Origin of the sequence: Bacteroides sp. 11BF (assembly GCF_019633765.1) — a bacterium.
In the GTDB taxonomy this organism is placed as follows: domain Bacteria; phylum Bacteroidota; class Bacteroidia; order Bacteroidales; family Bacteroidaceae; genus Bacteroides; species Bacteroides hominis.
On sequence record NZ_JAFKPJ010000002.1, the window covers coordinates 288,358 to 371,254 of the forward strand.

Annotated in this window: 71 protein-coding genes, 2 tRNA genes and 3 pseudogenes (1 of these 76 cut by a window edge); 29 read left to right on the forward strand and 47 right to left on the reverse strand. The window is 40.9% G+C overall.

Annotation, left to right across the window (positions count from 1 at the left end; translation table 11 throughout):
• The 5 genes from JZY04_RS02990 to JZY04_RS03010 all read right to left on the reverse strand — a co-directional run.
• Positions 1 to 852, reverse strand: partial view of a relaxase/mobilization nuclease domain-containing protein gene (locus JZY04_RS02990; RefSeq protein WP_220577407.1) — the 5' portion only. Its footprint begins 90 nt before the window's first position; the window shows 852 of its 942 coding nt (coding positions 1-852); the start codon lies at positions 850 to 852; the stop codon falls past the left edge of the window.
• Positions 842 to 1,150, reverse strand: coding sequence for a MobC family plasmid mobilization relaxosome protein (locus tag JZY04_RS02995; RefSeq protein ID WP_220577408.1), 309 nt, complete (start codon positions 1,148 to 1,150; stop codon positions 842 to 844). The genes JZY04_RS02990 and JZY04_RS02995 overlap by 11 nt, the downstream gene beginning before the upstream one ends.
• 138 nt (positions 1,151 to 1,288) lie before the next feature.
• A complete protein-coding gene (locus tag JZY04_RS03000) occupies positions 1,289 to 2,368 on the reverse strand; it encodes a DUF6371 domain-containing protein (protein ID WP_220577409.1) in 1,080 nt (359 codons plus the stop codon).
• Between the two features lie 78 nt (positions 2,369 to 2,446).
• Complete coding sequence (locus tag JZY04_RS03005) at positions 2,447 to 3,823, reverse strand: DUF3987 domain-containing protein (RefSeq protein WP_220577410.1); 1,377 nt, start codon at positions 3,821 to 3,823, stop codon at positions 2,447 to 2,449.
• Between the two features lie 11 nt (positions 3,824 to 3,834).
• Positions 3,835 to 4,200, reverse strand: coding sequence for a helix-turn-helix domain-containing protein (locus JZY04_RS03010; RefSeq protein ID WP_195357330.1), 366 nt, complete (start codon positions 4,198 to 4,200; stop codon positions 3,835 to 3,837).
• Positions 4,201 to 4,503: 303 nt separating this feature from the next.
• Between JZY04_RS03010 and JZY04_RS03015 the strand changes: the two genes are divergently transcribed.
• Positions 4,504 to 5,421, forward strand: a complete 918-nt coding sequence (locus JZY04_RS03015; protein WP_220577411.1) for a hypothetical protein — start codon at positions 4,504 to 4,506, stop codon at positions 5,419 to 5,421.
• Here the strand turns inward: JZY04_RS03015 and JZY04_RS03020 are convergent, their stop codons facing one another.
• From JZY04_RS03020 to mnmE, 5 genes are all read right to left on the reverse strand, one after another.
• Positions 5,422 to 6,303, reverse strand: coding sequence for a mobilization protein (locus JZY04_RS03020; protein ID WP_220577412.1), 882 nt, complete (start codon positions 6,301 to 6,303; stop codon positions 5,422 to 5,424). It abuts the gene before it with no gap.
• A 181-nt stretch (positions 6,304 to 6,484) separates the two neighbouring features.
• A complete protein-coding gene (locus JZY04_RS03025; RefSeq protein ID WP_220577413.1) occupies positions 6,485 to 6,847 on the reverse strand; it encodes a lipofamily protein in 363 nt (120 codons plus the stop codon).
• A 9-nt stretch (positions 6,848 to 6,856) separates the two neighbouring features.
• The gene (locus tag JZY04_RS03030) at positions 6,857 to 7,963 is read right to left on the reverse strand and encodes a site-specific integrase (RefSeq protein ID WP_220577414.1); all 1,107 of its coding nucleotides are present in this window, start codon (positions 7,961 to 7,963) and stop codon (positions 6,857 to 6,859) included.
• Between the two features lie 84 nt (positions 7,964 to 8,047).
• Positions 8,048 to 8,959, reverse strand: a complete 912-nt coding sequence (locus JZY04_RS03035) for a helix-turn-helix domain-containing protein (protein ID WP_220577415.1) — start codon at positions 8,957 to 8,959, stop codon at positions 8,048 to 8,050.
• 266 nt (positions 8,960 to 9,225) lie between these two features.
• The gene (gene mnmE, locus JZY04_RS03040) at positions 9,226 to 10,623 is read right to left on the reverse strand and encodes a tRNA uridine-5-carboxymethylaminomethyl(34) synthesis GTPase MnmE (protein WP_044300725.1); all 1,398 of its coding nucleotides are present in this window, start codon (positions 10,621 to 10,623) and stop codon (positions 9,226 to 9,228) included.
• Positions 10,624 to 10,744: 121 nt separating this feature from the next.
• Between mnmE and JZY04_RS03045 the strand changes: the two genes are divergently transcribed.
• On the forward strand, positions 10,745 to 12,664 hold the full coding sequence (locus tag JZY04_RS03045) for an ATP-binding protein (protein WP_122143103.1): 1,920 nt from the start codon (positions 10,745 to 10,747) through the stop codon (positions 12,662 to 12,664).
• A 78-nt stretch (positions 12,665 to 12,742) separates the two neighbouring features.
• Positions 12,743 to 13,393: an NAD(P)-dependent oxidoreductase gene (locus JZY04_RS03050; protein ID WP_044300727.1), complete on the forward strand. Its 651-nt coding sequence runs from the start codon at positions 12,743 to 12,745 to the stop codon at positions 13,391 to 13,393.
• On the opposite strand, the gene JZY04_RS03055 is transcribed toward JZY04_RS03050, so the two are convergent.
• The 5 genes from JZY04_RS03055 to JZY04_RS03075 all read right to left on the reverse strand — a co-directional run bounded on the left by JZY04_RS03055 (position 13,377) and on the right by JZY04_RS03075 (position 17,844).
• Positions 13,377 to 13,904, reverse strand: coding sequence for a 3'-5' exonuclease (locus JZY04_RS03055; RefSeq protein WP_122143102.1), 528 nt, complete (start codon positions 13,902 to 13,904; stop codon positions 13,377 to 13,379). The genes JZY04_RS03050 and JZY04_RS03055 overlap by 17 nt on opposite strands.
• The gene (locus JZY04_RS03060) at positions 13,904 to 14,782 is read right to left on the reverse strand and encodes a nucleoside phosphorylase (RefSeq protein ID WP_005807914.1); all 879 of its coding nucleotides are present in this window, start codon (positions 14,780 to 14,782) and stop codon (positions 13,904 to 13,906) included. Before JZY04_RS03060 ends, JZY04_RS03055 begins: the two co-directional genes overlap by 1 nt.
• A 129-nt stretch (positions 14,783 to 14,911) precedes the next feature.
• On the reverse strand, positions 14,912 to 15,913 hold the full coding sequence (gene floA / locus JZY04_RS03065) for a flotillin-like protein FloA (RefSeq protein ID WP_005807912.1): 1,002 nt from the start codon (positions 15,911 to 15,913) through the stop codon (positions 14,912 to 14,914).
• A 25-nt stretch (positions 15,914 to 15,938) separates the two neighbouring features.
• Positions 15,939 to 16,409: an NfeD family protein gene (locus JZY04_RS03070; protein WP_005782627.1), complete on the reverse strand. Its 471-nt coding sequence runs from the start codon at positions 16,407 to 16,409 to the stop codon at positions 15,939 to 15,941.
• A gap of 7 nt (positions 16,410 to 16,416) precedes the next feature.
• Positions 16,417 to 17,844 (reverse strand): tetratricopeptide repeat protein, encoded by a 1,428-nt coding sequence (locus tag JZY04_RS03075; RefSeq protein WP_122143101.1) that lies wholly within the window; start codon positions 17,842 to 17,844, stop codon positions 16,417 to 16,419.
• A gap of 139 nt (positions 17,845 to 17,983) precedes the next feature.
• Here JZY04_RS03075 and JZY04_RS03080 point away from each other — a divergent pair, with 139 nt between their 5' ends.
• Positions 17,984 to 18,733 (forward strand): ATP-binding protein, encoded by a 750-nt coding sequence (locus JZY04_RS03080; RefSeq protein WP_122143100.1) that lies wholly within the window; start codon positions 17,984 to 17,986, stop codon positions 18,731 to 18,733.
• Positions 18,734 to 18,747: 14 nt separating this feature from the next.
• Positions 18,748 to 19,116, forward strand: a complete 369-nt coding sequence (locus JZY04_RS03085) for a DMT family protein (protein WP_005782624.1) — start codon at positions 18,748 to 18,750, stop codon at positions 19,114 to 19,116.
• Positions 19,117 to 19,190: 74 nt separating this feature from the next.
• On the opposite strand, the gene JZY04_RS03090 is transcribed toward JZY04_RS03085, so the two are convergent.
• The 6 genes from JZY04_RS03090 to JZY04_RS03115 all read right to left on the reverse strand — a co-directional run bounded on the left by JZY04_RS03090 (position 19,191) and on the right by JZY04_RS03115 (position 23,656).
• Positions 19,191 to 20,207, reverse strand: coding sequence for an FAD:protein FMN transferase (locus tag JZY04_RS03090; RefSeq protein WP_122143099.1), 1,017 nt, complete (start codon positions 20,205 to 20,207; stop codon positions 19,191 to 19,193).
• A 70-nt stretch (positions 20,208 to 20,277) separates the two neighbouring features.
• Positions 20,278 to 20,862 (reverse strand): manganese efflux pump MntP family protein, encoded by a 585-nt coding sequence (locus JZY04_RS03095; protein ID WP_005782622.1) that lies wholly within the window; start codon positions 20,860 to 20,862, stop codon positions 20,278 to 20,280.
• A gap of 4 nt (positions 20,863 to 20,866) precedes the next feature.
• On the reverse strand, positions 20,867 to 21,619 hold the full coding sequence (locus JZY04_RS03100) for a DUF6048 family protein (protein WP_005782620.1): 753 nt from the start codon (positions 21,617 to 21,619) through the stop codon (positions 20,867 to 20,869).
• The gene (locus JZY04_RS03105; RefSeq protein ID WP_005807901.1) at positions 21,576 to 22,103 is read right to left on the reverse strand and encodes a DUF6452 family protein; all 528 of its coding nucleotides are present in this window, start codon (positions 22,101 to 22,103) and stop codon (positions 21,576 to 21,578) included. The genes JZY04_RS03100 and JZY04_RS03105 overlap by 44 nt, the downstream gene beginning before the upstream one ends.
• 24 nt (positions 22,104 to 22,127) lie before the next feature.
• Positions 22,128 to 23,081, reverse strand: coding sequence for a glycosyltransferase family 2 protein (locus tag JZY04_RS03110; RefSeq protein ID WP_122143098.1), 954 nt, complete (start codon positions 23,079 to 23,081; stop codon positions 22,128 to 22,130).
• Positions 23,082 to 23,107: 26 nt separating this feature from the next.
• Positions 23,108 to 23,656, reverse strand: a complete 549-nt coding sequence (locus JZY04_RS03115; RefSeq protein ID WP_032530334.1) for a DUF4199 domain-containing protein — start codon at positions 23,654 to 23,656, stop codon at positions 23,108 to 23,110.
• 307 nt (positions 23,657 to 23,963) lie between these two features.
• Between JZY04_RS03115 and JZY04_RS03120 the strand changes: the two genes are divergently transcribed.
• A tRNA-Thr gene (locus JZY04_RS03120) sits at positions 23,964 to 24,037 on the forward strand.
• A gap of 731 nt (positions 24,038 to 24,768) precedes the next feature.
• Here JZY04_RS03120 and JZY04_RS03125 read toward each other — a convergent pair.
• From JZY04_RS03125 to JZY04_RS03135, 3 genes are all read right to left on the reverse strand, one after another.
• Positions 24,769 to 25,653, reverse strand: a complete 885-nt coding sequence (locus JZY04_RS03125; protein ID WP_122143097.1) for an SDR family NAD(P)-dependent oxidoreductase — start codon at positions 25,651 to 25,653, stop codon at positions 24,769 to 24,771.
• 699 nt (positions 25,654 to 26,352) lie between these two features.
• Positions 26,353 to 27,210 (reverse strand): GyrI-like domain-containing protein, encoded by an 858-nt coding sequence (locus tag JZY04_RS03130; protein WP_032536800.1) that lies wholly within the window; start codon positions 27,208 to 27,210, stop codon positions 26,353 to 26,355.
• Between the two features lie 733 nt (positions 27,211 to 27,943).
• On the reverse strand, positions 27,944 to 28,270 hold the full coding sequence (locus tag JZY04_RS03135) for a cupin domain-containing protein (protein ID WP_122143095.1): 327 nt from the start codon (positions 28,268 to 28,270) through the stop codon (positions 27,944 to 27,946).
• Between the two features lie 310 nt (positions 28,271 to 28,580).
• Here JZY04_RS03135 and JZY04_RS03140 point away from each other — a divergent pair, with 310 nt between their 5' ends.
• Positions 28,581 to 29,870: an MATE family efflux transporter gene (locus JZY04_RS03140; RefSeq protein ID WP_122143094.1), complete on the forward strand. Its 1,290-nt coding sequence runs from the start codon at positions 28,581 to 28,583 to the stop codon at positions 29,868 to 29,870.
• Here JZY04_RS03140 and JZY04_RS03145 read toward each other — a convergent pair.
• Entirely contained in the window at positions 29,862 to 30,398 is a 537-nt protein-coding gene (locus JZY04_RS03145) for a GNAT family N-acetyltransferase (protein WP_122143135.1), read from the reverse strand. The two genes, JZY04_RS03140 and JZY04_RS03145, sit on opposite strands and share 9 nt — an antisense overlap.
• Before the next feature lie 374 nt (positions 30,399 to 30,772).
• Between JZY04_RS03145 and JZY04_RS03150 the strand changes: the two genes are divergently transcribed.
• The 5 genes from JZY04_RS03150 (at position 30,773) to JZY04_RS03170 (ending at position 39,821) form a co-directional block, all read left to right on the forward strand.
• Entirely contained in the window at positions 30,773 to 31,972 is a 1,200-nt protein-coding gene (locus JZY04_RS03150) for a glycoside hydrolase family 76 protein (protein ID WP_122143093.1), read from the forward strand.
• 131 nt (positions 31,973 to 32,103) lie between these two features.
• Complete coding sequence (locus JZY04_RS03155; protein WP_122143092.1) at positions 32,104 to 35,259, forward strand: TonB-dependent receptor; 3,156 nt, start codon at positions 32,104 to 32,106, stop codon at positions 35,257 to 35,259.
• 20 nt (positions 35,260 to 35,279) lie between these two features.
• Positions 35,280 to 37,145: a RagB/SusD family nutrient uptake outer membrane protein gene (locus tag JZY04_RS03160; protein ID WP_122143091.1), complete on the forward strand. Its 1,866-nt coding sequence runs from the start codon at positions 35,280 to 35,282 to the stop codon at positions 37,143 to 37,145.
• 91 nt (positions 37,146 to 37,236) lie between these two features.
• The gene (locus tag JZY04_RS03165) at positions 37,237 to 38,223 is read left to right on the forward strand and encodes a hypothetical protein (RefSeq protein WP_122143090.1); all 987 of its coding nucleotides are present in this window, start codon (positions 37,237 to 37,239) and stop codon (positions 38,221 to 38,223) included.
• A 5-nt stretch (positions 38,224 to 38,228) separates the two neighbouring features.
• Complete coding sequence (locus JZY04_RS03170) at positions 38,229 to 39,821, forward strand: hypothetical protein (RefSeq protein ID WP_122143089.1); 1,593 nt, start codon at positions 38,229 to 38,231, stop codon at positions 39,819 to 39,821.
• Positions 39,822 to 39,934: 113 nt separating this feature from the next.
• Here the strand turns inward: JZY04_RS03170 and JZY04_RS03175 are convergent, their stop codons facing one another.
• Complete coding sequence (locus JZY04_RS03175) at positions 39,935 to 41,899, reverse strand: sialate O-acetylesterase (RefSeq protein WP_122143088.1); 1,965 nt, start codon at positions 41,897 to 41,899, stop codon at positions 39,935 to 39,937.
• A gap of 219 nt (positions 41,900 to 42,118) precedes the next feature.
• On the opposite strand from JZY04_RS03175, the gene JZY04_RS03180 reads away from it, so the two are divergent.
• Positions 42,119 to 44,068 (forward strand): glycoside hydrolase family 97 protein, encoded by a 1,950-nt coding sequence (locus tag JZY04_RS03180; RefSeq protein WP_122143087.1) that lies wholly within the window; start codon positions 42,119 to 42,121, stop codon positions 44,066 to 44,068.
• Between the two features lie 215 nt (positions 44,069 to 44,283).
• On the forward strand, positions 44,284 to 48,351 hold the full coding sequence (locus JZY04_RS03185) for a hybrid sensor histidine kinase/response regulator transcription factor (RefSeq protein ID WP_122143086.1): 4,068 nt from the start codon (positions 44,284 to 44,286) through the stop codon (positions 48,349 to 48,351).
• A gap of 33 nt (positions 48,352 to 48,384) precedes the next feature.
• Here the strand turns inward: JZY04_RS03185 and JZY04_RS03190 are convergent, their stop codons facing one another.
• Positions 48,385 to 49,224 (reverse strand): AraC family transcriptional regulator, encoded by an 840-nt coding sequence (locus JZY04_RS03190; RefSeq protein WP_005790194.1) that lies wholly within the window; start codon positions 49,222 to 49,224, stop codon positions 48,385 to 48,387.
• Between the two features lie 112 nt (positions 49,225 to 49,336).
• On the opposite strand from JZY04_RS03190, the gene JZY04_RS03195 reads away from it, so the two are divergent.
• The 3 genes from JZY04_RS03195 to JZY04_RS03205 are packed head-to-tail and all read left to right on the forward strand — an operon-like array spanning position 49,337 to position 51,106.
• Complete coding sequence (locus JZY04_RS03195) at positions 49,337 to 49,846, forward strand: nitroreductase family protein (protein WP_122143085.1); 510 nt, start codon at positions 49,337 to 49,339, stop codon at positions 49,844 to 49,846.
• A 20-nt stretch (positions 49,847 to 49,866) separates the two neighbouring features.
• Positions 49,867 to 50,490 carry a sugar O-acetyltransferase gene (locus tag JZY04_RS03200; RefSeq protein WP_122143084.1) on the forward strand — a complete coding sequence of 208 codons (624 nt, stop codon included), beginning with the start codon at positions 49,867 to 49,869 and terminating at the stop codon, positions 50,488 to 50,490.
• Positions 50,468 to 51,106, forward strand: coding sequence for an HAD family hydrolase (locus JZY04_RS03205; RefSeq protein WP_008657188.1), 639 nt, complete (start codon positions 50,468 to 50,470; stop codon positions 51,104 to 51,106). Before JZY04_RS03200 ends, JZY04_RS03205 begins: the two co-directional genes overlap by 23 nt.
• A gap of 261 nt (positions 51,107 to 51,367) precedes the next feature.
• Here the strand turns inward: JZY04_RS03205 and JZY04_RS03210 are convergent, their stop codons facing one another.
• Genes JZY04_RS03210 through JZY04_RS03220 form a run of 3 tightly spaced genes read right to left on the reverse strand, consistent with a single transcriptional unit; the run spans position 51,368 to position 54,400 of the window.
• Positions 51,368 to 52,399, reverse strand: coding sequence for a Kiwa anti-phage protein KwaB-like domain-containing protein (locus JZY04_RS03210; RefSeq protein WP_009292725.1), 1,032 nt, complete (start codon positions 52,397 to 52,399; stop codon positions 51,368 to 51,370).
• A 2-nt stretch (positions 52,400 to 52,401) separates the two neighbouring features.
• Positions 52,402 to 53,010, reverse strand: a complete 609-nt coding sequence (locus JZY04_RS03215; RefSeq protein ID WP_032568912.1) for a hypothetical protein — start codon at positions 53,008 to 53,010, stop codon at positions 52,402 to 52,404.
• Positions 53,000 to 54,400, reverse strand: a complete 1,401-nt coding sequence (locus JZY04_RS03220) for a helix-turn-helix domain-containing protein (RefSeq protein ID WP_032496997.1) — start codon at positions 54,398 to 54,400, stop codon at positions 53,000 to 53,002. The genes JZY04_RS03215 and JZY04_RS03220 overlap by 11 nt, the downstream gene beginning before the upstream one ends.
• Positions 54,401 to 54,594: 194 nt before the next feature.
• Here JZY04_RS03220 and JZY04_RS03225 point away from each other — a divergent pair, with 194 nt between their 5' ends.
• The 5 genes from JZY04_RS03225 (at position 54,595) to JZY04_RS03245 (ending at position 57,375) form a co-directional block, all read left to right on the forward strand.
• Complete coding sequence (locus tag JZY04_RS03225; protein ID WP_011203320.1) at positions 54,595 to 55,023, forward strand: DUF3788 domain-containing protein; 429 nt, start codon at positions 54,595 to 54,597, stop codon at positions 55,021 to 55,023.
• Between the two features lie 39 nt (positions 55,024 to 55,062).
• Positions 55,063 to 56,196, forward strand: coding sequence for a GyrI-like domain-containing protein (locus JZY04_RS03230; RefSeq protein WP_122128620.1), 1,134 nt, complete (start codon positions 55,063 to 55,065; stop codon positions 56,194 to 56,196).
• Between the two features lie 6 nt (positions 56,197 to 56,202).
• Positions 56,203 to 56,670 carry a GyrI-like domain-containing protein gene (locus JZY04_RS03235; protein ID WP_009292731.1) on the forward strand — a complete coding sequence of 156 codons (468 nt, stop codon included), beginning with the start codon at positions 56,203 to 56,205 and terminating at the stop codon, positions 56,668 to 56,670.
• Positions 56,671 to 56,738: 68 nt separating this feature from the next.
• A complete protein-coding gene (locus tag JZY04_RS03240) occupies positions 56,739 to 56,978 on the forward strand; it encodes a hypothetical protein (RefSeq protein WP_009292732.1) in 240 nt (79 codons plus the stop codon).
• Positions 56,956 to 57,375, forward strand: coding sequence for a hypothetical protein (locus JZY04_RS03245; protein WP_032496998.1), 420 nt, complete (start codon positions 56,956 to 56,958; stop codon positions 57,373 to 57,375). The genes JZY04_RS03240 and JZY04_RS03245 overlap by 23 nt, the downstream gene beginning before the upstream one ends.
• Here the strand turns inward: JZY04_RS03245 and JZY04_RS03250 are convergent.
• A pseudogene (locus tag JZY04_RS03250) lies at positions 57,307 to 57,820 on the reverse strand (Arm DNA-binding domain-containing protein); the annotation flags it as partial. The gene JZY04_RS03245 and the pseudogene JZY04_RS03250 overlap by 69 nt on opposite strands.
• 422 nt (positions 57,821 to 58,242) lie before the next feature.
• On the opposite strand from JZY04_RS03250, the gene JZY04_RS03255 reads away from it, so the two are divergent.
• The 4 genes from JZY04_RS03255 (at position 58,243) to JZY04_RS03270 (ending at position 63,043) form a co-directional block, all read left to right on the forward strand.
• The gene (locus JZY04_RS03255) at positions 58,243 to 58,533 is read left to right on the forward strand and encodes a hypothetical protein (RefSeq protein WP_032568911.1); all 291 of its coding nucleotides are present in this window, start codon (positions 58,243 to 58,245) and stop codon (positions 58,531 to 58,533) included.
• Positions 58,534 to 58,750: 217 nt separating this feature from the next.
• Positions 58,751 to 59,086, forward strand: coding sequence for a hypothetical protein (locus tag JZY04_RS03260; RefSeq protein ID WP_122143083.1), 336 nt, complete (start codon positions 58,751 to 58,753; stop codon positions 59,084 to 59,086).
• A gap of 28 nt (positions 59,087 to 59,114) precedes the next feature.
• On the forward strand, positions 59,115 to 60,368 hold the full coding sequence (locus JZY04_RS03265; protein ID WP_032568953.1) for an ATP-binding protein: 1,254 nt from the start codon (positions 59,115 to 59,117) through the stop codon (positions 60,366 to 60,368).
• Between the two features lie 23 nt (positions 60,369 to 60,391).
• Positions 60,392 to 63,043 carry an SIR2 family protein gene (locus JZY04_RS03270; RefSeq protein WP_122143082.1) on the forward strand — a complete coding sequence of 884 codons (2,652 nt, stop codon included), beginning with the start codon at positions 60,392 to 60,394 and terminating at the stop codon, positions 63,041 to 63,043.
• Between the two features lie 310 nt (positions 63,044 to 63,353).
• On the opposite strand, the gene JZY04_RS03275 is transcribed toward JZY04_RS03270, so the two are convergent.
• The 6 genes from JZY04_RS03275 to JZY04_RS03300 all read right to left on the reverse strand — a co-directional run bounded on the left by JZY04_RS03275 (position 63,354) and on the right by JZY04_RS03300 (position 73,141).
• Positions 63,354 to 63,812, reverse strand: coding sequence for a hypothetical protein (locus JZY04_RS03275; RefSeq protein ID WP_032568909.1), 459 nt, complete (start codon positions 63,810 to 63,812; stop codon positions 63,354 to 63,356).
• A 3-nt stretch (positions 63,813 to 63,815) separates the two neighbouring features.
• Complete coding sequence (locus JZY04_RS03280) at positions 63,816 to 67,109, reverse strand: DNA methyltransferase (protein WP_122143081.1); 3,294 nt, start codon at positions 67,107 to 67,109, stop codon at positions 63,816 to 63,818.
• A 6-nt stretch (positions 67,110 to 67,115) separates the two neighbouring features.
• Positions 67,116 to 70,511 (reverse strand): helicase-related protein, encoded by a 3,396-nt coding sequence (locus tag JZY04_RS03285; protein WP_100721022.1) that lies wholly within the window; start codon positions 70,509 to 70,511, stop codon positions 67,116 to 67,118.
• 250 nt (positions 70,512 to 70,761) lie between these two features.
• Complete coding sequence (locus JZY04_RS03290; RefSeq protein WP_032568906.1) at positions 70,762 to 71,970, reverse strand: site-specific integrase; 1,209 nt, start codon at positions 71,968 to 71,970, stop codon at positions 70,762 to 70,764.
• Between the two features lies 1 nt (position 71,971).
• Positions 71,972 to 72,394, reverse strand: coding sequence for a conjugal transfer protein MobA (gene mobA, locus JZY04_RS03295; protein WP_032568905.1), 423 nt, complete (start codon positions 72,392 to 72,394; stop codon positions 71,972 to 71,974).
• Between the two features lie 279 nt (positions 72,395 to 72,673).
• Positions 72,674 to 73,141: a DUF3408 domain-containing protein gene (locus JZY04_RS03300; protein ID WP_032568904.1), complete on the reverse strand. Its 468-nt coding sequence runs from the start codon at positions 73,139 to 73,141 to the stop codon at positions 72,674 to 72,676.
• Positions 73,142 to 73,448: 307 nt separating this feature from the next.
• Between JZY04_RS03300 and JZY04_RS03305 the strand changes: the two genes are divergently transcribed.
• From JZY04_RS03305 to JZY04_RS03315, 3 genes and pseudogenes are all read left to right on the forward strand, one after another.
• Positions 73,449 to 73,598, forward strand: a complete 150-nt coding sequence (locus JZY04_RS03305) for a hypothetical protein (protein ID WP_155268187.1) — start codon at positions 73,449 to 73,451, stop codon at positions 73,596 to 73,598.
• Between the two features lie 97 nt (positions 73,599 to 73,695).
• Positions 73,696 to 74,057: pseudogene (locus JZY04_RS03310) on the forward strand (helix-turn-helix domain-containing protein).
• A complete protein-coding gene (locus JZY04_RS03315; protein ID WP_032568903.1) occupies positions 74,054 to 74,359 on the forward strand; it encodes a helix-turn-helix domain-containing protein in 306 nt (101 codons plus the stop codon). The pseudogene JZY04_RS03310 and the gene JZY04_RS03315 overlap by 4 nt, the downstream one beginning before the upstream one ends.
• Positions 74,360 to 74,445: 86 nt before the next feature.
• Here JZY04_RS03315 and JZY04_RS21195 read toward each other — a convergent pair whose 3' ends face one another.
• The 10 genes and pseudogenes from JZY04_RS21195 to JZY04_RS03365 all read right to left on the reverse strand — a co-directional run.
• Positions 74,446 to 74,577: a hypothetical protein gene (locus tag JZY04_RS21195; RefSeq protein ID WP_255584421.1), complete on the reverse strand. Its 132-nt coding sequence runs from the start codon at positions 74,575 to 74,577 to the stop codon at positions 74,446 to 74,448.
• A 119-nt stretch (positions 74,578 to 74,696) separates the two neighbouring features.
• Complete coding sequence (locus JZY04_RS03325; protein WP_032568902.1) at positions 74,697 to 75,071, reverse strand: hypothetical protein; 375 nt, start codon at positions 75,069 to 75,071, stop codon at positions 74,697 to 74,699.
• Positions 75,072 to 75,073: 2 nt separating this feature from the next.
• Positions 75,074 to 76,307 (reverse strand): annotated as a pseudogene (locus tag JZY04_RS03330) (site-specific integrase).
• A 243-nt stretch (positions 76,308 to 76,550) separates the two neighbouring features.
• A tRNA-Phe gene (locus tag JZY04_RS03335) sits at positions 76,551 to 76,623 on the reverse strand.
• A gap of 118 nt (positions 76,624 to 76,741) precedes the next feature.
• A complete protein-coding gene (thiL, locus tag JZY04_RS03340; protein ID WP_009292735.1) occupies positions 76,742 to 77,776 on the reverse strand; it encodes a thiamine-phosphate kinase in 1,035 nt (344 codons plus the stop codon).
• Between the two features lie 27 nt (positions 77,777 to 77,803).
• Positions 77,804 to 78,613 (reverse strand): purine-nucleoside phosphorylase, encoded by an 810-nt coding sequence (locus JZY04_RS03345; RefSeq protein WP_005789915.1) that lies wholly within the window; start codon positions 78,611 to 78,613, stop codon positions 77,804 to 77,806.
• On the reverse strand, positions 78,552 to 79,682 hold the full coding sequence (lpxK, locus tag JZY04_RS03350) for a tetraacyldisaccharide 4'-kinase (protein WP_122143695.1): 1,131 nt from the start codon (positions 79,680 to 79,682) through the stop codon (positions 78,552 to 78,554). Before lpxK ends, JZY04_RS03345 begins: the two co-directional genes overlap by 62 nt.
• Positions 79,683 to 79,690: 8 nt before the next feature.
• A complete protein-coding gene (gene sppA, locus JZY04_RS03355) occupies positions 79,691 to 81,469 on the reverse strand; it encodes a signal peptide peptidase SppA (RefSeq protein WP_009292737.1) in 1,779 nt (592 codons plus the stop codon).
• Between the two features lie 238 nt (positions 81,470 to 81,707).
• The gene (locus tag JZY04_RS03360; RefSeq protein ID WP_005782541.1) at positions 81,708 to 82,220 is read right to left on the reverse strand and encodes a ferritin-like domain-containing protein; all 513 of its coding nucleotides are present in this window, start codon (positions 82,218 to 82,220) and stop codon (positions 81,708 to 81,710) included.
• 466 nt (positions 82,221 to 82,686) lie between these two features.
• Positions 82,687 to 82,897: hypothetical protein (locus JZY04_RS03365; RefSeq protein ID WP_370635087.1), on the reverse strand; the 211-nt coding region annotated here is incomplete at its 5' end.

An 82,897-nucleotide genomic window follows, 5' to 3' on the forward strand; every position in this document is an offset into this window, starting at 1 on the left:
TGAACTGCCATTCAACAGACCGAGACTGATACTTGAACCATTATCGAATTGTGAAACGCTTTGCTGCACTTCTTCATCTTTATTCGTGAATCCTTGCTTTGGGTATTTAAATGAGGACTCCCAAGCATTCTGCTCCAATCGGTTGTCGATATTCAAATAGCTGAACTCCCGGCTGACTTTTGAACCGGAGAAAGAAAAACCGTTATACTCAAACTTGATACCCTGTATTTCTCTTGTAGTCCGGCTGACCTTGAATTTCATATCAATGCCACGGTCGGCAAGGGCTTCTTTCAGTTCATCCCAATTTTGAGCTTTGGGCAGTTCCTCTTTCAACGCCTTGTATATCTCATGTTTTGCCCGGTCGTATGGGCGCAAGCGTTCCTCCTTGATATGGTCTTTGCCGTTGGCAAAATGTAATCGGTATTTTGCCGTCAGCATCTTACACGCCTTTTCATTTCTGCGGAAGTCGTTCTTGTCGCTAATCGTTTTACCGTCATTGTCCACCCGATTGAAAACGATGTGACAATGCGGATGTTCACGGTCAATATGCCGGGCGATGATGTTCTGCGTGTTTTCGATGCCCATCAGTTTCATGTAGTCGTGGGCGATTTGCAACATCAACGCATCATCAGACTTCAGGCGTTCGCCATCTTCAGGAGAGAAGTTGAGCGAGGTGTGTCCGACAATATTCTTTACCTTGTCATTGAGCAACGCTTGTAATTCAAATTGCTCCGCCATCTGTTCGGGTGAGCCATCCACTCCGACAGCTTCCAACAGTTTGGATTTCTTCTCTTTAAGGACATAGCGGACACAACCGCCGAACGATGTCCCTTTGGTTTGTTTACCTATCATCTTTCAGTTGTTTTATAAGTTGGTTAATATGCTGTGCCATCTTCTCGCATCTTTTGGCGACGGCAAAGAATCCGTAGGTGTTTGCCTGCTTCGCCAACTGGTTAAGATTGGTGCTTTCACCAATCAACTGACGGATGATGTGTATATGTTCTTTTGTGATTCGCTCACGCACCGTCCCGTTCTCGATGAGTGAACGGATGACTGCGCTTTGGGTCTGTTTGCTCCGTCTGCAAAGCGCACCAAGCCATGCGTATTGCTGATATGACAGACGGAGTGTTACTGTATATTTCTTTTTCATTTGAATCTGTTTTTAGTGAATAATGTGTGACCATCGGGAGCCGCCTCCTCAGACTTTTTGAGGAGCAAGTGGTCGGGAAATGTAATACACCGACATTAACTTGCTACAGTAAAAAAGTCTCGATTTATCTCCATTTGCTCAAAGTCTGAATCCCCGTTTCTTAGGCGGTGAAACCTTCGGTTGAGGGATGTCTCGTTGTATGCTGATGAGCTTCAAATCGAATGTCTCTATCAGTGTTTTCAAGTTCGGATTCCTCTTAATCATCTGCTGGAGTATGGCTTCATCGGGGCGTACCTTCAGCAGATAATCGGCAATGTCGTACCCTTCTTTTCGTTCGTTTTCGGTTGCTTTGGTTTCCAGATAATCGAACAGTTGTACATCAATTCCATTGCTTTTCATCAATCCAATTTTGCTCTGCCAATAGTCTGTCGCTCCCAAATCGGGGAATAATACAACGCTTCTTCCTGCGAGAACGGACAGGCTGTTGGCATTGAAACAACCGTTCTTTCCGCCTGATGCAATCCATAGGTATTGGGGTAGGTAGTAGGATGCAATGATTGCCGTTTTCTCGCTTTCGACCAATGCAACAGGACGGCTTTTGTCTTCTGGAAGCAGATGTTCACCGAAGAAGCATTGCTTCAAATTATAGCCATCCTTGTGCAGTATGGAGTGTACCCACGTGACGTGATTGTACGGTTCTTTTATCCGCTTACCTGTTGTCGGATTGTAAAGCATTATCTTACCTGTGCGGACTCTGTTCTGATAATCCATTTGCCAAAATACGGTTGCACCGTCCCAATGTTTGGACGTTCCGACTTTGTATTTCTTCATCAGTTTCAAGGTCTCTGGTTCTCCGAATTGAGCCGATAAGAATTGAAACAGTTTGTTGTCGGGATAGCGTTGCAATGACTGATTGACTATATCTAAATCAATGTAAGAAGTGGCTTTTGGCTCAACTTCTTTTATAGGCGCATAGCTCCGAAAGTTATCCTCAGACAACTTTTCTTTCTCAGACGGATTCCGTTCAAAGTAATCACGGGGCGTGAAGTGATAACCACATTTTTGCTCGTGGTCGCAACGACCTACGTAATCAGGGAACCGGATTTGTTTCTCTGTATCGATATACTTTGAAAAACATCTTTTGCGGTGGCAGTTCGGGCAAGTATGCCGGGTGCTGACACCTTTGTAGGGTTCTAATATGAATCTATGTGTACTCATTGTATGTTTCTTTTTATATGTGTCATTTTTGTCGTTATTGTCGTTTTCGCTTGGAAAGTGTCAAAACCGACAAAAATGTCACAGGTTAATCTTTGAATATTCTCCATGCTTCTCTTTGCGGAACAACGTCCCGATATTGTCATTGAGGAAGCGTTGAAATGTCCGCTCCTTCATTCCGTTTTGCTCGGCTACCTGTATAGCTTGGGCAGTAGTAAAGGAAGGAGGCAACAGATTGACTATCGCTTGTTGCTGGCTGTTGAGGGCATTTTCATTCAGAATATTCTGTACGCTCAATGCGGACTCTTTGAAATACTCCGTCAGTTTAATGGCTCTCTCCACGGCCAGCAGGTCGATACACGTCTTGTCACACTCTCCGCAAGTCCATCGTGCCAGTTGGATAATCAGGCAGAAGCGGATGATGTATATCTCCAGCTTGCAATAGATACTTACGATGGTATCATTTGTTTCCCGGTCGCACAGCTCTGAGAAATGGTGCTGCCACTCGTAAAGCCGTTTCTTGGCATCCTCTGAGAAGCAGAGAATTTGCGGGTCAATCTCTCCTTGTTCATTGAGGTTACACTCTGATTGTATAAGTTGGTCAATAATGGCATTCCATTCTTGTTCTATATCTTCCGGCAATTCTTTGTCATTCCATCGTGCCTTCTGTTGCAGATTGGGCATCACAAACAGGATGCGGTCGATAAACCCGTTGCTGGAGCGTTCACCTTTAGCCAACTCGTTCAGGATTTTCTTTTGGATAGTACCAATGACCGATATATACGGACGCTTGATGAAGATGGAACTCTTGGCATTCTTGCGGTCGGATATGGTGGTCTTGGCACTGAATACCGAAAGCCAGAACTGTTCTTCCGAACCGTTGTTGTATCGATTGAAGTTCTTGAACCAAGCGGATAATTCATCGGCCCACAAGCATAGCCCGCGTTTATTTTGCGCATGAATGAGGCTCAATCCTTCGGGCGTTACATCCGAAACCAAGAAGCGTTTGCGGATAGGCTCTTGCGGAAATTGCTCTCCACCGCTTTCCGCACGTTCCTTGCGGCTCATGCTCATCAGCTCATCGTACTTGGCAAGAGCCTTTTCAAATTCCTGATTCTGTCGGTAGTCATAATCAAGAAACGGTTTCATCGCAAAGCTGAGCGGATGGCTTTTGTTAGCTCCCGGTCTTCCAATCAATGCCATATACAGGATGGGGCTTTCCAGCCAGCCTTGTTTGATTTGGGCAAGATGCGTGTTACCTATGCCGACCGCTATTGCCGTAAGGATGGCTGCGGCGATGTAGTCAGTAGGGTAGTTATGGCATTCGTGTACCTCACGGATAATGCGTTGAATTTTTGCCGGGAATATGCTGATGGGGAATGCCGTACCAAACAATCTTGTGCTTAAATCAATCGCTTCATCAATGATGGATGCCGGATTAATAGAATATGTATCCATAGCCCAATTCGTTAAAATTGTACCGATGATTTGGGCTTATGGCGGACACCGCTCTGCATATTAGCAAGCATCTCCTCGTATGTCTGCTCGGCAGTCTTTCTCCGTCCGTTCTCAATCCAAGCGAGAAGTTCGTCCTCATAGAAATAGAGTTTCTTGCCCTTCTTGTAAGCCGGAAGTATCCCTTTGCGTACCAATGTATATATGGTAGGCTTGGCTTTTTTGATGATACGGCAAGCATCCTCAATTTCAACCAATACATGTTTGTCTGATGCCGGTGGTTGAAGTTCCGAAACCATTCTTTTCAACTCAATGACCTGTTCGGTCAGATAACCTACCGCTTCGGGCAGCTTATCAAATGTTACTGTTTCTTTTTGCATACGCCAATCGTTTTTAATTGTTCGACGGCAAAGGAAACAGGTGTTTCAATGGTGGAATCATTCACCAAAATATAACTGATGAATAACTTTTGATGGTAGTTATTGATGATAAGTCATTGATAATTAATTTGTATTATATGTTTGATTATGTTCTTTGTACTAGTTATTAGAAGTTATTGATGAAAAAGAGGTGATTTTTATGAAATATCAGATTTTATACAGATAAAATAACGGTAGTTGAATTTAAGGATGAATAACTTTTTGTAATTTTACCATCAGATTTTGTTCTTAAATGCAATAGAGATGAAAAATAATTTATATTGGAATGTATATAAATCACTTGAACGTGAATTATTAGCTTTAGCAGAGATTATTCATATAGATGATAAACAGCTTGATGTTTATTCAATGAAAATTGCTGATTTATTGATTCGTACAAGTGTAGAAATAGAATCCATATCTAAAGAATTATATTTTAGAGAAGGAGGTACTAAACCAGATGATAAAGATTTATATTTTGATACAGATTGCTTGGCTCTATTAGAGTCAAAATGGCGTTTAAGTAACAAAGTTGTTATGGTCTCAAGTCCAATATTGTATTTGGAACAAGATGAAAATCTATATTTAGTACCACTACATAAAGCATATAAACGAGGTACTAGTTCTTCAGATTGGCAAAAAGCTTATCAAGCAGTAAAACATAATAGAGGAAAGTCGTTACATAAAGGAACCTTAAAACATTTCATACGTTCATTGGGAGCATTATATCTTTTAAATATATATTATCAAGATCAAACTTTTGATTTAGGTTCAAATAGTAATGGAAACTTATTTGATGCGAGTATTGGGTCTTCCGTATTTTCAATACAATTACATCCTTTCCCTGGTATTGATGCATCTGGAACATACAAAAAGAATGGTGATTTTGATAAATGTATGTATTTACTCCAAGCTACAGACAAAACAAAAGAAATTGCACAAAAAACTATAATTGAATTAGATAATAAGCTGATGGAAAAAGTGTTATCGCAAGTGAATCAGGAGTTTGCAACGATGACTGAACCATTAACATCAATTGATTTAAAAGATAAGGTTGCAAGGTCTATAGAAAAATATAAAGCTCAGTTACTGGTTCCCGTTGCAAAGGAAAATGGAATGTTATTGACTAAAGCTTTTAATGATATTCGATATGAGGCTGTTTTAAATAAATGCCAGTATTAATTATGCAATTTTTCTATCTAGTTTGATACGACACTCTGATTCCGTGTGCGACATTTTTCGCTCAATGGTAGATATTTCTGAATCACGGAGGGTATGAGCAAATACTCTTTTGATAAAAGTGGCAGTCTGTAAGCGTGGCTTGCCGAAAGCCTTGCCGATATTCCATCCAAAGTGCATGATGTCGATGGTCTTTAATTGAGAATCAACTTTTATATGTTCGACTTTAGGCTGAGTGTCTGACATGTAATATTCTGTAACATATCCACATAAGCGATTAAGGTCTGTTTCATTAAGATAGAGAACTAGAGTTTGTTTTACATATGTAAGAACCTTATCTAATTTTTCTTGCGATGCTCGTTCTTTTTCAGCCATAGCGGTAGCATGGTATATCTCGTATTCTGATGGCTGGCTGGATTCTTCTATAGAAGTATTGCTGGATGTAGGGGGGATGACTACTTCTTTTGGAAGTTCCGCCACATTTTCACTGGATTTAGAAAGTGAGGGAATAGAAATTTCTTCTGTGGTGTCAGATGTAGTTTCAACTTTTTGTTCAGATTCAGAAACGATAAGTTCTGTATCTATGGCACATTCAATAACTTCATGATGTTCTATTGGAATTTCAGTTATCACCGTTTTGTTGCGATAACACTCAAATCTCATAAAGCATCTTTCTATTGTTGGAGAAAGAAGTTGCCTGAATACCATTTGCAGATTGAGATAGATTGCACCCATAATAATGGAGCATACCACCAAAATGAGGTAGCTGCTGAACTCGTCCCAACCATAGTGTAGTACGGTCTGGCGGGCTAAAACACCAATGATTGCTATTGTACCAAAAACAATCAGATGCAATGTAATATGTTCTGTCTTTTTCTGCTCCATAGTGATATGTATTAATCGTTTGTGCGCAAATATATGTTGTTTGTTGGAGATTCTGATACAAAGTCAAATAAGTGGTAGCATTTGTCCTCGATATGTAGCATTTTTCTATGCCACCTGTGCCACAATAGAAAAGGAAAGTCCGACATAGGCTAACCTACATCGGACTTCTATGTTGGGGGTATCAGCAATTATAAGTGTTAGCAGAGCTTATTGGAATAAATAGCGATATGTCCCTCTGCTTGAAGGTAGCTTTATTGATAAACCATTTTCTAAATGCAGCAGAATGTCCTGTATCTATTTGATAGGACAGAGCTATAACCATATCGAAATTATACACATCGGCATTGTTCCCATTCTCCAATTTGATATACTTGCAAACTTCGTGGTTCTTCAAAACATTGACTTTCAGGATTTTCTTAATTGCTGTATGGATAGTTCCAGCCGTTGTATAAAACAAGTCTGCAAGCTCCCAAGTGGTCATCCATACTTCGCCATCAGAAATATAGATGCCTTGTCCGTTGTTGGTTATGATTCCTCGTTTCATAGCTGCAATTTACTTGAGTGATATTTTATTGGCTGTTTCTCGCTTCTTGGAATTGACCAAATCGGCATATATTTGAGTCGTGGACACGTTCTTATGGGTTAGCATCTTTGAAACAGTGTAAATATCTGTACCCAAGGATATTTGTATGACCGCATACGAATGTCTGAACCCGTGAAAGGTTATCGGTTTCGTTATTCCTGCCTTTTTGAGCCAGCTTTTCAGTGGATAATTAATCATACTCCGTTTCAAGTCCTTGAATACTTTGCCTGTTCCGGGTGTGCCGCATAGTTCGTAGGCTTCGTAACTGATGGGAAGTGTCGCTTCCGTCTGGGTTTTCTGTGTTCTGATACGCAAGCAATAGCCTTGGTCGGGAGCGATAGTGAAGTCTTCCCATTGCAGGTTTAGAATATCACTGATGCGTAAGCCTGTTAGACAAGCGAATAAAGAAGCTGCTTTCAAAACTGGGATGTCGCAAGGAGTGGCTGCGAGTTGCTTCACTTCGTCCAATGTCAGGTATTCTTTCTTCACATCTTGTGGTTCAATCTTATCAAGGTAATCATTAATGTTCTCCCGAAACCACTTGTCCCGATAGGCAATTTTCAACAATCCTCTGAATGTAGAGTAGTAGCCGGATGCCGAATTGAGAGATATGGGGCGGTTGCTGTGTTTGAGTTGCTTGGCGTTCAACAGATACTCACGGAACTTCTTGCATAAATCCACATTCACATCGCCAAAGGTACATTGCCCTTTGACGAAGTTGTAGAAATGCTGATAAACGAATTGCCATTTCTGGTCTTTGTTCCGGCACATCTTTTTGAAGTAGGCGAGGAAATCGGCTTTTTGCTTGGTTTTATCCAAGAAACCGAACTCTTCGTTAATGAGTGATTGTACTCTGATACAACGAATAGCCTCTGCCTTGTTCAACATGTCGTTGTTGAACTCACGTTCCATCTCGTTCTTAGGATGGGCATAGATGTAGATACCGAGGTATTCCCTGCGGCTCATCTGCATCGTTTCGGGGTTACGGACTGCCGGATAATAATCCAGATACAAGGAGATGCGATCATTCCGAATCGCTCTTTGGCGAACTGTTACTTTTGTACACGTGTGTGACATACTGTTTAATATTTAGAGTTTTACATTTGTTTGGTGCAAAGGAATAAGGTGATTCAATGGTGGGTACATTCACCGAAAAATAACTTATTCAATCTTTGGGGCTGCGAGTAGCTTATCCAATTCCGGTTGGGAGATAAGCGTGTATTTGCCTTTTTTGACCTTGGGGATATTATGATACTTTGCATAGTGATAGAGTTGGTCTCGGGTGAGATTGAACTTCTCCATCGCTTCGGTTACCGTATAGTATTGCGGTTCTTCTGGTATGGCAATTCCCTTGGCTATATCTACGTGCTTCTTGGAATAGTACACCATGATGCCCTCTTTCTTCTTGGGGATGGCATTCTTGGAAACGAAACAATAGATGGCAGATAGGGTCATGCCGAACTTCTCCTGCATTTCTTGGGTACTATACCATTCAGTAATATCAGGATTCGGGGCTTTCTTGGTAAAGTAAGCATCTATATGTTTCTTGCTCCAGTAGGTCTTGCCACGATTGAAAGTTCGGGGGATGTTGTTCTTCTTGGCTACCACAAATATCCATGACTCGTTTACATGGTATTTCTCTTTCACTTCGGCAGTGGTGTAGAAGTCGGTGATGGGAATGGTGTCTTTAGGCTGTCGCTGTTCATAGGGACGAGCTTCTAACATTCGGTCAATATCTCCTTTACGGATAAAAGATAACCTGCTACTTATGCGGAATGCTTGCAGCTTTCCAGCATATACCATTTTATAGATGGCTTGTTTGCTCAGCCCTAATAAAGTTGCAGCCTCTTTGAATGACAGATATTCTTTGTCCTTAAAATCAGATATGGGTTGTTCTCTGATGACCGTTTGGACTTTGGTTTCTACTTCTTGTATTCTCTTTTGCCGAACAGCTTCCTTGTATGCAAGGTTGCTACATCGATGAGAACAGAAACGTGTTGTTAGTTTTTGGGCATAGAATGTTGTGCCACACCATTCACATACCTTCTTGATTTTCATTTTACTTGTTGCCATATTCGTTACTTTTAGAGGTTTATTTCTCTTGTTATTTCTCCATTTTGTTCAACTATCGTAAATCATAGTCAACCACAGTCAACTTTCTCCACGACCTTTCCGACCTAAAATCGGAGAGTAACAAGCGAGCAACAAATGCGGTACAAAAATGAGCTGAAAAAGCCCTATAAACGATAACCATCGCTTATAAGGCTAAAAAGAAAGGCGTTCAAAATGAACGCCTTAATAATCATTGATGTTATATGCTAATCGTTGGTAACCACCACTTACTTGCCGATGCAAAAATGTGCAAATATATTCTGTAGCACCATATCATTGGTCACTTCCCCTGCTATATCGGATAAATGGAAAATACATTCACGTATGTCTTGTGAAAGAAAATCCCCGGAAATATTTGCATCCAATCCTTCTTGTACCCGGTGAATTGCATCCAACGCACGTGTCAGTGCTTCGTAATGACGGACATTCGTTACAATAACATCATTCTGTGTGACTGTTGGTAAATGGGCAGCTGCTACAAGTTTTTGTTGGAGTTCATCCGTGTGCTGACGTTGTTTCGCAGAAATAAAAATAGATTCTATTTCCGAACCGACATGCTCGGAAAGTTGTGAGGTAAGTTCATTTTTCTGAGTTTCATTTATCAGTTCTACCTTATTAAAGACTAAAATCAATTGTTTGTGTTCACAACGAGGAAGAATCTTATCGGAGAGTAGTTTTAGCTGTGAGATTGCGTCTGCTGAATCAATTATCCATAGTACAATCTCTGCCTGATCGAGTTTTTGAAAAGTTCGTTCGATACCCAGACTTTCAATCATATCGTTAGTTTCCCGAATGCCGGCTGTATCGATAAAGCGAAAAGTGATACCACCTATATTTACAGTATCCTCAATGACATCGCGTGTTGTGCCGTGAATGTCACTGACAATTGCCTTATCTTCGTTCAACAGAACATTAAGTAAGGTAGATTTTCCTGCATTGGTTTCTCCGATAATAGCTACCGGAACACCATTCTTTATAGCATTTCCTACACTGAACGAGTCTACAAGGCGTGCGATCACCTTCTCAATTCCGTCAGCTAACTGGCGCAAGGCAGATCGGTCGGCAAATTCCACATCTTCTTCACTGAAATCCAATTCCAGCTCAATCATTGATGTGAAGTTCAATAGTTTCTCGCGCAATATTGCCAATTCCTTGCTAAATCCGCCACGCATTTGACTCAGAGCAAGACGATGGGTGGCGGCAGAAGATGAGGCTATTAGGTCGGCTACAGCTTCGGCCTGGCTTAAATCCATCTTACCATTGAGGAAAGCTCGTTGAGTGTATTCTCCTGGCTGTGCGGTACGGCATCCGTTTTTTATCAGCAATTGCATTACTTGCTGTAGAATATAGGATGAGCCGTGACAAGTGATTTCAGTACTGTCTTCCCCCGTATAGGAATGTGGGGCCCGGAAAAGGCTGACGAGAACCTCGTCTATCAGTTCTTCTCCGTTATAAATTCGGCCGAAAGTTAGCGTATAAGGCTTTTGTTCACTCAGCAGCTTTCCGGGTTTAGCCGGAGTAAAAATACGACTGGTGATGGTTATTGCTTCAGGACCGGAAACACGAATGCTTCCGATGGCTCCTCCTTGAGCGGTTGCTATGGCGCAAATTGTGTCTTGATTCATTATCTATTTCATTTTGAGTGGCAAAGATAGAGCTTTCTCTGTAAAAAACAGAGTAAACAGATAGAAGTTATGCTTTATTATTTTATCTTTGCTCGCATACAGCAAGACAAATTTTATGGCTATGGGACACGCAAAAGATTCATTTTCGGGGATGGAGAATATTGAAAAATTAAAAGAGGATTACCAGAAGATCACTTCTGTTTTGGCCGGACATCAGATTGCATTCTGGGAATACGATATTCCCACGGGCGAATGTAATTTTACAGATGAATATTTTAGTATCTTGGGTTTAAAGGAAGCAGGAATTGTTTTCAGAGAAATTAATGACTTTTATCGGTTTGCTCATCCGGATGATGTTACTTCTTATCAAACAGCTTTTAACCGCATGCTTGAGTCGGATACAAAGACTTCTCAAATAGTAGTGCGTTGCTTGGGAGAGCATGGAAAAACAATTTGGCTTGAAGATAATTTCATTGCGTATAAGAAGAATAAGGAGAATGGTTCTGATAAAATTATAGCATATACTGCCAATATTACTTCACGCTGTGAAAAAGAAGTGCAGATCAGACAGCTTGAAGAGCGAAACCGGAAAATTATTGAGGCACTCCCTGAGTTTATATTTATTTTTGATGATAATTTCTTTATCACGGATGTATTGATGGCACCCGGTACGGAACTTTTACATCCGGTAGAAGTCTTGAAAGGAGCAGATGGGAGATCTATTTATTCAGAGGAGGTCAGCGAATTGTTTATCAGTAGTATACGTGAATGTCTGAAAAGTGGAAAACTGAAAGAAATAGAATATCCTTTAGATGTAGAAACCGGCAGACATTATTTTCAGGCGCGTATTGCTCCGTTTGAGGGGAATAAGGTATTAGCTCTGATTCATGATATAGGTGACCGGATACGGCGCTCGCAAGAATTGCTTGATGCTAAACGGCGGGCAGAAGAGGCGGACCGGATGAAATCGCTGTTTCTTGCTAATATGAGCCATGAAATACGTACTCCTTTGAATGCGATTGTCGGTTTCTCGGAGATAATAGCTCTGACTGAGGATGAAAAGGAGAAAGAGGAGTATTTAGGGATTATCCAGCAGAATAGTAATCTATTGCTGCAACTGATCAATGATATTCTTGATTTGTCACGCATAGAGTCTGGTAAATCGGAAATGCACTGTCAGTTGACAGAAATAAGCGGGCTGGTAGATGAAGTGTATAAGGTACACCGTCTTAAAATGAAGAAAGGGGTCGAACTAAATGTGATTCGTCCATCAGATGAAATCTGGATTTCGACGGACAGAAATCGTGTAACACAGGTATTGTTTAATTTCTTATCGAATGCAATTAAAAATACGATTGAGGGGAGCATCACCTTTGGACTTGTAAAAGAGGAAGAATGGGTGAAATTTTATGTGGCAGATACCGGTTGTGGCATTTCTAAAGATAAGCTCCCTTTGATATTTACCCGTTTTGAGAAGTTGAATGATTTTGTACAAGGTACAGGATTGGGTTTACCTATCTGTAAAAGTATTGTGGAACGGTTAGGAGGTCGGATCGAAGTGGAATCCGAGCTTGAGAAGGGGAGTACTTTCACTCTTTATCTGCCCAATAAGCAAGAGCAAAAAGTTACGGTTGCGGAAAGAGGAAATGCAACCGTCACTGTGGGACTGAGCAACCGGCAGAAGAAGATACTGATAGCGGAAGATGTGGAGTCCGGTTATCTGCAGATTAATGCCTTTTTGAAGAAAGAATATACAATTCTTTGGGTGCCAAATGGAGAGGAAGCAGTAAAAAGTTTCATGCGTGAGAAGCCCGATCTGATTCTGATGGATATCCGAATGCCAGTGATGAATGGTATTCAGGCGACAGCTAAAATTCGTGCAATTTCGCAAGAGGTACCGATTATTGCGGTTACAGCATATGCATTCTGTCCGGAAGGGGAGCAGGCTATTGAAGCAGGGTGTAACGAAGTGATTGCGAAACCTTATCCTCTGGAAAAGCTGAGAGAAACTATCAAAGCTTATTTGCAGGAGGGAAGATAAGCCTGTTTTTCGATGCAACAATTTATGATATAGAGTGTTATGTAGAAAACAAATAATACTGTATAGATAAATTGGATTATGAAGAAAGTTGTGATAATCGGAGCCAGCGGCTTCGTGGGTTCGGCTATTCTAAATGAAGCTTTGAACCGTGGATTTCATGTGACGGCGGTAGTTCGTCATCCTGAAAAAATTAAGATTGAGAATGAGAATCTGGAAGTGAAGAAAGCCGATGTCTCTTCATTAGATGAAGTTTGTGAAGTTTGTCAAGGTGCCGATGCCGTGATTAGTGCTTTTAATCCGGGTTGGAATAACCCTAATATATATAAGGAAACCATTGAGGTCTATCTAACGATTATTGATGGTGTGAAAAAGGCCGGAGTCAACCGTTTTTTAATGGTGGGAGGGGCCGGTTCATTGTTTATTGCTCCGGGTATTCGTCTCGTTGATTCGGGAGAAGTTCCCGAAAAAATATTGCCCGGGGTGAGGGCTTTAAGTGATTTCTACCTTGATTTTTTGAAGAAGGAAAAAGAGATTGATTGGGTCTTCTTCTCACCGGCAGCAGATATGGCTCCGGGAGTACGTACCGGAAGATACCGTCTGGGTAAGGATGATATGATTGTAGATATTGTGGGTAACAGTCATATTTCCGTAGAAGATTATGCCGCTGCCATGGTTGATGAACTTGAAAAGCCGGAGCATCATCAGGAACGTTTCACCATAGGGTATTAAACGGACGGTATCTCTCAAGATAATTAAGATAAAGTATTGCACATCCCCGGGCGTCGGAAAGGGCTTCGTGGTGCTTAAGTTCAATTCCCTCCCGTTCGCAGCAAGCACTCAGATTGACTGGTTTATATCCCAAAGAACGGTAGATTCGGCAGGTACATTCCCAATGTTCCGGAAGTAATAGTTCGTCATAGTCCAGTCTGTACATCTGCATGGTGCGTTTTAGTACATTACGGTCGAATTGCTCATTATGTGCAACTATTACTTTTCCTTGCAACCGCTTTTTTATTTCAGGATAAATGGCATGAAACCCCGGAAGTGATTCCGTCATTTCCGGGGTTATTCCATGTACGAGGATATTTGCACGCCAGTATTCATTCTCCGGTGGTTGAATCAGGCTGTAATATTCATCCGTAATTTCTCCGTCGGTAACGGTGACAATACCTACGGCACAGGCACTTTTCATGTATCCTGTGGCTGTTTCGAAATCAATGGCGGCAAATGATAGATTCATCAGATTCGGTCAAGAACAGTTTTTATTAATGTATCGATGGTATTTTTATAGCCCGTATTCGCTTCTTTGATCAAACGGTTGGCTATAACCATACAGACTGTCATGGCTTTGTGTCCCATCAGCTTGCCGAGGCCGGCAAGAGCGGAACTCTCCATTTCAAAGTTAGTTATTTTATAACCCTTGTATTCAAACTTTTCGATTTTGTCATTTTGGTTGGGATCTGCCAAAGGAACACGAAGTTCACGTCCTTGCGGTCCGAAAAAGCCTCCCGCTGCAATGGTAACTCCACGTACCATATCATCTTGAGCAATACGGTCAATCAATTCAGCATTGGCATCAATCACATAAGGGGCAGGAGCGCATATATTGCCAGACCAACCCATGTGGTTCAGAAATGCCCGCTCAAAAGGAAGATCGCAAACGGCATTGCGTCCGGCATAAAAATTCAATAGACCATCAAAACCGATTGATTTTTCGGAACAGACAAAAGTTCCAACCGGTGTATTGGGTTGCAGTCCCCCACAAGTACCGATACGGACTAATTCCAATGACCGAAGGTGCTCTTTCTCTTCCCGTGTCTGAAAGTCGATATTTGCCAGAGCATCCAGTTCATTAATCACAATGTCGATGTTGTCGCAACCGATACCTGTAGATACGACCGTTATTCGCTTGCCTTTGTAAGTTCCGGTTATAGTCTTAAATTCGCGGCTTTCCACTTCGCATTCTTTGTTTTCGAAGTGAGAAGCTACGAGAGCCACCCGTCCGGGATCACCTACCAATATAACTTTGTCTGCCAACCATTCCGGCTTTACATGCAAATGAAATACCGAACCATCTTCATTAATGATTAATTCGGAGGAAGGAAAATACTTTTTCATGTTATTGAAAGGTTTTAGTTTTATAAATAAGTTCACCACAAATTACATAGATTAACCACTCTTTTTAAGAGATTATTCTTCTCCAATCAGTTGTGGTATGCTGTGTAGTTTGTGGTGAATGATTTCTCTTTAATCACCCAGTGGTTTGCTGGTAGATCCGCCAATTGGCTTAGCTATATTTTCACGCATTGAGGTGTCAGCCTGGATGTTTTTCATCTTATAATAATCCATAATACCAAGATTTCCATTGCGGAAAGCTTCAGCCATGGCTTTGGGGACTTCTGCTTCTGCTTGAATCACATTAGCTCGGGCTTCTTCTGCTTTGGCTTTCATTTCCTGTTCGGTAGCCACAGCCATTGCGCGACGCTCTTCTGCTTTGGCTTGCGCAATATTCTTATCGGCATTTGCCTGGTCTATCTGTAGAGCAGCACCAATATTCTTACCTATATCGATATCGGCGATATCAATAGAGAGGATCTCAAAGGCAGTACCTGCATCGAGTCCTTTGCGTAGTACCAGTTTTGAGATAGAATCAGGATTCTCAAGTACTGACTTATGGTTTTCAGAGGAACCGATTGATGAAACGATACCTTCGCCTACACGTGCCAGGATTGTATCTTCACCGGCACCACCCACCAATTGGCGGATATTGGCGCGTACCGTCACACGTGCTTTGGCTATCAACTGGATACCGTCTTTGGCAACAGCTGTTACGGGAGGTGTATCAATAACTTTTGGATTAACTGACATCTGTACAGCTTCGAAGACATCACGGCCTGCGAGGTCAATAGCAGTAGCCATCTGGAATGGAAGTTCAATATTGGCTTTTGATGCCGATACCAGCGCATGAACTACCCGTTCCACATGACCGCCTGCCAGATAGTGTGCTTCAAGTTCGTCACGGGTTATGTTACTCAATCCCGCTTTATGTGCTTCGATCATACCGGGTACGATGATGTAGGGCGGAACATTACGGATACGCATCAGGAAAAGTTGTACCAGTGAAATATTAACTCCCGATACTTTGGCTGACAACCACAGGAAGAAAGGTACATAATGAAAGAAGAGAACCAGGAAGATAATACCTCCTGCTATCAAGAAGATAGTCAGATACATGGGTTCGACATTCATAATTGTGCTTGATTTTAAATGAATATTAGGATTTTAGTTTTTCGACAAAGATTATTCCATCAGTGATCCGATTGACTATAATCGGAGTTTTTTCATTCAGTAAACCGTCCATTGATTTTACTTCTATGATATTCCCATTGATTTCAGCATTGCCAATCTGAGCCAGGCGGGTAACTGTGATACCCGTATCGCCCACTTTTACTTTTTCGGCAGCACTTCGGTCTATTTTGGATGTTATATCTTTCTTCAATGCGAGCTTATCCAGAGTTTTCGATCGCATAAACCAGACAAGCGAACCGATGCAGGCGACTCCTGAAATGATAAGTGTTGTGAATCCCGCCCCTGTCCCCAGATTGACAAAAGCGTAATAGTTGGCATAGATGATGCAAACCAAAGCCGAAATACCGGCAAGGCTGATACCCGGAATCACAAACAGTTCAACTAAAAAGAGTATTACTGCTGCAACAATCAATGCAATGATGATCAGTACATCCATAATTGGGTTATTTTAAATTTTGTTTTTCTGCGTTCCGGACTTCGATAGCCTGTTTATCCAGTTCTTTCGACATTTGGAATATCCTTTTCTCAAGATCACGGATAGCCGGAGCCATTTTCGTTTGTTCGTCTTTGTTAGACCGTGCAAATCCCTCACGTTGGTTAGTTAGTTTGTTAGTTTGCTGACGGTAGTCTTTCTCCATCTGTTCGTATTTCAAATACAGTTGTTTGGCTTTAGGAGATTTGAAATCCGTCAAATGATGGTAGGTAGAATGGTCGTCAATAACAAACTCAAAATCGAAGTTTTGTTGTATGTCAGGTTTGTGGTTAATAGCTGCTTCAAGGCGTTGGCGGGCATTATCCACTATTTTCTGATCTTTCCAGGTACTCTCCAAAGAATGGAGGTGAGCTAACCCGATTATTTCTTCCGGATTCATTGCTTCGTAATTATAAGTCCGTTTGGATTCATTGGGTACGAAAACGTATATACAAACCTTGTCCTCGGGTTGGTGACGGTCGGAAGCGAACCATCCCAGATTATTGTATTCATCGATGACATACATATAATCGTTGTAAGGAGAGTTGAAAGGCATTCCTACATTTTCCGGAACCAGATAGGTATCAGTATTAGTGTTATATCGGGTCACAAAAATATCGTATCCTCCCATAGAACCATCGCCGTCGGAAGCATAATAGATAGTCACTCCATCCGACAATACGTATGGGTAATTGGCGTTTCCCGAGGCATTAATACTTCCCGGAAGTGGTTTCCCTTGACTCCATTCATCCAACATTTTGGTCTTGGACAGGATATTCAGGTTTTCTTCTCCTTGTTCGCTGTAATAAATGCGATTTCCGATTTCTGTTTCATAAACCGTTCCCGGATGATAACCTTTGGTTTTGAAATAATCATTGTAAGTGAAAAGTTTACCTGCCTCTTCACTTATTTTATAAGCTTTCAAGAAGTCGACCTTGTCTACTACAAAGCTATCGATGACACATACGTCTTCTACTCCTTTCAGCATGCGAAGATTTCCTTTTGCCTTTTCCAGCAGTTGTTCCGCTTCTTCTGTGGGTTTCTTTCGTTTTGATAGGTCAGCTATGTATGTTTCATAGCAGTCTACCGCATCCTGAAACCGGTATAGATCATTGTAAGTTTGCGCAAGGTACAGCTGCCCGCTCGGAATTCGCTTTTTTACTGCAGTTTCCAGATACTTCAACGCTTCGGCTGCATCACCGGTTTTAAGACAACATACGCCATACCATAGATTATAATTACCGTTTGCCGGTTGCGATTTAACATATTTCTGGAAAACGGGTTTGGCTTCAGCATATTGTCCTTTACCGTACATACCCCTTGCTTGTTCCAAGGTTTGTGCCGATACGCTTGTCAGGAGAAAGCATAATAGAAAGAATAGAATATTTTTTTTCTTCATAAATGGTCTCGGGTTATTATTCGGAAGTTCAAAAATACAAATTAATTGGAAATAAACCTTTTTTCTCTTCTTCTATTATGTTAATTCTTCTTTAAATCATTCTTTTCTCTTACTTTTGCAGCCGATTTTTAAAAGAGTTATGGCACAGATTACGGAAGAAGAGAAAACCATTCGGCGTATCGAAAAACGGTTTAATAGAGGGATAGTTCAATATGGACTGATAGAAGAGGGAGATAAAGTGCTTGTCGGTCTTTCGGGAGGGAAAGATTCTTTGGCATTGGTGGAATTATTAGGTAAACGTTCACGTATTTTCAAACCTCGTTTTTCGGTGGTGGCAGTACATGTGGTTATGAAGAATATTCCCTATCAGAGTGATTTGGATTATCTTCGTGCACATGCTGAAAGTTATGGAGTTCCGTTGGTTGTTTATGAAACCTCATTTGATCCTTCTACTGATACCCGCAAATCTCCTTGCTTTCTTTGTTCGTGGAATCGGAGAAAAGCCTTGTTTACAGTTGCCAAAGAACAGGGGTGCAATAAGATTGCTCTCGGACATCACATGGACGATATTCTGGAAACACTATTGATGAATATTACATATCAAGGAGCATTCAGCACAATGCCTCCACGGTTAGTAATGAATAAGTTTGATATGACTATTATTCGTCCGATGTGTCTGGTGCACGAAGCAGATCTGCTGGAACTCACGCAGATACGTGGATACAGGAAGCAAGTAAAAAACTGTCCATATGAATCGCAGTCGAGCCGTAGTGATATGAAAGGAATACTCCGCCAATTGGAAAAGATGAATCCGGAAGCCCGATATAGCCTTTGGGGAAGCATGACGAATGTACAGGAAGAGTTACTGCCTAAAGAAGTCGAATTTTAATTTCAAATATAAGTATGAAAGGTGTTTATGCAATTTCGTTATTGATTGTTTCCAATATTTTTATGACTTTTGCCTGGTATGGGCATCTGAAACTGCAGGAGACAAAAATGATCAGTAATTGGCCTCTGTATGGCGTGGTTTTGTTTTCATGGGTCATTGCGCTGGCAGAATATTCTTGTCAGGTTCCGGCCAATAGATTGGGGTTTAGTGGGAACGGGGGGCCATTTTCATTAATGCAACTCAAAATAATACAAGAAGTGATCACTTTGATCATATTTACTGTCTTTTCTACTTTACTGTTTAAAGGAGAGTCATTACATTGGAATCATGTGGCTGCTTTTGTCTGTTTGATAGCGGCTGTATATTTCGTGTTTATGAAGTAGGCAGTTTGCGTCGGTATCTCCCGAAAGAATATCCCCGGAGAAAGGATATACATATTTCTCCGGGGATATTCTTTTTATTTATCAAGATATTGTTCCATGTTTTTTGTGAAATAGCTTTTCAACTCCCCTTTCTCATCACTGTAGATAAAATAAGCACCTATGTTGGGGTGTGATTTTGTAAATGCCTCCGCTTCATCCAATCCCATTACCATAAAGGCTGTAGCCAATGCGTCGGCGGTCATGCAATCCTCTGCAACTACGGTTGCCGAAAGAATGTTGTGTTGTACCGGATATCCGGTACGGGGATCGATGGTATGGGCATACTTTTTGCCATCTTTATAATAAAAGTTACGATAGTTTCCGGAAGTAGCAATGCCGACATCTGTCAACTTGAGCGTTGTTTGTATCTCTTGATTGAGGGATAACGAATCGTCTACCGGTTTGTTAATGCCGATTCTCCATGCTTCATCTTTGGGATTCAGTCCCTTTACGACCAGTTCTCCACCTATATCGATCATGTAGTTCTTAATACCTTTGCTATCCAGATACCGCGCTACCACATCTACTGAATAACCTTTGGCCACTGCACTGCAACTTAACATCACTCGGGGATCTTCTTTTATTACTTTGCCGTCTTCCAGTTTCGCTTTTTGGTAACCTGTGATTTGGAGCAGGCTGTCTATCATGGTTGAGTCAGGGAAGGCACCCTTCTTGAAACCGAATCCCCATGCGTTAGCCAACGGAGCTACTGTAATATCGAAAGCTCCTTGGGTTTCGGCTGAGATTTCCATGGATCTGTTGAAACAGGTTTGGAAGAAAGTATCCGTTACAATTTCTTCGTTACGGTTGACACGGGTAATAACAGACGTGTCATTGAAAGGGGAGAGGGAACCGTCGAACCTCTTTAATTCAGCGTCAATTTCTGTTTTCAGATTACCGTCATATTGATAAGTAATATTATATACAGTACCGAATACAAGGCCGTTGATACTGTTGTAAGGTACCTGTTTATTGCGTTGAGCTAATATCCAGATTGTTCCCAACAGAAGGATAGCCAGCCAAATAAAGCTTTTTCTTGTTTTCTTTTCCATAATGAATAAAAGTATGCAAGCGACAAACCTGTTTATGATTTTCCAGGGTCTTGTGGCTTGTGGTTGATAGCTAATTATTAAAGAATAAGTGTTCTATTAATATTTTGGTTCCGATAAGGATCAGTATAATCCCTCCCCATAATTCAGCACGGAGCTTTCGGGCAATACCACATCCAAAGCGGATGCCGAAGATGAGCCCTATAAGAGACATCAGAAAGGAGACAAATCCGATAATGCCCACCGGGTAAAGGATGGACGAGCAACTCTTAATACCCAGGAAAGCGAAAGACACTCCTATAGCCAATGCGTCAATGCTGGTTGCTATAGCCATTGTTATCACAACTTTCAAGCTTGCCGGATTAAATCTTTGGCAACAATCTTCTTCTTTAAAGGATTCTTTAATCATCCGTCCTCCCAGGAAAGCCAAGATGGCAAAGGCGATCCAATGATCAACCGATTCGATAAGATGACTGAATGTACTTGCTCCCAGCCACCCTAATAGAGGCATGATAGCTTGAAAAAGTCCAAAAAAGAATGCCATGACGAGCATGGGCCGCCATTGGATACGTTTTAAAATAATACCGCTTGCAATAGAGACAGCGAGACAGTCCATCGCTAAACCAATTGCAAGCAGCCAAATTTCTAATCCTGTCATGTCGTTAAAATGGTAGTTTATAAATCAGGGTATATGTGATACCTATGTTTGAAGAGTCATATTCACCGAACCCCGGTACATACCATGGATTTCCATGTTCGTTGACTGAAGCCGAGGTCTTGAACTTAAAGCGTAAGGTCCATCCCATATAGAATCTTTTATAGATTTGAACGTTTACTCCGGCTACTAACTCAAGCCATTGCATATTGGATTTTAGTCCATTGTAATGATAAGGTACACTTCCTCCCCAGATACCGTCTATTAATCCCGGATTGGCCATACTTCCACCATAAATAGGGTCGGAAAAGGGTGTACTTGAGATGTCGTATTTGAAACTGCTGAATCCATAACGCAGTCCCACATACAAATATTCTTTAACGACATTATAATCTACTCCGATACGGAAGTAAGGGGCTGCACTTTTGTAATGGATACCATTATCGCTCCAAGTATCTGTCTGTCCGAAACCTATTTCTGCTGTGGGGATAAATTTCCTTTTTAAGTTCACCCGTACATTTACTTCGGAACTTAGAAAATCCCCTCCAAGTAGTTTACTGCCTAACCCAAATAAGTCTACACCTACATACGTACCATTATAAAATGGAATCGTATCCACTTTTATCTCCTCTTTAGCTTTCTCTTTTGTGGAGGGACGTGCATTCGGTCTTTGTTGTTGTGCATGGAGCGGAAGACTGAATGCAAGGCACAGCAGACTAACGATTGTAGCGGTAGAATATTTTAAGATTTTCTGTTCCATTAATGTTAGCTGCATTTGATTTGATATATATGGAGTCTATGCTATGATATTTCTTTTTATTGGTATCTGTATAATCGATCGGATGAATACTGATAATGTTTTGTTTCATACTGTATCCACAATCCATCGATTGGAAGTAGGGAGTATTGGTTTGTCGGATAACCATTGTGTCTCTTAACAGGGGGGTATAATGAAACACAAGAATGGTAGAGTCACTTGTGTAGCGTAGAGGAAGGGCGATATCATGAACCTTTTTTTGATTATTGATGATAATTGAGTCAGTTCCGAACGCTGTTACAGTCAGAGAGTCAAGAGTGTCGTTCAGTACGGCTTTTGTTTCCGGATTGATGGTATACATATTGGCATAAACCATCGGACGTCCGGTCATGGAGCAGTCGCTCTCTTCCGAGCAAGCAGAAAAGATAGCACCGGTCAGTGGGTAAGCTATCATCAGGAAGAGTATCAGTTTTATTAATTTTTTCATCGTACAGGTTTCATTTATCATTCATTATATTATTTTTTCTATCAGGTAATTGTTACGTTCCGGAGCGTTTCGTGAGATCAGTTCACCAAGGAAACCAGCCAGGAATAGCTGTGTTCCGATAATCATGGCAGTCAGTGACAGATAAAAATAAGGGGAGTCTGTTACCAGGCGGTAAGGCATGCCGTGACTCATATTGTATAACTTGCTGGCTCCTACAATAACCACTGAGATGAATCCCAGTATGAACATCAGTGAACCTAACAATCCGAAAAAGTGCATCGGCTTAATGCCGAATTTGGAAAGGAACCAGAGAGAGATTAAGTCAAGATACCCGTTGAAGAAACGGTTCCACCCGCCAAATTTGGTCTTTCCGAATTTACGTGCTTGATGATGTACCACCTTTTCGCCGATCTTCTGAAATCCGGCATTTTTTGCCAGATAAGGGATATAGCGGTGCATTTCTCCATATACTTCGATGTTCTTCACTACGGCTTTACGATAAGCTTTCAGTCCACAATTAAAGTCGTGGAGGTTATGTATTCCTGAAACTTTGCGTGCGGTCGCATTAAATAATTTGGTAGGCAAAGTTTTCGATAGCGGATCGTATCTTTTTTGTTTATATCCTGAGACAAGGTCATACCCTTCTTCGGTAATCATGCGATATAGTTCCGGTATTTCGTCGGGACTATCTTGCAAATCAGCATCCATAGTGATTACTACATCGCCTTCGGCTCGTTCGAATCCGCAATATAGAGCAGGTGATTTCCCGTAATTTCGTCGGAATTTGATGCCTTTTACTGTGCTCGACTGTTTTTGGAGTGATTCGATAATTTCCCATGAACGGTCGGTACTACCATCATTTACAAAGATAACTTCGTACGAAAAGCCATTGGCTTTCATCACTTTCTCAATCCAGGCATAAAGTTCCGGGATGGATTCTTCTTCATTGAACAACGGTACTACAACAGATATATCCATTTTTTATATGAATTAGATATTATAAATTATAGAGGTTGTACCTCCGGTGATTTGGGCTTTCGCATTACAAATAAGGCAGTGGGGACGGCTAATATGCTGCCATAGAACACATTTTGCGACATCAGTTGCATGGTAATGTCTATCGGTGTCAATGTACTGATCATTTCCATCACTTCTTTGAGTTGTCCGATATAACCTTCTACGCCTGGTACATCTTTATTAGTCAATTCGTCAAACATTCCCATATAGGTGTTTACAATAAAACCATGGTCGATGAACCGGAAATAAATATAATGAGCTACTGCCGTAAGGAGTGCCGCAAACATATACATAAAGACAATAAATACCCATGCTTGCAGAAAACGGATGGAACCGCCACATACTTTGTCGCGATAGGTGCGTGCGTAATAATATCCCATAAACGGAACTCCTAAAGTCAGTCCGAAAAACAGGAATAAAAGAAATGGAATAGATAATCCCAGTGGGAATAGAATGAACTTAAGTATCCAGTATACTCCCATATAGGTGCCAAAATGCATGGCATATTTTTGTAAGTTACTTCTGCTCTCTGTCATTTTATAAATAAATAGCGCACAAAGGTACAAATAATATTGGTTGGTATGGAATTTATGCCTGTTAAAGTTAATAAAGCTATCCGGACAGAAAAAAAACATTTTTTTTTCGATTTTAAATCTCTGAAAAGTAGATGCTTACTGATGAGCCTTACAAAAAAATGCAAGCTCCCTATTGCAGGTTTAATAAAAATACCTACCTTTGCACCCGGGTAAGTCCTATACGGCCAGCTCCCTTCGAATCCTCCAGGGCTTGATCGCAGCAAAGGTAGTTGGTTGTAGCGGCGCGATATAGTAAGCTTACCCACTTGCCTCTTTAGCTCAGTTGGCCAGAGCACGTGATTTGTAATCTCGGGGTCGTTGGTTCGAATCCGACAAGAGGCTCAAAAAAAAGAAAAGCATCTCGGCACTGAAAAACCTCTGTTTTTTCAGATCAGCTTTCTTGAAGAGCAAAAGTGAGAGTCGCCAAGTTAGAAATACTAACTTGGCGACTTTTCTATTTTTTTTAAAGCGAGCTCTTGAAACGCTTGATAGCCTCGTCCGTATGGACAGGCAAACACTTATCTTGATTAATTATGTAAAAAAGCAGCTTTCCTTAAATTGATTTGAAGATCCTCTTGATATTTGCTGCAAAGATGACCATAGCGCCTTGCGGTTGCATACAAGAGATCCCGTACGACAATGCCCTGTCGTATCCGAATACCTGCTTTAGTTCCGCGTTTTTCAGTTCTGTTTTATACCTTATACGGGACTTGGCTTTAAGGTCTTCCATATCTTGAAAGATCAACTGCGAGCCCCCGTGTGAGTAGCATCAACTATGATGGCTTTCGATTTCATAATGCCTTTCTCGATTGCTATGGACACAGTCTTGCCGATTAGTTAGAAGGATCAGCAGATCTTTGGACAAATCAAGAACCTGATCCTTACGAGGGTGCTTTTTCAGTGCCCTGAAGATTTTCGGGGGCAGCTTTTTATTTGGAGTATCATTTAAATTAGGGACAAGGACCGATCTTTGTTTTGAAAATAAAGTGTATCATGAAGGAGGAAAGTGGAGACGGTTTTAGTACATTATACCATATTCCATTTTACTTCTGTATGTTTGGTTTGGAACTATATTATTCTGTGTAAATCATCTTTTTAGTCATCCCTCCGTCAATCGTGATATTTTCACCGTTGATAAAGTCATTTCCTTCTTCACAAAGGAATCTACACATGCGGGCTATATCTTCCGGTTTACCGACTCTTCTTGAAGGGTGTTGTGCATGATCCTCCGGACGGAGACAATCGTAGTCATGGGTTTGTATCCAGCCCGGCGCAATAGAATTGACTGTGATATGAAATTGAGCAAGTGACAAGGCTAACGCATGTGTTAGTGAATAGATTCCCCCTTTAGAGGCTGCATACCCCTCGCTGCCGGATTCACTCATTAAATATCTGGTAGAGCAGATGTTGATGATTCTTCCGTACGGATTGGGTGTTGTTTGCGATTGACGGTGGACAGCCATGAAGTGTGAAGTAATAAATACCGGGCGTAGATTAATGGATAGAATCCTGTCGAAATCTTCTACGCTTGTTTCAGTGATAGGAGAGAAGTCACTGATGCCTGCGTTATTGATTAAGACATCAATGTCATCCCATTCCTCAATGATGCGTTGCATGCAGTGTTCAAGCATATCCTTGTCACTTATGTCAACTTGATGGAAAATGGCTCCTGTTTCTTCTGCAGTACGCTTTCCTGCTATTTCGTCTTTGTCACAAAATGCCACCCGGTACCCACTTTTACAGAATATTTCTACAATAGCTTTACCAATTCCATTGGCTCCTCCCGTTATAAATACTCTTTTATGATTATGGGGCTCTGTTGTTGTTTGAGCCGCTTGTTCCGTTTTAGCAGAGTGAGTGATACTCGTTTTCTTTTTGCCATATTTGCGTGCTTTTTCCCAAGCCGCTTTTCTGGCTTCATATTGCTCGTATTGTCTTTCGATATAATTGTCTGCCATAATATTTAGGTATTCAAATTGGGTATAGGGTAATGATTCTTAGGTTATTTATTTGCACCGATGCTGCATATTGGACTAATTGATTACCAATAGTTTGAAACTTAAATGGTAGAAAAGTCCGTTTTGCCCTTCTTTTTCTTCGCTGAACGAATGCAAAGATAGTGCGTTTTTCTGTCATAAGAAAGCAAGTGAAAAATACTTTTGAGAAACATTGTGTGAAATCATGTTTCCGGACATTGATTTACAGGTGTTGTTGTGGATGAATTGCAAAGTATAACTGGTAGTGTTTATGGTGTGGGTTCAACCCATCTCATGAATCTTACGCAGTGCAGGAAAAGACAATCTGATATATATATGTATGATATTATCCTATATGCTGCAGATTCGCATCATCGAGAGAGACTTGTTTAAAAATGAGTTTTATCGTTTAGCTGATTGATATCGTCCTAAAACGAAAAATATATTAGAGAAAGCTTGCCAACGATATAATAAACTTGTTACCCAAGGCAGTATGCTATCGAAGCATTTATAAGATTCTTACATTATTGCTTTAAGGGGGATTGGGATAATCATGAGGTTGATAGTTAGGTTTTTAGGTTTATAGTGTCTTGCTTGTTCTGACTTTTCTTATGGCATTTCCAGATTGTGAACAGGTCGGCAAAGTAGCATCACGTTTTGCCAACCTGTATTCTTTGGAATTTATTCGACCGGAATGTAGATTTCGGTTAATAATTCTTCGGGAAGAGTACATGAAGGATCATTAAGGTATCTTTCGGCACTGGGTTCATCTCTCAGGGTACACTCCATTTCGGGTAAATATTTGCCGTAAATTGTATCATATACAGCTTGTAACTGATCGTATGGCCCCTGGTAGAGGAAGGTTGCATAACGTCCCGCAGGCAATTGTTTGAATCCGACATTTCCTTTTGGAGTTGCGCTTGTTGGTAACAACATACATACATCCGTCCGAAGTTTTCCGGCGGGAGTCACTTTAGGATCATCATGGTAGATGCAGAGAGGTGAAGGATCTCCCATCGGAAGCTTTTCTTCTTTCACAAACTGAATCAGACGTATCCAAGTGCCTGCATAGTCATTGAGTTTATAGTCGCCGAAGAGACGGATGTAAATTGCATTTCGTTGGGGAAGTTCCCTGATTTCCTTTTTCAATTCCAGATCCGGTTTGATAATGGCTGGTTTCATAATTACAAAGTTTTTATTATTACGATATTCTGTTGGTGAAATACCATACATCTGTTTGAATATTTTGGAGAAAGAGGATGGAGAAGCATATCCGATCCGGTAGGCAATATCAGCTATCGGAGCGGATGAGTAGCGTAATAGGCGGGCTGCGGCCTCAGTGCGTGTCCGGACGATAAAAGTACCGACGGGCTCGCCTAAAAAAGCTTTCATGATGCGGTGAAAATAAAAAGGAGAGAAATGGGAAATCCTGGCCAGTGATCTCAGGTCAATTTCTTCACCTAAGTGGAGATTGATATAATCTACCACTGCGTTCACACACTTCTGATACTCTTCTTGCGTTGTCTTTTTTCCTTCCATGATTCAATTGGTATTTCAATGCTGCAAAGATAGGGTGAAAAGAGAGAAAGGACTTGTCCGATGTTGCGGAATACAAATAAAAATGCGATTGGTCTTATTCGGGAACAGGGCTTGCCGGATTCATTTAGGGAGCGCGGCTGCCGGTTACTTTCTATTCGGGTATTCATAGGCTTGGAGCAGAATTGGTTTTAAGAGATATAAAAAGAATCGGGAATAAATCCGATAGGATACGTCAACGGGATGTTTTAAGTTTAAAAGTTTGATATAAAAGATTGGATATGTATACTCGGATTTACATCCTAAAAAAACAGGACAAATGGCCTTGGATTCACTTGCCCGGAAGTTAACCTCCAACCCTCGGACGTACCTTACTAAAGTTTCTTTTGTCTCTTGGATAAATTGTTGTCTCCACGTCGAACTCTTCATCTTAGCGGCTAAGATGTGCATCTTGGCAGGCAAGATATACATCTTGGCGGCTAAGATATGTATCTTGCCAGCCAAGATACAGTTTAATTGCTTCTTTTAACAAGTTTTCTTCCAATACTTCAGAATTCGGGGCAGAATGATATCCTATTTAATAATTTACGATTCAACCTCCTCCTGCCTTTTTTGAAGCTTTCGGATCTTTCTGAAAAATAAACAAATAAGCCCGTCTTGCAAAAAATGATTTGATATGGGAATATCCGAAGTATTCATAAGATGGATTGGTATACAGCTGCCTTGCCTCCAGATGTTACTCTTTGATCATTGTCAGCAACATCTTAAACCTTTCAATGGCTGTCAGTGCATGCGGCGCGTTGGCCGGAAATACGATACTTTCTCCGGCTTTCACCGTAAACTCCTGACCGTTTACTATCATATTCGCACTTCCTTCCAATATTTGTACCAAAGCATCGAACGGGGCACGATGCTCGCTAAGTCCCTCTCCTTTGTCGAACGAGAATAGAGTGATATTCCCGGCAGGACTCTTGATCAACTGTTTACTGATAATTCCTCCTTTGGAATATTCCACCAATGAAGGCAGATGGAGTACGGCTCCCTTTTTAAAAGACTGTTCCATATTCAATATTGTTTTTTGAGTAGATACGAAGATAGAACGTTTGAAGAAAAAGATTGTTTATCTGTTTCTTTTTTCTACCTTTGCCGCATATTCATTATTAAGTCATTGATCTTCCGAATGAAACTCTGCATATAGCTACGCTCAACGAATAGCTCCCGATTTATAAAGCTATTCAGCTATCGGACAGATGCTCCGGCGTCTTTCCCCGAGTTTTTTATATCCGTTTATTTACCCGTTACGTGCATATAGGTACAACCGGACTCGTATGTCTGTTTGATACCTGAATGTGCCGTTTTCATTCAATTGAGCAATGAATTATACTTATCAACAAATAGGACTTATCAATTATCCTGTGATGCTGAGCATCCTGATGGAACAGTTAATCAATATAACCGATGCTATTTTTTTAGGACATGTCGGTGAAGTGGAATTGGGAGCTTCCGCTCTTGCCAGCATCTATTATCTCGCTGTTTACATGTTGGGATTCGGCTTCAGTCTGGGTCTGCAAGTGATGATCGCCCGCCGTAACGGTGAGAGGCGTTATGCCAGAACAGGCAGAACCTTCTTTCAAGGGTTGTTTTTCTTAAGTGCGCTGGCTGTCCTTCTGAGCTTCTCTTCTTATTTCTTTTCACCATTTATCCTGAAGTATTTCATTCACTCGCCTGAGATCTATCGTGCCGTGACCGATTACCTGGATTGGAGATGTTTCGGCCTGCTGTTCTCTTTCCCGTTTCTGACCTTCCGTTCTTTTTATGTTGGCATCACCCGGACCAATGCTTTGTCGTGGGCGGCGATGACGGCTGTTTCAGTCAACATCCTCTGCAACTATCTGTTTATTTTTGTTTGGGGTAAGGGAATAGCAGGTGCGGCCTTAGCCTCTTCTCTGTCTGAGGCTGCTTCCCTCCTGATCGTTGCCGTTTATGCTTGGGTGAAAGTGGACAGGAGAGAGTTCGGACTTAAACCACTATATGACAAACGGTTGTTGGCCGAATTGCTGCGTCTCTCCCTATGGAGTATGTTACACGCTTTTATCAGTGTTGCTCCGTGGTTTCTGTTTTTTGTAGCAATTGAACGGTTGGGGGAGGCGCAACTTGCTGTTTCCAATATTATAAGGAGCGTTTCTACCGTCTTCTTTGTTATTGTCAATTCGTTTGCCGCTACTACGGGGGCACTGGTCAGTAACCTGATCGGAGCGGGGGAGAGGCGATTGTTGTTTCCGCTCTGCCGGAAAATTGTGAAGTTAGGTTATGCAATTGGTTTTCCTCTGATAGTATTGGCTGCGTGTTTTCATCGGCAGATTGCCGGGCTTTATACAGATAGTACCCGACTGATAGAAATGTCAGCCGTCCCTTTTATAGTGATGCTGTTTAATTATGTGTTTGCCTTGCCGGGATATGTGTATATCAATGCGGTGACGGGTACGGGAAAAACCCGTACCGCCTTTCTGTTTCAGTTGACAACGATTGCTGTCTATCTGGCCTATTTATATCTGCTGAGCCGATATGCCGGAGTCCCTTTGGCTGTCTATCTGATGGCGGAATATCTTTTCGTGATTTTGTTGGCTATCCAGTCTGTCCTTTATTTGCGGGCGTCATCGTAACATTTCCTTTTTCAGGTAGAAGCATAAATGATCGTATACATGGCCGTCATAAGTCGTTTCCGCTTCGTGAAGGATACCTTCGTATACAAATCCGTGCCGTTCCAGCAAATGTCGGGAGCGGGTATTATGCGGATAGCAGTTTGCCGAGATCAAATGCAGCCCCAGTACGTTAAATCCATAATCCAATACGGCGTGTGTTGCTTCCGAAGCTATTCCTTTTCCCCAATGGCACTCCTTCAGCCAGTATCCTAACATGCGTGTCTGGGGATTCTCCCGTTTGGGATCGGGAATAATGCCGATAGAACCCACCAGAGAATTATTCTCTTTCAGAATCATAGCAAAGACTCCTTCATTCCCCATAAATACCGTATGCAGGATTTTTTTGGAGTCTTCGATACTTTTGTGAGGTTCCCAACCGGCGTTATTTCCCAGATTCGGGTTCTGGCAGCATTCAAAGAGTTCCTGTAAGTCCGTTTCCCGGAAAGGGCGGAGAAGGAGGCGTTCGGTTTCTAAAGTGATGGTGTCCATAAGATTATAATTCATATTTGGAGTACAGTGAAATTGGATTCTTCTGCAAAGATGGTATTTTTATTTCTAACCTTGCACGGTTTGTGTTATTATCCTCTCTCTTCACCCCCTTTTTTGCTACTTCTTCATTCTTTTTTTTATGATTTTGGGACATAATTATCCAAATTCATGTCATTAGATATAGGCATACTTTTATGTCATGGATTTATAAAACATCTTTCAACACATCTCATACTTTTGCAGACAGATTTCAGTAGTTATTAAAGAAATTAATAGGTAAAAGAGGTTTTATAAACTAAGGAAAAGAGGATATCTTAAAAATATCCTCTTTAAAAGAAAGTAGCTATACACAATAATAATCTAACAGAGAAACAATGAATTCAAGAAAAACATTTTTTATTATCTTCATTTGTGCATTGACAATGACCGGATGCGATACACAAGAACAAACTACTATAGATGGTGGCTTAACTCTGAAACGGGCTACACAAACACTTGACTCTATATATGCAAATTATTCAGTATCAGGAATATGCTTGTTGCGAGAGAATTATCCTTCCAATGTGGGCAACTACACAGCCATGTATTTGGCTTCTGAAGAACAGAAGGAAATCCCCAACCAATATTCTTACTTGTGGCCTTATTCCGGAATGTTTTCTGCTGTAAATGCACTATTGTCAGTAACCGGAGATAAAAGCTATAAGACATTGCTCGATAACAAAGTGCTGCCTGGACTTGAAGAATATTTAGATACCAGTAGAAATCCTACGGGTTATGCTTCCTACATAAGTACAGCTCCTCAATCCGATCGTTTCTATGATGATAATATCTGGTTAGGTATTGATTTTACAGATGCTTATCTAAATACAAAAGAAGAAAAATACCTAAAGAAAGCACAGCTTATCTGGAAATTTGTGGAGAGTGGAGCTGATGACAAATTAGGTGGAGGTATCTATTGGTGTGAACAAAAAAAAATATCTAAAAATACATGTTCTAACGCACCTGCATCAGTCTTCGCATTAAAAATGTTCAAAGCTACCCAAGACAGTTCTTATCTGATAAAAGGGCGGAAACTATATGAATGGACAAAAAAAAGACTGCAAGATCCAACAGATTATTTATACTTTGACAACATCTTTTTGGACGGGAAAATTGATAAGTCTAAGTATGCCTACAATAGTGGACAAATGATGCAGGCTGCCACTTTATTATATCAATTTACCGGTTATAGAAGTTTTTTGAAGGATGCTCAAAATATAGCAGAAGCATGTTATAACTATTTTTTTATAAATTTTGTACCGGAAGAAGGGGAAGCTTTCAAACTCCTCAAAAAAGGAGATGTATGGTTCACCGCTATTATGTTGAGGGGATTTATTGAACTTTACCTAATTGACCATAATGAAAAGTATATCAACTCTTTCAATCGAAACATGGATTACGCTTGGGGACATGTACGTGATAAAAAGGGACTTTTCGATACTGATTTCAGCGGGAGAACTCATGATGACCGTAAGTGGCTGTTAACGCAAGCCGCTATGGTGGAGATGTATGCTCGGTTAGCGGTAACTAAATGAATATAAACACTTATAGAAAAAGAATTGGTATGATAAAAGAAAACTCTTCTTAACTCCATTCCTCCTGTTTACATAAACAAGGAACTGTCAGATGTTGAAAAATAAATGTCTTTTTAATCAAAGTTAGTATTATGAAAATAAAAAAACACATTCTAATACCTCTAATGGTATTGTTACTTCTTGGAAGTATGGACGCGATGGCCGCCATAGAGCAGGCTATACAAGTAAAAGGTAAGGTTATAGACAATATTGGCGAACCTGTAATTGGTGCTAATGTAGTTGTAAAAGGAACCACGACCGGAGTGATTACCAGCATAGACGGTAGTTTTGCCATCGACGCTGTAAAAGGTTCTACTATTGTGGTATCTTTTATCAGTTATTTATCTCAGGAAGTAAAAGTAACTGGTAATTTTCTAAATATTACATTAGAGAACAATACGGAATTGTTGGACGAAGTAGTGGTAGTGGGCTACGGAGTACAAAAGAAAGCCAACCTCACGGGTGCTATCGCCACAGTGGGGGCGAAGGAACTTGAGGACCGTCCTGTAACTAATGCTGCCGCGGCACTTCAGGGTAAAGTAGCCAATTTGAATATCTCCAATGGAGACGGTGGGCCGGGTAAGAAGGCATCGTTCAATATCCGAGGCTATGCCGGACTGGACGCAACCTACAGTCCATTGGTTATCATAGACGGTGTGACCGGTTATTTCGATGATTTGAATCCCAATGACATTGAGACGTTGACTGTCTTGAAAGATGCTGCTGCAAGTGCTATCTACGGAGCACAGGCTGCCTACGGTGTCATATTGGTTACCACTAAGTCAGGTAAGAAGAATGAAAAGACTGTCATCAACTATAACAATAATTTTTCGTTCAACAGTCCGACCGTACTGCCTAAAACAGCCGGTTCATTGGAGTTTTCCAGACTTTTTAGAGAAGCTGACATCAATGGAGGCGGTAGTGGCATTATTGACCTGGAGACGATGGAGCGTATTGAAAAATATTACTATGATCCGACCAGTATTCCCAACAACGTGCCGCAACGAGATAATCCGGACCGTTGGGCTGATTGGGGAGACGGACGTTCAAATGCCAACGAAGACTGGCAAAAAGCTATGTTCAAGAATAACCAGCTCAACCAACAACACAACATCTCAATTCGGGGTGGTAGCGACAAGACTACATACGTCATGTCTCTGGGATATCTGAAAGACGAAGGCAAACTGAGATATTACGATGATCATTATCAACGTTACAATGCGTTGGCCAAAATTACGACTGACGTGACGAAGTGGCTGACCGTGGGCTTGAATGTACGTTATTCACACGAAAAGAGTGTATCTCCCGCTTACGGCATGAATCCGGGTGGCAGTGTCAACGATATGATTGGTTGGACACAAGTAGTGTGGCCTACTATTCCTGTGCGTGATCCCAATGGACATTTCTCTCCGGCCGGACGTATGGTATTCATTGCCGATGCCAATCCTCAGACCTCATACACCGATAACTTCTGGGGCACTGCTAACGTAGTCATCAAGCCACTGAAAGGTTGGACTATCAATGCCGACTTTACCTACAACAAATGGATGAACAAACGTAGTTACTCCAAAGGTCTCATTTATTCCTACTCGGTGAGCAACGAGCCTTACCTTGAAGGTGGATTTGGAACTGAAGATACGCGTGTATGGCAGGAATCTAACAATGATGACTTCACATCAATGAACGCTTATACTACGTATGAAAAAGAGTTCAAGGGACATAATTTCAAGATAATGGCCGGTATGCAGTCGGAATATAAGAAGAACTTCGGTCTTTATGCCAATAAAATGGGGATGGTATTACCGGGCCAACCGTCCATTTCTACCAGTACAGGAAAGATAGAGGCCTGGGATTCTCTGGATCATTACGCTACTCTCGGTTTCTTCGGTCGTTTCAACTATGACTACAAGAGCCGCTATCTCTTTGAGTTCGACCTGCGCAGAGACGGTTCTTCCCGTTATGCCGAAGGACACCAGTGGGGGACTTTCCCAGCTTTTTCCGCCGGTTGGAATGTGGCTAAGGAAACTTTCTTCGAACCTTATACTTCGATACTTTCCGAATTACGTTTAAGAGGATCTTGGGGAGAATTGGGCAATATGAGGGGAAAAAATTACCAATATATCTCTACCGTACCTTATAACGCTACGACCGATTATATTATGGGTGACAAACGAATCAGTGCCTTTGGTGCTCCTAATATGATTGCCTATAATACATGGGAGAAGAATCGTACTTTGGACTTTGGCGTTGACATCGCCGCACTGAACAATCGGCTTACTATGTCGTTCGACTGGTACAGAAGAGATATTATCGGACTTATTACAAAGGGTGTCACTTTGCCGGCCGTGCTGGGTGTAAACTCTCCTGATACGAACAATGCCGATATACGTAATGAGGGTTGGGAACTGACACTCGGATGGAGAGACCAGTTCTCGCTGGCATCTAAATCATTCAATTACAGTGTATCGTTCAATCTTTCTGATTACCAAGGAACTGTTTTGAAATATTCAAATCCCAAGGGGCTGATATATGACTACTACGTAGGTAAGAAGATGGGGACCATATGGGGATATACCACCGATCATATAATGACCGATCCTGCTGAAGCGAAAGCCATTAACGATTCTGGCGTACAGAACAAGTTTGGTGGTGACTGGGTTGTAGGTGACATCAAGTATGTGAATCTGGATGATGATCCTAACATTAACGACGGAAATCAGACGCTGGAAGACCATGGAGACCTCTCTATCATTGGTAATGATACTCCCCGCTATAATTTTGGTTTTGGCTTCAATGCAGATTGGAACGGTATCGACTTTTCCATGTTCTTACAAGGAACCATGAAACGTGACTTATGGCTGGAAGGTCCTGTCGCCTTTGGACTCGGAGGTGGGCAATGGGGTTCCAATGTATGGAAAAACACACTGGACTGCTGGCGTGAGGATGGAAGTAATCCGGATCCATGGTTACCAAGACTCTATTTGTGGAGCACCAGTAAGAATTTGCAGAAACAGACCCGTTACATGGATACCGGTGCTTATTGCCGCCTGAAGAACATTCAGCTGGGATATTCGTTACCGGGAGCTATTATTAATAAGGTAGGGCTGGAAAAAGTACGCATTTACTTCAGTGGAGATAACCTGCTGACTTTCTCCGGTATTAACGAGAACTTCGATCCCGAAGCTCCGTGGGGCGGTGCATATCCCATCTCCAAGTCAATATCCTTTGGTGTTAACGTTACATTCTAAAACTCTAAAAATACAAAAAGATGAAAAAGTTAATCTATACACTTTGCCTATTTACCGGCATGACAATCTCTTCTTGTGAAGACTGGTTGGCAAGAGACCCGCTGGATCAGATTGCGGATGTGAATCTGACCTATACGGCAGATGAATGCAAACTGTACGTAAATCAGTTTTATACCTCATTTTGGGGCTCGCCTAACAACTATATTTACCATATTGACCGAGGTTCGGATAACCTGCTTAGTGACAATTATCAAGATAACAAAGACTTGATTGAAGGTTTACACCAGGTTCCTTCCAGTGGCGAAGGCTGGGGAACTACTGAATGGGGAAAAATACGCAGTGTCAACTTTTTGTTGGATAACTGTGACAAGTCTCCTGAACCGGAGAAAGCCCGCAAATACATTGGTGAAGCTTACTTCTTCAGAGCTATGCTCTACTATGAACAGTTTCTGCGGAAGTTTGGCGGTGCTCCCTGGATTGATAAAACACTGGATCTTGAATCAGGAGAATTGTACGGCCCTCGCCTGAAGCGGCACGAGTTGGCAGATAAGATTCTGAATGACATGGATGACGCCATAGACAGATTACCGACATACAGTCAGCAGGAGACTGGACGTGTCTCAAAAGAGGCGGCTATGCTATACAAAGCACGAATTGCTCTGTTCGAAGCCACTTGGGAAAAGTATCATGCCGGTACTCCTTTCGCCGGAGAGGGAAATGTACAGGCTTATATGGAAGAAGCGGCCAGAATGGCGAAGCTGGTTATTGACAGCCAGCTGTTTGACTTGGACAACATGGGCGTGGAAGACGGCTATCACACACTGTTCAACCGTTGGGACTATTCAAGCAGCAAGGAGATTATGCTATGGAAGAAATTTGATCGTTCACTGGGATTTTGGCACAATGATAACCGTAATCCCGGACGTAATGGTGCCGGTGTAGGATTGACCAGGGCATTGGTTGATTCCTATCTCTGCATCAGTGAAGACGGTACACAGGCATTACCGATAAGCCTGGCCGAAAATTATGCAGGGGATACTAATTTATTGGATGTGGTTGCCAACCGTGACCCACGCTTGGCACAAACAATGTTTACTCCCGGACGTCCGAGAACTATCAACGGGAAGGATACAACAGTTGTGTTCATAAAACCGAATATTACCCTTTCTGGTGTGGAGAAGTGTTCCACAGGATATGAACTGGCCAAAGGTGCTGATCCCGATGCTAACGAGCAGGAGACCATTTCGGGAAGTATCAAAGGAAGTATCATTTTTCGCTATGCTGAAGCATTGCTGATTTATGCAGAGGCAAGAGCCGAACTGGGTAACATCACACAGAATGATTTAGACATTACCATCAATAAACTGCGTGACAGGGTAGGTATGCCACATCTCACACTTTCCGTAGGTTATACCGATCCGAAGGGAGACTTTACGGCAGCAAGAGGTTATGAGGGGGTACCGGTTTCCAATCTGCTACAGGAGATTCGACGTGAACGCCGTATAGAATTAGCATGTGAAGGTTACCGCCACGATGACTTAAAGCGTTGGCGTGCCCACCACTTATGGAATCACGATAGAATACAGGGGGCAAACGCTGCTCAGTTTGAAAACCTGGATTGGTTAGTGAAGTATTTCCAAAACGACTTCCACATTCCCGCCGCAATCAATAAGACAGATTTCATGGAAAAGGTGGGCCGTTGGAGTCCCGAACGTAATCAGGACAACTACTGGGTGGACAGTGAAGGTTATTTTGAACCTTATCAACGCCACATTCCGGACGGACATTTTCATTTTGACCCAACAAAAGCGTATCTTCAGCCGATTCCTACTGAACAATTGGTGTTGAATCCTGACTTGAAACAGAATCCCGGCTGGGAAAAATAGTAATAGTTAAAGTTAAAAATTTAATGTAATATCCATACCTTTGTTTTTCCCTGTCTGTAGGGAGGGGGAAAAGCAAAGGTAAAAACAGAAAATGAACATGAAGAAAAATGTAATTCAGACATTGATTAGCCTTACCGTCATCATCGGAATTTGTAGTTGCACTACCTCCCCAAAGAAAACAACACAAAAAGAGGAGGCCACAGGAAAATGGGTAAAATATGAAAATAATCCTGTCTTGGGTGGTGGCGATTTAGGTACGGTATTCGATATTTGTGTACTGAAAGATAGTGACTCTTATAAGATGTACAGTTCTTGGCGCCCCCAAAAAAGTATTGCATTGTCCACAAGTAAAGATGGAAAAAATTGGAGTGCGCCGCAAATAGTTTTGCCACCTGTTGAAGGCAGTAGTTGGGAGGCTGACATGAATCGTCCGGTTGTTGTTTACAAAGACGGACTGTATCACATGTGGTATACGGGACAAAATGACGGTAAGTCATGGATTGGATATGCTATAAGTAAAGACGGTTATAACTTTGAACGGCAAAACAAAGAACCGGTCTTGTCAGCGGAACAGCCTTGGGAGAAAGTTGCGGTCATGTGTCCTCATGTAATTTGGGATAAACACGAGAATATTTTTAAAATGTGGTATTCCGGAGGAGAACAATATGAACCCGATGCTATCGGTTATGCAACGAGTAAAGACGGGTTACATTGGACTAAATGGGACAAAAATCCGATATTTAAAGCCGATCCTGCACAAAGCTGGGAACAGCATAAGGTTACCGCATGTCAGGTGATAGAACGCGAAAATGATTATTTAATGTTTTATATCGGTTTCTATGACATTAATTTTGCGCAGATAGGAATGGCCCGTTCCAAAGACGGAATCAATGATTGGGAAAGATATTCCGAAAACCCGATCATTTCTCCTACGGAAGGTGGGTGGGATGCCAGTGCCACTTACAAGCCATTTGCCATTCAAGAGAAAGACTGCTGGATGCTTTGGTACAATGGGCGGAATGAACATTTGGAACAGATTGGTTTGGCTATTTATGACAATCATGACTTAAATTTCTAAACTATATGCAAATAAAGAAGTTATTTATAGCTTTAGGTATAGTTTTGCCCCTGCACATGCAGGGGCAAAACTTCCTCATTAAAGATGCTCCGGAAGTAATCGAGTCTTACGTCAATCGATTCAATCGTGAAGATAATGAATTGTATAAACAAGATATCCCTAACTGTGGTGCATCTGATTTTTTAAGAAAGAATATTCCATTTTTTGAGTGTTCGGATAAGGAGCTGGAGAAAACATATTATTTTCGATGGTGGACCTATAGAAAGCATATAAAGAAGACTCCTGACGGGTTCGTTATTACTGAATTCTTGCCGGATGTTCCTTGGGCCGGAAAGTATAATACCATCAGTTGTGCGGCTAACCATCATTTCTACGAGGGTCGGTGGCTGAGAAACGCTGAAATTTTATCTGATTATGCTTCTTTCTGGTTTTCTGGTAGCGGGAATCCGAGGCTATACAGCTTTGGGGCTGCAGACGCTATCTACAATTACTATTTAATTCACAATGATAAAATGCTACTGGCCGATTTGTATCCCAAGCTAAAAGATAACTTTGCAAAGTGGGAAGAAGAAAAGCGGGATTCGACTGGAATGTTCTGGCAGGTTGACGACAGGGATGGAATGGAGATGTCTGTTTCCGGACATTTGTCAGAAGGTGGACGTGGTTATCGCCCTACCATTAACAGCTATATGTACGGTGAGGCTGTTGCGTTGGCAAAAATAGCTTCAATAGTAGATCGTGACATGGAAGCCCGGACCTATCAGAAGAAGGCTGATAAGTTAAAAGGAATGATAAACCGGAGGCTATGGGATAAACAGGCTGATTTCTATAAGGTTATACCTCTAAATGGCAAGATGGAATTCTCTTATGCACGTGAACTTCTTGGATACATTCCCTGGTTCTATAATATACCGCCGGATGACTATTCCATAGCATGGAAACAACTATTTGATTCCAAAGGATTTGAAGCAGCCTATGGCCCAACTACTGTAGAACAGCGTTGCCCTGATTTCAAGATTTCATACGAAGGACACGAATGTCAATGGAATGGTCCCAGTTGGCCCTATTTGACTTCCATGACACTGACAGCAATGGCTAACTATTTCAATAGTTATGATTCTCCCATCATCACTAAAAAAGATTATTTAAGTCTTTTGAGTATATACAGTAATAGTCATCGTATTTTATCAGTCAATAACGATACGATTTGTTGGATTGATGAAAATATCAATCCCTATACGGGAGACTGGATATCGAGGACTCGCCTGAAATCATGGAAAAACGGAACTTGGGATGATTCTAAAGGTGGTGTAGAAAGAGGGAAAGATTATAACCACTCTTCTTTTTGTAATTTGATTATTTCAGGATTAATGGGAGTTCGTCCGCAGGAAGATGGAAGTATTATCATAAACCCTCTTGTTCCTGATGAGTGTTGGGACTATTTTTGCTTGGATAATGTATATTGCCAAGGTAAAACCATTACCATTATTTTTGATAAGAAAGGAAAAAAATATGGTAGGGGAAAAGGTTTTATGGTTTACGTGGATGATAAATGTTTATCTCATACGGCAACGGTGCAGAAAGTAGTAATCCGGTAATTTATTTATGTAACATTCAGGATACTCTTGGAGACCATATATCAGCATTTACAAAATACCCTCATACCTTTCGTTTAACAGTGACAAAGGATGAGGGTATTTTATGAGAACAATTAATCCTTTTGTGTAATTCCTCTCCAGTCATCTGTTCGTAAAGGTGAAGCCGGAAGTCCTGCTCCATTATACAAATTGCAGACTGGATTATTGGCCCAAGCATATCGCACAGCGACCGGATAAGGTACCGCTTCAGGTGCACTGACTATAATTTTGTCTCCGTCTATCTCAGCTTTGGCCCAATGGAATTCATGATTGCGTCCGGCTATAGCAAAGCCTTTCAACTCCTTGCCATCGCTACTTTTCAATCCACCATCGGTATGATCAAAAGAAAGAATTATCTTATTTCCTACAATCTGATGGGAGCGATAGATCGGACCGGAATAAGGCACTTTTTCCCCATATGTTTTGGCACGGGCAATCAAAGCCAGTCGATGTCCTACGGTTTGTTTATCTTTAGGGTGAATGTCGTTGGCGTCACCTCTGTCTATTATTACAGCCATACCGGTATTGCCTACTGCCAATGCACGCATTTGTGCTTCACGAAGCTCTGCCCACTCTGATTCTGCCGGTTGGGAAACTTCATGCATAAAATTGGCCAGTTGCACAAAATAGAATGGAAAATCCTGTTTCCAATCCCGGCGCCAATTCTCTATTACCAATGGGAACAGTTCCCGATACTGATAGGCTCTGGAAGAATTATTCTCACCCTGATACCAAATTGCTCCTCGAATACCGTAGGATATCAGTGGATGAATCATTGCATTATAAAGGGAAGTCGGTAAATTGGGATCTACGGATCTGTCTACCGGAAGTGCCCCTACCTTATGAGTATCCGCAGCAACCTGATATTTCCAATCACCGGACAAACTAATCTGTTCATCATTCGTAGAGCGAAGATAAAGGTCTCCCCAAATGCCACAGTTACCACCTGTATCCAAGACTCGAATGGCTAATATTGCTTTTCCCGCTTTTACCATTTTCCCCGGAATGATGTATTTGCGTTGAAGAGTCGGCCCATCTGTACGGCCTATTTCTATTCCATTCCAATAAGTAATATCATTATCATCAATGGCCCCCAGGGATAGTTGTACATCTTTACCTGCCCAACTAGCGGGAATTTCGATTTCTTTTCTAACCCACATAACTCCATCAAAGCCGGCCAATTGTGGACTCACTTCACCCGGGAAATTCATACTTTCCCAATCTTTGTCATCTAATGATGCAACAGCTCTCATCGGTTTTCCTTCAGCAAAACCTTCGTCCACACGGTTATTCCAGGCAGTGAGCTCCTTTAAATATTCTGCTTTGAGTATTTTCTTATCACCCGGCATCTTCTGAATGGACTCCACTGTTTTCACAAATTCCGGCATCTCCTTCAAGACTTCTCCACTTATCCAGGATTCAACGTTTGTGCCTCCCCAAGAAGTATGTATCAAGCCAACCGGAACATTTTGTTTCTCTGAGATTTCTCTGCCAAAGAAATAAGCCGTAGCAGAAAACTCAGGGATGGTTATCGGTGAACAAACCTGCCAACTGTCATTGCGGACTTTTATATTCGTTGCCGGTTGGGTACTGTTGATTTGTTCTATTTGCAGGAGTCGTATATTAGAGTGTCCGGCTTCTGCAATTTCTTTCTGGTAATTTGTAATCTTTCCCCATCCCCCTAATGGCATTTCCATATTCGATTGTCCCGAACATATCCATACTTCGCCAATCATCACATTTTTTAAACTTACTTTCTTACCATCTGTCAAGGCAATCTCGTATGGTCCTCCGGCAACAGGCGTGTGAACAGTTACTTTCCATTTTCCTGCTTTATCAGCCTGAACCGCATACGTCTTCCCATCCCATGAGGTGGTTACTTTTACAGTTTTCATAGGCTGCGCTTCACCCCAAATGGGAGCATTGGTTTGTTGCTGCAACACCATATTATCAGAGAAAATAGGTGGCAGCACAATTTTTGCAAATGCTGTACCTGACAAGATCAGTAAAATTACAACTAGCATACATTTGTTTTTCATACCCTTTCGTTTTTACTTTGATATACACATTATTTTAGTTTTATTCATTTGTACAAAGATAGAAATCTATACTTAAAAACGCACCTAAATACATGACATTAAAGTATATAGAACCCATAATGACATAAATGGATACATATATGTCACAAATGCAGAACAGAATATTCTATTTATGTGCTAATTTTGCAAACAATAAAACTTTAAAACACATCATTTAGTATGAAAAAACAATTACTGCTGCTATTAATTTTCAGTATTTCTTTGTATGTTCAGGGACAGAACATACACAAGCTGGCTTCGCCGGATGGGAATATTCAGATTTCAGTGAATCTTTCAGATAAAATCTACTACGATGTCATTTGCCGGAATGAGACATTGTTAAAGCAGTGTCACCTTGCAATGGAAATCGGTGACCAGGAATTGGGAACGAATCCTAAAATGACTAAAGTAAGCCATAAGAATATAGACGAGTCTTTAAAGCCTGTTATTCCATTGAAATTTTCGTCTGTAAGTAATCGGTACAACCAACTTCTTCTAGACTTCAAAGGAGGTTATTCCGTAGAGTTTCGTGCCTTCAATGACGGAATTGCCTACCGTTTTATAACCAATAAAAAAGGAATGATCAATGTGAAGAATGAGACCCTCCAAGTGAACTTCCCTGATAATTATTTGCTACACATGCAACAGTCCGGAAGTTTTAAAACGGCTTATGAAGAAGAATATACCCATTTGTATAGCAAAGAATGGAAATCATCTGCCTCAATGGCTTTATTGCCAATTCTGATCGATACTCAAAAAGGAAGTAAGATATTAATCAGTGAAACATCACTAACCGATTATCCGGCTGTTTTTCTGAAAAGTAATGGCAGCAATGGTATGGTTTCTGTATTTCCCAAAGTACCTCTTGAATTTGGAGAAGACGGTGATCGGAGTGTCAAAATACTGAAAGAAGCCGACTATATAGCACAAACCAGTGGAAAGCGTAATTTTCCTTGGCGCTATTTTGTCATTAGTACAGAAGATAGCCAACTCATTGAGAATACGATGTCTTATAGATTGGCCGAAAAGAACATATTGGAAGATACTTCCTGGATTAAGCCCGGATTGGCAAGCTGGGAATGGTGGAACGGTGCTACTCCCTACGGACCGGATGTTAATTTTGTAGCAGGATGCAATCTCGATACTTACAAATATTTTATTGATTTTGCTGCTTATTATGGTATACCATATATTATTATGGACGAGGGCTGGGCTATGAGTACCCGTGATCCCTATACACCAAATCCTGCGGTAGATGTGCATGAACTCATTCGTTATGGCAAAGAAAAAAATGTAGGCATTGTGCTTTGGTTGACATGGCTCACTGTAGAAAACAATTTCGGGCTGTTTGAGACTTTCGAGAAATGGGCTGTGAAGGGAGTCAAAATCGACTTCATGGACAGAAGTGACCAGTGGATAGTGAATTATTATGAAAGAGTAGCCCGAGAGGCTGCCAAGCACCATCTGTTTGTCGATTTTCATGGGGCATTTAAGCCTGCCGGATTGGAATATAAGTATCCGAATGTATTGTCTTATGAGGGCGTAAGAGGAATGGAACAAATGGGTGGATGTCGACCGGACAACAGCATATATCTGCCTTTTATGAGAAATGCGGTTGGTGCAATGGACTATACGCCGGGTGCCATGCTTAGTATGCAACCGGAAATTTATTGTTCCGAACGTCCTAATTCAGCCAGTATAGGTACACGAGCTTACCAAATGGCTTTATTTGTCATTTTCGAAAGTGGGTTGCAGATGATGGCGGACAATCCTACACTTTACTATCGCAATGACGAATGTACCCGATATATTACTCAAGTCCCGCAGACATGGGATGAAACCATTGCTTTGAAAGCTAAGGCTGGGGAATATGTGATTGTGGCAAAACGTAAAGGAGATAAGTGGTATATCGGTGGCATGACTAACAACCGACAGCAAGAGAGAACCTTTGAATTGGATTTCGACTTCCTGAAAGAAGGGCAATCTTATCGGATGACGTCTTTTGAGGATGGGGTTAATGCTAACCGACAAGCTATGGATTACAGAAAAAAAGAATATACTCTTAAAAAAGGAGATAAAATAATAGTGCGTCTGGCACGTAACGGAGGATTTGCCTCTGTCATTGAGTGATAATCCTATCTCGATCTTTATCCAATCCGGACTGGTTGCATCATTTCTCTCTTTTCATATTGCTTTGCAGGGAGAAGTTGTGGAGCAAGTCCGGATTCGGATACTATTTTGATAGAAATGGCAATTTCTTCGGGAGAAAACATTTATCATGCACTTGAGAATTATTTGTCCGGCATGTATTATCTTTGTGAACCCACTAATGCATTATATCTAACATGAAATACATTTATCGAACATACTTGTCACTACTGTATTTTCTTTGCTTACTATTTTGCCTGCCTTTGAAGGTTCATGCATACAGTTTGAGACAATTTTCCAATAGAGATGGTCTTTCAAATAGTGCTATTCTCTCTCTTTATCAGGATGATCGGGGCATCATTTGGATCGGCTCTTGCGATGGCATGAATATCTTTGATGGAACCGACATACATTTGTATACCCCAATAAACTCTTCCAAAACCTTACTTTCCGGAAACTTGATAAATCAAATCATCGAATCGGAGAAGGATATATTATGGGTGCAGACTAATTATGGATTGAATCGCTTAGATACCAAGCAACAGACCAGTCAGAGTTTCACTGAATTCAAAGGGCAATACTTTATGGCTAACAATAAGGATGACATGCTTTTTATTCTGAAAGATGATGGCTATCTTTATTATTATCAGCGAGAAGCACAATCTTTCAATAGATTGGAAATTCCCAATCTTGAATTTAGCTATGTACTCTCTATGACTGTAGATTCAAACGATATTTTATGGATATTTACCTCCAATGAAGAGACTCAAAGTTATCGTATTGAGAATACAAAACAGGGGCTAACATTAACCCGTAAGAATCTTTTTACGCATTCGTGTAAATTATACCATGCCTTTGCCGAGAAAGATATGGCTTACTTTATTGACGAAACCTACGCTCTTTACGAATATGATTTTAATAACCGGCAAGCATACTATATAGCTGATCTAAGAGGTCAGATTGAAGTGCATGGGGAAGTATCTTCCATCATCAAGCAAAAAAACGATTACTACATCGGTTTCAAAAACAGTGGTCTCATTGTTCTAAAATATATGTCCTCTCAAAAGATGAAATATCAGATACAGAAAACAGAAATACATTCCGGTATTTTCTGTCTGATGAAAGATAAATTTCAAGATATTGTATGGATAGGAACAGACGGACAAGGTGTATACATGTATTATAATGACACCTTTTCTATTACCAATACTCTTTTAGACACTCCTGTATATCAAATAAGTAATCCGGTTAGGGCTCTTTACTACGATCAGGAGCAAACGCTTTGGATAGGAACCAAAGGAAGTGGGATACTCCGCATTAAAAAGTATACTCCGGATAACAGTATGCCTATGTCGTCTGATCGGATTACACCATATAATAGTGCGCTGGCAGATAATTCCGTCTATTGTTTTGCTCCCGGATGCAAAGATAAATTGTGGATCGGAACCGAAAATGGAATTAATTATTATTCGTACTTAAGCAGGCAATTAAAAGAACTGCCTATCATTGCCAATGGAGAAAAAGTGAAGTATGTGCATTCTATAAAACAACCGAATGATACGACCTTATGGGTATCTACGGTAGGTGAAGGCATTGTAAAAGTTATCTTTGATGCTTCTACTGCTACTCCTACTGTAAAATCTGCTTCCCGTACTGTTATTGATAACGGGCGTATGGCTTCGAACTATTTCTTTACTTCTTATCAGGAAAATGACTCCATACTTTGGTTTGGCAATCGTGGTTGCGGTGCATATCGCATGAATGTAGAGACAGGGGAAATGATTCCGCATCGTTTTGACAGTATTGTAAGCAGTCAGACAGCTAACGACATTTTTGCTATTTACAAAAATGCAAAAGGTTATTGGTTAGGAACTAGCTCGGGGTTGTTGCATCTTGAACAAGATGATTCCTTATATACGAAAGCGGACTTATTTTTAAATAACACTGTACACGGAGTTTTAGAGGACCACCAAGGCGATCTTTGGTTGAGTACCAACCAGGGATTGATACGTTTCAACCCCGAGACTCGTACAGGGCAAACCTATAACAGCGGAAATGGATTGGAAATCACCGAGTTCAGTGATGGTGCTTTCTATAAAGATGTCGTTTCGGAAACATTGTTTTTTGGAGGTACAAATGGTTTTATTTCCATTCAGACAAATGACTGTATCACCGAAGAGTATATGCCGCAAATCACCCTGAAAGGACTGTCTATCTTTGGCAAAGAACACAATATTCATAAGTTTCTTTATGAAAAGGAGGGTAAAACAATCCTTCAACTGGATTACAGTCAGAACTTCTTTCAGCTAAATTTTATGGCTATTGATTACATCAATGGCAACAACTATTCTTTTTATTATAAGCTTGAAGAAATGAGCAACCAATGGATAGAAAACGGAACATCCACCAGCGCTATTTTCTCTAATCTTGCTCCGGGTGAATATTCTTTATTAGTAAAATACAAAAACAATATAAACGGGCAAGAAAGCCAAACACAATCCGTCATTATCCGTATCACTCCGCCGTGGTATCTCAGTCCGCTGGTCTATATGGTATATTTCATTCTATTTGCACTGTTGTGCACTGCAGGGATATATAGGCTCATTTATATATACCGTCGCAAACAACACCGTATGTTGGACAAGATGCACCGGGAGAAGAAAGAAGAAATCTACGAATCAAAATTGCGTTTTTTCACTAATATCACTCATGAATTCTGTACGCCACTGACCTTGATTTATGGTCCTTGTGAGAAGATACTTGCCAATCCGGAGATTGACGCATACACTCAGAAGTATGCAAAGATGATACAACAAAATACTGAAAAACTGAATAATCTGATTTTAGAGTTACTTGAATTTCGCAGATTGGAAACCGGCAATAAAGTACTTTCTATTCAACAGTTATCCGTGTCGGAAAAGGTTAGAAGCATAGCGGAATCTTTCGAAGAACTGGCTGAAAATAAAGAAATGAATTATCAGTTACATATTTCTCCGGGCATTGAATGGAATACGGATATCAGCTGCTTCAATAAGATTGTCAGCAATTTAATATCCAACGCTTTTAAGTACACGCCCGACAAAGGAATTATCACAATAGAGTTGAAAGTGGAAAACCAGTCGTTAATTTTTTGTATATCCAATTCTGGAAAAGGGATAGCCAAAGAAAATTTATCCAAAATATTCGATCGTTATAAAATATTGGATTCTGTTGAGATGAACGGTAAGAATTCTCGGACAGGACTTGGATTAGCTATTTGTAAGAGCATGATTACGCAGTTGAATGGGGAAATCAGCGTAAATAGTGTTCTCTATGAAATGACAACATTCACCGTTACCTTGCCCAATCTTCCCATAACTGAACGGGACACTACACAAACTACTTATGAAACCGGACTATTACATACGGCTACGGAGGAACCTATTGTTTTAGAAAAGACTGCCATAGAGTTTGATACGGGTAAACGGACCATCATGGTTATTGATGATGATAATTCCATGTTATGGTTCGTTTCAGAACTTTTTGCAGACAAATACAATGTGTGCTCTTTTGATAATGCAAAAGATGCATTGAGCAGTCTGGAGCAGAAGCAACCCGACTTAATTATTTCAGACGTCATGATGCCCGGTATCGATGGACTATCGTTTGCTCAGAAGATAAAGCAACACAAATTATGGAGTCACATTCCACTGATCCTCCTTTCCGCCCTACATCACGAAGACGATCAGGTAAAGGGCATCGAGTCAGGAGCAGAAGCCTATGTTACCAAACCTTTTAACGTGAAGTATCTGGAGAAAATCGTTTATCGTCTCATCAAACGGGAGGCAGACTTGAAAGAATATTATAGCTCTATTTTCAGTTCCTTCACTATGGAACATGGTAATTGTATACATAAAGAAGATCAGGAGTTCCTGGATAAAATGCTCGAGATTATAGAGAAGAATATTGCAAATCCCGATTTACAAGTGGAATTGCTAAGTAGTGAGATGGGGTATAGTACCCGCCAGTTCTACCGGAAACTAAAACCGATAACCGAACAGTCTCCTGCTGATATCATTAAGGAATACCGTCTAACAATGGCAGAACGACTGTTAATAGCCAAGAATCTTACTATTGAAGAGATTATGGATCAGACCGGATTCAACAACCGCGGAACATTCTATAAACTGTTCTCGAAAAGGTATGGCATGCCTCCGCGACAGTATAGAGAGCAACAAAAGGAAAATGTAAAGAAGGAGAAGATATCGGGCATATCAGACGAATAGGGCGTCTGAAACTTGTATAACTTATTATTGGGGCTATACTGCATTATTCTTTCTGAAATTTGTGGGGCTGCAACCTCTGTATTTTTTAAATAGTTTATTTAAATGGCTTTCATCGGTGAAGCCTAATTCTGCTACAATCTCACTGATTCTCATTTCACTATGCAATAATCTGTTTTCTACCAGTTTCAGTTTATAATTCAGTATGTACTGTTGCATTGTTTCGTTTGTGTGTTTTTTAAAGTAACGTCCCAAATAATTCTCTGAAATGCCGAAATGTTGACTGATAGCTTTCGTTTTGATTTTCTCGGATTGATAAATGTAGGTCTGGATATATTGCAGTATACCGAGTGATTTCTCTTCGGAGCATTCATTGACTTGTTCAGGCAGAAACATGGCGATATTGCGTGCAACGACTATTATTATGGTGTTTATCAGTTGCGTTATGATTTCTTTGCTATATAAGTTTCTATTGACGTATTCCCTGATGATGGCTTCAATCATAGGTTTTACGAGTAGTTTGTCTGTTCGATTTCGTAAAATACAGCCAGGTTGGTGGTTGGCATGCTGTAAGATAAATTCTAATCGTTTTATGTTTTCTGTACCGAAAACAGCGGAATGAATGTAGATATCATTGAACTTAATATTGATAAACTTAGTAGTGGAATGTATTTCAAATGAATGTGAGTCTCCGGGAGTTATCATAAATAGGTGTCCGTCGTGATAAGAAAATTTATTATTGTTAATCCATTGGATACCTGTACCCGATAAGATGTAGACCAACTCAAAAAAAGTATGGTCGTGTTCTTTTAGCATTGACTCGTCAAACTCACTGAAACTAATCTCAAACGGTTGATGTAAGTTTTCTCTTTTCATAAGACAAATATAGTCTAAAAAACGTAATTTTACCGATATAACGAAAAGTAATACATAATAATAGATCTGGAAATGGTATAACTTTGCTTTAAATATAAAAAATTGATAGGATATGAACTTTTTAGAACTTACAAAAAAACGTTTCTCGGTGAGAAATTATAAGTCAGACAGGGTCGAACAGGATAAAATCGACTATATCATTGAATGTGCCCGTTTAGCTCCTTCTGCAGTTAATTATCAGCCTTGGCATTTCATGGTGGTGGTCAGTGAAGAACAAAAACAGAATTTACGGCAATGTTATAATAGAGAATGGTTCGCACGGGCACCGGTATACATTGTTGTTTGTGCCGATAAATCGGTAGCATGGGTACGTAAATCCGATAACAAAAATCATGCGGATATCGATGCTGCTATTGCTACAGAGCATATCTGTTTAGCCGCAGCCGAAATAGGGCTGGGAAGTTGTTGGGTGTGCAACTTTGATCCGGAATTGTTTAAAGCTAATTTCAGGCTGTCGTCCGAAAGATATCCGGTAGCTATTGTATCATTGGGATATATCCAAGAGCAACCTGATCACTTTACTACCCGAAAGGACAAGGATGAAATTGTTACTTTCTTATAAATCCGCATGGGAGGGAACGAATGAAAACAGAGATGGAGAAATGCTTGGCTGGTGAATGGTATGATTGCCATGCTCCGGTTTTTCTAGAACTAAAAGGAAAAACTCACCGTTTGTTGATGAGATACAATTCACTGTCTTATGAACAAAAAGAAGAAAAATATGCAATTCTGAAAGAAATGTTCGGTAGTATCGGAACAGAGGTTTCCGTAGGACATTCTTTTCTCTGCGATTATGGATGTAATATTCATATTGGTGATAATGTTACGGTAAATATGGGCTGTGTGTTTGTCGATTGCAATAAGATTACAGTTGGTAATAATGTACTGATTGCTCCTAATGTCCAGATTTATACGGCAACGCATCCCGTTGATTTGAATGAACGGTTAACACCTGTTGAGGCACCGGAGGGAGTTCGATATGTCCGTCATACATTTGCCCTTCCGGTCACTGTTGAAGATGGTTGCTGGATCGGTGGTGGAGTTATTATATTGCCCGGGGTTACTATTGGTAAGGGAAGTGTTATTGGTGCCGGAAGTGTTGTTACCAAAAATGTTCCTGCAAACAGTCTGGCTGTTGGAAACCCATGTAGGGTGATTCGTCAAATCAATAAATCTGAAAATTATGATCCGGCTGGTAGCTTTTGATCTGGATGGTACGATAGGAGATACTATTCCGCTATGTTTAGCAGCATTCAGAGAGGCGACTACTCCTTATGTAGATCATGAACTATCAGATGACGAGATAGCGCGGACCTTCGGATTAAATGAAGAAGGTATGATCAATCAAGTGGTTTCCGGTAATAGTCGGGAGAAGGCATTAAATGATTTCTATGTAATTTATGAAGAAATGCATGCCATTTTATGTCCCAAGCCATTTGAAGGGATGAAAACATTGATCGGGCAATTACATGAAAGAAATGTAATAGTAGTTCTTATTACGGGGAAAGGTATAAGAAGTTGTGATATTACATTGAAACAATTTGGTATGGATGGGTGTTTTGACCGAATAGAAACCGGCTCTTCTGAAAAGAACAGAAAATCAGAAGCAATGAAGGCCATATCATTATATTATGGCTTTAAGTCGAATGAAATGATATATGTAGGCGATGCGGTTTCTGATATCGAGGCATGCTATTCCGTAAAGATACAGTGTTTGTCAGCGGCATGGGCTGCATCGACAGACTGTGAGCAGTTAGAAAAATATAATTCAGGTTATGTCTTTAGTTCAGTTCGATTATTACGGGATTTTCTACTTTGTTGAAGTACTAGTTTGAACCATAAAAAGGTTACTAATATAGTTTGTGGAGATAAATAAAAAACGTTGCGAAAGATGATTCACAACGTTTTTTATTTTAAGTGATGCCACCAGCAACCGACAATCGGTTTGTATGCGCTATTTCTCAGTAAGTTATATCTTTATTACGATGTTAGTCCCTTGAATAAGGTTTTCACAACTTTGTACCGTTCGACATCAGTTTGTATCTTGGGTACGATTTCTGAATGCAAAGATAGAAGATAATTGTTATTTTTCTATAGGTTTTACTTCTTTTATTTCTTTTCCAGCATATGTCCCATATGCTTTTCCGGAAACTTCTCCTTTTTTATAGTAGTCTGCTAACATCTTTAATGTTAAATCTATATCATTTTCTGATTCTATATGGAGTTTTCCATCCTTAACATTCAATTGATTACCATATTTCTTGCAAATCCGTTGCATTTTGTTTATGGCTTTGGTGTCAATTCCTTTGTAATTCCCGATTTTGGTAAGTCGAACCAGTTTTTTATGGATTGATGGATTAGATTCAATTTGTTGGTTGATAATCTCTAAACCTGTAATCATCTTAGTTTCTTCAAGTTGAGTTAAAACTTCTTTTGCTTGCTTTTTATATTCCTCTTCCAATCCAACTATCTGTTCAAATTGAGTTTTCTTAGCGATATAGAAAATATCATTATAATATAAACAATCTACTTGTTTGTCAAGATTGACGGTTTCTCCTTGTATCAACTCTAATTTTTGGCTTTTGGTATTGAAGACAGTTCTTAGTGCCTTAGGAATCCATTTCCGATTGTTACTGTCTTTTTCATCAATAGCGACTTTTCCTGCAAGAATTTTCCGAAATGTGAAAATATTATCTTCGTCTTGGTTTTGAAATCCTACACAATAAGCCCATAGTTCTTCATTTTCAATTATTTCTTCAAGACTTGTGATTTTAGGTGGAATTGCTTTTAACTGGTTATTAACAACATCTGCAAATGACATTACTTTATTTGTCATAGAATAAGTGAACAAATGTTGCGTATCATCTGTAATAACATCATATTCATGTACCTCAGTTTTTTTATTAATGAGATACGATAATTGTTCTTGCGTCAAGGAATATAAATGATTACGGATTTCATCATTTATATCAACTTGATATACTTTAAAAAGATATTTATCCAGAACTTTGCTATTTTTTTTCTGATTCTGTTTTAAAACTCGCGTTATAAAATAGAGATATGTATCACTAACCTCTATATCCTCCAATCTCTCAAGTAAATCTTCTAATATCATATTTATTCTTTGTTTATTGCGAAAAACAGCTTGTTTCCTATTTCATATAATTTTATTTTATCTTCATCCTGTAACGAATTATCTTTTGATATGATAAATCCGTTTTTAATTTTTTTGTTCTTAGAATACTCAATATCATAAATAGAATATTTACAACTAAGAATTGGATTTATTAATATCATTGATGAATTTATATATATCCTATATATAATACCCATTAAAAATAAGATAGAAATCCCTTCATACCACCCATTAAGGCTTTGAAATAGAAAAGGAATTATATAAGTTGCTATATATCCGATAGATTCACTGTTTTTATTCTTAATATCAATAATTTGCGCATTAAATCCATTTTCTGATATATCTTCAATATTTTTCAATGTATTATACAATCCGATAATTCCCAATATAGAGACCAAAGTTAGTACACTTGATAAGCCAAAGAAAGATAGAAATATTTTAATACTATTTATTGATATTCCTCCCCAGTGGAGATAATTATAGTTATCCGAAAGTTGCCTGAGTATTACCAATATAAATAATGGTAAATATGAAGATACGAATAAAGCAAATTTAGCTCCTTTCTTTAAATCGTTATTCTTATATCCCATACGTTTCGTTTTTCAAAAAATATCCTCCGGTTTTAGGCGCACCTCTAAACTCTATCAAGTTTTTATCTTGTAAAGCCTTGATATATCGCATAGTCGTTCTTAAACTCTTGTTGATATGCTTACTGATTTCAGAAGCATTCAAACCGGGAGTGGTTGCCAGCAGATTGAGAATAGCTTGTTCATTCTCGTTTATTGTATCATTTACTATGTCATTTACTCTGCCATTTACTGTGTCATAGTTGGCAGAGTTAGTGATTTTACGTTTGAACACCGCTGTAAACATCCCCTCCGTATGAAATTCCGGTTCGGGCAGATTCGCTTCTCTCATGGCTTCCTGCATACGAGGAATACCGGATGCAACTCTTTCAACCAAGTGCATACGGGTAAATAAACCGAAAATTAGCGGATTACGTGTCATACTTTTATGTCCAAAATCTTTAGCAACAACAGGCAGAAGTCCTCCGGGGTTGGAAATCTCTACCCGGTCATCAAACATTTCTATCATAATGCTTGCGCCTTGTTCGTAGTAATCACGGTGTGATAGGGCATTTATAATAGCTTCTTTAAATACAGTCAGAGGTATTTCCCAAATTTCTTCTCTTGGTCCTGCTCCTTCTATTTTATAAGCTACTTGCAGTTTGCTTTCCAGCCAAGACATAGCCTGTAGATATTGTTGGTACAGTGAACCTCCGAAAGTTTTATCATCTATAATATAGACTTTATTCGTTCCCTTGAAAAGAACACATCTTGTAACAGCATGTGGAAACTTTCGTTCAGGTTGTTTTCCGAAGAACATCGCTGCACCGTTCTTTGCCGTTCCATTCTCGGTAAACAGTTCCAAGTTCTCAAATATTTGTTTGTCGGGTGTGGATGGACTAAGTTTGGCTTCTGTTCGGAAATCCTTAATCATCTGTTCGTCTGCATCCGTGTAGATATTGAACCAATGGCAGGGTATATGGTCAAAAAAGATTTTGTTACATTCCTGAAAGAAGCTGCGCATTTCTTCGGCTGTGCGAAGTTTCTGCGAGTTCGCTCCCTCACGCACATAGATAGAACCGGAAAATATATAAGGTTTGTCCTTGCCGGACGGAACATCAATCACCCAAATAGTTTTATCTCCAATATTTACCGAATACAATTCACAGTGGAGTGCAGGAGATATTTCACTGATAGAACCTTGAATGGCAGAACGCTTATCGTTTTCTAAATTAGTATCTATTACTTGCCCGTTATCATCTACTCCAATAAGCAAATATCCTCCGTCTGCATTGGCGAAAGCACATATTTCCTCTGTAAGTTCACGAACCTTTGAAGGGACACGAACTTTAAATTCTACATTGTAGCCCTCTCCGCTATCAATGAGTGATTGTATGTTTTCTGTATTCAGCATGAATCTCAAATAATTAGAATACAAAGTTAGTTATTTGTTCTGTATAACTTCATTGAGTTTTATTTTATTTGTCTTCAATCGTATCATTGGGTTGCATTCGTAATTTGCCTTTTACAAAATTAGCCATATTGGATAACGGAACAAATAAAAAACAAGCTATTTTTGCCTTATCAATCAAGTTATTACAATTCATCATGGAAAAAGACTTTCAAATACCGACTCTGGAAGCCATAGAGTCTTTGATGGGAAAAGGACTTTATCAAATATGGAATGCTCTTTGTCTTTTAATTGAGCATAAGTATGAGATGGAACGATTGTGGAACAGTGGTGGGAGAAAATGGAAATATGAATATAAGTATCGAAGAGGTGGAAAAACTCTCTGTGCTTTATACGCTAAAGAAAATTCCTTTGGCTTTATGGTTATATTAGGTAAAGGAGAACGTGATAAATTTGAAATGTCACGAGAACTGTTCTCAAAAGAAGTACAAAGATTGTATGATGAAGCAACTGTTTATCATGACGGTAAGTGGATTATGTTTGAGTTGAGAAATACCGGATTGTTTAGTGATATAGAACGCCTTTTAGAAATCAAAAGGCTACCAAACAGAAAATCATTATCTTAAAGAAGTATTTTTCTTTATTATCATACTTTTGAATTTAAAATGAGCAAGAGATATTGTCAAAGTTGCGGTATGCCACTTCGTTTTGATATGGAAGAATGGCTGGGAACTAATTTGGATGGTTCTAAAAGCGATACATTCTGTTACTACTGTCTGAAAGATGGGAAATATACAGTTGACGTGTCGATGCACGAGATGATTGATATTTGGCTTAAATACGTAAATAAATACAATATGTATGCCCATACAGTTTATTCTCCCGAAGAATTGAAAATGATATTGGAGAAAAGACTGCCGACACTCAATCGGTGGAAACAAAAACAAGATACGAAGAATGTTCATAACCAAGCTATTCAAAGTATAGTTAATTATATTAGCAATCATCTGTTTGAAGATTTTGATATAATTACATTGTGCCAAAAGTGCGGAATGTCAGAATATCATTTTAGAAGGGTATTCAAATTTATTGTCGGTGAAAATATAGGAAATTACATACAACGACTTAGATTGGAATATGCTGCACACTTATTGACTTCAACCGAATATACATTATCCCGGATAGCGGAACTGGCAGGTTATCAAAACAAATACAGTATTGCAAAAGCATTCAAGAAGCATTTTGGAGTTTCAACATCCTTATTTAAAGAAATATTTACACCTCGAAGACGAAATGCACATACATCGCTAACTCCCAGAATAATAATGATTAATAAAATGTTTGTTTCTTGTTTGGAAGTGGGGAAAGCATACGAAAATAAGTTTCAATATAAGATGGTATGGGATAAACTGTTGTATTATGCAAGGTTCAATAGGATAGACAAAAAACACACGAACTTTGTCAGTCTAAGTTTGGATAATCCGGCAATAACACCGGAAGATAAATGCCGTTTCTATGTAGGTATAATTATGAATGATATACCGGATGCCAAATTGAATACTGTACAAATCCCTAATGGACGATATGCTATATTCCGGCATATAGGTAGTTATGATTTCTTATGTAATTTATATAGAATAATTTATGAAGAATGGTTTCCTGATAGTCAGTACTATCCCCAAAACACATTTAGTTTTGAGGTGTATATAAATTCTCCATGTGATACAGATGTACCGGAATTGATAACTGACATATATATACCTGTCTTAAAGAAAAAAATATTCACTGATATTAAATAATATAGTATGGGAAAGATTTCAGAAATCGCACTGTTTCAACAATCTGAAACGTATGCATTAGTTGTGGAAATACGTACTACTGTAAAAGAAATAGCTATGGATATTGGCAGAAGCTTTATGGAAATAGAAACGTTGTTTAAAGAACAAAATGCTGTAATGGCAGATGTTCCTTTTGTGGAATATCTTAATTTTGAATCCATGTCAGAAGGTATTCACATGATTATTGGATTCAAATCAGCTAAAGTCCTGTGTGGAAAGGGGAACATAATAGCGATTACCATTCCGGGCAGAAAAATAGTATCTTGCTTACATAAGGGGAACTATACTGAATTAGCTTCTTTGTATCGTGAGATGCAGGAATGGATTGCGGCTAAAGGTTATAAATCTTCAGGAGCATCGATAGAATATTATTATAGTAAGCCGGGAACTTCAGAAGAAGAACTGGTTACTAAGGTTGAAATGCCAGTTTTGTAGGCATCTCATAAAATCTATTGTTAAACATTCATCTAAAGCTGTTTATTTGGCGGCTTTAATATTCTGATATGAAAAATTTATTAGAACAGAGATTTTTCCGGCTATTGTCGGAATGCTCGCAGCGCAAAGTTTCTGTTTTCGAGTTGGCAGAAGCTATTGAGGAATTGGCTATGCATGTAGCCAATTTTGGTATCAACGAACAGGATTACAGCGTTTTACTCCGATATTTTTCCTTTGGTTTACATCGTCTTAAATCGTACCGTATGCGGTTTGAGCAAGAAAAAAATGCCCTATTTGCATTTAATTGATGAAGCGATAGGACTTCTAAACACCGAAATACGCCTTATCGAATGGCGTATCAAATACACGGAACAACTACAACAACGTGCTAATAAGCAATTCCTTTCCCCTCTTTTTCTCGCTGACAAAACAACCCTTATCAACATTATGGAAATGGTAAGCGGTCTGTTCCTCTCCAAAAGCATCATATATCAGAACGGAAAGCCTGCCTATTGGGTGGACTTATCCAAAGGGGTTGAATGGCTGTTCAATATCAAGATAGGCGATTGTTACCAAAAGCATGAGGACGTGATAAAGCGAAAGCCGGGCAAACTGACCGAGTTTCTTAATGGACTGGCAGACTTTATCCGAAAGGAACATGACAAAAAGGATATACACCAGTTCCCCGTTTACCTCACGCAGTAGCATATCATCTACCTTGTAGTCACGTTTAACCAGTTTCATGAGATGTTTAAGGCAATTATCGTAATGTCTTACGGTGATGTTGGCATAGTCCGTTCCGATTAGCTTTCGACAGTTGTCGTTATGCTCCTTGAATATACAATGTTTTGAAAGTTTCGTCCTTTCCCTGATAACGGTTCACTATGGCACGTGCGGAGATAATCTTTCCTTCCGGTTCCAAGTTTTTGTAAATCTGATAGAATTTCACACGCAGGACGTCAATGTAATAGTTAAGTTCTACTGAATTTAGGTCTTTGCCTGTCGATTTCTCTTTTTCCTGCAGCCAAAGTGGGACTTTTATGCTCCGCTTTAGTTGAAGTTCCACGTATAGGCGGTCATAAGTGACACGCACACACACGGATGCTTCCCCGTTTTTTAACAGTTTGCTACGCTTGATGAAGAACGACATGCTGAATCATTTTTACGTTGATCCCACAAATTTTGCCTATTTCTTGGAAAAGAAAAATCTCCGAATTCCTTTGAAATTCAGGGATTTACATCGTTTTTCTTTCTTGAAAAGTGGTGCCACCAGGAATCGTGCTAAATCCACAAGTAGCTGTATATCATCACTTTTAAAAAACATCACAAGAGTAATCTCCTCCTATTGCTCCACCGTTGGACTTCTGCGTTTTGCGTGTCGTTGCAGCGGATGATTTCTTGGTACAAAGATAGTGAATTAGTTTGATTTATTGTCTTTCAGCTTCTGTATTCGAAGATGAAAACGCTTGTTCCGTTGAATCAATAGAACAAGCATGTTGAAACTTTAATAAGTGAATCTGTCAGCAAAAGAGACGATAGCCGTCAGTTATTCATTTACACGCAAGAGAAGATGTGGGACAGATTTATGAAATACCTCCGAAAGAATCCTTCCACTACAATATAGATGATTTTCCTAAAGAAGTGAAAGACTTATATAAGGATGAGATAATCCAGCTATACACAATAGCTATCAGAAAATTCTTCCAGCGTGCGTCAGACCGAAACTCGTATCGCGAAGGAGTTGGTCTTTTGCGAAATTTAATCAAATATGATGGCAAACCGGAGGCTGACAAAATTATAATCGAGCAAAAATCCCATACTCCACGCCGCCCTGCGTTAATTGGTGAATTGTTAAAACAGTAAAGACAAAAAACGAACTTAAAACATCTATTATCAAACGATTAAAACCGTACTCAATCATTTGACCTATTATTTTCCATTGAAAAATCTGCACATCCCGTGCATAGACACCTGATTTCTCTCAAAGACTTATCTGAAACCGTACCTTCGCCGTTAAAATCCCCGCCAAACTCACTATGAAGCAGCGAAACAACGTGAAATAGGGAAAGATGGACTTCGAATGAATGACAAAGGCGAGGCCATAATAACACGCGCTCTGAGCGTGACCACCCACACCGCCCGGCACAGCGGCGTAACCAACATGTACCTATCCCACAAATTCACCATTATCCAGATGATGCACGTCAGCGACCACAAACCCCAAAAGACCTTCTTGGACTACATCAAGCTATCCTCCGATGAAATCGCCGACGAAATCGCGGTGATGTCGAAGAAAGACGGTGAGATGTGGAGAATTAATAACTCGCTCCCAAAAAGTGACCTATTGGCCATTTTTTTGAAGCAAGCGTTTGTCAATAACAAATATTATGACTATTTTTGCAGTCCAAAAAGTTGACCATCTGACCATTTTAATGGAGATTGATATGATTATAAAACGTGACTATTATCTGAATCAGCTCATCTCAAGTAAACACAATGGGCTTATAAAGATTGTTACCGGATTGAGACGATCCGGTAAATCGTATTTATTATTTAATTTGTTTGATGATTACCTAAAGGAACAGGGAGTTTCTGATGATCATATTATAAAAGTTGATTTAGAAGACAGGCGAAATGCTAGTCTTCGTGATCCGGATGCAATACTTGCCCACATTGATTCTAAGATGGTGGATGACAAGATGTATTACATCCTTCTTGATGAGGTCCAGCATGTGCCGGAATTTGAGGATGTCCTCAATAGTTACCTTAAGGTAGAGAATGCCGATGTATATGTAACGGGAAGTAATTCTCGCTTTTTGTCAACGGATATAATAACAGAGTTTAGAGGAAGAGGGGACCATATTCACGTGTATCCATTATCATTCTCGGAATTTATGTCAGTTGATAGTCGGCATCCCATTGAAGCGTGGGTAGATTATTATACATACGGAGGACTTCCTCATGTATTGTCGTTGGACACTTCCAAGAAAAAAATCGACTACCTCAAACAATTGTATTCCACTGTTTATATCACTGACATCGTTGAACGGTATAAACTTAAAGGTGAGCCGGAATTGAAAGAATTGATTCAAGTTCTTGCTTCGGCTATCGGTTCTCCGACAAATCCCAACAAACTAGCAAATACTTTCAAGAGTCTTAAAAACGTATCACTGTCAAATAAGACCATTGATAACTACTTGACATATATCTGTGAGTCGTTCCTTACGGAAAAAGCCATACGTTATGATATCAAGGGAAAGAAGTACATAAATACTCTGTCAAAGTATTACTTTTCAGATGTGGGAGTTCGCAATGCAATTCTTGACTTCAGACAACAGGAAGAGAATCACATTATGGAAAATGTTATATATAATGAACTGAGAATTCGTGGCTTTCAAGTTGATGTTGGTGTAGTCGAATATCGCACGATAAATAAAGAGGGAAAGAGAATTCGTAAACAATATGAAGTGGACTTTGTAGCTAACCAGGGTAGTCTGCGTTACTATATCCAATCAGCGTTTATAATGCCCACAGACGCGAAAGAACGACAAGAATCTGCCTCCTTGTTAAATATTGACGATTCTTTCAAAAAAATCATTATCGTCAAAGATTATATTAACCCCAAAAGGAATGAAGAAGGAATTGTAACAATTGGATTGATTGACTTTCTTCTCAACCCCGAACTATTAACTTGGTAAATTCACCTTCAATAAAAGAATGTATGACACTTCAAGAATTATCACATAAGCGTAAGTCCGTTTCTGATTTGATAAGATTTATAGGGAACTCATCCGGACATATCGATGGGACTGGTATCAAGACTCCAAACTACTCGGTTTTGTTAGGGTCTGGAGCATCAATAACATCTGGTATACGCTCTGGTCAAAATCTAATTGAAATCTGGAAAAAAGAAGTCTTTCAAGAGAGTGGTAAAGACTCAGATATGACTCTCGAGGAATTCTTTTCTTTGAATAATGCTCCAGATTGGTATGAGGAAAGCAATCCCTATTCAGCGCTTTTTGAGAACCGTTATGACTTGCAACGTCATCGTCGTATTTTTGTTGAACATGAGGTTTCAGGTAAAACTCCATCTATTGGATATGCATATTTAGTGAAACTTATTGAGCAAGGATTTTTCAATACTGTTTTTACCACCAATTTCGATGATTTATTAAATGAGGCATTTTATCGTTTTTCGAAGAATAGACCAATAGTTTGCGCCCATGATTCATCGATTTCTGGAATAAGTGTAACGTCAACTCGTCCTAAAATTATTAAATTACACGGAGACTATTTATTTGATGACATAAAAACTACTCTCCGAGAAACCGAGTCCTTGGAAATGAATATGAAAATGAAATTTCAAGAATTTGCCAAGGATTTCGGGTTAATTGTAGTAGGTTATGCCGGTAATGACCGCTCTATTATGGACATATTAACTTATTTGCTCCAACATGAAGATTATTTCAAGAATGGTATATATTGGTGTATCAGAAAGGGCGAGAAAAGTATTAGTACAGAGCTGAAAAAACTTCTTTGGAGAGATCGTGTGTTTTTTGTAGAAATTGATGGTTTCGATGAGCTTTTTGCTGAAATAAATCACAATCTTAATCAGGGGGCACTCCCTATAGATGATGCTTTCCTCAGCCGAGCCCATCAAGAAAATATTATAAAAGAACTTACAGAAAATAATAGATTGAATTTAGGAAATGCCTATTTGGCAGAAGATTGCAAAAAACTCAAAGACCATTTTGAAGATAACTTTGCAAATGATTTTTTTGAGTATATAAGGAAACAAAAAGCAGATCAATCCAAAAACAATGTAAACAGGCGAGCTCGTAAGCGATTACATTTTCCTAAATTATCTGCGGAAGAACAAAAGGAACTAAACGATCTGGTTTCAGAGGCATATGGATTGCGACATCCAATACCTGTACTCCAAAAATTGAAGGCAAAAAATGTGTTTGAGTTAGATGACAGCAGATTCAAACTTGAACTTTTAGAATTAGAAGCAGATCTTCAAAAAGAAATGAAAGATGATGATGTAAAAAGATACTTCAATGAGTTAATTCGCTTAGATTCGTCAAATGAACGCTATTATGAAATTGCAGCTAATCGGTCATCAAACCCAATTCAGTCTTTAGGATATCTATCACTTGCTTGTGAAAGATTTAATAATGATTATTATATCATTAATTCTTATATTTCGGTATTGCTCGATTTTTGGGAAGACAGAATTAAACAAGAAGATTTCCAATCTGATGCAAAAACTATAGAGGATAATATTAATAGAAGCCTACAGCTATTTCCATATATTGACAATATGGCATTCTCGTATCGTGTAAGATATATTCAATTGGTATATGACGATAACAGGGCAAAACTGCAAGCAGAATTAGATTCTATTTGTCAAGATGTGGTGGATAAATACAAATTACATCCACAAACGCTTTATATCCTACGTTTGTCTAAATCTAAATTTCTGAGTGAAAGCTTGATAAAAAAGTCCTTGGAATTCTATTTAAGCGCAGATAACGAGAGTTTTATTGAAAAAATTTACATTGAACTAATACATTGGTATAATAGTCATAATGAATTCAATAAGGTGCTTGAAACATTTGAGCTATTTGAAAACGAATATTTATATTCTGATAACTATAAATTTCTGAAGGGGAAATTACTAATGGATCAAGAGTATTTTGATGATGCTCTTGATATATTCAAAACGTTGCCAAATAATCCTAAGGCCAACGAGCAAGTCATGACAATTTTAGCATATCAAAATAAAAATGAGCAGCTCACGGAATTTTATGATAAACTTGGCAATAAAGATGAATACAAAGAACATTATTATGGTCTTACGAATAATCATGAGGAACTAGTAAGTTTGTATCAGGATAGATTTGCTACGACATCTCCAACTAAAAGCGAAGTTGTTTCTTACGCATTCTCGCTTCTAAAAACTGAGGACTATAACTCTGTATTGTCTTTATTGAAGCCTTACTACGACAATCCACAATTAACAGATGGAGCTATAATGGTCAATTATCAATGGGCACGATTAAAATGCGAACGAAGTGCCACAAACAAAATTAAAGAAAAAATTAAAGAAAAAATTAAAGAAAAAATATTCGATAATAAGTATATTGAATATTCCGATTTTGAAAAATTGGGAGCGGCTTGCATTATTGGAGATAAAAATGAAATAGTTTCATATCTCAGTAAAATCATAAAAGTAACTCCCGTAGATAAATATGTAGTTAAAGGATGGCCTGTATTGGAACCGTATTTAACGGATTCCAAAGTACAACGAATTCTGGAATCATCTGTAAAGAGATGTGGTGCAAATCATGATGTCGGGAAAACGGTATAAGAACGCCCGAAAACGGAAGCAATACGTCCTTTTTTAGAACAAGATTGAAAATAATTTGGCGAATTGGGTTGGCGTAATATGTCTTTGTGCGTGATGATTAGAGTTGTTGTCGCCCTCCTACCCCAGAATTTAGCAGAATCGTGGGATTTTGTAAAAAAAGTCTAAATAGACAATGCCTGTAAAATATGTCTTGATGGCGACCTTGGAAGTTGCGCCTGAAACCCAACTTTCAATTTATCAAGAAGTTGAAGCTAGGATACAAACACAAGTCGGTATTGAAGTGTGATTTGTTATACCTATTTATAAAGGCTTAGAGCAGTAAGGTAAACTTATCTATTTGTATCAGTTGATGAAGTGATGAAACTTCATTAACTGATGCAAAGGTGAGCTCATCTGCAATGTTTGTAATATAGTGATTACGGATGTTGGCGTTTATGGCGGAAGGGCGAGTTGTTTTTTTCGATGTTAGGGATATGAAGAGGATGCGGTTTGAGTCAAATGCCGGGCGTAGATTGAGTGGTATTTGGCGATAGAGGCTGCGGTTGAGGACGTAAATGATGCCACATGTGCCTTTGAGGGCTATGTCAAGAACTTCGCGTTCGAGGGTGGATTGGAAGCCACTGACTATTGCGACATTTGGGTCGTGGCTTACTTTGTTCGCCCAGTTGATTGTTGGTATCACGGAAGTTGGATTGACCTTACGCGAAGCGAGAAATCCCACCTTGTGCAAGGTCAATAAGTCCGTATTTCCGAGATACTGTGGTTCCATTATTTATTCCTCGTTGTTCAGTTCATCACCCATGCGATACTTGATATCATAATTGATGATGAAATCAAGTTCTTCATCTGTAAATCCGTAATGATTAGCAAGAACCTTGTCGATTTCATCAATATATCTTTTGGACAACTTTGGGTAGTATTCATCATATTCAACTCTACCTGTAGATTTGTAGTTGCAAACTTTTCTACCTTTACATTGCTCTAAATCGAGCATCAAAATTTCTACAGCTTGTTTAATACGTTGGCATGAGCCATATTCAAAAGGCATTGCACCTATAACAGTCTTGGTAAAATTGTGTCCATCGGAAAAATTGATGTAAAACCAATAAAACAAGCTAGAATTCAAAAGCCCAACAAATATATCTCTGTCGTATTCGTCATTGATAAAATAGTATTTATCACCAGTGGACTCTTTTACGTTTTCACCCCAAAAATAGGATTTCTTATTTAAGATTTTGCCAAAGTAACCATATCCATACCCATAATAAACGTAATTATTGTTGCGTAAACAACTTTCAAAGCATTGTATAGTCTTTGACATACTCCACACTTTTTCTGCTATGGAATTTTCTATCGCTGTTCGAATTTTTAAAACAGAAAACGCTTTACGGGAAGACTGTGAAAGGTAATAAGAAATGTTTTGAAATAAGATATTACGGCAATGAGAGTAGAACTTAACATATCCAGTAGTTGCCGTCAAAGAAGTTGGCATTCCAACCTCTATTATCGGAATGACAACGCGAATGTGTTGCAGATTCTCAAAAAGTTTACCAGGTCTGTCATCGAAGAATGCGATTGATGAGAACTTGGCATTTTCAAAATACATTTTTTGGAATGATGCCATACGTGGTGTGCAAAAAGCTGACATTTGTATAATCATCCCGTTTCTCGTTCCCTTGTGAGAAAATGAGAGCGTTCGCTCGATAACGTATGCATATAAGTTTCCCGAATCAATACATTTGATACCTGTAACTTGATATTCTTTTCGTATTTTGCTGTACTCCACATAGGGTGGGTTTCCAATAATCACATCAAATCCCCCATTTCCGTGAATGATATCATAGAACTCCGCAACCCAGTTGAAGGGCTGATGGGAATTGAGCCATTCTTCGTATGGCATACCCGATGCGGTGGCGTTGTGAAGGTGATGATTGAGAGTATCGTTGAGTGAGGACAGAAGGTCTCGAAGCTGGTGTTTGGCAGCAATGAACTCCTCGTGATGTTCCGATTCCTGTGTGAGTTGCAAGTGCTTGAACAGCTTGAATATCCGTGCCACCTTGTCCATTTCTGCCGCGACATTTTCCTCAAAATCGTGTATTGCGAACATATCCCCATCATGGTCCTTTACGATGCTTTCGGCATTGACATAACCCACAAGAGTGTTGCCGCAGCGGATGTTGAAGTCAATATCCGGCAACGGATCAAGACCGAGATTGTCGACAAGCGGCTGCACATCAACCACGGCCACCATTTTAAGAAACAGTCGCAACTTGGCTATTTCTGTAGCCTCTGCCATGATGTCCACTCCGTACAGATTACGGAGAATGATAGACTTGTAGATGAAATAATGGATGTTTGAGCGATACTTGCTCTTTATCTCGTCAAGTGCCTTTTGCGTGTCAGGCGATTTCCGCTCAATGCCTTCAAGCCGTGTGATGCAATCATAGTAAAGCGGTTCGAGGATATTCATTGCCGCAAAAAGGAACGCACCAGAGCCACAAGTCGGGTCAAGGATAGTCACTGAACGCAGAGCGTCATAGAAGTTGTAAATGAACGATTGCGGAGCGTCATCAGCATTGATAAGGTCTGCTGCAAATTGGCGTATGTCAAGGTTGTAGGTGATAAAATCGTTGATGGACACAATCTCCCCTTTACGAATTTTATCCAGTATATCCTCGCATCGCTGCAACCGTTCAATGGTCTCGCGCCATATTTCCGTAGGCAAGGCGAATGGCTCAGGTGTTTTTGTGTTCCAGTCTTTGCGACGTTCCAAAAGCTCGGGCTTGGTCGTGTCAAGTCCGATGGCGATATTCTCAGGAATGCGATTGCGCCAGTCAGGGGTATAGCCTTGCTTCACCGCATCAAAGATGTAGCGGTCTCCGCTTTGTTGGAGTTGAAGCCATACCCAACCGTCAGGGGCAAAAAGTTCCGCCATAGGCTTTGAAGCCTTGCCTACTCTATCGAAAAGGAAAGGAAGTATCGTGTTGCGTCCGATATATTCGGTGATGTCCTCTTTGGTGTAATATGCTCCCATCTGCGCCCGGTCATTGATATACTGCTCGAAGATATAACCGAGTACATCGGGATTGATGTCCTTGCCTGAAGCGGTGACACGGGTATCAAGATGCCACTGCCACTTGTCGAAGAAAGCAAACAACGAGATGAAGGCTTCATCGGCAATATCTATGTCGGTATATTCACGCTCTATCTTGTGGCTGTCGAACATACCGCCATTCAGATAAGGGATGCGTCCGAACTGTTGCAGAAACTCCCGGTCGTGATTGGGGTTGTTCAGACCATCAGAAAAGAGACGAGTTAGAAAGCCACGATAAAAGGTGGAGAAGAAACGGTCTTCGCCACGCTCCTTGCGACACCAGTCCAACTTATCACGAAGATAGTTTACGTTACTATTCAGAAAACCTTTCTTCTGAATGAAATAACAGAACATCAGGCGGTTAAGCATCACCGAAGCATACCACAGCTTGTTACGATTGTCCTTTTCAGCCAGTTCATCATCTATGCCCGTAATGAACTTGGAAAAAGCCTTATGCTCCTTACGGAAACCAGCATAGAAATCCTTGGTCACCTTTTCTGCGTTGACGGAGAATGCGTGGTGGACAGCCGCCTTTACATCTACAATTGTTGTCCTTTCAGCCGGGTCAAACTCCAAATCCTGCATCTTCGAGAAAAGGAAGTCTGTCTTTTCTGGTGATTCGTACTCGATGCTTACAATGTCTCGCTTATCCACATTTTTCACAGGAATCACCCATTGATGATGTCCGGGCTTATTGCAAAGCACGTAGATGGCAATATAGTCCTGAGCTTGTTTGCGAAGTTGTGCGTCAATTCTCCGGGCGAGCGATGCCTTGGGCAGTTCGCTGACCTCAGCCACAACGACTTGCAATCCGTTTCGGTCGGCAACGGTGCGGAACTGATAATCCGTTCCGTCAATGACAATGGGCAGAAGTTCAGCCCTGACTTTCCATTTGTTCCATCCCAATTCACTGATGAACAGTTTCTTGAAATCTCCATCAAGGAGAAGTTGTTGAAATATACGTTTGTTCATGGCATGTTATTCTTTACGAAGCCCCATAGAGCAGATTATCTGATTTTCCTTATCGTTAATGTCCTCATCTGCAATGATGCAAAGCTGGTTATTACGGCGGAGTTCAAGCACGTATTCCACAATATCATCATCGGCTTGCCTTCCTGTTTGTTTGAGCATACGACCAAGATGGAACTTTGAGGTTTCCTGAAGTGGATAGTTGTAAATGTCATCAATGGCATATTTCAATTCCTCGCGGCGGTCTGCATTGAAGAACAGGTTTTCACCTTGGTCATAATATTGTTCCAGAAGCTGCACGATGCGGTAGCGTGTGGAAAAACGGTTGCCAAGCATACCGCCAATGTTGCTGACAGCCTGTTCGCGGATAATCCCAACAGCTTTACCAACAAGTTCATGATGGTTGTCGAGAGGTTGCTGTGCCTGAGTCTCTGGATGACAAGCGAGAGCCTGAAGTATGCGCTGTTGGCTTTGCGATATGATATTACCATCCTTGTCAAGCCATGTAAGCACATCGAAGTCATTGGCTGTGCGAGCATAGGTGACAACACCCTCTACACCGTTTTCATCGGCAAGGCGTGTTGAGTAAACCATATTCTGCATCTGTGGAATAATCTCTTTCAGTTTTTTATCAGCCTTAATTGCATTGCTCCATATCTGGAATGCCTGTGATGCAAGGTCAACATCGTTATCGTCATCCGCATCGTCAAGTACACCCGCTTTCTCGTTGAACATATCCCTGAGGTTCTGTTCGTTCCCTTCAAAAAACACCTCGTCAGAGCCTACGATATTGGCGTTGGCATTGATGCGGTCGTTCAGGCGGCTGCGGAGGTTGATGATTTCTTCAATGCCATCGGCAGGAAAGAAAGAATAGCAATAGATATTTTCGGCTTGCTGGCCGATACGGTCAACACGTCCGGCACGTTGAATCAAGCGGATGATAGCCCACGGCAGGTCATAGTTCACGATGACATGGGCATCCTGAAGGTTATGACCTTCGGAAAGCACATCGGTGGCGATGAGAATACGGGTCTGCTCCTCAGTTGTGTATTTGCCTGTCGCATCGTTACTGTTCGGAGAGAACCTCTCTACAATGACAGTAGGATTGTCCCGGTCGCCTGTGGCATAATCTATATTCGTGAATCCACGCTTGCGGAGCTGGTAATAGATATAACGTGCCGTGTCGGAAAACTGGGTGAATACCACGACTTTGTCATTGCAATGAGCGTCACCGCGAAGCAGGCTTTCCAGTTCATTGAGTTTCTGGTCCTGCTTCTGCTCCCATTTGCCACATAGCGCAATCATAGAGAGAATGGTCTCGCAATCCTTTTTAAGTTTCTGTTTGAGCGTGCGCTTGAAGTATCTGGCATCAAGCCATGACAGGTTGGACTTACTGGCAATGACATTGTAATACTCTCCGGCTTTCTTCATATACACCGCCATGTCAGTGGGAATATTCAGCGAGGCATCAACCGGGGTGTCAGAGTCGTGCCGTCCGAAGATGTCAGTGCCGGTATCCTCGTCCTCCGTGTAATCTTCGGGCAGGTTGTTGTCATCTCCGATAGGCACAGGCAGCTTGTTATCGAGTGCATAAATGTAAACGCAGTTACGAAGCACATGGCGATAGAGGGTAAGAAGAAATGAAAAACCGCTCGAATCCATGCGTTTGAAGAATGTCGATTTGCAGAATCCCATCATTCTTGACCCGGCACGAGAAAGGTTTTCAATCAATGCGGAGATATGCTTGGGCGCATCGGTCGCTTCCTTTTCGCTGATATACAGGCTCAGACCATATCGAGGAAGAGCGAGTTCCTCCATAAGAGCAATCATTTCCTCTGAATAAAGACGGGTGTACTGGTCGCCGGATTCGGTCTTGAACTTGATGGACTTCGGAACGCGGTCGGGGAAATAGGAACGTGCGCCATTGGAAAATTCCAGATACTTCCTACCGTTAGCTTCATCGGTCTTGGCAAAATTCTCGCGGATAAACGAGCGTGTCCGACGAACAAGAAACAGCTTCATCAGTTCGCTCCAGTCTTCCACATTCTCGCTTTGGTTGAAAGCCCGTATAGTACGGATATGTACATCACCGTGGCGTTGCATAAAACCGCGCTCTCCGCCCAGACTTTCAATGTAACGCTCCGGGCGGACACCGAGGTCTTGATCATCGTTGATGAAAAGTCGGAGTTGGTTGCTGAGGTCGCTGTAATGCTTATTGTATGGAGTCGCAGTCAGAAGCAGAACACGGCTTGACTGACGTTCGATAAGTTGGCGGATTTGGTTGTATCGTTTGCCCGCGTTGCGAAGGTTGTGGCTTTCATCCACGATTATCAGACGGAAATAGCGCATATTGTCGATATCCATCACCTTCGACATAGACATGACTTCCGCTTTGAGGTCGTATTTCCTGATATACTTGCGCCACATCTCCTGAAGATTGGCAGGGCAAATAATCAAGGTGCTGGTGGCATAAGTCATTTCATAAATCTTGGCAACGGCACAGGCTGTAATGGTCTTGCCGAGACCCACCACATCACCAATCATTGCACCGCGTCGTCTGTCGTTGTTAAGATGACGGGCGACTATCTTGACTGCGTTCTGCTGGAAATCGAAAAGCTCTCTTTGGAATATCGGAGGCAATGTAAACTCCTTTATTCCATTACGTGCCTCTTCGCTGAGGTGGTAAGCTATTTTGAGATAAATATGGTAAGGAGGAATCAGTTTTTCGGCCGCCCAACTTTCGTCTATGGCTTTGACAAGTTCCTCGGTAATATCCACGCAGAAACGGTCGTTCCAGCGGTCATTGAACCATGTATTGAATTTCTCGGCTTGGTCACGGTCGCCAAATTCGGCATTGAGTTCCCCTTGCTTGGTAAGCCCGGAATAAGTGAGGTTGCTGCTGCCCATTATCGCCTGAATGGGATTCGAGCGGTCTTCGGGACGATGTGCAAGATACAGTTTAGCGTGAAGCGGCTCACGGACAGAAAGTTTCACCACCACTTTCTTGGATTTGAGTTGTGCTGAAAGTTGCCGTAGTGCCCATTCGTCCTGTTTTGTGGGTATGCCAATAAGGAGCTGATGGCGAAAATCCTGTGCTATCTGCCGTTTTACCTTCTGTACCATGTCCGCGTCAGGAGTGTTGTCTCCTTGGGCATATAGCATTTTCACCAATTCTGCCGGAGGTTGGTACATACCAATGAGCAACCGACAGGTTCGATGGATGCTCTCGGAACCTTCAACGACAAAGTCGCCTTCCAAATGTTCCACTTGGTGTACTACTTTTGTCCATCCGCGTAAATTAAAATAACCAACACAAAAGTCCACACGTTTTACGCCGACATTGCTGATTATATCATTGAGACCATCTTCAAATTTTATTTCAATATTATCGTATATACGAGCCATAACTATCAACCAAGATTTTCATCTCTTGCCAAGAGACGGACAAGTTGTTATATCTCGCTGATAGTGAGCTAACTTTTATCTTTTGGTTGACAAATTTGCAAAACATCTAAGATCTTTCGCAAAACAGAGATATTGCAACAGACAAGATTTTTAGCGTTTTATGGCCTAATAATCATTATTTTGCGTAACTTTGAATTATAATATCCGTCTCTTGGCAAGCGTTGGACTGATTTGCAAAACATTCACAGTTTCACAGCAAATCCAGTATCTTCTTATTGGCTTTATCCACCACAGAAGTATCAAGTGATGCAAGATAAATCTGTGTGGTGTTCTCTGAATCATGCCCCATACCCTCGCTGATTACAGAAATAGGCACATTACGGCTCTTGGCGACACTTGCCCATGAGTGCCGTCCTACATACATCGTTAATGGTATCGACAAGCCCAACTGTTTTCCTATTTTTTTCAACAAATGATTTACCCGATGAAGCTCATTGGTGTATTGCTTCCGATAATCCACATCCCGTTGTATAATGATGGGCAGGAGGTATTCCGTTTCGTTTACGGGGTATTTATCAACAATCTCCTGCATACATTTTTCCCATTTGATGAATAACTGCTGTCCCGTCTTTCGTCTGCGATAGGAAAGGATACTGTTCTGCAAGTCTTTCTTCCTCAGATAAGCCATGTCAATGAACGACATACCCCTTGTGTAAAAAGAGAACAGGAACATATCACGGGCAAAGTCAAGGTTAGGCTTCAAAGACAAGTCCAACCCTTTGATACGTTTAAGGTGGTTGAGCGATATAGCTCGCTTCAAGGTTTTCTCCACTCCCGTATAGACAGACTTGAACGGATGCCGTTGCTCGGTCAGTCCTTCTTCTACGGCACGGTTATAGACCGATTTCAGTATTCGCATATAGAATGACACGGTATTGGGCGAGTTGCCTCTTCCTTTCAGATAAGCCTCATATTCCGCAATCAAGTCTGAATTAATCTGGTCAAACAAGACCTCCTTGTCATTCATAAAACCGTTGAAACTTCGCAGTGCTGCCGTATAGGTTTCCGAGGTGCGTATCTTCCCCAAGCGTTTCAATCTGGCAATCTGCTGGCGGATATAGTTGTTAAACGATGGTCCCTGTCTGTTGTTTTGAAAGCGCACGACTACATCATCCGTCACAAATGTGCCGGATTGGGATAAGACCTGTATAATCTTGTTTAACCTGTCCTTATCCCATCTGATGCGTGAGGTTATCGAAAGTAGATAGTTGTTCCGCTCTTGCTTATTCGGAACACGATGCAGGATAACCGCTTCGGAATGGGACTGCCATTCCGAAGCGAAAAGTTTATAGTCGGTATATATCTGTCTGACCACACGGTTGTGAATCACCTGATAGTAGATTGTGCCTTCCTTGCCTGTAGTCGTTGAAGGTCTGAACTTTACTTTTACACTTGCCATATCAATCAGATTTGGATTGATAACACTTCTCCATCTCTCTTGAAAGTTCCACAATCTCCCGGCTCAGCTTCACGAGGTCAATGGTACACTTCTCCAGCCTGTAGAGCAACGCCATTGCCTTCTTCTCCGAAAAGTGGATGCGCAACTCTTTTACGACCTGATTGTAATTCGTGCCGATGCAACGGAACTGGGCATGGAAGTCCGACAGCTTGGTGTAATATTCCAGCATCGTCTTGTCCACCTTCAGCACCTTGAACTTCTGCCCGAAGAAGTGCGCCTTGAGAAAGACGGCTTTCGCATACACGTTCGATTCCTCGTACATCGTCAGGAACCTGTTCCATTCCACATCGTCGAAGCGCACCATCACGCAGTGCGTCTTCGGGTTCAATTTGGGATTTCTCCCGTACTTGCTCTTCTTTTTCATGCTTCTTATTTTTTCAATTTTATGGCTTGTCCATTGTTTAATCTTTGATTAATGAACCCCGAAATTATCCGACTGCGGAGGATAATTCTGCCCACGGCGGTGAAAGCATTTTCAGTTACTTAGAATTATTCGGGTAACTGAAAATATATCTTGCTGTGTCTTTGAGGACACAAAAATCCTCCGACTGTCGGATTTGTTTCCGAGTGTAGTCACTCATCTTGGGTATCGGTTAAGCCGATGAAGTGTATTCACCAGCCCAACCGACTTTCTGTAATTCCGTCAGAGCTTGCGCCACTGCTCGATGTCATTCCGGTAGGTGTCGAGGTGCAGACGGACGAGGTTCTCGATCAGCCCCGATGCGCTCATGCCCTTTCCTCCGAGGAAGCGGACAATCCTGTCCAGTTCGTCACGCACCTCCTCGCTGACGAACACGGGCTTGCGGTTGACAATCTTGGGGACTTGGAGATAGGTGGCGCGGTATTCCTCCAGCGACAGCCTGCGCTGCTTGCAGCTGACACGCTTCTGCGGCATTGCAATTTCCCCGACCGCCTCACTTGACGGTTCATCCGCCATAGCGGTCTCCGTTTCTTCCGTGACGGTCTTGCCGGGCTGTTCCGGCTCATCCGGCTCTAGACCGATACGCCTGTAGATGTCATTCATCGACTTGGGAGTGTAGGATTCCCTGCGTCCCATCTTTTCCACGATTTCACGAGCCTGCTGCTCTGTAATGTTTGGTTCTCTCTTCATTGTAAAAAAACAAATTGATTAAGTTATTAACTGTGGTCTTGGTAAGCACCTCGACCGATTATCGGGAGCAAAGTAAGGTGCTTTAATGCAGTCAGTCAAGCACTTGGATTCATTTGGGCAATTTTGTATGGTTTTGCTTTATGGCGGTTGACAAGGCGGTGCGGACTTCACCGTTTTGCCGGATATATATGACCGAAAGGGGAAAGGCTCAATTACGGTCAATCTTGAATTAAGCCCTTATTTTGGTTGTGGCTTCCTTATTAAATATGGGAATTAAGGGCTGAACGGATTGGGCAATCTGTGAGCTATGCCTGTGCCAACCTCTACCACCCTATGCCACTTGCTGCCAGACTTGATTGAAACCATTGCCGGATGCCGGATTATGTATTTCTTTGCGGAAGAAGGAATGATAACGGCTAAAGGAAAGACGGCATCCCGGACAAGGGCTACCTATTGACGCAACACGCTGCCACTTCCGAAAAATCCATTGCAGGAAACCAGATTATATATTCCTTTGCGGCAGAAGAAACAGTAACAACTAAAAGAAAGACAATATGGAAATCGTATCAATTGAGAGAAAGACCTTTGAGGAACTGGTCGCCAAGTTCGACCGCTTCGTCAGCCGTATGGATACCATCTGCCATAGGCACGGCGAAAAGAAAATGAGCGAGTGGATGGACAACCAAGACGTGTGCCGGATGCTCAACATCAGCCCACGCACATTACAGACGCTTAGAGACAACGGGACTTTGGGGTATAGTCAAATCAACCACAAGATATATTATCGCCACGAAGACGTGCAGCGTATTATGCCAGCAGTGGAAGGCAAGCGAAAGAAGATAAGTACAACGGCAGCACAATCCGATCGTCACACGGAGTAATGAAAATCAATCCCACTAAATCCAGAGTAACATGAACGAACTGATTAACAAAGAAAACGAGTGGATAATCCACTTCATGGGCAGCCTTGACCGTCTGCTTAACAACGTAGAGCATCTGACCGCCAACTACCGCCCGACACTGAACGGGGAGCGTTTCTTCACCGACAAGGAGGTGTCGGCACGGTTGAAAGTAAGTCGTCGGACACTTCAGGACTATCGCAACGAGGGGCGTATTGCCTACATCCAGTTTGGAGGTAAAATCCTCTACCGTGAATCCGACATCGAAAGGATGCTGGCTGACGGCTACCAATCTGCCTACCGACTGAAGGCAACCTGATTTTCTTGAAGGAGCGCAGTTTGCCGTCTGCCTTATGTTTGCGGCAGCAATGGTACAATAAAAAGGAATGGCTTACGGATGAAGCATCAATGTTTAGCTTCGTCTGTAAGCCGTTCCTCTATTTCTTCTGATTTCCCGTCAGTCGCTTGTTTCCGTTGCCGGATGCCTTTCAAGCGTGTGGCTGGCAGTGGCAGGGTTTTCGGGTAGAATACACTCAACCCCGTTTGAGGAAGATTCTGCCCGAAACGGTTCCGCCGCCCGACCTTGCCGATGCCTTCAGAGCCACACGCTACCTTTGCATCCGTGCATCGGGAACGGGCGGCTGACGGGATTAACCTCAGCTATACCATAGGTTGCTGCTCTTGCCACAAGAGAAGAACAACGTGACCGGGCTTCCTTTCTTGGTAGCGCAGATTTCATTCATCACAAACTGCCGGAATCGGATACTCTCTCTGCTGCATATCCTGAATGCAATGGCTATGGCCATTTCAAGGTTATAAACATCATAGCTGATGCCGTCAGGTTGTTTGACATACTTCATTGTATCACATTCGTCCAACTCTCTGCCTTTATATATGGCATGAATCACCTTACGAATGTCGCACGAGAATACCCCGAACAGGTCGGCTATCTCAAACTTGGTCATCCACACGGAGGCAGTCGGTATGGTAACTGCGCCTGTTTCACTGATGGTAATTACTCCTCTATCCATAATCAAAGACTTTTTGATAAGGCACTTTTCACATTCATCATATCTTTGAGAATGGAAGAATCCAACACACGAGCATAGTGCTGCGTCATCTTTATATTGGAATGACCGAGCATTTTCGCCACATTTTCAATGCTTACGCCATTGGCGAGGCACACAGAGGTCGCATACGAGTGCCGGGCAACGTGCGTGGTCAAGCACTTTGAAATACCACACAAATCGGCAATCTCTTTCAGATAACTGTTCATCTTTTGATTGCAGGGGACAGGGAGCAATACGTTTTTCTTTTGGCAAGTAGGATGGCTTTTGTATTTCTCCAAAATCTGCATCGGAATATCGAGCAAGGGAATGTTGCACATATTCTTCGTCTTTTGGCGAGGCTTGCGAATCCAATAATTGCCATTGTTATCTTGAACGATATGTTCGGCAGATAGCTGTTGCACATCTATGAACGCCAACCCAGTGAACGATGCAAAGATGAAAACATCTCGCACAACTGTAATCCTGTCAAGGGAAAACTCCTTGTTGTAGATACGGTGCAGTTCATCCAAGGTCAGAAATTCACGGATTACTTCCTTCTCGTGGAACTTGATACCGATAAACGGGTCTTTGGTAATCCATTCGTTGGCAAGTGCGAGATTGGTTATCTTCTTCAGGCACTTCATATAGCGGATGACCGTATTCTGTTGGCACTCCTTTTCCGTCTTCAAGTAAAACTCAAAGGCTCGTATCAACTCACCATTGACTTCCGACAATGGCAAATCCTCCTTATCGTATTTCAGTCTGATAAGTTCCGCCAGATAGCGTTTGCAACTTTCATAACGGCGGACGGTAATCAGCGCATAGTCCTTGCCTACAAGTTCACGGCATTGGTCATTATGTTCCTGTATGGTTTTGATGAGCGTGCGGACTTCCTTCACGTCCTTGTTAACTCCGAAGAACTTCTCTTGTAAAATTTGGGCTGTGACGGGATGATTCCGCTCTTCCAGCTCATCGAACAGCTTGCGCAACTTGATTTTGGCTTGTTCGATATAGAGGTTGAGTTCACAAGCCTTGCGGCTCTTGCCCTTGGCGCATTCCTTTGCCTGATTCCAGAGGGCAGGCTCAATGCTCATGCGGATATTGTTTTCCACTCGCGCACCGTTCACGGTGATGCGCATACACACGGAGGCTTCCCCGTTTTTCAGCAGTTTGGCTTTCTTGATAAAGAAAAAGCACATTGAATGAGTTTCGTTTCATGTTCCTACAGTTTTTTCGTTGGACAAAAGTAGGAAACCATGCACGCTTTCTTGATACGCAAAATATTGCAAATCAGAGAGAAATAATCTTGTTCGGTGGAGATTCGCGCTCCACCTTTCTTGCTCCACCGATTGGAACACCGGAAACGGTAATATTCTGCCGTTTTTTGCGTTCCTGCGGAAAACAAAAAATCCCGATTTCGTTTGGAAATCAGGATTTTACTGCTTTTGCTTTTCTTCTAAGTGGTGCCACCAGGAATCGAACCGGGGACACAAGGATTTTCAGTCCTTTGCTCTACCAACTGAGCTATGGCACCTTTCTTGTTTGCGGTTGCAAAGGTAGTGAAAGTTTTTGATTTTGCAAACCTTAGGGTAATAAAAAACACTGATAAAAAGCTATTCTGCTTATTATCAGTGTTTTTCTTTCGGAATTTTTTATTTATTTTCCTGTAGTGGATTCCATCCCTGAGCTTTTAACTCGAATTCCTGACCATCGCGTGTGATCAGTGCGCAGCCTAATTCGGGCTTTGTAATATGTCCGATCAGGCGGACACCTTCCATTTCCGATACTTTTTCGTGATCGGCAATGGGAACAGTGAAAAGAAGTTCATAATCTTCACCACCGTTCATGGCACAGGTGGTGAGGTTCATATTGAACTCTTCTGCCATAACTGCAGTTTGATAATCGATAGGGATATGCTCTTCGTAGACACGGCAACCTGCTTTACTTTGAGTACATATATGCAATAGCTCCGAAGAAAGTCCGTCAGAGATATCCATCATAGAAGTCGGAACGATATTTGCGGCGGACAGTTTCTCAATAATGTCTTTGCGGGCTTCTGGTTTGAGCTGTCGTTCCAACAAATACTCTTTTCCGGAGAAATCCGGCTGAGCATCCTGTTCGCCTTTAAAGACTGCTTTTTCGCGTTCTAACAGTTGCAGCCCCATATAGGCGGCACCTAAGTCGCCACTGACACAGATCAAGTCGGTATCTTTGGCGCCATTACGGTAAACAACTTTATCTTTGTCGGCTTCACCAATACAAGTGATACTGATGGCAAACCCTGTCAAAGAAGAGGTGGTGTCACCACCTACAATATCGACTTTATATTGTTGGCATGCCAGACGGAGTCCGGAGTAAAAATCATCCATATCTTCCACACTGAAGCGTTTGGAGAGAGCAAGTGAAACTGTAATCTGTTTGGGCGTTCCATTCATCGCATAGATGTCGGAGAAGTTAACCACAGCAGATTTGTATCCCAAATGCTTTAACGGCGTGTAGGTTAGGTCGAAATGTACACCTTCCATCAAGAGGTCGGTAGTCACCAACACTTGCTTGTCGGCAGGATAGGAGAGGACGGCTGCATCGTCGCCTACTCCATATTTGCTTGATTCATTTTCTAATTTAATTCCTTCGGTGAGATGCTTGATCAGTCCGAATTCACCTAAGGTTGCTATCTCTGTTCTCATATATCTTATTTTATGATAAGGAAGTATCTATGCACGGTTTATCAGTTCGCGCATGATGGTGGTCATCTTCGGTTGGGCAGCATCGGCTGCTTTCTGAACTTCTTCGTGTGATACTTCTACAATCTTTCCTTCTACCCCAAGATCTGTTACGACAGAAATGCCGAAAACTTTGATGCCGCAGTGGTTGGCTACAATCACTTCGGGGACAGTAGACATTCCTACCGCATCAGCTCCTAAGATATGGAACAGTTTGTATTCTGCAGGTGTTTCGAATGTGGGTCCCTGTGTACCGATGTATATTCCGTGCTGTACTTTAATGCCTTTTTCTGCTGCAATGGCATCTGCCTTGCGGATCAGTTCCTTATCGTATGCCTCGCTCATATCCGGGAAACGGGGGCCGTACGGGATGTTTTTACCACGTAACGGATGTTCGGGGAAATAGTTGATATGATCAGTGATAATCATCAGATCACCGATTTCGAATTCAGGATTGGTGCCGCCACTGGCATTGGACACAAACAATGTTTTGATACCCAGTTCACGCATCACGCGTACCGGGAAAGTCACTTCTTTCATAGAATAACCTTCGTAGTAATGGAAGCGTCCCTGCATTGCCATAATCTCTTTATTACCCAATTTACCGAAAATAAGCTTACCGCTGTGCCCTTCTACGGTAGACACAGGAAAGTTGGGGATATCTTCGTACTTTATTTCATACTTTTCGGTAATTTCGTTTGCCAGACTGCCAAGTCCGGTTCCCAGAATGATTGCTGTTTCAGGACTTGTGTGCATCTTTCCTTTCAGGAAGGCTGCCGTTTCTTGTATTTTCTCTAACATAGCCAATAATGTGTTGGTTAAAATTATCTTGTTGATTTTGTAATATTTCTACTTCAATGGGTAGGGCATAAATAAATGGTTTCAGCCCATTATCCAGTTCCTGATGGCATATCAGGCGTGTCGCGTCTTTTTCGGTTGTGACAATCAGGCGTTGCCCTTTTCTTAATTTACCGAATCTCTCTTTTATTTGCGCCAAGTCTCGCTGGCTGAAATTATGATGATCACTAAAAGCGAGTAAGTCGATGTTCCGTGTATGTATTTCCAATTCACGGATGATCGTATCGGGAGATGCAATACCGGTAATTAGCAGTATCTGTTCCTCTGTCTGTAAAGAGGATAATTTTCTCTCTTGTACAGTGGCACAATCGGGAAAGACTGCCCGCAGGTTTCCGTATCGGAAAGACGAGAAATATAACTGCTGGTAGGGGAACAGATTCAACCTTTTCGTAATAATATTGTAGTCAATAGGTTTGATATCCGGCGGACATTTGGTTACGATGACTATCTGTGCCCGATTTTTGCCTTGTGCAGGCTCCCGTAAGCGTCCCGCAGGCATCAAGGTGTCATCGCAGAACAGACGGTGATAATCTGTCAGAAGAATATTTAGTCCTGCTTTCACGTATCGATGTTGAAACGCATCGTCCAATAAGATAACTTCGACCGGAGGCTCTTTAAGTGTGAGTAACCTTTCGATGCCATGGCAGCGGTCTTCGTCAACTGCTACCCGGATATCGGAGAATTTCGATTGTATTTGATAAGGCTCGTCGCCAATACTGCGGGCGTCACTTTCTGCTGTTGATAGTACGAATCCTTTGGTATGGCGCTTGTATCCCCGGCTTAATACAGCCACTTGGAATTCATCATGAAGCAACTTTATCAGATACTCTGTGTGCGGCGTTTTACCCGTACCTCCCACTGCGATGTTCCCGATACAAATAATAGGAACATTAAAACTCTTTGACTGAAGTTTCCCCCAGTCAAAGAGTTTATTTCGTAATGCTACTCCTGCTCCATATAACCATGAAGCCGGATATAGCCATTTATGTATCTTGATAGAGTTTTCTTCCATGCAGTTTGCTATTTCACATTCAGTTCAAACGGAACGCGTGCTTGAATCATGGCGCGTTCTTTTATATTTTTCAGCAGGCTGAAATCTTTATAATAATCTCCCAGTTGACTTTTCAGCACTTGGGATTCTACATAATTACCGGGTTGGACATCAAGCAACGTAGACAGAATATCCTTTTTGGCAGGATAGGATATAATGGTGTATCCTTTTAAATCGGCTTTTTGTGCAGCTATTTCCAGTGCTTTACCTATTCCACCCAATTCGTCTACCAATCCGATTTTTTTAGCCATCTCTCCGGTCCATACACGTCCTTCAGCTATTTTCTCAATTTTATCTTTAGACATATGGCGTCCCTCGGCACAACGGCTTACAAATAAATCATATCCTTGGCCGATCATCATCTGTAGCAAAGCTCTTTCATCGCTGTTTACCGGGCGCATCAGATTGCCGAAGTCTGAGAATTGGTTGGTTTTTACTACGTCATATGTCAATCCGATTTTTTCGGTTAATCCTTTAACGTTCGGAATCATGCCGAAGATTCCAATAGAACCCGTCAGAGTGGTTGGCTCGGCTATGATACTGTCGGCAGCACAAGAGATATAATATCCACCGGATGCGGCATAGTCGCCCATTGAGACGATGACCGGTTTCTTAGCCTTCAGCTCTTTTACGGCATGCCAGATCTGTTCGGACGCAAAAGCACTTCCTCCCGGAGAGTTTACGCGTAATACAACAGCTTTTACATCGTCATCTTCTTTCAGTTTACGCAGGTCACGAATCATTTTGCTACCTATAATACCTTCATCAGACGCTGCTGATCCGGCATAATCGGTTATCTCACCGGAAGCATAATAAACAGCCAGAATATTCCCGCTCTTGTCTTTAGGAACATTCTTTTTAATGTTAACCATCTCTTCGAGTCCTAAGATGGGCAGGCGATCGTCCTCGTCGATTTTTACAAGTGTTTTCAAATAGTCGCGTACGTCATTTTGATAAATCAGCGTGTCGGCCAGTCCGCATTTTACGCTTTCGTCTGACGGATAGAACATCAGCATGCGGTCAGCATACATATTCAGTGAATCTTTTCCTATTTTACGTGAAGCGGAAACACCATCCAATATTTGATTCCATATAGAACCGATGAAAGCTGTAACTTGCTCCCGGTTAGCCGGAGACATTTCGGTGGCGGTGAAAGGTTCCACTGCCGACTTGTAAGTACCTACTTTGAATACCTGCATCTCAATTCCCAGTTTCTGTAATAGATCTTTATAGAAAATAGGTGCTGAAGCGAGCCCGCGCCATTCGATCATGCCTTTGGGGTTGAGCATCACTTTGTCGGCAACACTCGAAAGATAATAAAGTCCTTGCGTATAATTATCGCTATATGCTACGACAAATTTACCACTTTCCTTGAAGTCATCCAATGCTTTACGTATCGCCTGTAGCGAAGCGTACGAAGCATCCAGCCATGAGGCTTGTATATAAATGCCCTTGATGTTATCATTTTCTTTAGCTTTCTTGATTGAAGCCAGTATATCGTCCAGTCCGTATGTATCGGCTGTTTCACCGGTAAATTTACCCAGTAAACCTTCTAAACTCTCCTGAGTGCGCTCAACCAGTGTACCTTTCAAGTCGAGCATCATCACAGAATTCTTCTTTACCACAGTTTCTGTATCCGATGACGAAATGATTCCGACAAGCGTTACGACTCCGATAATGAATAAAACAATGCCCGATAACACGATGCCGGTCACTGTAGCAAGCGTAAATTTAAAGAAATCTTTCATTGTACATATTGTTTTTATGCCAGCTCTTTTAAAGCTAACAAAGATAAATAATTGAGTTGAAATTCATCCCATAAGTCGCATAGTTTTTTGTTTTGTCACGGTTGCGACATATAAAATGTGAATATTTGAGTATAACCGGGGAGTAAAGGAGAGATTATTGTATGGAGAATAAACAATAAAAAGAGGAAACAGCCTCAGATGGGGTATTTCCTCTTTCTATTTCTGAAGAAACTAATATTTATTTCTTAAGAAACGATTCTTTCATTCTGGCAATGTCAGTCAGATAATCCTGTAGGTCTTGTTCATGCTCTTCTTCTTCAGCTAAAATATGCTTTGCGATGTCGCATGTAGTATAGTCTTTACCGTTTGTAAAGTTAGCAATCTCCTGATAACGGAGAATTGCGCAACGTTCGGAAGAGACGTTCTGATTTAACAGGCTGACAGAATCGAATGCTGTTGGAGAATCGTATTTACAACGAGCCAGTTCAAACCATTTTTTCGGATCGAGTACCGGAACTCCTTCCAATTCTATGATTCGGTCAGCAATCAATTGTGCGTGATGACGCTCCTCTTCAGCATGTTCTTCGAATTCCCCTTGTACATCAGCGCGCATAGCACCTTCCACTACCAATGCACCTACCCAATATTGATAGTATGCCAACCATTCTTCGGATAATGCAGCATTCAGCTGATCAATCAAACTTTTTACATCGAGCTTTCCTTGCAGGATTTTTACACTTTCTTTAGCCATAATTCTTTTGGTTTAGGTTATAAAAATTAAGTTGGTTATGTAACATGGGGTAGGGGATTTTGTTTTCTGAAAGGGTGATTTTAACAGGAAGACATTTGCTTTAGGGGTATTTGAAGACGTGCTTTCTTTTTATATCCGATTCTTAATCTATGATCCAATCCTTGATACTGTTTTCTCCTGAACTTGTGCCTGTCCTGCTGTTCTCTTGTCTTTTGTACTCCTCCCGATTCCGCTCCAAACCTTACTTTTAAAAATCCGCTGCACCCATACTTGTTCTAATCGCAACTATCCCTTTCGGCCCACTACTTATCCCTTTTTCCAGCAAATAACCCCTTATCTCTCTATTGCATTCATTCTCAATCCTTTTCTCTCTTTCGTTTTTTCTCCTTCCGTCACTTGATTTAACAGGGGGTTAAATCAAGCCTTTTGTTTTCAAATAACAAGTCTTTTCGAAGCAAAAGCTTTGTTATTTCCGCCCCTGAAATAAATGTCTTCCCAACCGCATTAACAATGTTAACGCCAAATTCCCAATCTTTCTCCGCAATTCTATTAAAAAACCTTCTTCCCCTCTCTCCCTAATGAATCCCCCCCCTCCTTGTTTTCCAAGTATTCCCCCTCTATATATTATAATAATGTGTCTCCTTGGCTCTCCCTTTTTCCTTCTTTTAAAAGTATGT

Bases quoted from the DNA above. Each gene is read 5' to 3' on its own strand.
- JZY04_RS03075 (WP_122143101.1), bottom strand. From the start codon at position 17,844: ATGAAGAAAAAAAATATTCTATTCTTTCTATTATGCTTTCTCCTGACA.
- JZY04_RS03275 (WP_032568909.1), bottom strand. From the start codon at position 63,812: ATGGAACCACAGTATCTCGGAAATACGGACTTATTGACCTTGCACAAG.
- JZY04_RS03360 (WP_005782541.1), bottom strand. From the start codon at position 82,220: ATGGCTAAAGAAAGTGTAAAAATCCTGCAAGGAAAGCTCGATGTAAAA.
- JZY04_RS03025 (WP_220577413.1), bottom strand. From the start codon at position 6,847: ATGAAACGAGGAATCATAACCAACAACGGACAAGGCATCTATATTTCT.
- JZY04_RS03195 (WP_122143085.1), top strand. From the start codon at position 49,337: ATGAACTTTTTAGAACTTACAAAAAAACGTTTCTCGGTGAGAAATTAT.
- JZY04_RS03110 (WP_122143098.1), bottom strand. From the start codon at position 23,081: ATGGATATATCTGTTGTAGTACCGTTGTTCAATGAAGAAGAATCCATC.
- JZY04_RS03070 (WP_005782627.1), bottom strand. From the start codon at position 16,409: ATGGATGTACTGATCATCATTGCATTGATTGTTGCAGCAGTAATACTC.
- JZY04_RS03115 (WP_032530334.1), bottom strand. From the start codon at position 23,656: ATGACAGAGAGCAGAAGTAACTTACAAAAATATGCCATGCATTTTGGC.
- JZY04_RS03060 (WP_005807914.1), bottom strand. From the start codon at position 14,782: ATGAAAAAGTATTTTCCTTCCTCCGAATTAATCATTAATGAAGATGGT.
- JZY04_RS03050 (WP_044300727.1), top strand. From the start codon at position 12,743: ATGAAGAAAGTTGTGATAATCGGAGCCAGCGGCTTCGTGGGTTCGGCT.
- JZY04_RS03190 (WP_005790194.1), bottom strand. From the start codon at position 49,224: ATGAAAAGAGAAAACTTACATCAACCGTTTGAGATTAGTTTCAGTGAG.
- JZY04_RS03305 (WP_155268187.1), top strand. From the start codon at position 73,449: ATGCCTGTGCCAACCTCTACCACCCTATGCCACTTGCTGCCAGACTTG.
- JZY04_RS03160 (WP_122143091.1), top strand. From the start codon at position 35,280: ATGAAAAAGTTAATCTATACACTTTGCCTATTTACCGGCATGACAATC.
- JZY04_RS03325 (WP_032568902.1), bottom strand. From the start codon at position 75,071: ATGGATAGAGGAGTAATTACCATCAGTGAAACAGGCGCAGTTACCATA.
- lpxK (WP_122143695.1), bottom strand. From the start codon at position 79,682: ATGGAAGAAAACTCTATCAAGATACATAAATGGCTATATCCGGCTTCA.
- JZY04_RS03085 (WP_005782624.1), top strand. From the start codon at position 18,748: ATGAAAGGTGTTTATGCAATTTCGTTATTGATTGTTTCCAATATTTTT.
- JZY04_RS03240 (WP_009292732.1), top strand. From the start codon at position 56,739: ATGAAAAATTTATTAGAACAGAGATTTTTCCGGCTATTGTCGGAATGC.
- JZY04_RS03175 (WP_122143088.1), bottom strand. From the start codon at position 41,899: ATGAAAAACAAATGTATGCTAGTTGTAATTTTACTGATCTTGTCAGGT.
- JZY04_RS03270 (WP_122143082.1), top strand. From the start codon at position 60,392: ATGACACTTCAAGAATTATCACATAAGCGTAAGTCCGTTTCTGATTTG.
- JZY04_RS03230 (WP_122128620.1), top strand. From the start codon at position 55,063: ATGAGCAAGAGATATTGTCAAAGTTGCGGTATGCCACTTCGTTTTGAT.
- floA (WP_005807912.1), bottom strand. From the start codon at position 15,913: ATGAATGTCGAACCCATGTATCTGACTATCTTCTTGATAGCAGGAGGT.
- JZY04_RS03005 (WP_220577410.1), bottom strand. From the start codon at position 3,823: ATGGATACATATTCTATTAATCCGGCATCCATCATTGATGAAGCGATT.
- JZY04_RS03210 (WP_009292725.1), bottom strand. From the start codon at position 52,399: ATGATATTAGAAGATTTACTTGAGAGATTGGAGGATATAGAGGTTAGT.
- JZY04_RS03260 (WP_122143083.1), top strand. From the start codon at position 58,751: ATGAATGACAAAGGCGAGGCCATAATAACACGCGCTCTGAGCGTGACC.
- JZY04_RS03055 (WP_122143102.1), bottom strand. From the start codon at position 13,904: ATGAATCTATCATTTGCCGCCATTGATTTCGAAACAGCCACAGGATAC.
- JZY04_RS03180 (WP_122143087.1), top strand. From the start codon at position 42,119: ATGAAAAAACAATTACTGCTGCTATTAATTTTCAGTATTTCTTTGTAT.
- JZY04_RS03045 (WP_122143103.1), top strand. From the start codon at position 10,745: ATGGGACACGCAAAAGATTCATTTTCGGGGATGGAGAATATTGAAAAA.
- JZY04_RS03020 (WP_220577412.1), bottom strand. From the start codon at position 6,303: ATGGAGCAGAAAAAGACAGAACATATTACATTGCATCTGATTGTTTTT.
- JZY04_RS03100 (WP_005782620.1), bottom strand. From the start codon at position 21,619: ATGGAACAGAAAATCTTAAAATATTCTACCGCTACAATCGTTAGTCTG.
- JZY04_RS03245 (WP_032496998.1), top strand. From the start codon at position 56,956: ATGCCCTATTTGCATTTAATTGATGAAGCGATAGGACTTCTAAACACC.
- JZY04_RS03125 (WP_122143097.1), bottom strand. From the start codon at position 25,653: ATGGCAGACAATTATATCGAAAGACAATACGAGCAATATGAAGCCAGA.
- JZY04_RS03315 (WP_032568903.1), top strand. From the start codon at position 74,054: ATGAACGAACTGATTAACAAAGAAAACGAGTGGATAATCCACTTCATG.
- JZY04_RS03135 (WP_122143095.1), bottom strand. From the start codon at position 28,270: ATGGAACAGTCTTTTAAAAAGGGAGCCGTACTCCATCTGCCTTCATTG.
- JZY04_RS03205 (WP_008657188.1), top strand. From the start codon at position 50,468: ATGATCCGGCTGGTAGCTTTTGATCTGGATGGTACGATAGGAGATACT.
- mobA (WP_032568905.1), bottom strand. From the start codon at position 72,394: ATGAAAAAGAAGAGCAAGTACGGGAGAAATCCCAAATTGAACCCGAAG.
- JZY04_RS03185 (WP_122143086.1), top strand. From the start codon at position 44,284: ATGAAATACATTTATCGAACATACTTGTCACTACTGTATTTTCTTTGC.
- JZY04_RS03280 (WP_122143081.1), bottom strand. From the start codon at position 67,109: ATGAACAAACGTATATTTCAACAACTTCTCCTTGATGGAGATTTCAAG.
- JZY04_RS03035 (WP_220577415.1), bottom strand. From the start codon at position 8,959: ATGGCAACAAGTAAAATGAAAATCAAGAAGGTATGTGAATGGTGTGGC.
- JZY04_RS03145 (WP_122143135.1), bottom strand. From the start codon at position 30,398: ATGGACACCATCACTTTAGAAACCGAACGCCTCCTTCTCCGCCCTTTC.
- JZY04_RS03150 (WP_122143093.1), top strand. From the start codon at position 30,773: ATGAATTCAAGAAAAACATTTTTTATTATCTTCATTTGTGCATTGACA.
- JZY04_RS03285 (WP_100721022.1), bottom strand. From the start codon at position 70,511: ATGGCTCGTATATACGATAATATTGAAATAAAATTTGAAGATGGTCTC.
- JZY04_RS03155 (WP_122143092.1), top strand. From the start codon at position 32,104: ATGAAAATAAAAAAACACATTCTAATACCTCTAATGGTATTGTTACTT.
- JZY04_RS03220 (WP_032496997.1), bottom strand. From the start codon at position 54,400: ATGCTGAATACAGAAAACATACAATCACTCATTGATAGCGGAGAGGGC.
- JZY04_RS03010 (WP_195357330.1), bottom strand. From the start codon at position 4,200: ATGCAAAAAGAAACAGTAACATTTGATAAGCTGCCCGAAGCGGTAGGT.
- JZY04_RS03015 (WP_220577411.1), top strand. From the start codon at position 4,504: ATGAAAAATAATTTATATTGGAATGTATATAAATCACTTGAACGTGAA.
- JZY04_RS03130 (WP_032536800.1), bottom strand. From the start codon at position 27,210: ATGGAAGGAAAAAAGACAACGCAAGAAGAGTATCAGAAGTGTGTGAAC.
- JZY04_RS03300 (WP_032568904.1), bottom strand. From the start codon at position 73,141: ATGAAGAGAGAACCAAACATTACAGAGCAGCAGGCTCGTGAAATCGTG.
- JZY04_RS03265 (WP_032568953.1), top strand. From the start codon at position 59,115: ATGATTATAAAACGTGACTATTATCTGAATCAGCTCATCTCAAGTAAA.
- mnmE (WP_044300725.1), bottom strand. From the start codon at position 10,623: ATGAATCAAGACACAATTTGCGCCATAGCAACCGCTCAAGGAGGAGCC.
- JZY04_RS03165 (WP_122143090.1), top strand. From the start codon at position 37,237: ATGAACATGAAGAAAAATGTAATTCAGACATTGATTAGCCTTACCGTC.
- JZY04_RS02995 (WP_220577408.1), bottom strand. From the start codon at position 1,150: ATGAAAAAGAAATATACAGTAACACTCCGTCTGTCATATCAGCAATAC.
- JZY04_RS03095 (WP_005782622.1), bottom strand. From the start codon at position 20,862: ATGACAGGATTAGAAATTTGGCTGCTTGCAATTGGTTTAGCGATGGAC.
- JZY04_RS03140 (WP_122143094.1), top strand. From the start codon at position 28,581: ATGAATTATACTTATCAACAAATAGGACTTATCAATTATCCTGTGATG.
- JZY04_RS03290 (WP_032568906.1), bottom strand. From the start codon at position 71,970: ATGGCAAGTGTAAAAGTAAAGTTCAGACCTTCAACGACTACAGGCAAG.
- JZY04_RS03170 (WP_122143089.1), top strand. From the start codon at position 38,229: ATGCAAATAAAGAAGTTATTTATAGCTTTAGGTATAGTTTTGCCCCTG.
- thiL (WP_009292735.1), bottom strand. From the start codon at position 77,776: ATGAGAACAGAGATAGCAACCTTAGGTGAATTCGGACTGATCAAGCAT.
- JZY04_RS03235 (WP_009292731.1), top strand. From the start codon at position 56,203: ATGGGAAAGATTTCAGAAATCGCACTGTTTCAACAATCTGAAACGTAT.
- sppA (WP_009292737.1), bottom strand. From the start codon at position 81,469: ATGAAAGATTTCTTTAAATTTACGCTTGCTACAGTGACCGGCATCGTG.
- JZY04_RS03000 (WP_220577409.1), bottom strand. From the start codon at position 2,368: ATGAGTACACATAGATTCATATTAGAACCCTACAAAGGTGTCAGCACC.
- JZY04_RS03200 (WP_122143084.1), top strand. From the start codon at position 49,867: ATGAAAACAGAGATGGAGAAATGCTTGGCTGGTGAATGGTATGATTGC.
- JZY04_RS03080 (WP_122143100.1), top strand. From the start codon at position 17,984: ATGGCACAGATTACGGAAGAAGAGAAAACCATTCGGCGTATCGAAAAA.
- JZY04_RS03215 (WP_032568912.1), bottom strand. From the start codon at position 53,010: ATGGGATATAAGAATAACGATTTAAAGAAAGGAGCTAAATTTGCTTTA.
- JZY04_RS03225 (WP_011203320.1), top strand. From the start codon at position 54,595: ATGGAAAAAGACTTTCAAATACCGACTCTGGAAGCCATAGAGTCTTTG.
- JZY04_RS03030 (WP_220577414.1), bottom strand. From the start codon at position 7,963: ATGTCACACACGTGTACAAAAGTAACAGTTCGCCAAAGAGCGATTCGG.
- JZY04_RS03345 (WP_005789915.1), bottom strand. From the start codon at position 78,613: ATGTTAGAGAAAATACAAGAAACGGCAGCCTTCCTGAAAGGAAAGATG.
- JZY04_RS03090 (WP_122143099.1), bottom strand. From the start codon at position 20,207: ATGGAAAAGAAAACAAGAAAAAGCTTTATTTGGCTGGCTATCCTTCTG.
- JZY04_RS03105 (WP_005807901.1), bottom strand. From the start codon at position 22,103: ATGAAAAAATTAATAAAACTGATACTCTTCCTGATGATAGCTTACCCA.